Origin of the sequence: Collinsella sp. LCP19S3_D5, from assembly GCF_052121415.1 — a bacterium.
Taxonomy (GTDB): Bacteria; Actinomycetota; Coriobacteriia; order Coriobacteriales; family Coriobacteriaceae; genus Collinsella.
The window spans coordinates 1-115,343 of sequence record NZ_JBQKEH010000005.1 but is presented as its reverse complement, the minus strand read 5'-3'; the positions used below and the strand labels follow the sequence as shown (position 1 = coordinate 115,343).

Sequence of the window (115,343 nt, the reverse complement as noted above, 5' to 3'; positions counted from 1 at the left end):
GTTTGGCGTTTCCGTGTCCGAGGTAACGCCCGACCTGCGCAGTCGCGCCAAGGCCGTGAATTTTGGCATTGTGTATGGTCAGCAGGCGTACGGTCTGTCGCAGTCGCTGCACATCTCGATGGCCGAGGCGCGTGGCATGATCGATCGCTACTACGAGGCCTACCCGGGCGTGCGCACGTTCCTCGACAACGTGGTGGCGCGCGCCAAGCAGACGGGCTACGCCGAGACCATGTACGGTCGCCGGCGTCATATTCCGGAGCTCAAGGCCAAAAACCCGCAACTCCGTGGCTTTGGTGAGCGTACGGCCATGAATCACCCCATGCAGGGCACCGCCGCCGACATCATCAAGATCGCCATGGCCCGCGTAAGCCGCCGCCTGGAAGAAGAGGGCTTTGCCGCCCACATGATCTTGCAGGTGCACGACGAACTGGACTTTGAGTGCCCCGTCGACGAAGTCGAGCGCCTCACCGCCATGGTCCAAGACGTCATGGAGCACGTCGTAGACCTCCGCGTACCCCTCATCGCCGAAGCCAGCACCGGCGTAACCTGGGCCGACGCGAAATAGGAAAGCGCCCACAATTCCAAAGTAATTAAAGGCAGAAGGGGGCTCCTTGCCAACAAGGAGCCCCCTTCATTCCAAAAAATCAGCCAAGTATCTAGACACCCAAGACGCCATCTAGGCGGCAAGCAAGTCAACATAGCCATGCCCGGGGCCGGCCGTTTGATTTTTGTAGATTCCGCACGAGCCGAAGGCCACTTAATGTGGCCTTCGAGCGAGCCCAGGACCTGACCGAGCAAAAATCAAACGGCCGGCCCCGGGCATGGCGACGAGATAGATTACCGAGCCGCCAAGATGGCGTCGATGAGCGTCAGTACGCCCCCGTCGTTGTTGCTCGGAATGCGCCACTTGGCGTGCGCATTCATATGCTCTTCGGCATTGTCCACGATAAAGCTATGCCCGACGCGCTCGAGCATGGGGATATCGTTGTAGGTGTCGCCCACGGCGGCGGCATCGGCGATATCGATGCCCAAGTGCTCGCACAGGTGCGCGACGCCGGCGCCCTTGTCGACGCCCAGGTTCATAAAGTCGATCCACTCGCGGCCCGCATTGGTGACGTAGAGCTGATCCGAGAACGCGGGGTTATAGGTCTCGCGGAACGCAGGCTCAGCGTCGTAGGCGGGGAAGAAGATCGAAATCTTGTTGGACTCGAAATCAATGCCCTCAAAGCTGTCGACGTAGTTGATTGTGTTGTAGTAGACGCTGATCTCGTCGTGGTATTGATGGTCGCGGGCAAGCACGTAGAACTCGTCGAAGCAGCACAGGACGGGAACGGCGCGAGAATCCTCCGAGGCACGAGCGAGCACCTGTTGATACAGCGCCACATCGATATTGCTCTTATAGATATAGTTGCCGCGATATATCACGCACGCGCCGTTGTCGGGACAAAAGGCGAGGCGGTTCTTGATGCCCTCGAACATCTCCTCGAGCTTGGGGGCGGGACGTCCGCTGGCGGGGCAGAATACGATGCCGGCTTCGGCGAGCTTGTCCAGGCGTTCGTCAAGTCCTTGCGGCAGCACGCGCTCGTCGGTCAGCAGCGTCTTGTCCATGTCGACGGCGATGAGCTTAATGTTTCCGATATTGGCGTCCGATTCGTAAGTTTGCATAAAAGCGAGCCTTTCGTTTCGAAATTGTTTCAGACGTTATAACCATCAACTCGTAATCAGGCGTATTTTCGCAGGAACGGAGCGTATTTGCACTGCATTTCACAAACTAATGAAAAAACTTTTCAGAAATTTGAATTTGTCGCTTGTGCAGCGGGCACTTTAGCGTAATATAGCGACCATCGAAAACGGAGACGGCAAAAGAGCCGCTTACCGAGGAAAAGGTACCGTTTGCGATATTAGAATTGCGCCCGGCGATGTGTGAAAGGAGAGGCAGATGCAGTTCGTAAAGATCATCACCACTGCAGACAATGCCATCCGACGCCAGCGCGCAATTTCCCGACGACGATAACAATCGTCTCTGTCCGCATGGGGCGAATTGCCTCAACAGAGTCATTTTAAGGTCGTTGGGTTTTAGCACGACATTGCTGCATGTTTCTAGGGCATGTATGTGCTGATTTTTGCTATTTAACCTGATATTGCACGGTACGTGACCTTGAAATGACTTGCAACTGACCGATGTTCTAACTAGCTACCAAGGGCGAAAGGAAACAGCCATGAGCAAGGAAAAAGTAGTTCTCGCATATTCCGGTGGTCTTGATACATCCGTATGTGTCAAGTGGCTCCAGGACGAGAAGAATCTCGATGTCGTTTGCGTCTGCGGCAACGTGGGCCAGGAGGAGACCGGCCTGGATGCCAAGAAACAGAAAGCGCTCGACCTGGGCGTTCTTGATTGCCAGGTGCTCGACCTGCGCGATGAGTTCTCCGATGAGTTCCTGACCAAGGCCATCGCCGCAAATTCCATGTACGAGAACAAGTACCCGCTGCTTTCCGCTCTGTCTCGCCCGCTGCTCGCCAAGAAGCTTGTCGAGGTCGCCCACGAGTTTGGCGCGACCTACGTCGCCCACGGCTGCACCGGCAAGGGTAACGACCAGGTTCGTTTTGAGGCTGCCGTCAAGGCCCTCGACCCCGAGCTTAAGGTTATCGCCCCGGTTCGCGAGTGGGATCTGAAGTGCCGTCCCGACGAGGTCGCCTATGCTCACGCCCACAACGTGCCGGTTCCCGAGGGTGCCAACGACAACCCCTATTCCATCGACGACAACCTGTGGGGTCGTGCCATTGAGTGCGGCCACCTGGAGGATCCCTGGAACGAGCCGCTCGACGACGCCTGGGTTATGACCAAGAATCCCGAGGACACGCCCGACACCCCGACCTACACCGAGATTGAGTTTGAGGCCGGCAAGCCCGTCGCCGTCGACGGCAAGAAGATGAAGCTCTCCGAGATCGTCATCGCCCTCAACAAGATTTCGGGCGATAACGGCTTTGGTCGTCTCGACCTGGTCGAGGATCGTCTGGTGGGCCTCAAGAGCCGCGAGTGCTATGAGGTTCCCGGCGCCCTGACGCTTATCACCGCCCATAAGGCGCTCGAGGATATTTGTGTCGAGGGCGATCTGCTCAAGACCAAGATTAAGCTCGAGCAGGATTGGGCCACCGCCGTGTACAACGGCCAGTGGTACAGCCCGCTCAAAAACGCACTCGACGCCTTTATGGCCGATACCCAGAAGTTCGTGACCGGCACCGTTCGTCTGAAGTTCTTTAAGGGCAACTGCCATGTTGTCGGCCGCAAGAGCCCCTTCAGCCTCTATGACTACGGTCTGGCCACCTACGACCGCGACACCACGTTTGACGAGAAGGCCAGCGCCGGCTTTATCGAGATCGACACGCTGTCGCTCAAGACGTGGGCCAAGGTCCAGGGTCCCAGCTCTGCTGCCGCTCAGGCTTAAGTCTTTCTCCCTTGGTATCCGCGCGGCCCATCCGCGTGATACATAACGGGCGCATGGGGTCCCTACCTTTCGTTATGCTTGCTGACACTTCTTAACATCGGTGGCCCCTACATTCCGCCCGCATATATGATGCCGCGTCTGCGGCTGAGTCCGAGCCCCGCCGGGGTTGTCCGGCGGGGCTCCTTCTATCAATTTGGCGGCTTTGCGCCTATATATATCTGAGGAGTATCCATTATGTTCAATGCTATCGCGCATGCTTTACTTGCCCTCGCGCCCGAGTTCGATGCTGCAAAGGTCGAGGATGTCCCTATGAGCCTGAAGGCATGGATTGACGGCTCGGCGAGCAACGGCTGGCGGGAGTCGATGGGCGCCAAGTGCCTGGTGCGTCACTTCTTTGCAAATTAGCCACATGGTCTCGCGCACGGCGGGGAATGTGCAAAACTAGCGGTTGATAAATCGCTTTAGCGACATGGCGCTTTGCTTTGGGCGCTTGTTTTGGTATTTGGAGAAAGGGGACGGTTCCATGGCTCTTTGGGGCGGTCGTTTTGAGACAGGCGTGGCCGAGGTCACGCAGGAGTTTGGCGCGTCGCTGCCGGTCGACAAACATCTCTATAAGCAGGATATCGCTGGCTCTAAGGCACATGCCAAGATGCTGGCGGCCCAGGGCATTATCAGTGCAAAGGACGAGCAGGCGATTGCCGAGGGTCTGACCGCAATCGAACAGGATATCGATGCCGGCAACTTCACCTTCGATATCAACGACGAGGACATTCATATGTCCATCGAGAGCGAGCTGACCCGTCGCATCGGCGAGGCGGGCAAGCGCCTGCATACCGGGCGTTCGCGCAACGACCAGGTGGCGACCGATACGCGCCTGGGCGTCAAGGCGCTGGCCAAGGAGCTCATGGAGGCCAATCTTGAGCTGCGCCACGTGCTGGTGGATGCGGCCAAACAGTACGACAAGGTGATTCTGCCGGGTTACACGCACATGCAGCATGCTCAGCCCGTGCTGCTGTCGCATCATCTGCTGGCGTATTCTTGGATGTTCGCGCGCGACTTTACACGCCTGAAGGCCGCCTTTGATGCTGCCGACAACTGCCCGCTGGGCGCTGCCGCGCTTGCCGGTACGAGCTATCCGCTCAATCGTCAGATGACGGCCGCCGAACTTGGCTTTGCGGGCGTGATTCCCAACTCGCTCGATGCGGTTTCCGACCGTGATTTCCTCCTCGACCTGCATTACGCCGGCTCCGTCATGGCGATGCACCTGTCGCGTCTTTCCGAGGAGATCGTGCTGTGGTCGAGCTCCGAATTTGGCTTTATCACGCTTTCCGACTCGTATTCCACTGGCTCGTCCATCATGCCGCAGAAGAAGAACCCCGATTTTGCCGAGCTTATCCGCGGCAAGAGCGGCCGAGTCTATGGCAACCTGGTGCAGCTGCTCGTGACCATGAAGGGCCTGCCGCTCGCTTATAACAAGGACTTGCAGGAGGACAAGGAGGGCGCGCTCGATACCGCCCATACGCTCATGCAGTGCCTGTCCGTTATGGCCGGTATGATCTCGACCTGGACCGTCAACGAGGATGCCATGGCGCGCGAGTGCGGCGTGGGGCACCTTGCCGCTACCGATGTTGCCGATTACCTGGCCAAGCGTGGCCTGCCGTTCCGCGAGGCCCACGCCGTGGTGGGCCATTTGGTCCTGATGTGCGAGAAGCGCGGCTGCAATCTTGAGGACCTGCCGTTTGAGGTGTTCCAAGAGGCAAGCCCGCTCTTTGAGCACGACATTACCGAGGCGCTCGACATCCCGTCGATTGTCGCTGCACGCACGACCGAGGGCGGTACCGCCCCTGCCGCCGTTGCCGTGCAGCTGCAGCGTGCCCAGGCACAACTCGTTGCCGACGAAGGTATGCTTGGATCGCTGACCAAGGTCGTCGAGATGGGCCACGGAGCAAAGTAAGGGTTTAGTTGAAGCGGCTTTGGCCATTTATTGATAAATCGTTTTTGCTTTTACGGGCGTCTGCTGCAGCGGACGCCCGTATTTTGTTGCAATGGGGAAGGGGCTTGTCGAGAACTTCTGTAGGACCTTTGGGCAGGTTGTGAAGGGGCTACGTTCACGGGCGGCAACCGACCGTCCGCTCGGTTCGGTGCGGTTGATGCGCGGTCGGATGGTACTCTAATCGGGCTTCGAAACAGAAGTGACACATATGGAACGTTTTAATAAATTGTAGTGTTTCAAAAACAGCTTTTTGTTTAACTGCAGCTAAAACTCTGTTACGATGCAGTCCAGGCGGGTGCCGGAATGGGACTTGGGCACGCGCGAACCTACTTGAAAGGCTACCTTATGGCTATCGAGAAGACCTTCATCATGATTAAGCCCGACGCTGTGCGCGATCGCAAGATCGGCGAGATCGTCGCTCGCATTGAGCGTAGCGGCCTTGTCATCGAGCGCATGGAGATGACCACGCTCGAGCGTGCTACCGTCGAGGAGCACTACGCCCATCTGGCCGACAAGCCCTTCTTTGGCGATCTCTGCGACTTTATGACGAGCGGTCCGGTCGTCAAGATGGTCGTTTCCGGTCTCTCTGCTGTCTCCAAGATGCGCGCCCTTATGGGCGCTACCAACCCGCTTGACGCTGCCCCCGGCACCATTCGCGGTGACTTCGCTGTCGATGTCAACGCCAACGTGATCCACGGCTCCGACTGCGTGGAGAACGCCGAGATCGAGATCAAGCGCTTCTTTGGCTAAACCAGCTTTGACTCCTTAAAGCTGTTAGCGTGTGGCTTTGGCGCCGCGGAATTCCAGCCGCGGCGCCCTTTTTATTCCAGTAGATTTCTAGGTATATCCCAAAAATCTACTAAACAGCCCCGTCCGGATGTGTGTTCCGGACGGGGCTGTCGTTAACGTATGGTGCTGTAAGTCTTTAGGCCTCGTCGACGACCTTGAGTCCGCGGGTCTGGTCGATCTCGTTGAGGAGATTGACGCGACGCTCGTGGCGGCCGCCCTCAAACTCGGCGTCGAGCCACTCGTCGACAATCATCTTGGCGAGCTCGGAGCCCACGACGCGGGCACCAAAGGCGAGCACGTTGGTGTTGTTGTGCATGCGGGAGAGCTTGGCGCTGAAGGGCTCGGAGCACACGACGGCGCGTACGCCCTCGACCTTGTTGGCAGCCAGGCTAATCCCGACGCCGGTGCCACAGATGAGGATGCCCAGGTCGACGTCGCCGTTGGCAACGGCCTTACCCACCTTGTAGCCGGCGATGGGGTAGTCAAAGCTCTCGGAGGTGTCGGTGCCAAAGTTCACGACCTCGCAGCCGCGCTCCTTCAGGTGCTCGGAGATGATGTTCTTGAGCTCGACGGCGGCGTGGTCGTTACCGATACCGATCTTCATGGATGCTTCCTCTCTGGTCTGTGCGGCGAGATTGCTAAAGGTTTACCGCGTTCGACTGCATGATAGCGCGACTTTTGTGTAAACGCTCGGGCGTTTTTTGCTCAAACGCTTTAGCATGCAATAAGACCGGCTTCTCATGAATAATGCCGCTAATTTGTGCTCGAGCGCCGTCCGCCGGAACCATGGTTGTGCTTTTTGTTGCATTGTTATCAAATAAAATAGCGAACTATTTTGAGAGCCCAGCCCGTTATACAAGTAGGAGATACCTATGCCTGCCGATTCCCTTCGTGATACCGCGTTTTGCGATGTTTTGAACCGCGAGCTAGTCTGTGCGCTCGGCTGCACCGAGCCCATTGCCGTTGCCTATGCAGCGGCGCTGGCGAGCCAGACGCTCGGTTGCGAACCCGATCATATGGATGTTGCCTGCTCGGGCAACATCATCAAGAACGTAAAGAGCGTGACCGTGCCTAACTCGGGCGGTATGCATGGTATTGAAGCCGCGGCCGTGCTGGGTGCCGTGGGCGGCGACGCCAAGAGCGCGCTCGAGGTTCTCGAGAGTGTTGACGATAAAGACCGTGCTCGCGTGGCCGAGCTCCTCGCCGATGCCGGCTACTGCGATGTGTCGCTTGTCGAGGGCGTGCCCAACCTCTACATCAAGGTGGCTGCCACGGCCGGGGGGCATACCGCGGTCGTCGAGATTACCGACCACCACACCAATGTCACGTGCCATACGCTCGACGGTATTCCGGTATGCGGCAAGTCGGTGGGGGAGTGTGCCGCCTGCGCCGAGCGCGTGGTGGCCGAGCGCGCGGCAGATAGCGCCGACACGCCCATGTCGATTGAGACCATCATCGACTTTATTGAGGACGGCGATGTTGAGGGTGCTCGCGCTGCCGTTGAGCGTCAGATCGAGCTGAACGGCGCCATTAGCGCAGAGGGCTTGGCGCACGCTTGGGGTGCCGAGGTGGGCCGTACGCTGCTGGGCGCTCGTGCCGATGACGTCGCCTGCCGTGCCCGTGCGCGTGCGGCCGCCGGGTCTGACGCCCGTATGAACGGCTGTGCGCTGCCGGTCGCCATTGTGTGCGGCTCGGGCAACCAGGGTATTACCTGTGCGTTGCCCGTTATGGAATATGCCGACTACCTGCGCTGCGACCACGAGCGCCTGGTGCGTGCCGTGATGCTGTCTGATCTTATTGCCGTGCATATCAAGAGCTATATTGGTGCGCTCTCGGCGTTTTGCGGTGCTATTTGCGCTGCGTGCGGTGCCGGCGCGGCGATTACCTGGCTGTGCGGTGGCACGCGCGAGCAGATCGGCGCGACGGTCTCCAATACGCTCGGTAACGTGGGCGGCATCGTGTGCGATGGCGCCAAGGCAAGCTGCGCCGCCAAGATTTCCGCTGCCGTTGATGCGGCGATTCTGGGCCACGATATGGCCATGCAGGGCCGCGGCTTCCGTGCCGGAGAGGGCCTGATTCAGGATACGGTGGAAGAGACGATCGCCAGCATGGGCTATGTGGGCCGCGTTGGCATGAAGGATACCGACGTCGAGATCCTCAACATCATGATCGGCAAGACCATCGTCGACTGCTAGGGGCTCTGGGGCACTGCATCTTGTTGTTGAAACTATCGCGCTTGTGGCTGCAAAGCACCTGTCTGCATTGCGGACAGCGAGGATCTCGCGGTATGTCACCAGGTCGTTCTCGCGCTTGATGCGCTCGAGGACGGTCGCGACAACAAGCGCCGCTATCGCCGGCAGGAACGCCGCAGCCGCGGCGACGCCGGCGCCCCAGGTGCCCTCCATCCAGTTAAACGCCGGCGACAGTATCAGTGCGAACGCCACCGCCAGCAACGCGAGCATCAGCACGGCCAGCCATAGCATCCGCGTTCCCATGCGCTTGCGATCTCTTTCGACTGCCTCTTCCATAACGGTCACGTCTCCCTTCACGAGCGTGTCTATGGAGGTGTCGAATAAGATGCTCAGCATGAGCAGACTCTGGACGTCCGGATACGTCTTGTCCCGCTCCCAGTTGCTGATCGTCTGACGCGACACGTAGAGTTTCTCGGCGAGTTGTTCTTGGGAGAGCCCATCGCCTCGCGCCGCGTCTTGATCTGGTTGCTGATGTCCATCGTCACCTCCCGGTCGTGAAGGAGCGTCCCGCGAACACGCCGGGTGCGCTATCGAATCTGTTGTACATCATATGCGGCAAGGCTTGCCGGGCGCTGCAAAAACTGTTTTGCACGGGGTTTACCTGCATGATTGTTGCTGCGATGGCTTAGCGATGTTGTCGAGCAGTCATCCAAGTGTACAGGCCCATGGCGGCGTAGCCGATTGCGGTATAGGCAACCCCATGGAACGCAAGGTCCTGGCTGCCCTCGACCTTGAGGGGAAACAGGACCGCGGGTCCGATTCCGAGCGCCGCGGGTACCCAGAAGAGCGTCCTCGCGGAGTTCGCGGCGAGCAGGCCGAGGGTGATTGCAGTTGCGGGGAGCACGGGGTAGATCAGCGCCATCATGGCGATCATGCCGGCATCGGGTGGGACGACCCTCACCAGGAGGACGGGGATTGCCCAGCAGGCGCCAACGATTGCGATCAATGCGATGAGGGACGCGCGTACGGTGACGTTCATGGGGCACCTCCTAACGGGAATCGCCCCCATTCTGGCATACATCTTCAGAATGGGGGCTAAGGGGGATACCATTTCGGGGAACGGGTGCGTACCCGCGCTTTTAACTCAGCATCTTGGCGAGCATGCCGATGCCGACGCCCACCAGTCCGCCGGCGATGGCGCCGATGATGATCTGCACCGCGTTGCGCGTGCCCTTGACCCAAGGGTTCATCTCGCGCTCACGGCGCCCCTCGAGCGTGTCGCGATCGACCTGCTCGCCGCGGCTAAACGCCAACACCTCGCGGTACGTGACGAGGTCGTGCTGCTTCTTCATGCGTTCCATATACACGAACGCCACGAGCATCACGACGAGCGCCACGGCGGCAAACGCCGCGGTGGGCGCGATGTGCATGCCCCAGCCCCATTCGAACTGGAACGCCGCCCACGCGCTCAGCACCAAAAACACGACCGCACTCACGACCGTGATTGTGGATAGGGCGTTGTACTTCTTGACCGCTTCGTTCATTACCTGTGCCATGGTTTCCACATCTCCTTTGATGAGGGAGTCCACGGTCACCCCGAACACGTTGGAAAGCAGCAGCAGGCTCTGGACATCCGGATACGTACGGCCGCACTCCCAGTTGCTGATGGTCTGGCGCGACACGTAGATGCGCTCCGCCAGATCGTCTTGGGACAGTCCGAGCTCCGTGCGATGCTCCTTGATGTGCGAGCCCAGCTCCATGCGTTTGCTCCCTAGAGGGTCGGGGTGACCCCTGTCGAGAGCCACCATGTCATTGACGCGAGCATCGTACCATCAAAGGTCTTTATATTTGACCCCCACGGGGCAAAATCGAGCTGTCAAAAGGCTTTATATACGACATCTAGCTGGGAAAAGAACGGTCCCCAAAGGCGGATGCCTCCGGGGACCGGTTGGTGCGTATAGAGGGGGCGAGCTTGCTTTGGGTTGGTGTTGGCCCCGCCGCTCGGCTCGACTTTGGAGCGGCGGGGCTCAGCTCTGCCTCGGCGCTGGCGAGGCAGAGCGCGGCTTTGCCCCGACGTCGGCAGCGGCCGAGCCCTGTCTTCCCGGCTTAGCCCTCTTCGCCTTTGGGCGTGCCCTTGAACGAGGGCTCTTTCTTTGGCAGCCTTCCCGCGCGTTTGAGGGCGTCTCGCAAGATCCATTCCACCTGACCGTTGGCGCTGCGCATCTCATCGTCCGCCCAGCGTTGGACGGCCTCCCAGATAGCGGGGTCTATACGGAGTGGATACTGCTTGCGTGCCATGACGTGCCTTCTTGTCGAATGTGCAATTTTGCACCCGTCCCCAAATTACTCATTGGTGTTGGGGTTAGTACAGCGAGCCTGCGTTGAGCACCGGGTGCGCCTCGGATTCACCGCAGAGCACCACCATGAGGTTGCTGGCCATCTGCGCCTTGCGCTCGTCGTCGAGCTCGATGGTGCCGCCGGCAGCCATCTCCTTCACGGCCATGTCGACCATGGAGACCGCGCCCTCGACGATCTTCTTGCGTGCGGCGATGACGGCCTCGGCCTGCTGGCGGCGCAGCATCGCCTGGGCGATCTCGGGGGAGTAGGCGAGGTGCGTGAGACGTGCATCGTCGACCTCGACGCCGGCGGGCGCCAGGCGCATCGCGAGCTCGCGGCGCAGGGCTTCGGAGACCTCTTCCACATTGGCGCGCAGCGTGATGGCGCCGGCGGCATCGGACTCGTCCTCCAGGTGGTCGTAGGCGTACACGCTCGCCACGTGGCGCAGCGCCGTCTCGGCCTGCATGGCGACATAGCTCTGGTAGTCGTCGACGTCGAAGAGCGCCTTGGCGGTATCGGCGACGTGCCACACCACGACGGTTGCGATCTCGATGGGGTTGCCCATTTTGTCGTTGACCTTCAGGCGCTCGCCATTTAGGGTGCGCACGCGGGTGGAGATGGTGGTGGGGTTGCCCTTGGCGGCCTTCTGCGCCGCGGCCTTGGCGGCCTTGGAATCGCTCATCTCGAGCTCGATCATCTCGCCGATCCCGGCCGATCCGCCCATGCTCTTGCTAAAGAACGGGTTGGCCCAGAAGAAGCCCTCGTCGCGGACGGTGCCCACGTACTTGCCGAACAGGATGCACACGCGCGCCTGGCCGGGCTGCAGCGAGAAGAATCCGTTGAGTGGGATGAACCACAGGCAAAACGCGAGGATGCTGAGGCCGAGCCCCCATCCGTAGACTGCGGGCGCGTCGACGCCGTCGGGCGTGCTCGCGAGCCCGATGGTGCTCCAGATAAAGAGGCCGATGATGGCGATGAGCGCCACCGCCACGGCGACGAGCATGCCGTAGCCCGACTTGGCCTTGAGTTGCTTTTCCACGCTCATTGTGAGTTCCTTTCACGACTGCGCCGGCGTTTGCGTGACGTCCCCGGCGCCGCGCTCCAGATTGCGATGGGGAGGAGGCGAGTCCCCGAGCAGTCCGTGCGGCTGCTGATTGCATTGTGATATCACATTGAGACCAAGTCAAGGGGAATCGGATGCCGTCTCTCATGGCATAAGTGGTTCGGGGCGCCCGGCATCTACGCTCCGTAGAGGTCTTCCTGTTGCATCTTGGCTCGCAAGTCCCTATAATAGCCCCGCTCACGGCTGAAGGTTTACCTCGAGATTTGGAAAGGGGAGCTGCACCATGCTTGCTTCCATTTGGCTCTAGCCACGGTCGCGTGAGCGACCGGTACTTCGCTGCATACCACCGATCGCATCAAAGGATTATTCCATGACACAACCGAATCCCTGCGCTTCTTGGAAGCGCTCGCTCGCCATCGTCTGGATCGGCGAGTTCTTCTCCGTGCTCACGAGCTCCATTCTGCAGATGGGTCTCATCTGGCACGTCACCCTCACCACCGGCTCCGCGAGCGCCCTGTCGTTCGTGAGCCTGGCGGCCTTCTTGCCCATGGCGCTCCTCGGCGCCTTCGCGGGCACCATCGTGGACCGCACGTCCATCAAGCGTCTCATGATCGGCGCCGATCTCTTCATCGCGGCCGTGAGCCTCACGCTTGTCTTCGGCTCGCTTCGGGGCGACCTTTCTGTCGCCGTTGTGGCGGCGGTGCTGTTCGTCCGTGCGCTGGGCAGCACGCTCCATACGCCCGCCTTCAACGCGCTCACACCGCTCATCGCCCCGCCCGAGGTGCTCGGCAAGCTGGCGGGCATGCTGCAGTTCATGCAGTCGGGTAGCTATATCATCGGCAACGCCATCGCCGCGGCGGTCTACCCGGCGTTTGGTCTGACTTTCATGATCGCGCTCGATGTCGCCGGGGCGGTGCTCGCGAGCATCGCGGTGGCGACCTCCGGCATCAAGACGCCGGCGCCCGAGCGCCATACGCCCGAGGAGAACGCCGAGGCGTCGCACCGCGCGGTGCGGGCCTTCCTATTGGAGACGGCCAACGGGTACCGCGAGCTCAAACGCCATCACGGTCTGTTCGCCATGCTCTGGATCGGCTTCGCCTTCTCGGTCCTGTTCTCGCCCATATCCGCGCTGTTCCCGCTCATGGTGTTCGACCATTTTGGGGGCACCACTACGCAGTCGGCTATCGCGGAGATCGCGTTCTCGGTCGGCATGATCGCGGCGAGCGGCTGGATCGGGGCGACGGGTGGCCTTAAGAACCGCGCTCTTTCGTGCACGCTGGCCATCGGCCTCATCGGAGCCGCCGCGCTCGCGGGCGGCCTCGTGCCCCCTTCCGCGCTCGTTGTGTTTCTGGGGCTTACGTTCGCGATGGGGGTCTCGAGTCCGCTGTACAGCGCGCCGCAGATGGCGCTCATGCAGGAGCGCGTCGATCCCGAGTGCATGGGCCGCGTCTTCGGTCTGTACGGAGCGGTCTGCAGCTGGGCTATGCCCGTGGGGCTCGTCGCATCGACCTTGTTCGCGGACGCCATCGGCGTAAGCGCGTGCTTCGTGCTCATCGGTGCTGCAATGGTGATCCTAGCAGGCATCACCTGGGCGATCCCGAGCATCCGCAAGATTGGGTAGCGCTCTGGCGGAGTGCGTTTCGTTTCGGACGGCTCGTAGGGTCGCTGCGACGTGAAGGGTGGTCGACGGTGCGCCTGCGAGGGCGCCGTCGACCACCCTTTTGTTTAATTCGTCTGGCCCGGCGCCGATCATCATCTGTTCGCCGGGCGATTGCGATGCCGCCGCTTGCCGATACGCGGCTCCTTACGTTGTGCGCATCCCATCGTTCTGGCAGCGTTTCCTGCAGTTAATCTCCAGAGCTCGAGGCGGTGGCCCCTATGAGTAATCTGCTCGAATCCATTCTGCGCGTCGGTATGACCGTGTTCATCGTCGGCCCGCTCACTGCATGGGTCGCCCGCCGCGGCGCGAGCGAGCGCAGCAAGGCAACGGACAGCCTCGATTGCTTCACGGTGCGCATGCCCGCAGCCATCCGCACGATCATCGCCTGCTGCGCCGTCGCGTTCGAACTGCTCATGCTGGGTGTCTACGTCTGGCAGGGCGTCTCGCTGGGCGAGTGGGACCACGAACTTGTGTGGTTCGGTCATGCCATGGCGCTCGCGGGTATGGCTATCTGGGCCTTGCTGAGCATCCCGCGTATCGACGTGGACGGTGGGCGCATTCTCTCGCGTAACGCCTTCGGCATCCGCAAGGAGACGACGTTTGGCAACATCACCCGTGCAACGCTTCACGCGCAGATGATGAGGATCGACCTGTTCGAGGGCGACCGGAAGTTCTGCTCGATAAGCCTCGAGGGGGTGTGCTCGCTCAACCTCCTCGCCCGTCTGGAGGAAGAGGGCATCGAAGTCTCGGACGCCGTCGACGGTCCCATGACCAAGGCGGGCCTGTGTTGGTCTGCCATCAAGCCGTTGACGATTGTTTTCAACGGCATGGCCCTCGTCTTCTCGCTCGTCCTCGCCTTCATGGCGGTCTTCACCGACGAGGGTGCGCGCCTGCTCGTGCTCATCCCGTTCCTGTTCCTGTTCATAGGGGGGTTCCTGCCCCTGCTCATGCTCGGCATGCCGGCCCGCGGCATCCTCGAGATCGGCAGGCAGGAGCGCGCGCTCGGTTTCTCCTTCTCCGAGGAGATGGCAAGCCGAGGTGCCACGGGTACTTCGCTTGTCGATGACGATTGGTTCATCGAGATCAGCAACGCCCGCGTCGTGGCGTTTCGCCGCGATTACCTCAAGAAGATCACGGCGCACGAGAACAGCGAGAGCGGCGACCGCTGCACGGTGACCACGAGGGGTGGTTGCAAAATCAAGGTGTATGCAAGTGGGCAGCACGCTCGAGGACCTGCGCACGTGGTTCAAACAGGGTGCCAAGGTCAGAAGCACACTCGACCGCGCGGGGGACGCACTCGAGGCGACCGTTTGATTGGGTTGCCTGCCAAGGATCCAAAACGGGAAGGGGCGCTGTCGGCGCCCCTTGTCATACCAGGCCCGCTGGCCAGCGAGAGGCCTGCAGGTCGACATGTCCGTTGGCGAGGAAGGCAACGCCTTCGTCCTCGAGCAGTGTGCGCTGCGCCTCGGGCCCACCGAAGGCGAACCCCTCCGCGAGGCGTCCGTCGGCGAATACGATGCGATGACAGGGGATGGTGCCGGGTTCCGGATTGACGTGCAGGGCGTATCCCACGTATCGGGCTCGACGGGGCTCACCAACGAGCTTGGCGATCTGACCATATGTGGCAACCATGCCGCAGGGCACCTGGCGTACCATGTCGTATACGCGGTTGAAGAATCCGTCGGTGTCCCGGTCTGCCATGCCGCCCTCACTTTCAATCGATATCGCCATTGTAGTCAAGAAAGGCGCCCCACATGCGCGGGGCGCCTTTCCAAAGAGGTGTTGCGCGAGGGGAGGGAAGGCGCAACGTTCGTGTCGAAGGTCTTTAATTCGCCTGTGCCTTCATTAAGTTAACTATAGCTAATTCTCTGAGACCCAAGTCGTAGACCGACGAGCACACAGCCTCTCCATAAGTTAATCAAGGGTTACAAATAGAAAGACACAGCGACATGTGGTCGTTGGGGTTCAAGGAATCGCTCGATGAGTTCGGAGAACGCACCCTCAGTCCCAGCCGTTTCAAGGACGACATCGCAATACGGCCGCACGTCGTCGGTGACATTCGCCACGCCGACGCCCAGTCCCGCCGCCTTGATCATGGAGAGGTCGTTTGCGGAATCACCAACGGCGATGACCTCGGACATCGGAATTCCCAGCATATCGGCAAGGCGCGTGAGCCCCGTCCCTTTGTCAACGCCTGCGGGCATGAGTTCGAGGTAGCGCTTGGAGGAGAAGGTGATGTCAACGCCGAGTCGCTCGGCCATCGGCGCGAGCTTGCGGCCCAATTCCTGCAGCTCATCGAAGTCCCAGTCGACGTACAGGATCTTCACGATGCCACGGCCTTCAAGGAATGAGAGGTCGGGATGGTCAGATCCGCGAAAATGAGTGACCCCGGTGATCGATTCCAGATAGTCGCGCTCCCGTGTGGGTGCGTCATTCACGAACACGTGGCCGTCGGCGACGTTGACGTGCATGCAGAGTCCGAGTTCGAGCCCCTTTGCATAGATCGCGTTCGCGCATTCGTTGGAAAGGCCGCAGGTGGTGAGCGGGGTGGGGTCTCCCACGCGGTTGATGAAGCCGCCGTTATAGGAGAGCACATAGCCGTCTTCGATCAGCTCGCGGGCCTCCCCCGAGAAGTTGTCCATGATAGAGGAATACCATCGCCCGCTCGAAGGGACGAACAGCACACCGAGCTCCCTCATGCGTTTGAGTGCTCGGAGATTGGACGCCGGGATGGCGTGGTCGGCATCGAGAAACGTCTCATCCATATCGCTGGCAACAAGTCGGTACATGCAATCCCCCATACAACGTAAAAAACGAGGCGGGCTTATTATCGCCCACCTCGTAAGACCTTGGCTATGTCGAAGGCGTGGACACGTGAAGATGGCCCATTCGCGTGTCGCGGCGCGTTTCCGCGAGCCGGATGGCTTAGTACACCATTCCCATGGCTTCGCGTACCTCGGCGAGCGTGGCCTCGGCGACCTCGTTAGCGCGGCGGTTGCCCTCGTGCAGCACGTCCTTGACGTAGTCCATATCCTGCACGAGCTCCTCGCGGCGCGCGCGGATGGGGGCGAAGTGCTCGTTCACGCTCTCGGTGACGTACTTCTTGAGCGCGCCTGCGCCGCCCATGCCGATCTCCTCGGCGATCTCGACCTCGGAGCGGCCGGTGCAGATGGCGGCGGTGGAGAGCAGGCCGGACACACCGGGACGGGCTTCGGGGTCGAACGTGATCATGCGCTCGCCGTCGGTCTGGCTCTTCTTGATGCGCTTGGCCGTCTCCTCGGCGGTCATGGAGATGTTGATGGCGTTGCCGTAGGACTTGCTCATCTTGCGCCCGTCAAGGCCGGGCAGCAGCGGCGTGTCGGACAGCAGCGCGTCGACCTCGGAGAACACCTTGCCGTAGCGGTTGTTGAACTTGCGTGCGATGGTGCGGGTGAGCTCGATGTGCGGCAGCTGGTCGCGCCCGACCGGCACCACGTTGCCCTTGCAGAACAAGATGTCGCACGCCTGGTGCACGGGGTAGGTGAGCAAAAGGCCGGTGAGCTCATGGCCGCTGGCCTCCATCTCGGCCTTGACGATGGGGTTGCGCTGCAGCAGGGCCTCGGAGACCAGCGACAGGAACGGCAGCATGAGCTGGTTGGCGGCGGGCACGGCGGAGTGCGTGTAGATCATCGTCTTGTCGGGGTCCAGGCCGCAGGCCAGGTAGTCGATGACCATGTTGTAGACGTTGTCCTAGATGTTGTCGGTGCTGTCGCGGTCGGTGATGACCTGGTAGTCGGCGATGAGCACGTTGGTGTGGACGCCCATGTCCTGCAGCTCGACACGGCTCTTGAGCGTGCCGAAGTAGTGGCCGAGGTGCAGGCGGCCGGTGGGGCGGTCGCCGGTGAGCATGGTGTACTTCTCGGGGTGCTGCGGCAGGTCGGCGCGGATCTGGTTGCTGCGCTCGAGGCTGACCTCATAGCTGAGCTCGTTGGGCATGCTGTCTCCTTTTGGGTTGAGTGCCTGGCCGGCATTGTCGGTCTTGGTTGAAGATGAAGCTACCAGAGAAACGGCGTCTCTTGCCGGAATCAACGATGGTTTTCGCCGTGTCGTCCCGCAGGGTCGTTTCCCTTCTTGGGAAGGAGCCCCTCGATATGCTCGAGCCGCTCCTCATGGGCCGCGTGCGCCGCGCGCTCCTCGGCGGCGAAAGCGGGGTCTTCGGGCGTGACGGTCTCATCTCGCTGTCGACTCCGGTACCACCGCGACGGCGCTCCTGAGCCTGCTCGTCGACAAGCCGGTGACTATCTACACCACCAACGGCTATGCATGTCGGTTTACGGGCGAGCTTGCTGCTAAGGTGGTGGTAATTGGCGGCGACTTCAACCCCGTTACCTGCTCGCTCACCGGTCCTATGGTTGAGAGCGCGCTGCGCGAGCTGTACTTTGACCGGGCGTTTATAGGTGTCAACGCGGTGGACGAGGACCGCGGTATCATGACGCCAGGTTATCCCGAGGCTATCAAAAAACGTATCGTGATGCAGAATTCCCAGGCGAGTTACGTACTCGCCGATAGCTCCAAGTTCCACGTGTTTTCAAATGTAAAGGTGTGCGACCTGGAGGGCTTTACTGTTATTTCCGACAGGCGCGACTCCAAAATCGGCGAACGCGTCAAAATGATCACGGCCTAGGACACTGGGGCATCGCTTCTTGCCCTCAAGCCGTTGCCCACGTAACGAAGCGTGGGGCAAACGTGCGCCCCATTCCTGATTTGGGGACTAGCTTAGTTCGTCGGCTATTTGGTGCTCGTAGAAGGCTTCTACTACGGCGTTAAAGTCGCGGGCGAAGTCTTCCATGGTTCCACGCCAGGTGGCTCGGCCGGGCTTTCCTTGGCCCACATAGGCGGTTTGAATGCCGCAGGCGGGGCTGGGGAAATCGCGCTTGGGATCGTTGCCCACCATAAGGACCTCGTGCGGCTCGAGCCCCATGACCTGCAGCTGCTCTAGATAATATGTGGCATCGGGCTTGCAGCGCGTGGCGTTGCCCATGTGCGTTACGAGCTCGAAGGGCGCGTCTGTCAGCTCGCCCCAGCCCATGCGGCACTCGATGGCCCCTTGGGGAAAGCTGGGGTTGGTGAAGAGCGCGCAGCGCAGCCCCGCGTCCTGTACGGCTTGAAGCGCGGCGTGCGCACCCGGCATGGCTTTTGCGTTGATCATGTCATCGTTCTTGTACGGCAGAACTTCGTGATCGTAGTAGGTAAACGCCTCGTAGATAAGTGGGTCCGAGAGGCAAATGCCGCACCGGCGCTCGACCTCGGTCTGGTAAAACTCAAGATTGGTGCGATTGTCCGTGCTGCTGCGGCGATTGGCGTTGAGGTCGACCAGGATGGTGCCGAGGCGCGCCATCGTGCCCCCGCGGCTGCGACGTCCGATATCCGCGAGCATCGACGAGACATCCTTAAAATAGCGAAGGATGAACGCGTTGAGGTTGATGCTAAGAAGCGTCTCGTCCATATCGAAAACGACTGCTTTGAGCACGCGGGCACCTTTCTCGAAAAATCGTTCCAGAATCGTATGTCTGGGATACTTTACCCCAAAGCAGTGTGCCTAGCTGCTCATCGTCAACTTATGGAGACGGTCGTTCACAAGATTGCGAAAAAGTCTCCATACGAGTAAAAAATCGCAGTTCACGCTTGAAATCGAAGTGATTTCCACGTAACCTATACGAACGTGATTGCATAAGCGTCACATTAGTATCTGTCGGCTCCCGAGTGTTCCTAAACGTTGTGTGCTTGTCGCACCCTTCTGTAGGTCCTAGCAATCGGGGCCCCGTAGTTCGAAAGGGGTCCACCTTTGAGTGAGATTCAGAACTCGTCCATTTTCTCTCTTGACGATGTCAACGAGGAGGAGATGAACAACCTCATCGACGGTACGATTACCGACTTTGATGAGGGCGATCTCGTTAACGGTACTGTCGTTAAGATCGAGCATGACGAGGTGCTCGTTGACATCGGATTCAAGTCCGAGGGCGTTATCCCGGTCCGCGAGCTGTCCATCCGCAAGGACGCTAACCCTGCAGACATCGTTGCACTCGGTGATTCCATCGAGGCCCTGGTTCTCCAGAAGGAGGACAAGGACGGTCGTCTGGTCCTTTCCAAGAAGCGTGCCGAGTACGAGCGTGCTTGGAACCGCATCGAGGAGAAGTTCAACTCCGGCGAGAACGTCGAGGGCGAGGTTATCGAGGTTGTCAAGGGCGGCCTGATCCTCGACATCGGCCTGCGTGGCTTCCTGCCCGCTTCCCTCGTCGACCTCCGTCGCGTCAAGGACCTCACCTCCTACATGGGCACCCGCATCGAGGCCCGCGTCATCGAGATGGACCGCAACCGCAACAACGTCGTTCTCTCCCGTCGCGTCGTGCTTGAGGAGTCCCGTAAGGCCGAGCGCTCCGAGATCCTGTCCAAGCTCAAGTCTGGCATGCGTCTCCAGGGCACCGTTTCTTCCATCGTCGACTTCGGCGCCTTCGTCGACCTCGGCGGTATCGACGGCCTCATCCACATCTCCGAGCTCTCCTGGAACCACGTCAACCATCCTTCCGAGGTTGTCAAGGTCGGCCAGGAGGTCGAGGTCGAGGTTCTCGACGTCGATCTCAACCGCGAGCGCATCTCCCTGGGTCTCAAGCAGACCACCGAGGATCCGTGGCGCGCACTGGTCAAGAAGTACCCCGTCGGCGCTATCGTCGAGGGCACTGTGACCAAGCTTGTCCCGTTCGGCGCTTTCGTCGACCTGGGCGAGGGCATCGAGGGCCTGGTGCACATCTCCGAGATGGCCAACAAGCACGTCGACCAGCCTTCTCAGGTCACCCACGTGGGCGACAAGGTTCAGGTCAAGGTCATGGAGATCGACCTCGACCGTCGTCGTATCTCCCTGTCCATGAAGTCTGCTGCTGAGACTCTGGGCGTTGAGATCGAGGTCACCCCGCTGCCTTCCGAGAAGAAGGACGAGGAGACCGACGCCGAGTAAATCGGTTTGACGATCACTTGTTTTAAGGGATCCGTCCGCAATGGACGGGTCCCTTTTTGCATTTGTTGCTGAGGTGCGCGATGCCGCCCGTGTACAATGCCGCCTAGGCTGTTCACGGGCTATTGGGTTGTTGGTGCATGAAAAATGCCGACATCCCGCCTCGGGGAGGAGGCGGGAACGCACCGAGTAGACGGAGGGGTGCGGAGCGCGGTCGCGTCTCGACTGACGACGTTGCCCATCGACGACCCTATTGTACCGCATGGCATGGTTCTTGGTATATCGTGTCGAACGCTTGTGTTGTGCCTTTGCCTGCGGCAACGGTGTGTTACACTCTTGCACTGCTGAGTGGGCCAGACGGTCGCGCGATGTGCTGCTTGCGGCACGCGTGAGGAAAGTCCGGGCTCCAGAGGGCGGGATGCCGGCTAACGGCCGGGCGGAGTGATCCGACGGAAAGCGCCGCAGAAAAGAAGACTCCCACCTGCGCCGCAAGGCGTAAAGGGAAAAGCTGAAACGGTGGTGTAAGAGACCACCAGCGTCGTGGCAACACGGCGGCTTGGCAAGCCCCATCCGGAGCAAGCGCGAATAGGAACGCTATGGGCCGGCCCGGTCCGCGTTCGGGTAGCGTGCGTGGAGCTGCACGGTAACGTGCAGACAAGATAAATGACCGTTCACGACAGAACCCGGCTTATAGGCCCACTCGGCACTTTGTTGACGCTGCGAACCCGTCAGCGCGACAATCTGCCTTTCAAGCCTTCGGGCATGACCATAAGGTCAATGCCCTCGTCTTTCAAGGCACCTTGCTCGCGCTGACGGGTTCTCGCTTTCGTTGACGGAATCATCGGCGGTTCCGTTCTTGGCATCTCGCTGTTTTTGCCTGGTCATCGGCAGCCTCGTTTCTGTTGCAATCTCGTCTTTCAAGGCACCTTGCTCGCGCTGACGGGTTCTCGCTGTTGGTGACGGCCTCATTGGCGTTTCCGCTCTTGTTGGCGAGGACAACGGTGCTGTCTTTGCCGTATTATTGAGCTGTTTGTTGCCGCGCTTAGTTTTGTTGAGGGGCTTTGTTGGACAGCTATTTTACTCTGCAATCGAATATTGAGGCTTCGGGCGAGTTTGTGGACCGCAAGAGCCGGTTTATTGCCCAGCTGGTCCATATTGAGTCCGAGGATGAGGCGAATGCCTTTATCGAGATGGTTCGCAAGCGTCATTACGACGCTCGACATAATGTGCCCGCGTGGATTTTGGTCGATGGACGCGAGCGCCAGAGCGATGATGGTGAGCCGAGCCGCACGAGCGGTATGCCGACGCTCGAGGTGCTGCGCGGTGCGGGGCTCAAAAATGTTTGCTGCGTAGTGACGCGCTATTTTGGCGGCACGCTGTTGGGGCCTGGTGGCTTGGTGCGCGCCTATACCGCGGCGACGCAGGCGGCGGTGGCCTCGGCTCAGGAGTCCGGGCAGATCGTCGAGATGACGAGTGTCGTGCCGGTTGACGTGCATGTGGCCTATCCACAGTATGAGCAGGTGCTTCGCTTGGCCCAGGATTCGGGTGCCAAGGTTTCGGATACCGATTACGCGGATGCCGTGACGATTCATTTGGTGTTTAAGGCGGGGGAGCAGGAGCCGTTTTGCGCTAAGATGCGCGAGCTTATGGCAGGGCGCGAGGAGATTGAGGTCGGCGCTCCCGAGTTTGCGAAGTTCTAACGACGACGGCCGGCGTGCTTTTGGATGAATCCCAAGCGCGCCGGCCGTCGTTTTATGTTGCTGTCGTTTACTCGGCGAGCTGCTTTAGCACATCGCAGGCGATTTCGACGGCATCGTCGATGCAGCCGGGGCAGCTGCGGAGCGGACCCTTGTCCGATCCGATGCCCTTGAGCGTACCGCAGACGGTCGTCGTGTTCTTCTCGCCAAAACGCTTGGCGATTTCGCGCGACAGCTTGTAGGTCTGGCCCTTGGTCTTGGGGTTATCCATGCCGTCGCTCATTACAAAGCCCATGATGGCCACGGCGCCCGAGATAGCGCCGCAGGTCTCGGTCATGCCGCCCATGCCGGCGCCAAAGCCCTCGGTGAGGATAAAGGCGATCTGGGGGTCGAGCCCGACGGCGGGTGCGAGCGTGCAGGCGACGGCCTGTGCGCAGTTAAAGCCACGGGCGTGGTATTCGGCAGCCTGAGCCTGACAGGCGGTGATGTCGAGCTGGGCAGTATCGATTTGCTTCATCGTTGTCTCCTCGGTAACGGTGTACTCGCCTATGGTACCCTTGCCGACGCTTTTGTTCATCGAAAGCCTCATGTATGCCTCATTTTTATCTATCGAATAATTGCCAAGATCTGCGATAAATGCCCCCTGTTGATTTGTCTCATAACCTACCTTGGGGATGGGTTGAGAGGGGTGCGGGGTAGCGGTATCGTGAACCGGATAAAAATGTAACCCAGGCAAGGGAGCTAGATATGAGCGAGCAGACCATCGGTACGACATGTGTTCAGGGCGGCTATCACCCGGGAGATGCGGAGCCGCGCCAGGTGCCCATCTACCAGTCCACCACGTGGAAGTATGACACGTCCGAGCACATGGGCAAGCTGTTTGACCTGGAGGAGTCTGGCTATTTCTACAGCCGTCTGCAGAACCCTACGTGCGATCTGGTTGCCGCCAAGATCTGCGAGATGGAGGGCGGCACCGCTGCGATGCTCACGAGCTCGGGCATGGCTGCGAACTTCCTCGCGATCTTTAACGTGGCCGGCGCCGGCGATCATGTGGTCGCAAGCTCGGCCATCTACGGCGGTACCTACAACCTGCTTGCCCATACCATGGGTCGTATGGGCGTTACCTGTACGTTCGTTGCCCCCGATTGCACCGATGAGGAGCTCGAGGCAGCCTTTGAGCCCAATACCAAGCTCGTCTTTGGCGAGACGATCGCCAACCCCGCCCTTGCCGTGCTCGATATTGAGCGCTTTGCCAAGGCCGCGCATGACCACGGCGTGCCGCTGATGGTCGACAACACCTTCCCGACGCCCGTGATGTGCCGTCCCTTTGAGTGGGGCGCCGATATCGTTACGCACTCCACCACCAAGTACATGGATGGACATGGGGCCTGCCTGGGCGGCGTGATCGTCGACCACGGCCAGTTTGATTGGATGGCCCATGCGGACAAGTTCCCGGGTCTCACCACGCCCGATGAGAGCTACCACGGCGTGACCTATGCCGAGAAGTTCGGTCGCGAGGGCGCCTTCATTACCAAGGCAACCGCTCAGCTCATGCGCGACCTCGGCCCCATGCAGAACCCGCAGGCGGCGTTTTTCCTGAACAGCTCGCTCGAGAGCCTGCATGTGCGCATGCCGCGTCATTGCGAGAACGGCCTGGCTGTTGCCAAGTTCCTGCAGAGCCATCCCAAGGTGCGCTTCGTGAGCTATCCGGGTCTGGAGGGCGACAAGTACTATGACCTAGCTCAAAAGTACATGCCCAACGGCACCTGCGGCGTTGTGAGCTTTGGCTTTAACGGTGGTCGCGCGGCGGCCGAGACCTTTATGAAGAGCCTCAAGCTCGCTCAGATCGCCACGCATGTGGCCGACGCCCGCACTTGCTGCCTGCATCCCGCTAACGCCACGCACCGCCAGATGAACGATGAGGAGCTTATCGCCTGTGGCATCTCCGCCGACATGGTGCGCCTGTCGTGCGGCCTCGAGGACACGGACGATCTGATTGCCGACCTTGAGCAGGCGCTTGAGCAGTGCTAGGCTAGCGTTCGTGCAAGGCGCCGATGCCGGCAGAAAGCTTCGGCGACCTTTAGCTCCGATACCGTAGGCGGGGCCCCAATCGCGACTGTTTGCAGGCGATTGGGGCCCCGTTTTTGTGTTGCGCCACTCGAAAGGATGGATATGGAGAAAACCGCAGAGCAGCTGCGCCGCGAACACATCGCTGTTGAGGGAGACACCCATGGCAAGAACAAATGGGCGATTCTGTTTACGGTGCTCATCATGACGTTTATGGTGTGTCTGGATTCGACCGTCGTGACCGTGGCGCTGCCCGTGATGCAAAAGGGGCCGGGCGTGGGCCTCGATCGCATTCAGCTGGTAAGCTCGGTTTATCTGCTTGCGGCTTGTGCGGCGATGCGGCTTTGTGGTGCGATGCGGCTTGTGGGGCGGGCGGGGGTCGGTCCGTGGTAGACTATCGAACAACGTTTATTAATCGCGCGGTATCGTTGCCGCGAGAAGGGGTTGCGCCATGCAGGAGCTTGAGGACCGTATTCGCCATGACGGCATCGTAAAGGCCGGTAATGTCCTTAAGGTTGATGCTTTCCTCAACCACCAGTGCGACGTTGAGCTGTTTGACCACATGGGCGCCGAGTGGGCCCGTCTGTTCGAGGATGTCGAGATTAACAAGATCCTTACGATCGAGGCTTCGGGCATTGGCATGGCTTGCATTGCAGCCCAGCATTTTGGCGGCGTGCCGGTGGTCTTTGCCAAGAAGGCGCAGTCCATCAACCTCGACGGCGAGCAGTATGCCACGACCATCTATTCCTTTACCAAGCAGAAGGAGTACCCGGTCATCGTTGGCAAGCGCTTCCTGTCCGAGGGCGACAAGGTCCTGATTATCGACGACTTCCTGGCCAACGGATGCGCGCTCGAGGGTCTTATCAAGATCTGCGAGGCTGCGGGTGCCGAGGTGTCAGGCATTGGCATTGCGGTGGAGAAGGGCTTCCAGGGCGGTGGCGATAAGCTCCGCGAGCGCGGCTTCCGTGTTGAGAGCCTGGCCCGTATCGCCGATATGGACTGTGAGAACGGCGAGATCACCTTCGCCTAAGCGCGCAACACAAGCGATTGGTATGCGATGTGACAAAGGGGGTGTCCCTTTGTCACATTTTTTGTATGAGGGGAGGTGTTGATATGGATGAGAACAAGATGGGATGGCGTGAGTATGCGCGCTATGCCGAGATGTCGGTCGAGGAGCTGGCGCGCGATTGCGAGATGCAGGTGTTTCGCGCGACGGGTCCGGGTGGGCAAGGCGTGAACACGACGGACTCGGCGGTGCGCATGAAACATATCCCTACGGGGATTACCGTGACGGCGCGCGAGAGTCGCAGTCAGTTCCAAAATCGTAGCTGCTGTTTGCGTAAGCTACGCGCTGAGCTTGAGCGTCGCGGGCATCCACCGCGTCGACGCGTAAAGACCAAAGTGCCTCAGCGCTCTCGCCAGCGCAGACTTAATGATAAGCACTTCAACGCCATTAAAAAGGCCAACCGCCGCAAGCCGGGCGGGGAGGAGTGATGTTCTCGATAAGTTGCGGTGAAATAGGGGCTGTTTTGCGGCTTTACCTGCATAAACAGTCCCTATTTCACCGCAACTTAGGGGTGGTTAGCGGGTTGGACGCCAGACTTGGAGGGCGCCGGGTAGGATGTCGACTTCGATGCGCGAGGCGATAACAGGTTCGCCGTCGGCCTGGATGGGGTAGTCGGGCTCCTCAAAGGTAAGCTCGGCATGGCGGCAGCGACGCATGCAAACCGGCGGCAACTTGGTATGGTGGCCGTCCTTGGCCGAAAGGAACATGGGAAGCGCGACCGCGCGCGGAACGGGGCCGCAGGCATAGCAAACGTCGAGCATGCCGTCGCACGGGTCGGCGTCGGGACAGATGCGATAGCCCGAGCCATAGGTGGGGCCCAGCTGAATCGCCATGATGATCGCCCTCACGCGCTCGGCGGGCGCGCCGTCAAAGCTGACTGTCATGGGGTAGTTGCGATAGCGCAGGCCAAACTGTTCAAGTCCCGAGAGGGTGTAGAGCGGAGCGCCGGTGAGGCCCGTCTTTTTGCGCAGCTCGGTGGTGCCCAGGCCGATGGCGGCGTCAATACCGACGGAGAGCGTCTGGTCGTAGTACTCAACGGAAGCCTCGCCGCTACCGCTTGCAGGGTTCCATGAGCGAATGCGACCGATGTCCTGACGCTGCAGCTCGCAGGTGAGCAGCGCGCCAAAATCCTTGCCGGAGAAATCTTCTATACCGAGCGTTTGGGCAAAATCGTTGCCGGAACCCACGGGTAGGATGGCAAGAGCGGGGCGGGCGTCCTCCTTTTGTGCCATAAGCCCGTTGAGGACCTCGTGGATCACGCCGTCGCCGCCAAGGGCGATAACGGTGCGATAGCCCTGAGCCTGTGCGGCCAGCTCCTTGGCGTGCCCCATACGCTCGGTCAATACCAGGTCAAACTGGGATGCGCGTGCAGTCATGTCCAAAAAGCGTTGCAGGCGCTCGGCAACTTCGCGCGCCGCACCCGATTGGGCGGCTGGGTTGGCGATGATGAGCGTTCGACCAAATTCAGTTGCGTGCATGGGCGACTCCCGGCGTATGGCGTGACGGTGCGGTCGCGCTCGGGTCGAATTGCCCCCGATTGTGGCTGCACGGCGAATACTTACGTCTACTCTATCAGGTCGTTGTGGCGCTCGATAGCATCTGCTACCGTACCGCCCTCATCCACTATAAGCGAACGGCGTTTGGGTGAGATGATGCGCTGGGCAGGGTACACGCCGCGGTGTCCGCCGGCGAGGTAGCTGATAAAGGCCACGATGACAAAGAACCCGGCGGCCGTGCCGTGGAACAGGTCGATGGCCATCATGCAGGTGGTGATGGGCACGTTAAGGCCGGCACAGAACACGCCGAGCATGCCGAGAGCCGCCAGAAAACTGGGGTCGAGCCCGGTAAGGCAACCGATCCAGCCACCGAGTGCCGCACCGATGCCAAACAGGGGCGTGACCTCGCCGCCTTGGAAACCGGCACCCAGGGTGAGTGCCGTTACGACGAGCTTGATGGCGGCGTCGGCGAGGGTGGTGTTGCCGGCAAACCCGGCGCCCGAAAGCCACGTGGAAAGGCCGGCGTAGTCCCAGGCGTCGAGGAGAGAATAGACAGCCAAAACCACGAGTGCGCCTATAAGTGCGCGAACGAGGTAATTGGTGATAAAGCGACCGTACAGGCTCTTGACGGTTCGAACCGACCAGGCAAAGAGGCGTGCCGTCAGACCGAAGATAATGGCGCTGATAACAACGATAACGACCGTTTTGGGCGTCATGGCGGGAACGCTGGCGATGGCATTCGCTTCGTACTCGGTACCCAGGGCGAGTGATGTAAAGTAGCCGGTAAACGAGGCGACCAGGCAGTAGATCCCTGCGGTGTAGTCGATCTTGCCGATAAAGCACATCTCCATGCCAAAGAAAGCTCCGGCAAGGGGCGAACCGAATACGGCGCCAAAGGCCGACGAGATGCCGGCGAGCATGAGGTCGTGGTGGTCATGCTTTTTGAGGTGGGCGAGGCTTGAGATGTTGCTGGCGATGGTGCCGCCAATCTGCACCGCGGCTCCCTCGCGACCGGCCGATCCGCCCGTTAGGTGCGTGAGCGTGGAGCAGACGAAGGTGAGGACGGCCATGCGCTTATGGATGAGGCGTGTGCCCAGAGCGGAGTCGATGACCAGGTTGTTACCGCGTTTGGCGGCAAGACCGTGGTTTTTGTACACCCATGCGGTGGCAACGCCCACAACGGGAAGCATGGCGTAGATCCACGTATGGTGCTCGCGATAGTCGGTCGCGATATTCAACGAGGCCAAAAACGCCCAAGCGGCAACGCCCATGGCGAGCGAGACGATGACGACGAGTACGAGCAACTTAGCGCTCGCGAGTAGGTTGTGGGCATTGCGGCGCGTGTCGGCAGCCAAGAGATGCTCGGAGCGGGTGAGCTGTTGCCTGCCTGCCATGATGACGTCGTTAAGGGAGAAAAAGCCGTCGTCGTCGAGCGGCTGGGAATGATCCTGCGCCTCGTTTGCGCTTTCGGGTTTGTCGGTAAAAGCCATACGTTCCTCTTTTAGGTTGCAACACGAGCATTATAGAACGTGCCAAACGTGACAAACCGGCAGGTTGGTTTCGGTTCTGTTTCGCGGCTTGCGGCCGACAGGTGTATTCGAGAACGTGGGTCGTTTCGCCGTCGTGCGGCAGGGGATTATACTGAGACAAGCATAAAGAATTGGCGCCCCCGTTGTGCGCTGTGGCATTAAGAGGTGCATATGGCAGAGAAGCTCATTCCGCTGGAGGACGCGCAGTCGATTGTTCTGTCACACGTTGCTCCGACCGATCTCGTCGAGATTCCCGTGTGGCAGGCCGCCGGCCTTCCCTTGGCCGAGGACGCGGTGGCCGATATCGACATTTCGCCGTTTGCTAACAGCGCTATGGACGGATATGCCGTGCGCTCGGCGGACTTGGTGCAGGCATCTGGCGAGGCGCCGGTGACGCTCGACGTTATCGGGCACGAGGCAGCGGGCCATGTCTTTGAGGGTGCAATCGGCGCGGGCGACACGGTTCGTATCATGACGGGCGCGCCGGTGCCCGAAGGTGCCGATGCCGTGGTGAAGTACGAGATCGTCGATGTGCTCGACGGTGACGGCAACGAGGGTTCGCGTGTGAGATTCTCGGCGCCGGCCAAGGTGGGGGAGAACGTTCGATCGGCTGCTGAGGAAGCGCATACTGGCGACGTCGTGATGTACGCTGGAGAGGTTGTGGCTCCGGCGGGCGCCGGCTTGCTGGCGAGCGCCGGGTATGCGAGCGTGAAGGTGCATGCCGCGCCGCGCGTGGGCATTATCTCGCTGGGGACGGAACTGGTCGCACCGAGTAACGTGCCGGCGCGCGGGCAGATTCGCGACTCCAACTCGTCGGCGTTGATGGCCGAGGCGCTCGATGCAGGAGCCGAGCCCGTGTTCTACGGCATTGCGCCCGATGATGAGCAGGCGATTGCCGAGCTGGTGCATCGTGCCGCGCAGGAGTGCGATTTTGTCATTACGAGTGGTGGCGCCTCTGCGGGTGATTACGACTATGTGACGGCGCTCGTTCGGCGCGAGGGCGAGGTGCTGTTCGACCGCATCTCGATGCGTCCCGGCAAGGCCATCACGTTTGGCCTGCTGGGGGGCAAGCCATATTTGGGACTTTCGGGCAATCCCGCGGCGGCGTATGTGGGCTTTGAGATGCTCGCCCGCCCGGCGATCCGCAAGATGCGCGGCTTTGCCGAGGGCGTGCGTCCCGTGCAGCAGGCGAAGCTCACACACGGCGTGAAGAAGCGACAGCATCGCCGTTTCTTCGATCGTGCCACGGTTTTGCGCGACCCCGAGACCGGTGAGCTGTTGGTGACCGAGGCCAAGACGCAGAATTCGGCGCTGCTCGGCACGATGCAGCGGGCCAACTGCCTGCTGCGTATTGACGAAGGCTCGTGTGACCTCAAGGCGGGCGACGTCGTGGATGTCGTGCGTGTCGACTTGCCTGAGGGCACGGTGCTATAGGAGGAATGCTATGGAGTTGAAGATTTCGATTGTGACGTGCTCGGATACGCGCGATCTTGCCCAGGACGAGGCGGGTGCTGCGCTCGAGGAGCTCATCGCGGCGCAGGGCTGGACGGTCGCCTCACATGTGGTCGTGCGCGACGACGTCAGCGAGATCGGTGATGCCATTGTGGAAGCGGCCGATGAGTGCCACGCCAATGTCGTGCTCACCTGCGGCGGCACGGGCCTTTCGATGCGTGACGTGACGCCCGAGGCGACGCGTGCCGTCTGCGACCGCGATGTACCGGGTATTGCAGAGGCAATCCGTGCGTACTCCATGACCAAGACGCGCCGCGCTATGCTTTCGCGCGCCGTGTGCATGCAGCGTGGGCATACGCTTGTCATCAACTTTCCGGGATCAACGAAAGCGGCCCGCGAAAGCTGGGAGGCTGTGAGCGACCAGCTGGAGCACGCAGCTCAAATGACGGCGGGGGGCGGGCACGCCAAATAAGCGCATTACCTGCGGCGGAGTGACCTTACGGGCTGCTCCGCCTTTTTTATGCAGCGACAGTGCGGGCCGTCTCGTGGTTATCGGTAAAGGAAAATTATTAGACGAGAAATATTTATCACAAACACTATTCGTGCAAAAGTATAATCTAGTAACAGAATAAAGCTTGCGGCGGGGTGCCCGGGCGTAGCGTTCGAAAGGGTTGAACATGTTCGATACGGTTTCTCGCCGCGGGTTCGTTTCACTTTCCGCTGTCGCCGCTGCCGGCCTTGGCCTTGCCGGCTGTTCCGGCAGCAAGACGTCTGGGCCGACTGGCTCCGATGCCGGTTTTGCTAAGGCATCTTCCAAGAAGGCTGTCGAGCTGCAAGTCTTTGCTGCCAACTCGCTCGAGAAGGCCCTGTCCGAGGTTCAGAAGCTCTATACCGACCAGACCGGCACCACGTTTGCCGACACGCAGTTTAAGGCTTCTGGCGACCTTGTCGAGCAGATGCGCGCCGGTGCCGCCGTCGACGTACTCATCACGGCCTCCAAGGGCACCATGGATGACGCCGAGGCCGCCGAGCTCGTCGACGCCGACACGCGTGAGGACATGTTCGTCAACGACCTCGTGATCATTCGCGCCGAGGGCTCCGACACCAGGGTCGAGGCCATCGCCGACGTCGCGAACCTGGACGGCAAGATCGCCATCGGCGACGCCAAGACCGTTCCCGCTGGCAAGTACGCCAACCAGGCCCTGGCCTCCGTGGGCCTCTACACCGGCACCGAGGGCGACGACGGCGAGTATGCGCCCGATTTCGCCGACAAGGTGGCTCTGGCCGACAAGGTCGGCACCGCTGCGTCTTACGTCTCTACGGGCGATTGCGTGGCCGGTTTTGTCTACAGCTCCGATATCTTCCGCTACGACGGCATCGAGGAGACCTTCGTGTGCCCCGAGGACTCGCACAAGCCCATCGTGTATCCCGGCGCTGTCGCCGATAGCTCCGAGCACGCCGACGAGGCCAAGGCGTTCATCGACTTCTGCCTGACCAACAAGAAAGCCCAGAAGGTTTGGGCTAAGTACGGCTTTGAGCTTTCCGCGTAGTTCGCAACATCGCTGCATAACGATATGCTTGAGGGCGGGCGTTCTCGCGATCGCCCGCCCTTTTGATTGAACCGGCGTGTCCGCGCGCCGTTGCCCTGTGTTTGAGGAGTCGCCCGTGCCAAGGAAAACGATTCGCCTGCTCGCCGTGCTGGCTGCGGTTCTGTGCGTGCTGACCGCACCGCCCGGGGTTGCTCGGGCCGAGGCACTCTTCACCACCGCCGATGGCTGCCAGGCGACCGAAGATTCCGCGCTTATCGATGGCGTCGGGTTTGGCCTCAACGCGTTTGAGCGCAATGCCAAGGGCACAGCCCGTTCGTTTGCGGGTCAGCCCGAGGGTTACCGTTTTCCTATCTACAAGAAGACGACCCTCGTGACGGTGACGACGCCTGAGAGCATCGTGGTCTGGCTCGACGCCCATGCCGCCAAAGACGCGGGGCTCGATATCTCAAAGGCAGATGACCAAAAGGCGCTCAAGAAGATGCTCGTGGGGCTCGACAAGTCGCATTCCATGGGTGGGGCGTTGCTGGAGGACTCTAATCTCGAATGGGTCTTTACCTCGGATAACGCGCTGGTGCAGAGCGATTACCGCTATCAGTTTAAGGTGAAGGGCGGCAACGGCGATTACTACACGGTAGTGAATGCCGCCGACGCCGCGAATGCCGAGCTAGATTTGGGTGACGGCGTCCTGTGGAGTGATAACGCCGCCCTTGTGCGGTATACGGACGTGTCGACGACGGTGCCGCCGTCGCTGGCGGAGCGCGCCGCAGCCTTCTTTGGCGACATCGACTATCGCCCGTTTTGGGTGTCCATAAAAACGAGCGGCCTTGCCCTGCTGATCTCCTTTGCGCTGGGGCTGTTCGCCGCGTGGAAGACTATGGGTACCTCGAGTCGCATCAAGGGCCTGCTCGATTCGGTTTTTACGATTCCTATGGTGCTGCCGCCCACGGTCTGCGGCTTTCTGCTCCTCATGCTGTTTGGCCGCTCGACCGGGGTGGGCCAGTGGCTTATCGCGCACGGCATCTCGATCGTCTTTACGTGGCCGGCGGCGGTGATATCTGCCGTGGTGGTGTCGTTTCCCCTGGTCTACCGTACGGCACTCGGTGCCTTCGAGAGCCTCGACACGCAGATGCTCGATGCGGCGCGCACGCTGGGATGGTCCGAACGTCGCATCTTTGCCAAGCTCATGATGCCGCTCGGCTGGCCCTCCATCGCCGCCGGCACGGTGCTCGCCTTTGCCCGCGCGATGGGCGAGTTTGGCTGCACCCTGTTCTTTGCGGGCAACTACGCCGGCATTACGCAGACCATTCCCATCGCCATTTACTTTGAGTGGATGGGCGGCAACACGTCGGTGGCCCTCTTTTGGGTCGTGGTTGTAATTGCGTTCAGCTTCCTGGTCATTCTGTTCATCAATATGTACACCGCTCATTCGCAAAAGTATCGCGAACGGGGCCTTTCCCGTGCGGAGCGCAAGCAGGCCAAAGATCTCGCTGGACAGGGCGATTCGCTCGATCCGGCGGGCGGCGATGCCTTGCGTATCGATCGCGAGGCACTGGTCGAGCTCATGCGCGATGACGCCGCTTTGCAGGGAGGTCGATAGGCCATGTCGCTCGTTCTGGACATCAAAAAGCACTATCCCGGGTTTACGCTCGACATGCAGCTTGAGGCCGGCGAGGAGCGTGTGGCGCTGCTGGGCGCCTCGGGCTGCGGCAAGAGCTGCACGCTGCGCTGCATTGCCGGCGTGGAGACGCCCGACGAGGGCAAGATCGTCGTCAACGGCATGACCTTTTTTGACTCGGCGGCGGGCATCAACCTGTCGCCTCAGGAGCGAAAGTGTGCCCTGCTGTTCCAAAACTATCAGCTCTTTCCCAACATGACGGTGGCCGATAACGTATGCGCCGGCGTAAAGGATGCGGGCGACGCCGCCGCGCGCAAAAAGCTCGCCGAGCGCTATCTGGGCATTTTCGGTCTGGCAGATTTTGCCGACCGCTATCCCGCACGCCTCTCGGGCGGTCAGCAGCAACGCGTGGCGCTCGCCCGCATGGTGGCGGCGCATCCGGGCATTTTTATGTTCGACGAGCCCATGAGCGCGCTTGATTCCTATCTTAAGAGCGCCCTCGAGCAGAACATGCTCGACCTGTTCGACGTCTGTAACCGCACCGTGCTCTACGTGAGCCACGACATCGACGAAGCGTGCCGCCTCTGCCAGCGCATCTGCGTGATGCATAACGGGCGCGTCGAGGAGATCGGTTCTGTCGAGGACGTGGTCCGCCGTCCGCAGACGCTGGCGACACTGCGCCTGACGGGGTGTAAGAACACAAGCCGCGCACGAAAGATTGGCGACGAAGAAGTTGAGGCGCTCGACTGGGGCATGACCTTTAACGTGGGTCGCGAGGTTCCCGATAATGTGGTGTACCTGGGCATTCGCGCAAGTTACTTCCATGTTGACAACCGTGCCGAGCGGGGTCGCAACAGCTACGACCTGCATGTGGCCCGCGTGAGCGATTCGCGCTTTGAGCGGCTGGTGCTGTTGGATGCGCCGCGCGTCGATGCGCCCACGCGTCTGCAGTGGAAGGTCAACAAGGTGAGCGTACCTGTCGACGGGCTGCCGCAAGCGGGCGAGACGCTGCGCATGCATTTTGATGCCAGTAGGATCCATTTGGTCTGTCGATAGCGCCGGGTAATGCCGTCGGGGATATAAGCCTCGGCGGCTTTGCCTTGCCGTTCGCCGAATAAGGGATGACAAACTCTTATCAATCAAGATAATAATTTATTAAACGACGGCACACGATGCTGTCGTACGACGATGCCGCGGGGGCTGCAAGCGTGGCTCTGTGCGGTACGTCCGACGAGGTGATTCCCGAGGCCGAGAAGGTGCTGCCGTCAAACCTCTGCCCGCTCATCAAGTCGACGTACGGCTTTGCCTACTCGCAAAAGTGCCCGTTTACGTACTTTAGCGACATGATCATCGGCGAGACCACCTGCGACGGCAAGAAGAAGATGTACGAGCTGCTGGGGGAGCTTAAGCGCACGCACATTCTGCATCTTCCTCAGGGTCGCGACCGCGCCTACGAGCGTGAAGGCTGGTACGAGGAGTGCCGCCTGCTCAAGGAGGAGCTCGAGGGCTTCTACGGCGGCTAAGGCCGCTGTGGTCGATGGGGTGGATTCGGTGACGTGGACCTGCGTGCAGCCAACCGGGTTCTCCTCGGTCGATGCTTCCGAGCGGCTGCGCGAGGCACTGGCAGCGGCTGGCTATGACGTGGCTGCCGACCTGGCGCGTTCCGGCGAGCCCACCAAGATCAGCAGCATGTGCACGGTGTTTGCCGAGAGCGAGGTCATTAGCCTGATCGGCCGCGGCGAGCCGCGCGAGAACATTGCGCGTGGCGTGATCGAGAGCGTCGTGTCGCGTGTGGCGACCATGGCCTCGCAAGACGCGGGCGCCCCGTACTATCTGACCGGTGGTCTGTGCGAAAATGCCTATGTCGTCGAGCGTCTTGGCGCATTGGTGGGCTCGCCAGTCACCACCTCGCCCCAGGCCCGCTTTGCCGGTGCCATCGGTGCGGCCATTCGAGCCCAGGCGCTCGCGTAGGGGGCCGGTGCGATAAATTGCCCGCTCTCGGCGCCGCCATGCGTATACTGGGAGAAAATGATTGACCGATGAGAGGAGGTATCGATGGCTGACGATCTCATGAAGCTCACGCAGATGACTGCCGCGAGCGGTTGAGCCGCTAAGTTGGCTCCTGGAGCCCTCGCCCAGGTCCTGGGCGACTTACCCAATGTGCATAACGACAACCTGCTCGTGGGGTTCGATACCTCCGACGATGCGAGCGTCTTCTGCGTTGGCGATAACTTGGGCCTCGTGCAGTCCATCGACTTCTTCCCACCGATGGTCGACGACCCGTTCCTGTTTGGCCAGATCGCCGCGGCAAACTCGCTGTCGGACATATACGCCATGGGTGGACGGCCGAGCCATGCCATGAACCTGCTTTGCATACCCAGTTGCCTGGGCGTTGAGGTTGCCGGCCAGATTCTGGCGGGTGGCGCCGACAAGTGCGTCGAGGCCTGCTGTGCCATCGCGGGCGGCCACACCATCAACGACGACGAGCCCAAGTACGGCCTGTCCGTGAGTGGCTTTGTCGCGCTTGACCGTATGCTCGCCAACAGTGGCGCACGCGTGGGCGATGTTCTGCTGCTGACCAAGGCGATCGGCTCGGGCATCATCACTACGGCCATTAAGGGCGAGCTCATCGAACAGGACGAGGCCGCTGCCATGTTTGACTCGATGCGGACCCTCAACGAGGCTCCGATTCGTCTGGCCGAGGACCTCGAGCTTCATGGCTGCACCGACATCACGGGCTTTGGCCTGATCGGACATGCGTGCGAGATGGCCGAGGGCTCGGGCGTGCATCTTGAGCTTGTGTCGGGGGCGGTGCCGCTCTTTGACCAGGTGCTCGACATGGCACGTCTGGGCATTATCCCCGCGGGCTCCTACCGCAACCAGGACTTCTTTGGCTCGCGCGTGGCGGTCGACGAGGACCTGGAGCCGGGGATGCTCGACGCGCTGTACGATCCGCAGACCTCGGGCGGCCTGCTTATCGCGGCACCTGCTGCCGATGTGGATGAGCTTGCGCGCCGTCTGCATGCCGAAGGACGTATCGCCTCCGTCGTCGGCCGCGTGTGCGAGCCGGTGCCAGGCGGTCCTGCCGTCCACGTTGTCCGCTAGCCCGCACGTTTATGTAACTGTTTACCGTTCTCTAGAACGGTTCTTTCGAAAGGAAAAGCTATGTCTACCAAGATTGAAGTCAATGCCATGGGCGATGCCTGCCCGCTGCCCGTCGTCAAGACGCTTAAGGCGCTCAAGCAACTCGATGGCGAGGGCGTTGTCGTGACCTCGGTCGATAACGAGACCGCCGTCAAGAACATCTCCAAGATGGCGCAGGAGAAGGGCTGCACGGCCTCGGTCGAGAAGGTTTCTGACGCCGAGTGGCACGTGACCGTGGCGACCGCCGGTGCCGTTGCCGTGGCTGATCCCGAGCAGGATGGCGCTGCCTTCTGTGATGCCAGCGCCGGCAAGGGCGAGCTCGTCATTTCCGTCTACACCGACTGCATGGGCCGCGGCGACGACGAGCTGGGCCACAAGCTCATGAAGGCGTTTATCTTTGCCGTGACGCAGCAGGAGGAGCTGCCCGCGACCATGCTGTTCTACAACGGCGGCGCCAAGCTCACCGTCGAGGGCTCTCCGGTGCTCGATGACCTGAAGGGCCTGGCCGAGCAGGGCGTCGAGATTCTCACTTGCGGTACCTGCCTGGACCACTTTGGCATTAAAGACCAGCTTGCGGTGGGCGAGGTCACCAACATGTACGTGATCGTGGAGAAGATGGAGCAGGCCGTGCGCGTCGTGCGCCCGTAGCGTATTGGTTGGAGTTGCCATGAGGGAGAAGCGTCCGGCGCTTGTCATCACGTTTCCCACCACGGCGGCCGCCATGGGGTGCGAGACCCTATGCATCGAGCGCGGCCTTCTCGGGCGCACGATTCCCGTGCCCGGGGAGGTCGCTGCCGGCTGCGGCTTGGCGTGGAAGGCGTTGCCTGCCGATGAGGAGCTGCTGCGCGCCGAGCTTGCCGCAGCTGGTGTTCCCACCGAGGGCTTTACGGTGATTGACATGTGGGAGGTCGTGCGATGATCTATCTGGATAACGCGGCGACGACCATGCATAAGCCGCAGACGGTCATCGATGCCGTGACGCAGGCGATGTGCTCGCTCGGCAATGCCGGGCGCGGCGCCACGTCGGGTGCTCTCGATGCGGCTCGTACGATTCACGGTTGCCGTGCTAAGCTCGCGCGCCTTTTGGGTTGCCCGAGAGCGGACCATGTGTGCTTTACGCCCAACTCCACGGCTGCGCTCAACACCGCCATCTGTGGCGTGGTGCGCCCCGGCGACCGTGTGGTCACGACGGTGCTCGAGCACAACTCGGTGTTACGCCCGCTCAATCGCCTGGCGGCGGAACAGGGTGTGGCGGTTGAGCGTGCGGGCTGCGACGCGAACGGCGTGCTCGACTACGACGAGCTCGAGCGGTTGGTTACGCCGGACACGCGTGCTGTGGTGGTGACGCACGCCTCCAATGTGACCGGCAACGCGGTCGACATTGCGCGCGTAGCGGCCATGGCCCATGCGGCAGGTGCGCTGGTGATCGTCGATGCCTCGCAGTCTGCCGGCACGGCGAAGATCGACATGGATGCCATGGGGCTCGACGTGGTGTGCTTTACCGGCCACAAGGGGCTTATGGGACCTCAAGGCACCGGCGGCCTAGCCGTGGCGGAAGGCATTGACGTGGCACCGTGGGCCATGGGCGGCACGGGCGTGCACAGCTTCGATGCGCTGCAGCCGCTTGAGTGGCCCACGCGCCTTGAGGCGGGCACGCTCAACGGTCACGGTATCGCGGGTCTTTCTGCCGGCCTCGACTTTATCGAGGCGCAAGGCGGGGTCGAGGCGATTGCGGCGCACGAGCGCTCGCTTGCAGAGCGCTTCCTTGCCGGCGTGCGCGAGATTCCGGGGATTAAGCTCTACGGTGCCTTTGACCAGCCCGTGCGCTCGGCGATCGTCTCACTCAACGTGGGCGATATCGACTCTGCCCAGATTTCGGACGCGCTCATGCAGGGGTGGGGGATTGCGACGCGCCCCGGCGCCCATTGCGCTCCGCTCATGCACCGCGCGCTCGGGACCGAGCGCCAGGGTGTCGTTCGTTTCTCGTTTGGGTATTTCAACACGGACAGGGAAGTCGACACCGCGATTGACGCGCTCCGCGATTTAGCCTGCTAGAGCGTATATACTTGCGGGACGGGTCTTTTGCCCGTTCCGTTTTTGTTTCGACCCGAAAGGTGGTCCCATGGCCTCATCCGCCCCGCGCGGCCTGCGCTCCGACCATGTCGTTACCGTCGGCATCGCCCTGTTCTCGATGCTCTTTGGCGCCGGCAACCTCATTATTCCGCCGCTGTTGGCGCTGCAGGCAGGCTCTGCCACGCCGCTCGCCATGCTCGGCTTTCTCATCGCCGCCATCGGCCTGCCCGTCATGGGCTTTATCGCCGTGGCGCTTGCCGGAACGGCGCGCGAGCTGGCCGGGCGTGTGCATCCTAAGTTTGGCGAATTCTTCGTTGCGGCGGTGTATCTAGCCATCGGCCCGTGCCTGGCTATTCCGCGCACGAGCTCCACGGCCTTCGAGATGCTGGTGCCGCTGCTGCCGGAGGGCGTCTCGCTCGGCACGGCACGTTTGGTGTTTGCCATCGGGTTCTTTGTCGTCGCGTTTGCGCTCACGCTGCGTCCGGGCGTTATCACGCGCGTGCTCGGTCGCATTACGGGACCCGCGCTCATTGCGCTCATCGTGCTGGTCGTGGGTGCCGCCGTGGTCTCGCCGTTGGGTCCCGCTGGCGCGCCGCAGGCTCCCTACGATGCAGGCGCTGCCGTGCAGGGCTTTTTGACCGGCTATCAAACCATGGACCTGCTCGCTTCGCTCGCCTTTGGCATTATCATCGCCGAGACCATCCACGAGCTGGGCGTGACCGATGACAAGCGCGTGGCCTTCGAGATCTCGCGTTCCGGTGTGATCGCCGGCGCGCTCATGGCCATCATCTACTGCGGCCTGGCGCTTGCCGGCATGCAGCTCGGCACGGTTGTGCCCGATGCCACCAACGGCGCTGCCATCCTTGCCCGTTCTGCCTCCATGCACTTTGGCCTTGTCGGCACGGTCGTGGTCTTTGCGATCTTTTTCCTCGCCTGCATGAACGTGTGCATCGGCCTCATCAGCTGCTGCTCGCGCTACTTCTGCGAGACGTATGTGGTCGAAGGGGGAGCGGAGGCTCCCGAGGAGGCTATGCGCCGTCCCTTTGCGGTTCTCGCCTTTGTGTTCGCGGCGTTTTCGTGCGTGCTCTCCAACGTGGGCCTCGACGCGATCCTCATGTTCTCGGTGCCTATGCTCAATGCCCTGTATCCCGTTGCCATCGTGCTGGTGCTTATGGGCCTGGTGCACGGCTTTTGCGACGCGCATCCGCAGGTGTGGGTCTGGGTCGGCGGCGTTGTCGCGGTACAGAGCGTGATCACCTCGGTCCGCGACGCGTTCTTTGCGGGCGCGTGGATGCCGTTCGATGCGCTGCCGCTGGCAGATATCGGCGCTGCGTGGGCGCCGGCCGCCGTTGTGGCGTTTGTGATTGGCCTGCTCCATAGCCAGTTTGTCACACATTCGAGGAGCTAGGGTATCGTCGCTTGCACAGGAGGGAAGTCTCCCCTATAATTTCCTTCGCTTTGGGACACGCAAGGTTTAGACCTTAGCTGCTCAACACCTTCGGGACGTGGCGCAGTTTGGTAGCGCGCCTGCTTTGGGAGCAGGATGTCGCAGGTTCAAATCCTGTCGTCCCGACCATATCTTGCGGGCGTAGTTCAATGGTAGAACCCCAGCCTTCCAAGCTGATGACGCGGGTTCGATTCCCGTCGCCCGCTCCATAGGATAGTTTTAAGGGCTTTGGTTCCATTTGGTGCCAGAGCCATTTTCATATACCTGCCGTGGACCCCACATCCCCTCCTAAGTTGCGGTGAAATACGGACTGTTTTCCGGCTTTTATGGCCCATGTAGTCCGTATTTCACCGCAACTATTTGTAAGGTTGGATTATGACGCCGTTGGGAGGGTCGCAGTGGCCGTCTACCGAGAGTGGAAATATTTTCTGAAGCCCTGATCTGCGACGTCAAGCTTTTGGTCAGCTTTTGGCAAGGCCTGCGGACGGAAGCATGCGATAGCGTGATGGTATTCTCTCCACCGTGATGGTTATAGGGTTGGCCATGCTCGATAAAGGCAAACATTTTCCGCAGTCATATGCAAGGATGCTATTCTCGGTCCTTGGAATTCATCAAGATGGACAGCTGCTGTCGGGCGCGTATCTGACGGGGAGGTTGCAGTAATGGGTCGCGTTGTGGATGGACGTGTGAACGGCGCCCCGTTTGCGGGTATCGTGCTCACGGCGGGAAGCGTGCTGCGCGCCGACGATGCCGCCGGCCCCGTGCTCTCCAAAAAGATGGAGCACGCACCCATCGCCGGTTGGTACACCATCGATGGCGGTCAGACGCCCGAGGATGGCATCATCGAGGTCAAGCGCGAGCGTCCGCCGCGTTTGGTTTTGGTTGATGCCGCAGGCATGGCGCTGCCCGTCGGTTCCATCCGCCTGCTCGACAAACGCGACGTAGCCCGCAAGTCGATGTTCACCACGCATTCGCTCCCTTTGTCGATTCTGATCGAAGAAATCGAGCAATCGTGCGATGATATCTTCTTCATAGGGATTCAGCCGGGCGACACGGAGTTCTACAACCCCATGTCCCCGGAAGTCTTTGACGCCGTTGACGCCGTGTACGACGCCGTGGCCGCCAACGACTTTTCCCACTTTGTCCGCTTGGGACAGGAGCTGTAGCAGCGCTTGCCCTGGTGATTAGGAAAGAAGTGATTGACATGGCAGATTCCAAGGTGGAGTACCCTGCCCCCGATTGCCTGGCGCCCGCCGCGATCGAGGCCAAGACCGAGGCCGCCGGTGTGACCAAGGCTAACCTGCCGGTCGCTCAGGCCTTTCTGTTGGCAATGTTCGCCGGTGCGTTTATTGCCTTCGGCGGTCTGTTCTTTACGGTGTTTTTGAGCGACAGCACGCTGGGCTGGGGTGCCCAGCGCGTCGTGGGCGGCCTGTGCTTTTGCCTGGGCCTGGTGCTGGTGCTGGTGTGTGGCGCCGAGTTGTTTACCGGTAATTCGCTTATGGTCTGCGCGCTCAAGAGCAAAAAGATCACCCTGGTCCAGATGCTCAAGGCTTGGGTCGTCGTGTGGCTTGGCAACTTTGCCGGTGCCCTGTTCATCGTCTTTTTGGTGTACATGGCCGGCATTTACAAACTCAACGGCGAGGCGGTCGCCAATTCCATGGTGAGTGTCGCCGCCGGCAAGGTGACGATCGACTGGCTGACGATCTTCTTCCGCGGCATCCTGTGTAACATCTTTGTGTGCCTGGCCGTGTGGATCGGTACCGCAGGCAAGACCGTGGTCGATAAGGTCGTGGGCATTCTACTGCCCATCGCCGCCTTTGTGGCCTGCGGTTTTGAGCACTGCGTTGCCAATATGTACTTTTTGCCCATGGGTGCCGTGATGCACGCGTGCGGCTATGGTGCCGACGTCGCCGGCGCCGATGCGCTCAACGCCGCGGGCATTGCGTTTAACCTGTCCGCCGCCACGCTGGGCAACATCGTGGGCGGTGCGGTTCTGGTCGCGCTCGGCTACTGGTTTATCTACGCCAAGAAGTCTGAGGCGTAGGGTACCGTCTGTTTGACGTCGGACCTCCCGCGGGGCGTCGCCGTGCGGGAGGCTTTGTGGTCTGAGGCTCTTCGCCGGGCTTTTGGCCTGATGTGTTTGGCCGATGGAAGGGGTAATCGAGATGGCATCTGCTGTGAAGCGTGACGGTCGCGCCGTGGTGACCACATGCGGGGGATGCTATGCCGATTGCGCCTTTGCGGCACGCGTCGAGGACGGTCGCGTGGTGGCCGAGTTGCCGGTGCCGGGGCATCCGTGCGCGGCGCGTGCCCTGTGCGCCCGCGGACGGCATCGCCTGGCAATGCCGTTTGACGAGCGCGACCGAAAAGATCGCGGCGCGCGAGGATAATAGCGATTGATTGACTCAGCCGATCGAATCGGCTGATAGTTTGACGTTCGAACGATTGATTTACCTTTGGTTTTGAAAGGCCGCACATGAGCGATAGCCAGAACATATCCGATGAGGTTCGCGCCCGCCTGCGCGCCATTCCCTCCGTCAACGAGCTGCTCGCCGAGTGGCCGGTAGTGAAGGCGGCGGGGGAGACCTGCGACGCGGTGGTGCATGCCGCCGTCACGGCCGAGCTCGACGAGGAACGCGCCGCCATTCGCGCCGGTGCCGCCCCGCGCTCTAAGCGCGACCTGGCCTCGGCAATCGAGTGGCGTGCGCACCGCTCCGCGCTGCCGAGCCTGCGCCCTGCCGTCAACGCCACGGGCGTGGTCATCCATACCAACTTGGGCCGCGCCCCGCTCGCGGAGTCGGCGGCAAAGGCCGTGGCCGAGGTTGCGCGCGGGTACAGTACGCTCGAGTACAGCGTGGACACCTGCTCGCGCGGGTCGCGCAAGGAACACGCCGCGCATCTGATCCGCTCGCTCACCGGTGCCGAGGACGCGCTTGTGGTCAACAACAACGCCGCCGCGGTGCTGCTGGTGCTGGCGACCCATGCCGCAGGCAAAGAGGTCATCGTTAGCCGCGGCGAGCTTGTCGAGATCGGCGGCAGCTTTCGCATCCCCGATGTCATGGCGTCTTCGGGCGCCAAGCTCGTTGAGGTCGGCGCCACCAACCGCACGCACCTAGCAGATTATGAGCAAGCCATCACGCCCGATACGGCCATGATTCTCAAGGTCCATCCTTCCAACTATCGCATCGAGGGCTTTCACGAGGAGGTGAGCTCTCGGGAGCTTGCGGCGCTTGCTCACAAGCATGGCCTGCTGTTCTATGAGGACCAGGGTTCGGGCGCGCTTCTGCCCGATGACATCCTGGTGCGCGGTGGCGAGGAACCCACGCCGGCTTCGGTCGCGGCGGGGCTCGATATCGTGTCGTGCTCGGGCGATAAGCTGATGGGCGCGGCGCAGGCGGGTATCATTATGGGCCGTCTCGATCTGGTCCAGGCCTGCGGCGCACATCCGCTCATGCGCGCACTGCGTCCGGGCAAACTGGCTCTGTCGGCGCTCGAGGCCACGCTGCGTATCTACATGGACGGCGCCGATGCTGCCCATCGCGATATTCCGGTGCTCAGCATGCTTACGCTGCCGCAGGCCCATTTGGAGCGACGTGCCCGCAAGCTGCGCGATCGTATGGTCGCCGGGCTCGATAAGGCCGGTTGCCCGTGCGCCGTTCAGGTGGAGATCGTCGAGGAATCGTCGACCCCCGGTGGCGGCTCGCTGCCTACCATGGAGCTGCCCACGATGTGCGTTGCCGTGCGTCTTGTTGACGCGCGCCTGACGGTCGATGCGCTCAAGCGCTCGCTTGTCCAGGACTTCGACACGCCGGTCGTCACGCGAACCTCGCACGATCGCATTTTGTTTGACGTCCGTACGCTCGTGGGCGACCGCGATATCGAGACGGCGGCGTCGACGCTTGCCGCATGCGTTGAGAAGGCGATTGCTCGATGAGTGAGGTCCAGGCGCTGGTGGAGTGTCCCGTTATCGTTGGCACGGCGGGCCACGTCGACCACGGTAAGTCGGCATTGATCGAGGCGCTGACCGGCAAGAATCCCGACCGTCTGGAGATTGAGCGTCGTCGAGGTATGACCGTTGAGCTTGGCTTTGGCGAGCTGGCGCTGCCGAGTGGCAAGATTGTCGGCCTGGTCGACGTGCCTGGCCATGCCCACTACCTGCGCGCCATGGTGCAGGGCGCCACGGGTATCGACGTGGCCGTGCTGGTGGTTTCGGCCGTCGAGGGCGTGATGCCGCAGACCCGCGAGCACGTGCATGTGCTGGAGCTGCTGGGCGTTACGCATATGGTGGTCGCGCTGACGATGTGCGACCTGGCCGATGCCGAGATGACCGAGCTTGCCGAGCTCGATGTCGATGACTTTTTGTCGGGTACCGTGTTTGCGGGCGCGCCGATTGTGCCCGTGTCGTCCAAGACGGGCGAGGGGATCGACGGGCTGCTTGCGGTGGTCGACGAGCAGGTAAGTGCCTGCTGGGATGCTTGCCGCGACCGTTCCGATCGGAGCGATGCCTCGTCTCGCCTGCCGATTGACCGCTGCTTTACGATCAAGGGTGTCGGCACCGTCGTTACGGGAACGCTGCACGATGCGCCGGTTGCGGTGGGCGACGAGCTGATGGCTTTGCCGTCGCGTACGGTCTGTCGTGTGCGCGGGATTCAGGTGCATGGCGATACGCCGCGCGCGCTGCCTGGGCAACGCGTGGCGCTCAACCTGGTCGGTGACGGGGTCGCGGCGCTTGACCGTGGTGAGATGCTGGGCGTGGCGGGTCGCTTTGGTCAGACGTTGCGCTTTATGATGACGTTTACCTACCTGGGCCGCGAGGGCGCCAAGCCGCGCGTGCTCGAGTCGGGCGCGCGCGTGCACGTGATGGCCGGCACGGCCGAGGTCATCGGCCGCGTTATGCTTTTGGAGGGCGAGGCCCCCATGGCGGTGGGCGAGACCCGTACCGTGCAGGTGCGCCTGGAGGAGCCATTGCCTCTGCGCGCCGGAGACCATGCCGTGGTGCTGTCGTATTCGCCCGTTATGCTCATCGGCGGCGGGCGTGTGCTGCTTTCGCGCTGCCGTCGCTCGCGCGAGCTTTCGGCCGGCGAGTGTGCGCTGTTTGCGGCGCTTGAAGCCGGCGATGCCGTTGCTGGCGTAGACGCGTGGCTGGCGCTGCAAGCGCTGCCGGTTGCGGCGGCTGATGTTGCCGCGGCGCTCGATCTTGTTGCCGGTGAGGCCGATGCCGCACTGGGCGAGTTGGTGGCGCGAGGTGTTGTTTGCGAGCTTGCCGGCTCGGGCGGCACGTTGTATGCGAATGGCGCTGTGCTCGATGCCGCCATGGACGTGCTGGCGGCGACCCTGTCTGCCATGCACGCGGCGTCTCCCAAGGAGACGGGCTTTACGCCCGGCGCCGTTGCCCATGCTGCGTGGCCTGCCGCCGATGAAGGCGTTGCCGCGGCTCTGATTGCCGCGGGCTGCTCGCGTGGCGTGTGCGCCGCCGAGGGCGCCGAGGTATTCGACCCGCACTCTGCTGCCGCCGCGGCGCGTGTGGTGCGCGAGGCGTGTGAGCGCATTGTGGCGCTGCTCGACGGGGCCGGCCTCGATGCGCCGACGCTGCCCGAGGTGGGTGAGCGACTGCAGCTCGACCGCGATACCATGACGCGTGCCTTGCGCGAGCTTTCGCTCAACCGCTCGATCGTTAAGGTCGAGCGCGACGTTGCCCTGTCCGCCGCCGCCGAGGCCCATGCGCGAGAGCTTGTCGCCGCCGCTATTGAGGCAGCCGGCGGTGCTGCCACCACGAGTGTGCTGCGCGAGGCTCTGGGCGTGTCGCGCAAACGTGCCATCAGCATCTTGGAGCACCTGGATGCCGTGCGCTTTACGGTGCTCGACAAGGAAGCCGGCGGCCTGAGGTCCCTACGCTAGATTGGCTGCTCGGTTTGTGAGGTCCCTACGCTAGATTGGTTGCTCGGTTTGGTAAAATACCGCCGCACTTGGGAACGGATGGGCTCCGGTGGGCTCCGCGGTCCTCAAAACCGTTGCGAGGCGTGCAAAACGTCTTGGATGTGTTCGATTCACATACGTTCCCGCCACACGCCACCAGCGCTTTTGTGCTCGCGGTCTTGCTGCGTGCCGCAAAGGCGCTGTTTTGTTTTTGTGCGGGTCCGCCGTGTCGTCTGTCTTGTCGCCTGCGGTATTTGCCCCGACACCGCAGAACCCTGCACTTGCGACGGGTCCGAACCCTGTACCTGCGGTTGCGGCGGCTGTGAACATACCACGGAAGAGGAAGCGGCGGCCGCGGCGTATCGTGAAGCACACCGCGAAGGCCCGTCCGGTGATGCTCTCGACCATGAGCTCAAGATCATCGTTTCGTTTGACAGCACCTGCGATGTGATGGAATGCGAGCAGCTGTGTCTTGCCGCCGGTGTGCCTGGGCGCATCATGTGTCCCCAATGTGGTGGTTTGGAACATGTGGACGAAACAGGTTTGAAACACGGGTTTTGCATGTCAGGCACTCAAAAACGCTTCTACCTGCATCGTAATCAAAACGAAACATCTGCCCGTCTGCTTATGCGAAACTTTCCCGCAACAGTGCGATATTATCCATACTCGATAAAGTTCGCGGCGCATAGGGTGCCGCGATCAACATTTTTCGTTTCCCATCATTGGAGGAAGCATGAGCTACACGCAGAAAGTTCTCGAAGAGCTCAAGGCCCGCTATCCCGAGCAGCCTGAGTTCATCCAGGCCGCGACCGAGATCCTCGGCACCATCCAGCCGGCGCTCGACGCCCACCCCGAGTACGAGGAGGCCGCCCTGCTGGAGCGCCTCGTCGAGCCCGAGCGCATCGTCATGTTCCGTGTTCCCTGGGTCGACGATCAGGGCAAGGTTCAGGTCAACCGCGGTTACCGCGTCGAGTTCAACTCTGCCATTGGACCCTACAAGGGCGGCCTGCGCTTTAACCCGACGGTCACCCTGGGTATGCTCAAGTTCCTGGGTCTGGAGCAGATCCTCAAGAACAGCCTGACCACCCTTCCCATGGGCGGCGGCAAGGGCGGCTCCGACTTTGACCCCAAGGGCAAGTCCAACAACGAGATCATGCACTTCTGCCAGTCCTTCATGACCGAGCTCTATCGCCACATTGGCCCCAACACCGACGTTCCCGCCGGCGACCTGGGCGTTGGCGGCCGCGAGGTTGCCTACATGTTCGGTCAGTACAAGCGCTTGACCAACGAGTGGACCGGCGTCCTTACCGGCAAGGGCCTCTCCTTTGGCGGCTCGCTCGCCCGTACCGAGGCCACCGGTTACGGTCTGGTCTACTTTGTGGACGAGTACCTCAAGAGCCGCGGCGACTCCTTCGAGGGCAAGAACGTTGTCGTTCACGGCTCCGGTAACGTCGCCATCTACGCGGTCCAGAAGGTCGCCCAGCTCGGCGGCAAGGTGCTCGCCTGCTCCGATACCCACGGCTGGGTCGAGGATCCCGACGGCATCGACTACACCGTGCTCGAGCACGTCTACAACAAGAAGCGCTCCGGCCACGACAAGGGCGTCACGCTCGCCATGTATGTTGACGAGAAGCCCAACGCCGTGTGGCACGAGGGCGACGGCCGCGGCGTGTGGCAGCTGCCCTGCGACATCGCGCTGCCCTGCGCTCGCGAGAACACGCTGCTGCTCGAGGACGCCCAGGCGCTCGTCGCCAACGGCTGCAAGGTGGTCGGCGAGGGCGCGAACATGCCCACGACCATCGAGGCCACGACTTACTTCCAGGAGAACGGCGTCGCCTTTATGCCCGGTAAGGCTGCCAACGCCGGCGGCGTGCTCGTGTCCGGCCTGGAGATGAGCCAGAACGCCGAGCACCTGTCCTGGACCTTCGAGGAGGTCGACGGCAAGCTCGAGCAGCTCATGCGCGGCATGTTCCACAACGTGGACGACACCGCCAAGGAGTACGGCCAGGAGGGCAACTTTGTCATGGGCGCCAACATCGCCGGCTTCCTGAAGGTCGCCGACGCCATGCTCGCCCAGGGCGTCTGCTAAATCTTCGCTCGACATAGCATGTGATGAGGCTCCCAGCCATCCGGCTGGGAGCCTTTTTCTATGGTGGCGAGGGCTGCGCGCCCTCGTTTGGTACACTTAGAGGTACTGGACAAGTGAAGAGATGGGGGAGAACGTGCTCAAGTTCGGTACCTACGTTCGCGTTGGAAACGCGGCCGAAGCCTATGAGCTCTTACAGAAGAACCGCAACAACAAGATTGTGGGCGGCGGCATCTGGATGCGCCTGGGTTCGCGTCGCGTGGCGACGGCGATTGACCTTTCGGCCTGCGGACTCGATCAGATCGAGGAGACCGAGACCGAGTTTCGCATCGGTGCCATGTGCACCCTGCGACAGCTCGAGCGCCATGCCGAGCTCAACGCGCTTGTCAACCATGTCTTTGAGTTCGCCGTCCACGATATCGTGGGCGTGCAGCTGCGCAACACCGCCACGGTGGGCGGCAGCATCTACGGTCGCTTTGGTTTCTCGGACGTGCTCTCGGCCTTTTTGGCGCTCGATTCATACGTTGAGCTGACGGGGGCCGGTCGCGTGTCGCTCGCCGAGTTCGTGGATATGGGTTACGTGCGCGACGTGATTGAGCGCGTCGTGGTCGTTAAGCACGATTACCGTGCAAGCTACGAGGCCGTGCGCAAGGCCGCGACCGACTTCCCCTCCTTAAACGTCACCGCCGCCTGGTGGGACAACAGATGGCATGTCACCGTGGGCGCCCGCCCTCTGCGCGCGACCCTGCTGCAGGGCGAGGCATGTGGCCTGGTGAGCGAGCAGCCTTCCGAGGACGAGCTGCGCGCCCTGGCCGCGTCCGTACGCGCGCTGAGCTACGGCACCAACCTGTGGGGCTCGGCCGAGTACCGTCGTCGTATCTCGGCGCCGCTTGCCGTGCAGGCCGTGCGCCGCGCCGCCGGCATCGAGCTTTCGGCCTCGCTTGCCCGCGAGCTCGAGGGCGTGCAAGTGCCTAAGTTTGCCACGGACGAGTATTCCTGCCGCCGCGTGCCCGGCGTCGATTCTAGCGAGGTGCGCTAATGGCTGCCAAACCCATCGATCTTTCCTTTACGCTCAACGGCCGCAAGGTCAAGGTTCAGATTGCCCCCGACACCATGCTCTTTGCGCTGCTGCGCGAGCAGGGCTGCGCCTCGGTGCGCTGTGCCTGCGAAACCACCAACTGCGGCCAGTGCACGGTGTGGCTCGACGGCGACCCGGTGCTGAGCTGCTCGGTTCCCGCTGCGCGCGTCGAGGGCCGCTCCGTCACCACGCTCGAGGGCCTCAAGGCCGAGTCCGAGGCGCTCGCCCATGCAATGGCTGCCGAAGGCGCCGAGCAGTGCGGTTTTTGCGCCCCCGGCCTCATCATGAACGTGCTGGCGCTTGCCCGCGCCGCCAAGGAGGACCCGAGCCTCGTCGCCACGCGCGAGGAGCTCTCGCGCCAGCTCGCCGGCAACCTCTGCCGTTGCAGCGGCTACGAGAGCCAGCTGCGCGCCATCGTCCGCTTCCTTAACGAGTCCGGCGTGCAGGTGGGCTTTGAGATGCCCGAGCTTCCGGTCAACGACACCAGCTGCGATGGCGTCTCGTACAAGCAGATCACCCATAAGCAGCCCAAGAAGGACTCGAAGGCCCTGCTCGAGGGGCGTCCCGTCTACACAGGAGACCTGGTGCCCGCCGGCGCCCTTATCGTCAAGCTCAAGCGCAGCCCGTATGCCCGTGCCAAGATCCGCTCCATCGATACGTCGCGCGCCCTGAAGGTGCCCGGCGTCGTGGGCGTCTACACCTACGAGGACGTGCCCAAGCGCCGCTTTACCATCGCCGGCCAGAGCTATCCGCAGCCGAGCCCCTACGACCGCCTGATCCTCGAGAACCTGGTGCGCTACCAAAACGAGGAGGTGGCGATCGTCGCCGCCGAGACCGAGGAGGCCGCCGACAAGGCGCTCAAGCTCATCAAGGTCGACTACGAGGTGCTCGAGCCCCTGCTCGACTTTACCCAGGCGCTCGATAACGACATCGTGGTCCACCCCGAGGGCGACGTGACCTTTATGTTCCCGCAGGGCGGCGACGTTGCTCGCAACCTGGTGTGCAGCGGTACCAGCGATTTTGGCGACCTGGACGAGGCCTTCGCCCAGAGCGACATCGTCTTTGAGCGCACTTACACCAGCCAGGCCACGCAGACCGCGCCCATGGAGACCTTCCGTGCCTTCGCGACGACCGACGCGTTCGGCCGCATCTCGGTGACCACCTCCACGCAGGTGCCCTTTCATGTGCGCCGCATGGTCGCGCAGTCGCTCGACATTCCGCAGTCGCAGGTGCAGGTTATTAAGCCGCGCATCGGCGGCGGCTTTGGCTCCAAGCAGACGGGCTGCTGCGAGATCTTCGTGGCGTTCGTGACGCAGCAGACTGGCCGTCCGAGCTATTGCTGCTACACCCGCGAGGAGACCATCACTGCGGGCAACTCGCGTCACCAGATGCAGATGACCGTCAAGCTGGGCGCCATGAAAGACGGCACCATCACGGCCATCGACCTGCACACGTTGTCCAACGCCGGCGCGTATGGCGAGCATGCCACCACGACGATCGGCCTCTCGGGTCACAAGAGCCTGCCCATCTACAACCACGTGAAGGCGAGCCGCTTTAGGTGGGACGCCGTCTACACCAACACCAACCGCGGCGGTGCGTATCGCGGCTACGGCGCCACCCAGGGCCAGTTTGCCGTGGAGAGCGCCGTCAACGAGCTCGCCGACATGCTGCACATGGACCCCGCCGACCTGCGCCTTAAGAACATCGTGCGCGAGGGCGAGATTATGCCGCAGTACTACAACGAAAAGCTCAACGCCTGCGCGCTCGACCGCTGCCTGCTGCGTGCGATGGACATGATCGGCTGGCGCGACAAGCCGCTGGCCGTGGACCTGGGCGACCGCGTGCGCGCCCTGGGCTGCGCGCTCACCATGCAGGGCTCGGGCATTTCCAATGTGGATATCGCCGGCATCGACATGCGCCTGGAGGAGGATGGCTTCATTACCATCGGCACCGGCGCCACCGATAACGGCATGGGTGTCGACACGATCCTGGCGCAGATTGCCGCCGAGGAGCTGGGCGTGGAGAGCTCGCTTATCGTGGTGCGCGGCGTGGACACCGACGTCTCGCCGTTCGATGCCGGCTCGTACGCGAGCTCGGGCACGTACGTGACGGGCCTGGCAGCCAAGAATGCCGCGACCGAGCTGCGCGAGAAGATCTGCGCCAAGGCCGCCCAGATGTGGGACGTGGACGCCGCCGACGTGGTCTTCGACGGCCAGTACGTGCGTCTGTCTGACGAGCGCGCCGCTCGCGAGTGCGGCCGCTACCTCACGCTGCGCGACTTTGCCAACCTGTGCGTCAAGAACATCGCGGGCGGCGACGCGCTCACCTCGCATGCTTCTGCCTGCCTGCCCGTTTCGCCTCCGCCGTTTATGGCCGGCATTGCCGAGGTCGAGGTCGACAAGGCCACCGGCAAGGTGACTGTGGTGGACTATGCGGCGGCTGTGGACTGCGGCACCGTGATCAACGAGGCACTCGCGCGTGTCCAGGCCGAGGGCGGCATTGCCCAGGGCATCGGTCACGCACTCTACGAGATTGTCGAGCACGACGACCGCGGCCGCCTGCGCACCGGTAACTTTATGAGCTACAAGCTGCCCACGCGCCTGGATATCGGCAGCATTCGCGTGGCCTTTGAGCCGAGCTACGAGCCGACGGGCCCGTTTGGCGCCAAGTCGATCGGCGAGGTCGTCATCAACACACCGCTCGCCGCCGTTGCCTCGGCCGTGGCGCACGCCACCGGCCACCAGGTTCGCTCGCTGCCGATCACGCCCGAGAAGGCCCTGCTGGGGGAGTAGGCGAGGCGCGGCAGCCGCCGCTCTTTGGCAAGCCCGAGGAAACTGCAGCCCACTTTTCAACCGAATTGTGGGCTGCAGGAGATAGCCGATGGGGGTAGCTAATTTGGGACGGGGCTTTTTTAGCTACCCCCAAAAGCGGGGTAGCTAAAAAAAGCCCCGTCCCAAATTAGCTACCCTGTTCCGCTGTAACTCGTGGTGAGGTCGTGGGCCTAAAAAGGTGTGCGTGCGCTTGCCGTTCGTATCTGCTATCATTCCTAGTCTGTGCGCTCATGCGGGCGTGGCGGAATTGGTAGACGCGCCAGATTTAGGTTCTGGTGGGATTCCCGTGAAGGTTCGAGTCCTTTCGCCCGCACCAACGCACCTGCGTCGGCCTCGGCCGTCGCGACACTTTGTTGCATAAAGGTACCAGCACCTCAGATAAGCTGGGCAGTATGAGGAGGAACGTGTTGAACATCACCGCTTCTGACGTCAAGGACGCCAAGCTCACCGCTACGGTCACCATCCCGGCCGCCGACGTCGACGCCGCGATCAAGAAGGCCTACAAGGACACCGCCAAGAAGTACCGCTTCCCGGGCTTCCGTGCCGGCAAGGCTCCCCGTCCGGTCATCGACGCTGCTCTTGGCGCCGAGGCCACCCTCGCTCAGGCCACCAACGATCTGATCGCCGCCAACGAGCCCGCCGTCCTCAACGAGCTGGACATCGTCCCCACCAAGAACGGTGACTACAAGGAGCTCGACCTCGCCAAGGATCACGAGGACTACACCTACACCGTCGAGTTCTCCCTGCGTCCTGCTGCCGAGCTCTCCTCCTACGACGCCGTCGAGATCGAGATGCCTCCCGCGGAGGTCACCGAGTCCGAGATCAACAACCAGGTCGAGATGCTCCTCAACTACCGTGCCACCTTCGAGGACGTCGAGGGTCGCGCCGTCGAGGCCGAGGACTACGTTACCGTCGACCTCAAGGCCGTCGAGAACGCCGACAACTTCGCTGCCGAGGGCCGCATGCTCATCGCCGGTAGCGACAGCAACCCCAAGGAGTTCAACGAGGCTCTGATCGGTGCTAACGTCGACGACGTCAAGACCGTCACCTGGACCGACGAGGTCGAGGATGGCGAGGAGGCCGAGACCCACACCGTCGAGATCACCGTCAAGGGCATCAAGGTCCGCAACACCCCCGAGCTCACCGACGAGCTTGTCAAGTCCGACTTTGGCTTCGACAGCATCGACGCTATGCGCGACGCCATCAAGCTCGAGATCGAGCAGGACAAGGCTTCCCGCCTTCCGGCCGAGAAGGAGAACCGTTGCGTCGCCGCTCTCGCCGAGCGTCTGCAGCTCGAGGAGATGGACGCCGACTACGAGCAGTCTGTCTTTGAGGAGCTTGGCCAGAACTTCCTGTCCAACCTCGCTGCCCGCGGCATGACGCTGGACACCTGGCTGCCCGCTTCCGGCCTGACCATGGAGCAGTTCATCGGCGACCTGCACAAGCAGGCCAACGATGTTGCCCGCGAGTCCCTGGCGCTCGACGCCCTCGCGCGTGAGCTCAAGATCGAGGTCACCGAGGACGACGTCAACGCCGAGTTCGAGAAGGCCGGCGTCAAGGACGTCGAGGCTTCCAAGGCCGAGTTCATCGCCGATGGACGCATGCCTGCCGTCCGCGAGTCCATCCGTCGCTCCAAGGCCGTCGACCACCTGGTCGAGAACGCCAAGGTGACCGAGGTCGACGAGACCGCCAAGGACGCCGAGTAATTCTCGCCACCTTTCCCGCGAGCGCATGCAGGCGCCCGTGATGGGGTAAAGTTATAAACCGGTTATTCGGTTGCTTCGTACGGTGCCAGCCAATGCATAGCATGCGGGCACCGTACGTTTATCTAGAACCAATTTGGTCCGCAAGAGAGAAATGGAGATGCGTATGATCGCTAAGTTCGATTCCGCCCTCGTGCCATACGTTATCGAGCAGACGCCGCGCGGCGAGCGCAGCTACGATATCTATTCGCGCCTGCTCAACGACCGCATCATCTTCTTGGGCGAGGAGATCAACTCCGTCAGTGCCAACCTGGTCGTTGCCCAGCTGCTGCATCTTGAGAGCCAGGATGCCGAGAAGGATATCTCGCTCTACATCAATTCGCCCGGTGGCGAGGTCTACTCCGGCCTGGCGATTCTGGACACTATGAACTTTATAAAGCCGCAGGTCTCCACCATTTGCGTCGGTATGGCCGCGTCTATGGCCGCCGTGCTGCTTTCGGCCGGCGCCAAGGGCAAGCGCTTCTGCCTGCCGCACTCCAAGGTCATGATTCACCAGCCCAGTGGCGGTGCCCAGGGTCAGCAGACCGAGATCGAGATCGTGGCCGAGGAGATCAAGAAGACCCGTCGCGAGCTCAACCAGATCTTGTCCGACGCCTCGGGCCAGCCGATCGAGAAGGTCCAGGCCGATACCGAGCGCGACAACTACCTGACCGCTGCCGAGGCGCTTGACTACGGCCTGATCGACCGTATCGTTACCTCGCGCGATCTTGCCGCGAAGGACGCCTAGGATGGCCGGTAACATGCAGGACAACTTTGACGAGAACGGCAACCCCATCCGCTGCTCCTTCTGCGGAAAAGAGCAGGGTCAGGTGCGCCGCCTTGTAAAGGGCCCCACCAACATCTTTATCTGCGACGAGTGCGTTGCCGCCTGCTCCGAGATCTTGGAGGAGTCGCTGGCTTCGGACTTTATGGATGCCGCCTGCAACGGCAAGCTGCCGGGCTTCCTCAACGACCACGGTCAGGCTGCCGGGCAGCCTGCCATGGATCCCGAGGCCGAGGGCTTTGAGCTCGAGGACGACGTGCGTCAGGTCATTACGCACGTGCCGACCCCGCACGAGATCTATGACGAGCTTTCGGCCTATGTCATGGGTCAGGAAGACGCCAAGCGCGCCATGTCGGTTGCCGTGTACAACCACTACCGTCGCGTGATCGAGGGCGGCGCCGCGCTTTCGGCCTTTGACGAGGCCTCGGGTGCGGGTTCGCGGCTCGACGACGATATGGACGAGGTGGAGCTCGCCAAGTCCAACATCTTGCTGCTCGGTCCCACCGGTACCGGTAAGACCTTGCTCGCCCAGACGCTCGCGCGCATCCTCGAGGTGCCGTTTGCCATCGCCGACGCCACCGCACTCACCGAGGCCGGTTACGTGGGCGAGGACGTGGAGAACATCCTGCTCAAGCTCATCAATGCTGCCGATGGCGATATCGAGCGTGCGCAGGTCGGCATCATCTACGTGGACGAGATCGACAAGATAGCCCGCAAGGCCGAGAACCTCTCCATCACCCGCGACGTTTCGGGCGAGGGCGTTCAGCAGGCGCTGCTTAAGATCCTTGAGGGCACGGTGGCAAGCGTTCCGCCCACCGGCGGCCGCAAGCACCCCCAGCAGGAGCTGCTGCAGATCGACACGACCAATATCTTGTTTATCTGCGGCGGTGCCTTTGTGGGTCTGGACAAGATTATCGCCGATCGCGTGGGCAACAAGGGCGTGGGCTTTAACTCCGAGATCGCCGGCCCAACCTCGGTCGACGAGAACGACCTGCTGCGTCAGGTGCTCCCGCAGGACCTCAACGCCTTTGGTATGATCCCCGAGTTTGTGGGACGTACGCCCGTCGTCACCCAGACACAGGCGCTCGACGAGGACGACCTGGTGTCGATCCTGACCGAGCCAAAGAACGCCGTTGTGCGTCAGTACCGCAAGATGTTCCAGCTCGAGGACGTTGAACTTGAGTTTGAGGACGCCGCCCTGCACGAGATTGCCCGCATGGCGCTTGCCCGCAAGACCGGCGCCCGCGGCCTGCGCTCCATCTGCGAGGACGTGCTGCAGCAGACGATGTTCGACCTGCCGAGCGAGGAAGGAGTCGCCAAGGTCATCGTGACCGAAGCCTCCGTAAAGGGCACCGAACAGCCCCAGCGCATCTACGGCTAACCTGCCAAAAAGGGACAGGTTTATTTTGGCAGGTTTTATCAGGGAGAATGACGTTTGCCCATATAAAACCGACCAAAATAAACCTGTCCTTAAATGGTAGGTTTCGCAAATGTGAATTTGAATAGCCTCCGACCACCCGCGGTCGGAGGCTATTTTATATATACGCAATAACCCCAACTACCTGTGTTATTCTTTGTGTTTGTTTAAGCCTCAGCGAAGTCGTACCAGACTGAAGTAATCGATACCTAAGGGGAGGAATGCAGACCCTGGCGGGCCTACATTCCTCCCCGGTGGGACGGGAGAGATATATGGAAGAGATGCCCAAAAACTACGATCCGTCGACCAACGAGCCGGCGATCCTGCAGAAGTGGCTCGACGGCGGCTACTACAAGCGCCGTGAGGGCGTGGGCGACTGCACTGTCACCATTCCGCCTCCCAACGTGACCGGCAAGCTTCACATGGGTCACGCCACCGACGATTCCATCCAGGATGCCATCATCCGCATGGCCCGCATGCGCGGCAGGTCCACCCGCTGGGTGCTCGGTACCGACCACGCCGGTATCGCCACGCAGACCAAGGTCGACAAGAAGCTTAAAGAGGAGGGCATCAGCCGCCTGGAGATCGGCCGCGATAAGTTTGTCGACGCCTGCTGGGATTGGACCCACGAGTACGGCGGCATCATCGTCGAGCAGATCAAGCGTATGGGCTGCTCCGTCGACTTTGATAACGAGCGCTTTACCATGGACGAGGACTACGCCCAGGCCGTGCGCAAGGTGTTCTGCGACTGGTACCACGACGGCCTGATCTACCGCGGCAAGCGCATCGTCAACTGGTGCCCCAACTGCACCACCGCCATCTCGGACGACGAGGCCGAGTATAAGGACGAGAAGGGTCACCTGTGGCACCTGCGCTACCCGCTGACCGAGCCGGTCAACGGCCAGGACTACATCGTCGTCGCCACTACGCGCCCCGAGACCATGCTCGGCGACACGGGCGTGGCTGTCTCCCCGAAGGACCCCGAGAAGGCCGCCTTTGTGGGTAAGACCGTCAAGCTCCCCATCGTCGACCGTGAGATCCCCATCTTTGAGGATTGGCATGTCGACGCCAACTTTGGCTCCGGCTTTGTCAAGGTCACCCCGGCCCACGACCCCAACGATTACGCCATGGGTCAGGCCCACGACCTGCCGCAGATCAACATCTTTGACGAGCATGCGGTGGTCGTCGAGGGCTACGGCGAGTTTACCGGCATGACCCGCGAGGAGTGCCGCGAGGCCGTCATCAAGTGGTTTGAGGAGCACGACCTGCTCGATCACGTCGAGGATCACGATCACTCCGTCATGCACTGCTACCGTTGCGACTCCGCACTGGAGCCGTGGCTGTCCGAGCAGTGGTTCGTGGCCGTCGACAAGCTCAAGGGGCCGGCGCTCGACGCCGTCAACTCCGGCAAGGTGACCTTCCACCCCGCGCGTTGGACGCAGACCTATACCACCTGGATGGAGAACCTCAAGGACTGGTGCATCAGCCGCCAGCTTTGGTGGGGCCACCGTATTCCCGTGTTCTACTGCGAGGACTGCGGCTGGGAGGATGCCCTTACCGAGGACACCGACGTGTGCCCTAAGTGCGGCGGTCATCACGTGCATCAGGACGAGAACGTGCTGGACACCTGGTTCAGCTCGCAGCTGTGGACTTTCGCCACGCAGGGCTGGCCCCAAAAGCCGGAGCTGCTCGAGGGACATCACCCCACGACGGCACTCGTCACCGCGCGCGACATCATCGCGCTGTGGGTCGCCCGCATGGTCATGAGCTCGCTGTACTTCTTGGACGAGGTGCCGTTTAAGGACGTCGTCATCTACCCGACGATTCTTGCCAAGGACGGCAGCCGCATGTCCAAGTCCAAGGGCAACGGCGTTGACCCCATGGACCTCATTGGCATGTACGGCGCCGACGCCATGCGCTTCAACCTGCTGACGCTCTGCACCAACAACCAGGACGTCAAGTTTGACGCGAACATCGACAAGAAGACCAAGAAGCTTATCGACAGCCCGCGCACCGAGCAGGCTAAGTCGTTTGTGACCAAGATCTGGAACGCCAGCCGCTTCCTGCTTATGAACATGGAGGGCTACACGCCCGGCGAGCCTGTCGTAGAGACGCCGGCCGACGCCTGGATGTTCAGCCGTCTGGCCAAGGCCGTCAAGATGGTCACCGAGGGCATCGAGAACTACACCTTTGGCGACATGGCCCGCGGCGTTCAGCAGTTCTTCTGGAACGAGGTCTGCGACTGGTACGTCGAAGTCACCAAGGCGCGCCTGAAGGGCGAGGGCCGTCTGCAGGCGCAGCGAAACCTGATCTTTGTGCTCGATACCTCTATTCGCCTGATGCACCCGCTCATGCCGTTTGTCACCGAGGAGATTTGGGACAACATGCCGGCGAGCGTGCTCGACCTGGACGCCGAGGGCAACGTGGACCGCGCCGAGGCGCTCATGATTGCCAAGTGGCCCGAGCCTGCCGACTATGTCAAGTATGTCGACGAGGACGCCGAGCGCGCGTTTGAGCTGTGTCGCACTGTCGTTTCTGCCGCCCGTGCCACGCGTTCGCGTTATCGCTTGAGCCCCAAGGCCGAGCTCGACGTGGTCGTGCGTGCCGGTGTCGAGGACATCGAGAAGCTCGAGAGCCTGCGCTCGACCATCGAGCCGCTGGCCAATACCGCCTCGCTGGTCATGGGTACCGATGTTGAGAAGCCGGCTGCGAGCATCGCCGTGGTCGACAGCGGCGTCGAGGTCTTTGTGGTGCTCGAGGGTAAGGTTGACCTTTCGGCCGAGAAGGCACGTCTGGAGAAGGAGATTGCCGCGGCCCAGAAGGAGCTCGCCGGTTGCGAGAAGACGCTCGCTAACGAGGGCTTTGTGGCCAAGGCCGCGCCCGCGGTGGTCCAGAAGAAGAGGGACCGTGCAGCTGAGCTCAAGGAGATCCTGGAGGCGCTGACTGCTCAGGTTGCTGACTTCTCGTAGGCGTTACTGGGGGACGCGGTTTGGGGCATTGCTCGCTACTGCGGACAGTCCTGCTCGCACGAAGGCCACATTAAGTGGCCTTCGGCTCGTGCGGAACTTGTATCGAGCAAAGCCCCAAACCGCTCCCAGGTCGTTTACGTGGTTGTTTGCAACTGGTTAGTTAGGGCCACTTGGTTGTGGCCTTGATTCTGCTGCAAAGCGGTGTTTGGCTGATATTTTGAATGGGAAGGGCTCGTTGTTGATTCGGGCCTCTTTTTATGTTGAGGGGACTTTGGGTTATGGCTAAGCGTTCTGGGTCGTATGTCGTTCCTTTCTCGTTTGATTTGCTTTCGTTTAGTGAGGCTGTGGGGCTTGCTGCCGATACGGGGCGGATTTCTGGGGATGCTGGTCCTCTGCTCGAGACAGTTGTCGATATGCTCGATGAGCTGGGGCGGCCGGACGAGTACTTTGATTGCATTCAGGTTGCCGGTACCAATGGCAAGACTTCGACGACGCGTTTTTCGGCTGCTATCCTTCGCGGCGAGGGGCTCAAGGCTGCGCTTTATACGTCGCCGCAGCTTGTTCGCTATCCCGAGCGCATGGAGGTCGATGGGCACGTCGTGAGCGATGAGGCGTTTGCCCGTGGCGTTTCTGCTGCTGTTGAGGCGGGGCATCGAGTGAATGCGCGCCGCGTGGTGACGGGGGAGCGTGCCTATACCATCACGCCTTTTGACCTGCTGACGGCGGCCGCGCTTGTGGTGTTTGCCGAGGCTCGCGTGGATGTCGCCGTGCTCGAGGTCGGCATGGGCGGTCGCTGGGACGCCACGAGCGCGACCGATCCCGTTGCCGTTGCCATCACGGGCATCGGACTCGACCACACGCGCATTCTGGGCGATACGCTCGAGGCCATTGCGGGGGAGAAGGCCGCCGTCATTAAGCCCGGACGCCTGGTTGTGCTGGGCGAGGGCACGCATGAGCCGAGCGTTCAGCGCGTTATGGACACCCGTTGTCGCGAGTGTGGTGTGGTGCCGCTGGTGGTGAGCCACGCCACGACCAAGGTGCCGGCGCATGTGGGCGATACGGTTGAGTTTAGCTGTACCACGACGCGTGCGATTTATACGTCGAGCATGGTTAAGCCGGCGTATCAGCCGCAGAATGCCGCGTGCGCGATTATGCTCTGCGAGGGGTATCTGGGTCGCGAGCTCGACCACGAGGCGCTTGATGCTTCGCTTATGGGCTGCCCCACGCCGGGCCGTTTTGATGTGATGGGAACCGATCCGCTCAAGCTGATCGACGCCTGTCATAACCCCCAGAGCTGCGAGAACTTTGTGAGCGCCTTGGACGAGATCGATCCGTGCGTAGAGAACCGCCCCACGTTGCTGTGTGCCGCGCTGGCAGACAAGGACGTGGCGGGTATCGTCGACGTGCTGATCCCGGCCTTCCCGCGCGTGGTCGTCACACAGGCCGATTCCGATCGCGCCCTGCCGGCGGAGGAGCTTGCTGCTCTGGTGGACTCTGATAAGCTCGCAGGCGTGTACCCCAGCGTGTCCGAGGCCCTCGCAGCCTTTGAGGCTGCAGGCGAGCCCTTCGTAGCAGCAGGCACCATCACCCTGGCCGGCGAAGTTGCCGGTCTGCTCCGCTAGATCCCTTCCGCAGGGTAGCTAGTTTGCCTGCTCGCCACGAAATGGGCCTATCTACTACGTTTGACCGGCTACCCTCAACCATGCCGAGAATCGCAAAATCAAAACCGCAGGTAGAAGGCTTGCCAATTTTCAAAAAATACCCGCATGGTCGCCCCATGCGGGTTAAACGTAGTAGATAGGCCCATTTCGTGGCGGCATTCATGTGATGCGGCAAAGGGACTGTCCCTTTGCCGCATTGCCTAGTCTAGGCGGACCGGATCGTGGGGGTAGGCGTTGAGGATCTCGACGCCGCTCTCGGTGACCAGGGCAAGGTCCTCGATGCGGACGCCGGTGCGGCCGGGGAGGTAGATGCCCGGCTCGATGGAAAACGTCATGCCCGGCTCCACGACCTGCTCGTTGACGAGCGAGACGTCACCCGGCTCGTGGTCTTGCAGGCCGATCGAGTGTCCCAGACGGTGCGTAAAGTACTTGCCATAACCCGCGTCCTCAATCACGTCGCGCGCGGCACGGTCCAGGTCGCACATGCGCACGCCCGGGGCGATGAGCGCCTCGGCGGCCTCGTTGGCGCGGCGCACGATGTCGTAGATACGCGCGGTCTCCTCGTCCGGCTCGCCCCAAAAGAACGTGCGCGTCATGTCCGAGCAATAGTTGCGGCGACGTCCGCCAATGTCGAACAGCACCACGTCGCCACGTTTGAGTACCGTATCGTCTGGCTCGTGGTGCGGGTCGCCGGCGTTGGCGCCAAAGCTCACGATGGGCGGAAAGCTAAAGCCCTCGCAATCGTGCTTGCGATACAGGCCAAGCATCTGGTCGGCGATCTCGCGCTCTGTCACGCCTTCGTGGACGAGCTCGATCGCGTCGGCCATCACGGCGTCGTTAGCGGCCGAGGACACGCGCATAAGCTCCTGCTCGGCGGCGTCTTTGTAGGTTCGGGCGGCGGTCACGGCAAAATCGCCTAGGAAGAATTCGCTCGCGGCATGGCGCTCCATGAGGGGCATTAAGAAGCCGGAGCGCATGACGGTGTCGATGCCGAGCGGTTTGGTCGGATCAACCTCGCGAGCGATGGCGTCGGCCACGACGTCGGTATCGGTGTGGTACGCGACGCGGGCATTGTCATACTCGGGCAGCTGATGCAGCGCGTTGACCAAGATCACGGGCTCGCTACCGCGTGCGAGCAGTACGCCGCAAAAACGCTCGAACATATCGGCATAAAAGCCGGTCAGGTAATAAATCGACCACGGGTCGTTTACGAGCAGCTGCGCGCCGGGGTGCTGAGCCTCGAGCGCATCGAGCACGCGTGCCACGCGCTGGTCATCGACATGTGCCATACATCGTCCTTTCGTTAGGTTGCCACCATGGTATCCCCAATGCCAGGGTAGTCAATTTGGGACGGGGCTATTTTAGCTGCGTCAAACATGCGAGCTGATAGGTAAAAGTAGTCAATATGGTCCCGTCCCAAATGGGCTGGTTTCAAAACTATGGCGGATTACGGGGCTGGACCTGTATTACTTGACCATGGGAAAAATCGCGAAATTAAAACCGCAGGTAGAAGGCTTATCAAAAATCGAAAATTGCCGGTATGGGTGGGGGTTTCCGAATCAGCCCCGTAATCCGGCATAGTTTTGAAATGGCACTTAAGTAGGCACAAGCTAAATACCGATCCCAAGGCAAGTTGCGGTGGAATAGTTCCTTGATGCCGGGGTTTTGGCGGAAATCGGGAATTATTTCACCGCAATTGAGGAGGGGCGGGGTGGATGGCGGGGTAGCTAAAAGAGCACCGTCCCAAACGAGCTGCTTAGGCCGGGTCGATGTCCATGCTGGCGATGAGGTCGGTACCGGTGTCTAGGAGGTTGGGGAGGACTACATCGCCCATGCGGATGGGGGCTTTGACCGCTAGGCCGCGGATGAGGTCCATGGTCTGGGCATGGAGTTCGAGCGGGATGGCCTCGGCCGTGCGAACGGGCAGCAGCGCCTCGTCGCCGCCTGATACCGCCACGGTGGTAGTGAGGACGCGCATGGGGCAAGTGAGCTCCTGATGTGCGAACTTATCGCCGCGCGGGCAGCTGTTGCCGGTCACGGCGTGCACCGTCGCCACGCGGTCGTCGGCCCCGCGCTCCACTTCCACCGTAAGGAGGCACTCGGATGGGCAGGTGGTGCAGTTGAACTGTAGCGTCTCGATCGCATTTGTGCTCATGGCTATGCCTCCTCGACGGGCTCGACGGAAAGGATAATCTCGCTGGCACCCAGGCCGAGCGCTCGCTGTATCACCTTTGCCGTCAGCGGGAAGCTTTCCATAACGCTCGGTTTAAACGCGCGGACCTTGCCCGTAAGCAGTTCCTCGTCGCCCGCCAGAATGCGCACGCGGGCGGCATCGACCGGCCGGCGCACGCGGAAGTTGAGCCTGGTGAGTGCCACGGCCGTAATGCGTCCCGGCAGCGCGTAGCCGGCGATGCCGGCAGGGGAGACCGTGAGCTGGCAGCCAGCGCCCGTCTCGACATCCGCGCCGGTCCCCAGCGCGTACGTCGCCGCGGCTGCACCGGCACGCTCGGACTCGGCCGTCACGTTATCGGCCAGGTCGTGCACGTGCAGCACGTTGCCGCAGGCAAAGATGCCCGGCACGCCCGTCTGCAGGCTCTGGTCCACCACGGCGCCGTGCGTGCGCGGGTCAAGCTCAACACCCGCGCCTACCGAAAGCTCGTTCTCGGGAATCAAACCTACCGAAAGCAGCAGCGTGTCGCACGGAACGATGCGCTCGGTCCCCGGAATGGGCGCCAGATTTTCGTCGACCTGGCTCACCTCGACGGCCTCCATGCGGTCGCGCCCAATCACGCGCGTGACGGTGGTGGACAGGCGCAGCGGAATGCCAAAATCGTCCAGGCAGTTCTTCACATTGCGGCGCAGGCCGTTGGCGTATGGCATAAGCTCGTACACGCCCTCGACCGAAATCCCCTCGAGCGTGCAGCGACGCGCCATGATGAGCCCAATGTCGCCCGAGCCTAAAATGACGGCGCGCGAGCCGGGCTTGAGGTTGTCGATGTTGATGTATCGCTGCGCCAGGCCGGCGGTAAACACGCCGGCGGGGCGGCTGCCGGGAATCTTGATCTCGCTGCGCGTGCGCTCGCGACACCCCATGGCAAGGACGACGGCGCGCTCGGTGAGCTGCAACATGCCGGCGGGGCTCATGAGCGTGACGGTGTGTGCCGAGGCTTCGCTCGCCGCGCCACTTGCGCCCGCGCCTGCGACTTTGTCCTCGCTTGAGTCGATCCCAATCACCATACTGTCCAGGAACAGTGCGATATCGGTTTTGCGCACCTGGTCGATAAAGCGCTGTGCGTACTCGGGACCGGTCAGTTCCTGCTTAAAGTGTGAGAGGCCAAAGCCCGGGTGGATGCACTGGCGCAGGATGCCGCCCAGGTGCTGCTCGCGCTCCACGATGGCCACGCGCGCTCCGGCCTTGTGTGCAGCAAGTGAGGCCGCCATGCCGGCAGGTCCGCCGCCGATAACGACTACGTCGAACGCCTTCGTCTGCACGGCGCCGGCAGCAATTGATACCCTGTCGGCATCTGTGCAAGTGCACTCGACGCCCGATACCGCACCCATATCGATACTCGTCGCCATCCTAGCGCACCCCCTTCAACGGTCCCTCTACCAGCCAGGAGCCATCGTCTTCCAACGGTACCTCGCTGGGGTCGCAGCCCAGCTCGCGGGCCAGAATCCGCACCACGCGGCTCTGGCAAAAGCCGCTCTGGCACCGACCCATGCCGGCGCGGCAGCGGCGTTTGACGCCCTCGACCGAAACCGCACCCGGGCGGCGTCGAATCGCGGCCACGATCTCGGCCTCGGGCACCGTCTCGCAGCGGCAGACAATCTGCCCCCACGCGGGGTCGGACTCAATGAGCTCTTCCTTGCGCGCAAGCGGCGCGCGGTCGAAGTCGTCCGGCGCGCGGCGAATCGGATCCCAATCGGCCCGCTCGCGCAAAGCAACACCCGCCTCGCGCAGCACCTGCTCCATTCGCTCGGCAATGGCCGGAGCGCTCGCTACGCCCGGCGACTGAATGCCCGCCGCCTGGAACAGCCCCGGCACCACGGCGGACTGTCCAATAAAAAAGTCGTTCGTTCCCTTAATGACCGGACGCCCGCCGGCAAACGCTCGCACCACGCGGCGCGTATCCAGATCGGGTACCAGTTTGCGCGCGCCGCTCAGCAGCGCGTCGACATCGCTCGCATAGGTCTGCGTGTCGCCGGGCTCGCGCACGGCGGCGGTCGCGGTGATCACCGTGTTGCCGTGTACGGTACCCGTAACGATGACGCCCTTGGAAACCGGCGTGGGAACGGGGTAGAGCGGCATGAGTGCGCGCGGCTCCTTGTCCAGCACCACAATGTTGCCCTGGCGCCAGACCATCTGGAACTCCTCGGCGCCCGCCATATGCGAGATGTCTGCGGCGCCGTTGCCCGCCGCGTTAATCAAATAGCGGCAGCGCACATCACCGGCCGGTGTCACCAGCGTAAAACGAGCGGTCCCGTCACCGCTCCTGTCGCCAGCGCCGGGAGCTACCTCGATCGTCTCCACCGGTGCGGAGCGCACAAACGTCACGCCGTTGGCTACGGCGTTCTCCATCGCGGCGATGGCGACCTCAAAGGGATCGACATAGCCGGTCGAGGGACACCACAGCGCGCACGTGGCCTGGGCGCTGGCGCGCGGCTCCAGCTCGTGGATGCGCTCGGCCCCGATGATCGCCAACTCGGGTACGCCGTTTGCCAGCCCGTTGCTTTGCAGCTGCTCCAGCTGCGCGCGGTCTTGGTCGCTAAAGCCCAGCACCATGGACCCGGTGCGGCAAAACAAAAAGCCCAGCTCCTGGGTCCACGTGCCATATAGCTCGCAGCCGCGGGCGTTGACCTGGGCCTTAACCGTGCCCGGCGTCGGATCGTAGCCGGCGTGCACCAGGCCGCCGTTGGCCTTCGACGCGCCTAGGGCAATGTCGTTGGCCGCCTCGACCACGCAGATGGACAGGTCATAGCGTGCGAGCTGCCGCGCGATGGCGCATCCGGTGATGCCCGCGCCCACAATCGCGATATCAAACGTTTCTGTCACAGTGCCTCCAAGACGAGTTGACAGGCTGTCAATAAGGCTATCCTACGGTGTGCGCATCCCCCGCGCAGCGGCAATGCGGCGAACAGCCCCGCTGCATCCGCCAACGGCAGGCGAGGGGAGACTCAGGTCAATCGGTGACCTCGTCTGGCACCCCTGTTGTCAAAGGTTTGTCTCGTTCTGTAACGGTAAGCAGAAGAGTTGGGTTCCAGATGTTACAGATCGAGACGTTTGCCAGGCGGGCCCTCTGTTTGTCTTGATTTGTAACAGTAAGAGTAAGAGTAGAAAATCGGTCCTATGTGTTACAGATTGAGATTTAGAGTCAGGGAGAGGTCATCTGTCTCGATCTGTAACATCTCGGGACCGTTTTGGGGTCTAGATGTTACAGATTTAGATGAACCCATCAGTCGGTTTAGAATGTCTAAATCTGTAACAGTTAGACCTGTTTTTGCCGAGTTGTTGTTACAGATTGAGATATTGAGATTGGACATTTTCCTTTGTCTTGATCTGTAACAGATAGAAGGGTTTCTGGCCCCTAGCTGTTACAGATTGAGATATTTAACGGAGGGCTCACCGTTCATCTTGATCTGTAACAGTAGGGACTGATTCTGGAGCCAAGATGTTACAGATTGAGATTTAAGTCTGGGAGAGAACGGTTTGTCTAATCCTGTAACATCTGGACCCGGATTCCGCTCTCACCTGTTATAGATTGAGATGTTTCTATCCGCCCATGCCTGCGACCTGCCAAATCGTTAACCCCCGTGTTACACTAACTCGAGTTGTAACTACCCCGAAAGGTACCCGTAATGTCCAAGTACATCTCCGAGCTCATGTCGCCGCAGCTTATGGGCGTCATCTATGCCTTTGTAGGCTTTATCATCGCCCTGTACGTGCTGTCGGTCGTCTATGTGTTTATTGACGCCCGCCGCCGCGGCGCTAGCGCTTACGTGGCATGGGGCATCATTGCCCTCATCCCGTTTGTAGGCCTCATTGCCTACCTGGTCCTGCGCCCGCACTCCTATGCGGCCGACCGCGAGGAGCAGGAGCTGGACATGGCCCTGCGCGAGCGCCAGCTTGCCCAGTACGGCACCTGCCCGCAGTGCGGTGCGCCCATCGAGAAGGACTTTGTGGTCTGCCCGGTGTGCGACACCCAGGTTCGCAACGTGTGCCCCAGCTGCCATCGCCCGCTCGACGCACACTGGAAGGTCTGCCCCTACTGCCGAACTCGCATCCAGTAGCGCATCCATCGCCGGGCCGGCCGCAAGCCACGGGCCCCGCGCGCCGCGCGCAAGCCGCACGCAGCCCCGCCCCCACGCGATGAAGCATGCGTAGAAATTCGCCCGCCGTGCCATTAAGGTGCGGCGGGCGCTTGTATACCTAGGTAACCTGCCTATAATGATGCAAGTCAAAACGCATGCGCCGGCAAGCGCAATGCACACCGCACGGCGCCAAGCAGCACTTGCACAAGGCATCCGAGAGGAGAGAACATACCCATGAAGGCACTCTATAATGACGGTTCGGTGGCCGAGCTCCCGCAGGACGAGGTCACGCATGTCATCCGCCACTCCGCCGCGCATATCATGGCGCAGGCCATCAAGCGCCTGTACCCCCAGGCCGATTTTGCCTACGGTCCCGCGACCGACAACGGTTTTTACTACGACGTCGACCTGCCCGAGGGCGTCAAGATCAGCGAGGACGACTTCCCCGCGATCGAGGCCGAGATGAAGAAGATCTGCAAGGAGAACCTTAAGTTCACCGTGTACGAGAAGCCCCGTGCCGAGGCCATCGCCCTTATGGAGGAGCGCGGTGAGAAGTACAAGGTCGAGCACATCGCCGACCTGGACGACGACGCCCGCATCACCTTCTACCAGCAGGGCGACTACATCGACATGTGCGTCGGCCCCCACATCTGCTACACCAAGGCCCTCAAGGCCTTTAAGCTTACCGGCGTCTCGGGCGCCTACTGGAAGGGCGACAAGGACAACAAGATGCTCACCCGCATCAACGGCGTCGCCTTTGCCACTAAGGAAGAGCTCGACGAGCACATGCACATGCTGGAGGAGGCCAAGAAGCGCGACCACCGCAAGATCGGCCGCGAGATGGACCTCTTTATGATGCGCGACGAGGCCCCCGGCTTCCCGTTCTTCCTGCCCAACGGCATGATCCTTAAGAACACGCTGCTGGACTACTGGCGCGAGATCCACCACAAGGCCGGCTACGTGGAGATCTCCACGCCGCTCATCATGAACAAGCAGCTGTGGAAGACCTCGGGCCACTGGGACCACTACAAGGACAACATGTACTCCACCGTCATTGACGACGAAGAGTACTGCATTAAGCCCATGAACTGCCCGGGCGGCGTGCTGGTGTACGCCTCCAAGCCGCACTCCTACCGTGAGCTGCCCATTCGTGCCGGCGAGATTGGCCTGGTGCACCGACACGAGCTGCGCGGCGCCCTGCACGGCCTGTTCCGCGTGCGCTGCTTTAACCAGGACGACGCCCATCTGTTTGTGCGTCCCGACCAGCTGACCGACGAGATCGTGGGCGTGGTCAACCTTATCGACTCCGTGTACCAGAAGTTTGGCTTTAAGTATCACGTTGAGCTTTCCACCCGCCCCGAGGACTCCATGGGCTCCGACGAGGACTGGGCTCGCGCCGAAGAGGGCCTGCGCACCGCTCTGGAGCAGCTGGGCATGGACTACGAGGTCAACGAGGGCGACGGCGCCTTCTATGGCCCCAAGATCGACTTCCACTTGGAGGACTCGCTCGGCCGTACCTGGCAGTGCGGCACCGTTCAGCTCGACTTCCAGATGCCGCTCAACTTTGATCTGGAGTACGTGGACGCCGATGGCACCAAGAAGCGCCCCATCATGCTGCACCGCGTGTGCTTTGGCTCCATCGAGCGCTTTATTGGCATTCTGATCGAGCACTTTGCGGGCAAGTTTCCCACCTGGTTGGCCCCCGTGCAGGTCAAGGCACTTCCGGTCTCCGAGAAGAGCCGCGACTACGCCCACGAGGTGTGCGCCAAGCTGGAAGAGGCCGGCATTCGCGTGGTCTGCGACGATCGCGACGAGAAGATCGGCTACAAGATCCGCGAGGCCCGCAGTATCGACCGCGTGCCCTATATGCTCATCCTGGGCGAGAAGGAGGTCGAGGCCGGCAACATCTCCGTCCGCGATCGCTCCAACGAGACCGTTCAGATGAGTGTCGATGAGTTTGTTGCCAAGGTGACCGAGGAGATTAAGACTCGCGCCTAGCACAAACAACACAAGAAGCAATAAAGGCGATCGTCCTCGCGGGCGGTCGCCTTTTTTGTTGTGCAAAAAGGTACACATTGTTGGCGATGTCTCGTCGGTCGAGGTGCTTGTGAACGATGGCGCGCTCGTGTTCTCGACGCGCATCTATCCCGAGGACTATGGCGTGACCGTTGACGCTACGGGTGCGAACGTGACCTACCACGCGCCCAATATCTAGGCGACTCGTCGCATATCGGCGCTATACTTCAGCCGTTGCCCACGATGTGGGAAACATCCGCATCGTGGGCTTTTGTTTTGAGGGGACGGTGCCACGTGGACGTGCAACAGCTAGAAGAGGCTTGGGCTGCAAGGGCCAACGCACGTGAGGCGCGACTGGTTGCAGCCTCGCATGCGCCGGCAGCGCTTGCGCTGTTGGGGATTGTGCGCCCCGGTGACCGCCTGGTGGCCTTTGCGGATGACTTTGCCAAAGCTTTTGTGCGCGGCTTTGATGGCTGCGACATGGCTATGGTGGGGGAGCCGTCGGTTGCGGCGTTTGCTGCCGCGTCCGAGGGCTTTGATGCTTCGCTTGATGCCGAGGGGCCGCACCTGTGGTGGTTCGTCAACTCCATCGGCGGGCATGGCCTTCGTGTGCCCGATTTGCGCGCTCTGGGTCGGGCGGCTCGCGAGGTCCATGCGCTGCTCGTGGTGGATAACACGGTGGCGTCGGCTTTTGGCTGCGATCCGCTGCGGCTGGGTGTTGCGCTGTCGCTCGAGGCGCTCGATCGCGTGTGTGCCGGTGATGTTCCGCACAAGTTGGTTGCTGTATCGGTGGCGCGCTCGCAGCTCAAGCGCCATCGTGTGGATGCCGCGGCTGAGTGCGCGCATGCCCTGCTTGGGGGCTGTGGCTTGGCCAAGTTTGATTTGCCTGCTGACGAGGCCGATGTGCTGGAGCGTGGGCTTTCCTCGCTCGACGCTCGCATGCAGGCTCACTTCGATCGCGCCCGTGCGTTGGCCGAGTATCTGGCCGCGAACGAGATGGTGCGCAACGTGCGCTATCCCGGGCTGAGCTCGCATCCTGACCATGCGGTTGCAACGGGAATCCTCGAGCATGGCTTTGGACCGGCAGTTGAGTTTGACCTTATCGAGCGTGGCGCGGGAGAGCTGTTCGACGCTTTGCCGGGGGAGTTCCGCACATCGCCTGCCGGCGGCGCAACGACGCGTCTTTCGGCCCCACGTGGCAAGCAGGGGGGCACCATCCGCCTCTTCGCCGGCACCGACGATCCCCTGACGGTAGCCGCCGCCCTCGATAACGCCCTCCGAAAGTAGTCTTTTTGGGACGGGGCTTTTTTAGCTACCCCATCCGGAGCCGTCGAAGCCTGAGGACATATTTGACATTAGGGTAGCTAAAAAAGCCCCGTCCCAAAAAGACTACCCTGGTGTTGAGCCACGAAAACGGCCTATCTACTACTTTTAAGCCCTAGGGGTCGACCATGATCGACTTTTTTGAAAATTGGTAAGCTGTCTTCCAGCGGTTTTGTTTTCTTAATTTACGGTATGGTCGGCGGTATTCGACTAAACGTAGTAGATAGGCCCGTTTTGTGTCTCGCGTCATAATTCGTGAGGGCAGTGGACTAAAAATCAGTTCCAAAAAGTCTACTCTGTGTTGATAGTGGCGATGAGGACGTCGGCTTTTGCGGCTATGACCTGGTTTATGTCGGCCTGCAGCTCCTCGTAGGCCGCTATGGCTCGCTCGCCGGCGGGGGTGAGCGAGCTCCCGCGGGCGCCGTCGCGCTCGATGAGCTTGCACCCCAGCTGTCCCTCGGCCTCGTTCACAATGCGCCATGCCTTGGAATAGGCCATGCCCATGCTCTTGGCGGCACGGTTGATCGAGTGTTCGCGGGCGATACCCTGCAGCAGCAAGACGCAGCCGTGGCCGAACACGCCCGGCAGATCTTTGTCGCACGACTGAATGACCAGTTTTGCCGTCGTCTTGTACTCCATGCGCTCCACGTCTCTCCGCTAAAGTGTCTGCTGGGCAAACGCAAAGCCTGCGTTAAACCCTCGTGTGCTCTTCTTAAATCATGCATTGTAGCAGTCAAAGTGCGTTAAGATACTTGCCCAGTATTGGGCGCCCAAGGTTGGGCTGGGTCCTACGAGGCCTGCAGCCGACCGGTCGCATGGAAAAAGGAGAAACATGGCTACGTTCTTTCCCGGTGAGTCCCACACGTTTTCGGAGTATCTGCTGGTCCCTGGTTATTCGTCCTCGCAGTGCATCCCCAACAACGTCTCTCTAAAGACGCCGCTAACCCGCTTTAAGCGCGGCGAGAAGCCGGCAATCACCCTGAACATCCCCATGGTTTCCGCCATCATGCAGTCCGTCTCGGGCGTCGACATGGGTGTCGCGCTCGCTACCGAGGGTGGCCTGTCCTTCATTTACGGTTCCCAGACCCCCGAGTCCGAGGCCGCCATGGTCAAGGCCGTCAAGGATCACAAGGCCGGCTTTGTCCAGTCCGATTCCACGCTGACCCCCGACATGACCATGGAGCAGGTCATCGAGCTCAAGGAGAAGACCGGTCACTCCACCATGCCGGTCACCGACGACGGCACTCCCAAGGGCAAACTCCTGGGTATCGTTACCAGCCGTGACTATCGCCCCAGCCGCGATGACCACCAAAAGAAGGTCTCCGAGTTCATGACCCCGCGTGAACAGCTCATCGTGGGCGACAAGAACATCAGCCTCAAGGTTGCCAACGACGTCATCTGGGACAACAAGCTCAACGCCCTGCCCATCGTCGACGACAACGATCACCTTATGGGCATCGTCTTCCGCAAGGACTACGACAGCCACAAGACCAACCCCAACGAGCTGCTCGACGGCGATAAGCGCTACATGGTCGGCGCCGGCATCAACACCCGCGACTATGCCGAGCGCGTGCCGCTGCTCATCGAGGCCGGTGCCGATGTCCTGTGCATCGACTCTTCCGAGGGCTTCAGCGAGTGGCAGAAGCGCACCATCGAGTGGATCCGCGCCAACTACGGCGAGGATGTTAAGGTTGGTGCCGGCAACGTCGTTGACGCCGAGGGCTTCCGCTTCTTGGCCGACTGCGGTGCCGACTTTATCAAGGTGGGTATCGGCGGCGGTTCCATCTGCATTACCCGCGAGACCAAGGGTATCGGCCGTGGCCAGGCCACCGCGCTGATCGACGTCTGCCGCGCTCGCGACGAGTACTACGAGGAGACCGGCGTCTACGTGCCCGTATGCTCCGACGGCGGTATCGTCTACGACTACCACATGACGCTCGCCCTTGCCATGGGTGCCGACTTTATGATGCTGGGCCGTTACTTCGCCCGCTTTGACGAGAGCCCGACCGAGCGCGTCAACGTCAACGGTCAGTACATGAAGGAGTACTGGGGCGAGGGTTCTGCGCGCGCCCGCAACTGGCAGCGCTACGACCTGGGCGGCGCCGCAAAGCTCAGCTTTGTCGAGGGCGTCGACTCCTACGTTCCCTACGCCGGCTCCCTTAAGGACGGCGTGGGCGGCACGCTCTACAAGATCAAGTCCACGATGTGCAACTGCGGTGCCCTCTCGATCCCCGAGCTCCAGAAAAAGGCACGCCTGACCCTGGTGAGCTCGACCTCGATCGTCGAAGGCGGCGCCCACGACGTAGTCGTCAAGGATTCGCAGCAAAGCGTCAGCTACCGCTAAGCGGCTTTCCCAAGCACCGCACCTTGCCGTTCAAACCGTCGCTCGCGTACCAAAGTACGCGTCGCTCCTCTTTCACGGCAATCTGCGGCACTTGGAAAACCCGACCATGCTTGGGCAGGTAACAATTAGCGGTTGATTCACAACCACGTTATTAAGATAAAGCGAGATGCCTGCAAGTCGCAGGCATCTCGCTTGTCGTATTTGCTATCATCAGTCAAGTTAACCTTAGGGTCGGTCGGCTTGGCTTTGTTCGCTACAAGTTCCGCACGCAAAGAAGAGCACTTAATGTGCTCTTCGTCTTGCGCAGGACTGTCCGCAGTAGCGAATAAAGCCAAGCCGACCGACCCCAGCTAAGATTAAAGGAGCTGATATGTGCGATTGCACAGATCATAAGGACGAGATCCCTGCCTACGACGCGCAGGCCATTGAGTCCAAGTGGATGAAGGCCTGGGAGGACTCCAACCTCTTTGCCGTCGACACCGACGCCAGCAAGCCCAAGAAGTACGTGCTCGAGATGTTCCCGTATCCTTCGGGCGACCTGCACATGGGCCACGCGCGCAACTATACCATCGGCGATGCCATGGCCCGTCAGGCCCGTATGCGCGGCTTTGACGTGCTGCATCCCATTGGCTTTGATGCCTTTGGCCTGCCCGCCGAGAACGCCGCCATCAAGCACAACACGCAGGCTGCCGCCTGGACGTATAAGAACATGGACCAGGCGCTCGCCACGATGAAGCGCATGGGCTTCTCCTACGATCTGGATCGCATGGTCAAGACCTGCAGCCCCGACTACTACCGCTGGGGCCAGTGGATCTTTGAGAAGATGTGGGAAAAGGGCCTGGTCTACCGCAAGAAGAACCCGGTCAACTGGTGCCCCAACTGCAAGACCGTTCTGGCCAACGAGCAGGTTACCGAGGGCAAGTGCTGGCGCTGCGGCACCGAGCCCGAGAAGCGCGACCTTGAGCAGTGGTACTACAAGATTACCGAGTACTCCCAGGAGCTGCTCGACGATCTGGAGAAGCTCCCCGGCTGGCCCGAGCGCGTTAAGCAGATGCAGGCCAACTGGATCGGCCGCTCCGAGGGCGCCGAGGTCGACTTTACCCTGTGTGATGCCAACGGCGATCCCATCGAGGGCGACGAGGGCAAGATCACCGTCTTCACCACGCGTGCCGACACGCTCTTTGGCGTCTCCTTCTTTGTCCTGGCTCCCGAGTACGCTCGTCTGCACGAGCTCGTCGAGGGCACGGAGTACGAGGAGGCCGTGACCAAGATCGTCGAGGACTCCAAGCATATCTCTGCCGTCGAGCGTGCCCAGGGCACCCTCGAGAAGCACGGTGCCTTTACGGGGCGCTACGTGGTTAACCCCGTCAACGGCGAGAAGGTTCCCGTGTGGGTTGCCGACTATGTCGTTGCCGATTACGGCACCGGCGCCGTCATGGCCGTTCCCTGCGGCGACCAGCGCGACTTTGAGTTTGCCCGCAAGTACGACCTCCCGATCGTCCCGATCATCCTGGACGATGACGACCGCGCTGCCGTCGAGGCCAGTGGCGAGACCATCGATACCTTCCATGCCGAGACCGTCGACTGGGATTGCGCCCACGCTGCCGAGGGCACGCTCGTCCAGTCCGGCAAGTACACCGGCATGCGCGGCGGTAAGCACTCCGAGGGCGAGGCTGCCATCGTGGCCGACCTCGAGGCCATGGGCTGCGGTCGTCGCAAGGTCGAGTTCCGCCTGCGCGACTGGCTCATCAGCCGTCAGCGCTATTGGGGCAACCCCATCCCGGCTATCCATTGCGAGCACTGCGGCATTGTGCCCGTGCCCGAGGACCAGCTGCCGGTGACGCTGCCCGAGAACCTGGACCTGGGCGCCGGCGAGACCCTCGCCGAGTGCAAGGACTTCTACGAGACCACCTGCCCGGTCTGCGGCCGCCCGGCCAGGCGCGAGACCGATACCATGGACACCTTCACCTGCTCCAGCTGGTATTACCTGCGCTATACCGACCCGCACAACACCGAGCTGCCCTTCTCCCGCGAGGCGGCAGATCGTTGGATGCCCGTCGATAACTACATCGGCGGCATCGAGCACGCCATTTTGCACCTGCTCTACAGCCGTTTCTTTACCAAGGCGCTGCGCGACCTGGGTCTGCTCAGCGTGGACGAGCCCTTTACCAACCTGCTGTGCCAGGGCATGGTCAAGGACGAGAACGGCGACACCATGTCCAAGTCCAAGGGCAACGTCGTACCCCCGAGCTCGGTTATCGAGCCCTACGGCGCCGACACCATGCGTCTGGCGATCCTGTTTATCGCCCCGCCCGAGAAGGACTTTGACTGGGATCCCAAGGCCGTCGAGGGTGCCAACCGCTTTATCAAGCGCGCCTGGCGTATCGTGTGGCAGCTTGTCCAGTCGGGTGATGCCAACGTTGCCTTCGACAAGTCCGTGCTCGACGAGACCGCGATGAAGCTCTATCGCGAGCGTCACCGCACCATCGCCAAGTGCACCGAGGACTTCGATCGCGGCCAGTTTAACACCGCGATCTCGGCCGTCATGGAGCTCGTCAACGCAGCGAGCGCCTACCTCAACGCCACCGAGGGCGCATCGCGCGACAAAGCACTGTGCTACGGCGTGGCCAAGGACATCGTGAGCGTCCTTGCCCCCATCTGCCCGTTCTGGGCCGACGAGCTGTGGCACGAGGCACTCGGCTGCGAGGGCAACGCCTACACCGCCGCCTGGCCCGAGTTTGACCTGGCCGAGTCCATCGAGGACACGGTGCAGATCGTGGTCCAGGTGCTCGGTAAGGTCCGCGGCCGCATCGATGTGGCCCGCGATGCCTCCAACGAGGAGATGCAGGCTGCCGCCGAGGCCGCTGTTGCCAAGTGGCTCGAGGACAAGACGGTCGTCAAGGCCATCTGCGTGCCCGGCAAGCTGGTCAACCTGGTGGTTAAGTAAACCTTGCGCATATAGTTGATGCACAATAGACGAGGGGCGATCCGGCTGGGTCGTCCCTCTTTTTGGATATGGATACTTGCGACTACATCCAATTATCTATTTCTTGTGGAGAACCTGTGCTCACGCTGACCTGCGGGTTTGTGCTATGGTTGCACGTTTTCGCAGGTATTGGTATAGTTTGCTTGCAAATGAAGTTGTAATTGAAAGAAGTGGGGTTTCGGCCCCGCTTCTTTTTTGTATGGATGGAGGTGCCGCAATGGTCAAGACCAAGACCGAGCAGGCGATCATCGACGCGCTCGAGGCCGTCGCTCCCCAGCACGATGTCGATATTGTCGACGTTGAGCTCGTGGGTGCCACCAAGGCCCCCTGCGTGCGTGTGCGTATCGAGGGTGCCGAGGGTCAGAGCCTGTCGCTCAACGACGTCACGGCCAACACCAAGTGGGTCGGCGACGTGATCGAGGAGCTCGACCCCATCTCTTCGAGCTATACGCTCGAGGTGTCGAGCCCGGGTATGGCGCGCCCGCTGCGCCGTCCGCGTGACTTTGCCCGCTTTGTGGGCGAGGACTGCGAGCTTTCCTCCACCGCCACCGAGGGCCGTCGCAAGTACTCCGGCAAGATTGCCGCCGCGACCGAGACCAACGTAACCCTCGAGCTCGAGGACGGCGAGTCTGTCACCCTCGATTTTTCCGATGTTAAAAAGTGCAAGTTGAAGCCCGTCTATGACTTCAAGCCCGCGAAGGAAGGAAACTAACATGGCAGCATCCGACATGATGTCCGCCCTGATGGAGCTTTGCCAGGAGAAGCACATCGACCAGCTCTACCTGATCGACCGTCTGGAGCAGTCGCTCGCCAAGAGCTATGCCGAGATCCTGCATCTTGAGTGGGGCGCCAAGGTGACCATCGACCGCACCACCGGCAAGATCTATGTCTACCGCCTGGAGCCGATCGACGATTCCATGGACGAGGAGGGCAACTTCACCGAGTTCGAGGAGATCGACGTCACCCCCAAGAACACCAGCCGCATCGCCGCCCAGCACGCCAAGGCCGAGATCAACGCCATCGTGCGCAACTCCGCCCGCGAGCAGATCTACGAGGAGTTCTCCGGTCGTATCGGCGACCTCATCAGCGGTACCGTACTGCAGTCCACACCCGACTTTACGATCGTCAAGATCCGCGAAGGCGTCGAGGCCGAGCTTCCGCACTTTGATCAGCGCCGCTACGAGAACGAGCGCAACGAGCGCCCCATGGGCGAGCGCTATCTGCACAACCAGCACATCAAGGCCGTGATCATTGACGTTCGCGACCCCAACTCCACGCTTCCGCCGGTTCGCGGCGAGCACAGCCGTCCGCCGATCGTTATCTCGCGTACCCACCCCGAGCTCATGCGTCGTCTGTTTGAGCAGGAGGTGCCCGAGATCTATGAGGGCACCGTCCAGATCAAGTCGATCGCCCGCGAGCCCGGCCAGCGCTCCAAGGTCGCCGTCCACTCGCTCGACGACCGCCTGGATCCCGTGGGCGCCTGCGTCGGCCCCAAGGGCAGCCGTGTGCGCGCCGTCGTGGGTGAGCTGCGCGGTGAGCGCGTCGACGTCATCCTGTGGGATGCCGATCCGGCCGTCTACGTCGCCAACGCCCTGTCGCCCGCCAAGGTCACTCGCGTCCTTATCGACGAGGAGAAGGCCTATGCCGGCGTCATCGTGCCCGACGACCAGCTTTCGCTCGCCATTGGCAAGGAGGGCCAGAACGCCCGCCTGGCCGCACGCCTGACCGGCTGGCACATCGACATTAAGTCCGAGACCCTTGCCGCCGACATCCTCAAGAACGTTCCCGTTCACGAGGAGCCTGCCGCCGACCTGATCGGTGACGAGGAGGATGACGACGCCCGTCGTTGCGAGTACGTGTCCGAGGATGGCATCCAGTGCCGCAACCAGGCCCGTCCCGGTTCCCGTTTCTGCGGTGTCCACGACACCGACGCCTTCGATGATGCGGAGGACCTGATCTAGCGCGCGGTTGCGCTGGACAGGTTCCGGCGCACATCCCACGCTCGTTCAGTCTCTAGGCACCCAAGGTGCCAGAAAGGGTAGGTGAAGTCATATGGCAAAAGTCCGTGTGTCCACCCTGGCCAAAGAGTTCGGCATGACCTCCAAGGAACTGATGGGTCACCTCGCCGAAATGAAGATTCCCGCTAAGTCTGCTTCCTCCGCCCTGGAGGACGCTTATGTTGCCATGGTCCGCAAGCAGCTTGCCTCGGTGATCGAGGCCCGCGCCCAGGAAGTCGAGGCCGCCAAGCAGGCCGAGGAGGAGGCTGCCGCCGCCGAGGAGGCGGCGCGTGCCGCCGAGGCCGAGCGCGAGCGCATCGCCGCCGAGAAGGCACGCGAGGAGGAGCGCCGCCAGTTTGCCGCCGCCCAGGCCGCCGAGGAGGCAGCCCGTGCCGAGGCTGAGGCCAAGAAGAAGGCCGAGCAGGAGCGCCTTGCCCGCGAAAAGGAGGAGGCTGCTCGCGAGGCCCAGCGCCGCGCCGTTCCCGCTTCCGACTCCGGTTCGCGCTTCCGTTCGCTGCTCGATCAGATCGCCGCACAGGAGACCGTGCTCAAGGAGAAGAAGGACGCCGAGGACAAGGCCAAGGCCGAGCGCGGCAACCGTCGCGGCGGCAACAGCGATCGTCGTGGCGGCCGTCGCAACGACCGCAACGCCTCCGAAAACCGCCCGCACAGCCATCGCACCAACGCCAGCAACAATGTCGCTGCCGGCATGGATTTCCCCAACCCCGATAAGCAGGGCAAGGGCAAGAAGCGCAAGGGTGGTCACAACAGCGAAGAGGACCACTACAGCCGCATGGCGCGCGAGGCCGAGGAGTACAGCCGCGAGAAGGTCCTCGAGGAGGCCCGTGCCGCCGTCGAGGAGGCCTCTCGCGAGTCCACCGGTCGCCGCAAGAAGCGCAAGGAGAAGCGCGAGCGCGAGGCCGCTAGGGCTCAGGAGGAGCGCAAGATTGAGGAGGCGCTGGCCCAGGGCGTGAACCCCGAGGAGCTCGACGCCATCAAGGTTTCCCAGGGCGTTACCGTCCAGGAGCTTGCCGAGGCGCTCGACGTTCCGGCCAACGACATCATCAAGCGCCTGTTCCTGCTGGGCACGCCACTCACCATGACGCAGTCCATGTCCGACGACCTTGTCGAGCTCGTTGCCGACGACTTGGGCCGTCAGATCAGGATCATCACCCCCGAGGAGGAGAACACCTTCTCGTTCTACGACGATCCCGCCGACCTTAAGCCCCGCGCCCCGGTCGTCACCGTCATGGGTCACGTCGACCACGGCAAGACGAGCTTGCTCGACGCCATCCGCCACACCGGCGTTGCTGCCGGCGAGGCTGGCGGCATTACCCAGGCCATCGGCGCATCGCAGGTCATGATCAACGACCGCAAGATCACCTTCATCGATACCCCGGGCCACGCTACCTTTACGGCCATGCGTGCCCGTGGCGCCAAGGTGACCGACATCGTCATCCTGATCGTCGCCGCCGACGACGGCGTCATGCCCCAGACGGTCGAGTCGATCAACCACGCCAAGGCCGCCGGCGTTCCCATCGTCGTCGCCGTCAACAAGATCGATAAGCCCGGCGCCAACCCCGATCGCGTGCGCCAGGAACTCACCGAGTACGGCGTAATCCCCGAGGAGTGGGGCGGACAGAATATGTTCGTCAACATCTCGGCCAAGCAGAAGATCGGTATCGACGACCTTCTGGAGACCGTGCTGCTCCAGGCCGACGTGCTCGAGCTCAAGGCCAACCCCGATACCTTCGCCTCGGGCAACGTCCTCGAGGCCAAGCTCGACAAGGGTCGCGGCTCGGTCGCTACCGTGCTCGTGACCCGCGGTACCCTGCACGTGGGCGATACGCTGGTCGCCGGCCTTACCTATGGCCGCGTTCGCGCCATGCTCGACCCCAAGGGCCGCGCCGTCACCGAGGCCGGTCCCTCCGACGCCGTCGAGATCCTGGGCCTGCAGTCCGTGCCCAACGCCGGTGACGAGTTCCGCGTATTCGAGGACGAGCGCGAGGCGCGCGCCCTGGCCGATGAGCGCTCGCTCAAGGCCCGCATCGAGGAGCAGAGCCGCGTGAAGCACGTCACGCTCGAGAACCTCTTCGAGACCATCGCCGACGCCGAGGTCAAGGAGCTCAACCTGATCATCAAGGCCGACGTCCAGGGCTCCATCGAGGCCCTTCAGGACTCGCTCGACAAGATGGATCAGTCCGAGGTCCGCATCAACACGATCCACTCCGCGGTCGGTGCCATCAACGAGACCGACGTCGTCCTGGCTGACGCCTCCAACGCCATCATCATTGGCTTTGGCGTGCGTCCCGACGGTAAGGCCCGCTCCGCTGCCGAGCGCGAGGGCGTCGAGATTCGTTGCTACGACGTTATCTACAAGTGCCTCGAGGAGCTCGACGCTGCCCGTATCGGCATGCTCAAGCCCACCGAGGTCGAGGTCTCCACGGGTACCGCGACCGTCCTGGACACCTTTAAGGTGCCCAAAGTCGGTATCGCCGCCGGTGTCCGCGTCGAGGAGGGCGAGATCGCCGCGACCGATTCCGTGCGCCTGGTGCGCGACGGCATCGTTGTCTTTAACGGTAAGATCGCCTCGATGCGCCACTACAAGGACGAGGCCAAGAGCCTCAAGAGCGGTTCCGAGGGCGGCATTGGCCTGGAGAACTTCCAGGACATCAAGCCCGGCGACCAGATCGAGGGTTACCGTATCGACCAGGTTGCCCGTACCGAGTAGGGGGTAGCGCTATGAAGCAAACGCAGGCAACCCGCCGTCTGGGCGAGCAGCTTCGCGAGAAGCTCGGTTATATCCTTCTCTTTGAGGTTTCCGATCCGCGTCTCGACCTGGTCACCCTGACCGCGGTCGAGGTCGCGGTGGACCGTTCGTTCGCGCGCGTGTACGTGTCGTGCGATGCGAGCCGCTACGATGAGGTCATGGAGGCGCTCGCCAGCGCCAAGGGCCGCATTCGCAGCCTGTTGGCTCGTTCACTCGACTGGCGCGTCACGCCCGAGCTCGATTTTCGCATCGATCGCTCGACCGATGAGGCCGAGCGCATTACGCGTGCGCTGGAGAATGTCCCGGCCACGCTGGCGATCGAAAAGGACGAGGACGGCTATCCCATAGCGGATGCCGCCCAGGAGGCAGCTTTAGATGACTAATTCCGCCGACCTCGTCTCGTGCGAGTCTGCAGATATTAAACGACGCATCCTCGAGCTTATCGAGGGTGCGTCCTCCATTGCGATCTCGGGTCATACCTCTCCCGACGGCGATGCCCTGGGCTCCGTGTTGGGCTTGGGTCTCTCGCTCATGAAGGCGTTCCCCGACAAGGACATCGCGCTGCTGCTCGCAGACGACGATCCCGTTCCGCGTATTTACCGCTTTATGGAAGGCGCCGATCGTCTGGTGCCGGCTTCGAGCTTTACGGGCGATCCCGACCTGTTTATCTCGGTGGATGTGCCGGTTGTCGAGCGTCTGAACAACTCGGCCGACGTGCTCCGCCGCTCCAAACATGTGGTGTGCTTTGACCACCATCCGGCGCGCGAGGAGTTTGCCGAGGTAAGCCTGAGGCGTGTCGATGCTGCGGCGTGCGCCATGATCATCGACCGCTTTTTGGATGATTGCGGCGTTGTCGTTCGCGATCGCATCGCCACCTGCCTGCTCTGTGGCCTGGTTACCGATACCGGTCGTTTTCAGTATCAGAATGCCGATGCCGCCGCGTTCCATGCGGCTTCGCGCCTGGTGGCGCACGGTGCCGACCCGGCGCGTGTCGCGCTCGAGGTCTATCAGAGCATGCGCGTCGAGTTCTTGCACCTCAAGTCCATCGTCATGGGCCGCATCAAGACGGTCGCGCACGGGCGCGTGGCGTATAGCTACGCGTACGAAAGCGACCTTAAGGAATGTGGCGTCACCTCGGATGAGTGCGACGGCTTGGTCGATGTGGTGCGCTCGGTGATGGGTGTCGAGGTCTGCCTGTTCCTTAAGGGCATCGAGGGCGATACCAAGGTGCGCGGAAACCTGCGCTCCAAGGGCGACATGGATGTCTCCGAGATTGCGGCCAACTTTGGCGGAGGCGGACATCACGCTGCCGCCGGCTTTACCAATAACGGAACGATTTTCGAGACGCTCACCGCGGCACTTCCCATGCTGGCCGAGCTGGTGGGGGAGGATCCCGCTTCGGTGACCGTCGAGCTTTAACTTTTTGGATGGTACATGGCTCGTCGTACGCCTTCTCAATTGAATATGCTGCTCGCCGTCGATAAACCGGTGGGCTGCACGTCCCACGACGTGGTGTCGCGGTGCCGGCGCGCCCTCCATGAGCGGCGCGTCGGTCATGCCGGCACGCTCGACCCCATGGCGTCGGGTGTCATGGTGGTGGGCGTGGGCCAGGCTACGCGTCTGCTGGGCATGCTTACCCTCGATACCAAAAGTTACGTCGCCGATATCTCGTTTGGCGCCGAGACCAATACCGACGATGCGGAAGGCGAGGCCATCCGTACGGTTGCCATTGCACCCGAGCTGCGCGATCCGGCCTATGCCCGTGAGCGCTTGAGCGCCATGCTGGGCCCTCAGATGCAGGTCCCGCCGGCGTTTTCGGCTATTTCGGTCAACGGCGTGCGCGCCTATAAGTCTGCACGTGAGGGCAATGCCGTTGAGTTGCCTGCGCGCCCGGTCGAGGTATATTCTGCCGACCTGATCGCCGTGAGTGGCGAGGGCGATTCCTGCATTTGGACCGTTGCCTTCTCGGTGAGCAAGGGCACCTATATCCGTGCGCTCGCTCGCGACCTGGGTCGCGCCTGCGATAGTGCCGCGCATATTTCCGCGCTGCGCCGTACCGCTTCTGGCATTGTCTCCATCGGTGCCTGCCATGCGGTCGAGGAGCTTTCTGCCGAGTCCGCTGCCGGCTTTGCCTTGGACCCCATTGCGGCCCTCGGTGCCACGCGCGTCGACTTGCCGGGCAATCTTGCGGAAGATCTGCTGTGCGGTCGTCGTATTCCTATTGATCGCGCGCTCGCCGGCTTCGACGCGTCGAAGGCACCGTTTGCGCTGGTGCTTGATGGCGGGCTCAAGGCTTTGGCTCGTATCGAGGATGGTCGCTTTGTGATGGAGCACGTCTTTCCGCAGGCGATTGGCGGTGTTCGATGATGCTGGACCCTCACGAGCTCGCGCGCACATTTTTTGTGAGCGCGGCGGCGGAGGCCCGCATCGTTTTGGCTGATGCTTTTGGTGACTGCGAGTCTATGGGTACCGCCTCGATTGCCATCGGCGTGTTCGATGGCGTGCATAGGGGACATCGTGAGCTGATCGACGCGGTCATTCGCGATGCGCGCGTCCGCGGCTGCAAAGCGGTTGTCGTAACGTTTGACCCTGATCCAGATGTTGTGGTGAGCCCTGCGCCCGCTCAAAAATTGATGACGACGGCCGACCGCCTGCATGCCCTGGCTCAGACTGGGGTCGATGCCGTGGTGGCTGTTCCCTTTACGCCTGCGGTAGCGTCGCTCGACCACGTGGGCTTTCTTGAGCTGTTGGCGCATGTTGTCGACATTCGCTCCATTCGCGTTGGCAACGATTTTAGGCTGGGCCGCGGCGGTGCCTCGGGCGTTGCCGAGATGCAGGCATGGGGCGCTGAGCGCGGTGTCGACGTGTGTGGGCACAATTTGCTGTGCGAGGCCGGCGAGGCTATCTGCGCCACCCGCATTCGACGTGAGCTGAGCTTGGGCCACGTTGAGCTGGCAGCCGATCTACTTGGCCGTTCCTATATGGTGCGCGGCGGCGTGATTCGCGGTCGCCACGAGGGCTCCGATATGGGATTTCCGACGGCAAACCTGTTGGTGCCAAACGGAATTCAGCTGCCTGCCGATGGCGTCTACGAGGGCCTTGTGCTGGTCGACGATACCGTGTGGCCCGCTGCCGTCAACGTGGGCCTGCCGCCGACGTATGCCGACGATGCCGCCTCGGCGCATCTCGAGGCCAACTTGATCGGGTATGCGGGCGACCTGTATGGACGTTCGGTTTCGTTGGCGTTTACGCGTTGGCTGCGTCCTTCGCGCGTGTTCGATTCGCTGGACGAGCTTATCGCGACCGTCGAGGGTAATATTGACGATATCCGTCATAACTTGGGTGAGCAGGGGGTGGGCATCCGTGATTAGCGATGAGGAGAAAGACCAGGTGCGCGCTGCGTCCGACCTGGTTGCCATCGTGCAGGAAACGGTTGAGCTCAAGCCCCGCGGCCATGAGTTTTGGGGTTGCTGCCCCTTCCATGGCGAAAAGACCCCATCGTTTCACATTATCCCCGCTACGCAGGTGTGGCACTGCTTTGGCTGCGGCGAGGGCGGCGACGTCTTCACCTACATCATGAAGCGCGAGAACCTGAGCTTTCCCGAGTCGATTCGCTACCTGGCCGATCGTGCCGGCATTGAGCTGCACGATACCGGCGCGCAGCGCGATCGCGGCACCAAGCGCGCCCGCATCTATGACCTGTGCGCCGAGACGGCCCAGTTCTATCACACCATGCTCATGCGCGGTAAGGACAGCCGTCCGCGCGAGTACTTTGCCAGCCGCGGTATGGGTGGCGACGTCTGCCGTCGCTACTGCCTGGGCTTTGCGCCGGGTCGCAATATGTTGGTGGCCCATCTGTCGCAGAAGGGCTTTACCCCGCAGGAGATGATCGACGCCAACGTGGCCGTGAGCCGCGGGCGCGGACAGCTCGCCGATCGTTTTTACGACCGCGTGATGTTTCCCATCTTTGACGAACAGGGTCATAACATCGCCTTTGGCGGTCGTATTATGGGCGACGGCCAACCCAAGTACCTCAACACCGCCGAGACGAGCGTGTTTCATAAAAAGAGAAACCTCTACGGCTTTAACTGGGCCAAGGAGTTTATCGTCGCGCAGGATACCGCCATCGTGGTGGAGGGATATACCGACTGCATCGCCTGCTGGGAGTCGGGGATCAAAAACGTCGTCGCCACGCTGGGCACGGCGCTGACGGAACATCACGTAAAGACGCTCACCCGTTTTGCCAAGCGCATTGTGTATATGTTCGATGGTGACGCCGCCGGTCAAAAGGCCGCGCGCCGCGCGATTCAGTTTATCGAGCAGGACTCGATGGACCTGCGCTGCGTGGTGCTTCCCGACGGCAACGACCCTATGGAGTTCATCTCCGCGCATGGTGGCGAGGCACTGCAGGCGCGTATCGACGCCGCCGAGCCCCTCATGGACTTTGTGTACCGCTCACTGCAGGAGTCGAGCGACATTACCACGCCGGGCGGTCGCGCCAAGGCGCTCGAGGATGCGCTGACGCTCATCTATCCGCTGCGCGATAGCTACATGATCGATACGTACTTTATCCAGATCGCCGACCTTCTGGGCCTGGATTTGGAGACGGTACGCTCGAGCTCGGGCCGTGTGTTTCGCGATGTCGCCAAACGCGAGGACGCCGAGCGTCGTCGCGAGCAGAACTACGAGCGCCAGCGGGCACAGGCCGAGCGCGCCGGCAGCGCGGGCGGTCGGGCGTCCGGTCCGCAGGGGGCATCTCGCGGCGCCTGGGCGTCGGGGACGACGCCGCCGGTATCCACACCGGTCGAGGAGGAACCGTACGACTATGTGCCGCTCGAGGCCTACGGGGCCGCGCCGGTCGAGGTCGTCGACGATATGCCGCCGATCGATGTGCCTGCTGGCATGGACACGGCGCCCGCGGGGTCTGCTTCGACCGCTTCCGTTCCGGCGACGCCGATTGTGCTGACCGATCTGGAGCGGAAGTCTCTGGCGGGGGAGCGCGAGCTGTTGACGATGCTCACCAGCCACCCCGACCTATTCCGCACGTACGCCGATCGCATCTGCTCGATCGAGTGGGTGGACCCCCGTCACGAGTCCATCGCGTGGGCCGTGCTCGCGACGCCGCCGGGCACCGATCCCGCGGCGTGCATGGACGCCGCGCGCGCGGTGTGTCCCGAGGCGGCTTCGCTTGTCAGCGCCGGGCGCATCTCGGCGACGAGCAAACACCCCACCGAGACGAACATCGTCTTTATGCTCGATACGCTTGAGCTTTACACCATCAAGCGCCGTATGCGGGCTGCCCAGGCCAAGCTGCGCCAGGACCGGTCGCTCGACGATGACGCGCGCCGTGCATTGACCATGCAGGCCGCGCAGGATTCTTTGCGCCAGCGCGAGCTCCAGAAGTCGATTGGCGGCGTGGCCGATCCGTTCCGGTTGATTGGTTTGGAGGCCGCGGGTCCCGATCAGGCCTAGATGTTGTGGTCAATCGGCATGTTATCTGCTATATCCAGTCTGAATTTTGGGTATAGACGTGTAAGTGTGTGCTAAAGTAATGTGTCCTGTGGACTATGAAGGGAGAATCTGTGCCAAATAAGACTGAGAGCACGGGTACTGGGCTGGAATCCTACGTTGCTAAGCTCATGGGCAACGGCTCAAACAGGACTTCGGTAACCGAGGACGAGATCCAGGTCGTCCTGAAGGACATCGATGTTTCTGACGAGCAGCTCAACGCGGTCTATTCCGCGCTGCGCAACAGCGGCATCCAGATTATCTCCGCGAGCGGAAACGACGACGCCCCCATGGACGTCGACGATGACGATAACGATACCGACGATTTCGATGACGACGAGGAGCATGATTCCGGCTCGCTCGACGATCATGAGCTTAAGATGGCCCGTCAGGCCGATGCCGAGATGGGTTCTTGCAAGAGCAAAAAGAAGCGCACCGTCCGCACGTCCCGTTCGCGTTCTCGCGTGCGTGGCATCGATGCCTCCACGGTGATGCTGACCGGTGACCCGGTTCGTATGTACCTTAAGGAGATCGGCAAGGTCGACCTGCTGACCGCCTCCGAAGAGGTCGATCTGGCCATGAAGATCGAGGCCGGTCTCGAAGCCACCGAGAAGCTCGAGGCCGCCGATGCGGGCGAGATCGAGCTCACTCGCGCCGAGATGCGTCGTCTGACTCGTATCGAGAACGTGGGCCTCGAGGCCAAGCAGGCGCTCATCAGCGCCAACCTCCGTCTGGTCGTCTCCATCGCCAAGCGCTACGTCGGTCGCGGCATGCTGTTCCTGGATCTGATCCAGGAGGGCAACCTCGGTCTGATCCGCGCCGTCGAGAAGTTCGACTACCAGAAGGGCTTCAAGTTCTCCACGTACGCCACGTGGTGGATCCGTCAGGCCATCACGCGCGCTATCGCCGACCAGGCCCGTACCATCCGTATTCCCGTGCACATGGTCGAGACCATCAACAAGCTTGTCCGCGTGCAGCGCCAGCTCCTCCAGGATTTGGGTCGCGACCCGACCCCCGAGGAGATCGGTGCCGAGATGGACATGAGTGCCGACCGCGTCCGCGAGATTCAGAAGATCTCGCAGGAGCCAGTGTCGCTCGAGACTCCTATCGGCGAGGAAGAGGATTCCCAGCTGGGCGACTTTATCGAGGACTCCCAGGCCATCGTTCCGCCCGATGCCGCCAGCTTCTCCATGCTGCAGGAGCAGCTCACCCAGGTGCTCGACTCGCTTGCCGATCGTGAGCGCAAGGTTATTGAGCTGCGCTTTGGACTTGTCGACGGACATCCCCGCACGCTCGAGGAAGTCGGCCGCGAGTTTGGTGTCACGCGCGAGCGCATCCGCCAGATCGAGTCCAAGACCCTGGCCAAGCTCCGCCACCCCAGCCGCTCCAGCAAGCTCAAAGACTACATTGAGTCTTAACCTCGCAAGCAAGAGGCGCCCTCAAGCACATCCGCTTGAGGGCGCTTTCATGTAACAAGGGCCGGCAGTTGGGGCACGGGTAGTCTTTTTGGGACGGGGCTTTTTTAGTCTTTTTGGGACGGGGCTTTTTTAGCTGCCCTATCTCAATGCGTGGCTCAAGCTTTAAAGGCCCCAGATTGGGTAGCTAAAAAAGCCCCGTCCCAAAATGACTAAAAAAGCCCCAGATTGGGTAGCTAAAAAAGCCCCGTCCCAAAAAGACTACCCTGGGCGTCAGGTTGATTAGTCGTTGGGGACGTTCTTGAATGACTAGTCGTTTAAGAATGTCCCCAATGACTGGGTCGGAAAATTTCTTAAAAAAGTTCTTGCCCTGAGCTGATTCGTCCGTATAATAAACTTCGTTGCTTGAGAGCATGCGCCTATTCCTCGGTAGCTCAATGGTAGAGCACGCGGCTGTTAACCGCGCTGTTGTAGGTTCGAGTCCTACCCGGGGAGCCAGAATTTCTCAGCCCAATCTGCTGGGCTTTAAATTCCTCGGTAGCTCAATGGTAGAGCACGCGGCTGTTAACCGCGCTGTTGTAGGTTCGAGTCCTACCCGGGGAGCCAGATTGTAAAACCCGTCGCTTTTGCGGCGGGTTTTTTCATACCGCGATTGATTAACGCAAACGTTGCCATATCAACATTTCGTGTCGAGGATGTAATCCCGCGACCCACCACCTCAACATGGCGCGGTCGTTGTAGAATATTGCAATGATTGCTCCCACGACATGGTGCCGCGAGCACCAGATAAGGAGATTCTTGTGTCTGAGACCATTAACGGCAGCCTGAGCGTCTCGAACGACGTTATTGCCGATATTGCCGGTTATGCCGCGATGACGTGCTATGGCGTCGTCGGTATGGCCGAGCAGCTCCAGGGCGCCGAGAGCGTGCGCCTGCTTGCCGGTCAGCGCCTCCGCAAGGGCGTGCTTGTCTCCGCCGACGAGAACGGCCTTACGGTCGACCTTCACGTCGTGCTCGAGAACGGCGTCAACATGAAGTCCGTCTGCCACAATCTTTCGAGCTCCGTTGCTTTCACCCTGCAGGAGATCGCCCAGATCGATCCCGCCAGCCTTAAGATCGGCATTCACATCGACGCGCTCAAGAGCCGTCTGAACTAGCATCCGAAAACGGAGATTCAAATACTCATGATTGTAAAGACCATTCGCACCTGTTTTCCGATCGCTGCGGCTGCCGTTTCCGACAAGGCCGAGGAGATCAATAAACTCAACGTCTTTCCCGTGCCCGACGGCGACACCGGCACCAACATGTCGCTCACGCTCGCCTCGGTGACCAAGGAGCTTTCCGCCCTTCCCGCCGATGCCGATATGGAGGCCATCGCCGGCGCCATCACCCACGGCTCCCTCATGGGCGCCCGCGGCAACTCCGGCGTTATCACCTCGCAGATCCTGCGCGGCGTGGCCGAGGGTCTCGTCTCTGCCGATGAGCCCATCACGTCTGCCGACATCGCGCATGCTTTCCGTCGCGCCGTCAAGGTCGCCTTCCAGGCCGTCCGCAAGCCCATCGAGGGCACGATTCTTACGGTCCTGCGCGACGTCTCGACCAAGGCCGACGAGTGCGAGAAGAAGAAGTTCTCGGCCGAGGACGCGCTCGACGCCATCGTCGTCGAGGCCTACCAGTCTGTGGCTCGCACGCCCGACCTGCTGCCCGTTCTGAAGGAGAACGGCGTGGTCGACTCCGGCGCCTTTGGCTTTGCCATCTTCCTGGAAAACTTCGTTGCCGCTGCTTTGGGCCGCAGCACCGTTGTCGAGGATTTCTCCACCACGTTTGATTCCGCTGGCTCTGCCCGCGATGCGGCCCTCGGTCGCGTCGAGATCGAGGCCAACGACGACTGGGAGGGCTCGGAGTTCCGCTACTGCAACGAGTTCCTCTTTAAGGCCGACGCCCCGTTTGACGAGGACGAGTGCCTCAAGTTCCTGGGTTCCATGGGCGACTGCGAGCTGCTCGTGGGCGCCTACCCCGACTACAAGATTCACGTGCACTCCAACACCCCCAACCTGGTGCTCGAGCACATGCTGCAGCTTGGCCAGATCTACGAGGTCTTTATCCACAACATGGAGATGGAGGCCCACGACCGTACCGCTAAGATCCACGAGGACCAGCAAAAGGCCGCCGAGCCCGCCAAGGCCCTGGGTTTTGTCGCCGTTGCCGCCGGTTCCGGTGAGGCCGACATCCTCAAGTCCCTCGGCGTCGACGTGATCGTTTCGGGTGGCCAGACCATGAACCCCTCGACCGCCGACCTGCTGGGCGCGGTGGACCAGGTCAACGCGACTTCGGTCATCATCCTGCCCAATAACGGCAATATCCGTATGGCTGCCGAGGCTGCCGCTTCTGCCTGCACCGACAAAAAGGTCGCCGTGGTTCCCACCAAGACCGTTCCGCAGGCGTTCTCCGCTCTGTTCGCGGTGCTGCCTGATTCCGAGCTCGAGGACGCCGTCGCCGCCATGGTCGATGCCATCAGCGAGGTTCGCGATGGCGAGGTCACCCGTGCCGTGCGCGATTCCAGCGCCTCTGACGGCTCGCCGATTCACTCCGGTGACGTCATGGGTATCATTGCCGGCTCCATCGACGTGGTCGGCTCCGATGTGAAGCGGGTCACGCTCGACTGCATCAACCGCATGCAGGAGGAAGAGGAGGGCGACGCGCTGACGATTCTGGCCGGCGAGGAGCTGTCCGATGAGGCCTTCCAGGAGATCGTCGACGCCATCGAGGAGGCTCAGCCCGATCTGGAGATTGACGCCCATCGTGGCGAGCAGCCGCTCTATCCCGTGATCTTTTCGATCGAGTAGGCATCTGCCCATGTCCGAGCTGTGCTCCGTGCCGCGCGTCTCGGAGCGCTTTGCCCAGAGCAATGCGCTCGACGAGGATATCGCGCGACTCAAATATGTTTCGGGTAAACGTGAGGAGGCCCTTCGCCGTCTGGGAATTAGGACGGTGGGGGACCTCCTTCTCCATATCCCTCATCGATATCTGGACTTTACACGCTCCTGGTCCATCGAGATGGCGCCTATCGGTACGGTGTGCACGATCGTCGCCACGGTCGATCGTATCGTTCAAAAGCAGCCCCGTCCGCGTATGCAGGTTACCGAGGTCTCGCTTGTGGACGAGACGGGCGTGCTGCAAGTCGCTTTTTTCCGCCAGCCCTGGATTGCCCAGCAGCTCAAGCAGGGCGACCGCCTGGCCGTGATGGGTAAGGTCGAATTTGCCTACGGCTTTAAGCAGATGGCCTCGCCGCATTTCGAAAAGCTCGAGGACGGGCGTGCCGCGGGCACCATCCTGCCGGTTCACTATGTGAGCGACGGTGTGAGCCAGGCTTGGATGCGCCGTATCGTGAGCGGCGCGCTCGAGATTGTCGGTAATCCCTTCGACCCGATTCCCGCGCCCCTGCGCGCCAAGCGACGCCTTATGAGCAGCGCCCGTGCGCTGCGTTCGATTCACTTTCCCTCGAGTATGGCCGAGCGCGATATCGCGCGCGCACGGCTTGCCTATGAGGAATGCCTCTATCTTCAGCTGGCGCTTCGTCTGCGCAACGACGGCGGTATGGTCGAGGTGGTTCCCTACACCCATACCGCGGGTGATCATTTGACGGCGCTTAGGCGGGCCCTGCCGTTTTCGCTGAGCGACGAGCAGGAGGCCGCGTTCCAAGACATCCTGCATGACATGTGCGATGGCGACCACGTGATGAACCGCTTGCTGCTGGGCGATGTCGGTACCGGCAAGACCGCCGTCGCCGCCTGCGCGCTGGCAGTCGCGGCCGATTCGGGTACCCAGTCCTGCGTCATGGCACCCACGGGCGTGCTGGCGCGTCAATATGCCGATAAGACCGGCCCTTTGCTCTCGCAGGCCGGTATGTCCTGGGCGCTCCTGACGGGTGCTACCCCGGCCGCCGAGCGCGAGCGCATCCATGCACAGCTGCAGTCTGGTGAGCTCGATGTGCTCTTTGGTACCCATGCGGTCCTTTCGGATAACGTAACGTTTAAACATCTTTCACTCGTCGTTATCGACGAGCAGCATCGGTTTGGCGTGGGGCAGCGCAATGCCCTGCGTGCCAAAGGCCCAGGTGCGGACTTGCTCGTTATGACGGCCACGCCTATTCCGCGCACACTGGCGCTTTCGGTCTATGGCGACCTGGACACGTCCATCATTCGTCATCGCCCCGTTCCCGGGGCCGGCGTCTCGACGCGCGTGCTCACCGAGTCGAGCCGCGACCTGGCCTACGGTGCCATTCGCGAGGCGCATGCCCAAGGACAGCAGGCTTACGTTATCTGCCCGCTTGTGGAGCCAAGTGACTCCGCGGACGATTTGGAAGACGTTCCCGGCATTGCTCGCGACGATGAAGGTCGCGTGACGGTGCCCGTGCCGTTGCACGACACCGCGACCGAGCTCGACCGCCTGCGTCTGGCATTGCCGGGGCTTTCCGTCGAGCGTCTTCACGGCCGCATGCCGGCGGGGGAGAAGGACCGCGTGATCGACGCCTTTAAGCGCGGCGAGATCGACGTGCTCGTCTCGACTACGGTGGTCGAGGTGGGCGTCGACGTGCCCAACGCCACCGTCATGGTTATCGAGAACGGCGAGCGCTTTGGCTTGGCGGCCCTGCATCAGCTTAGAGGCCGCGTGGGCCGCGGCAGCGTGTCGGGCACGTGCCTGGTCATGACGCATTCCAAGGGCAATGGCGGTGTGTCTGCTGCGCAAGACCGCCTGCGGGCGCTCGAAAAGACCTCTGACGGTTTTGCACTTGCGCAGATGGACCTGCGTTTGCGCCACGAGGGCGAAATCTTGGGTTATCGCCAACATGGCGGTGTGACCCTGCGTTTTGTGGACCTGGACGCCGACGAGGATCTTATCGAATGGGCCCATTTGGACGCGGTCGAGCTCTTGCGGTATGCTTGCAACCTTGACTCCGTGGCGACGCGTCCCTTGCGCGATGCGGTCGCCACGCGTTATCGACATATCTTCAAGGAGGTCAGCGGAGGATGAGAATCATCGGCGGTGAATGGCGCGGCCGCAAGATCGAAGAGCCGCGTGGGCGCGATGTCACCCGTCCCACGACCGACCGCGTGCGCGAGGCATGTGCGTCCATGGTCATGTCGGCATTCGATTTCGATCTGGACGAGGTCCGCGTGCTGGATGCCTTTGGCGGCTCCGGTGCCCTGGGAATCGAGATGCTCTCGCGCGGCGCTCGCTCGCTCATCACGTTCGAGATCGATCGCAATGCCGCCCGACTGATCACTAAGAATATCGAGTCGCTGTGTCGCGACCGCTCGCGTTGGCGCGTCGTTACCGGCGATGTGTTGGCGAGCGCCTCGCGCGGCCGTGTTCCGGGCGGCCCCTTTGATCTGGTCCTGCTCGATCCACCCTATGCCTTTGGTGCCGAGCCGGTCGAGGAGCTGCTGCGCAATCTTGCCCAGCAGGGCTTGCTGGCACCAGGGGCCTTTGCCCTGTTTGAGCATGCCGCAAGCGATGCGGGCGCTCATCCGGCTGGTTTTGAGACCGTGCGAGAGAAACGCTACGGCATTACCTCGGTTGACTTGCTGCGCTGGGTGGCCGCGGACGAGTGCGACCATGCTAATGACAGCGATATTGACGAGGACGTGCCTTTGGAGGATACCCATGAATGACACTATCAACCGCGTGATCGTTCCGGGTACGTTTGACCCCATCACGTTTGGTCACATCGATGTAATCCGCCGCGCCCGCCGCATTTTTCCCAGCGTGATTGTCGCCGTGGCGGAGTCGCAGGGCAAAAACGGCGTGGGCACCACCTTTATGCTCGATGAGCGCGTGGCGTTGGCCCGCGAGGCCCTGGGCGATATTGACGGTGTCGAGGTACTGCCCTTTACCGGCCTGTTGGTCGATTTTGCCCGTGAGCAGGGTGCGGGTGCTGTGGTCAAGGGCCTGCGCGCCATGACCGACTTTGAGTACGAGCTGCAGCAGGCGGACCTCAACTATCGCCTGGACAACGAGCTTGAGTCCATTTTTGTCATGAGTGCGCCGCAGTACGGCTATATCTCGAGCTCGGTGGTTCGTCAGATCGCATCGCTCGGAAGCGATGTGTCGACGTTTGTGCCGCCCAATGTGGTCGAAGCGCTTAAACATCGCTTTTCGTGACGTTTCATATTGCCTGATGGCATGTGGTAAACTAACACGATGACATGTTACCTATGAAAGGAGACCGGATGCCGGGCGAGAATTTTCCTGGCGACAGGATCGTGAGCCTTGTCGAGGAGCTCGAGGGGCTCATCGAAGAGGCTAAGACGCCGTTCGGCAAGAATGCCCAGATGAAGGTTATCGATGCCGACGTCTTCTTTAACATCCTTGACGAGATCCGTATGAGCTATCCCGAGGAGTGGCAGAAGTCCCGTCGCATCCTCAAGGAGCGCGACGAGCTTATGGCCTCCGCCGCTGCTCAGGCCGATTCCATCATTGCCGATGCTCAGCAGCAGGCACTCACCATTGCCGGTGAGCAGGAGATCGTCCGCTTGGCGCAGCAGCAGGCCGACGATATCCGTGATCGTGCCCAGCAGTACGAGCGCGAGACGCGCTATGCGGCCGAGGATTATGCCGAGCAGGTCTTTACGCACCTCGAGGAGAACCTCAAGAGCCTGACCGGCACCGTTACCCGTTGCCGTCAGCAGCTCAACGAGGGTGCCGCCCAGCAGAACGGTCAGTGGTAATGGCTGAGTTCCCGAGCGTTACCGTCGATCTTTCCGAGCAGCTCGAGTTTCCCGGAGACTCGTATCCGCTGACCGGCAAGGTCGATGTCGCCACCTACACGGTGGGCGAGAAGGAGTACCAGCTGCAGGACGGCATTACTTACGACGTGGTTTTTACCAATGCGGGCACCGGTGTTCTGCTCTCCGGCATGGTTCGAGCGCACGCCACCGGCGAATGCGACCGCTGCCTTGAGCTCGCCTCGTTTGATATCGCCGGCGAGATCGAGGAGTTCTACCTCTTTGAGGAGCCCGAGGATCCCGAGGCCTACGAGGACGGTTACGAGCTTTTGGGCGAGGACCGCATTGTCGATCTGGGGGAGCCCATTAACGACGCCGTTGTCATGGACACGCCGTTTGTGGTGCTCTGCAAGCCCGATTGCCGCGGCCTGTGCCCCACCTGCGGGATCAATCTCAACGTCGAGCAATGCGATTGCGCCGCCCAGGCCGAGGCCGAATGGGCCGCTGCCACGGAAAATCCATTTGCAGCATTGAAGAATCTCAATCTTGATGAGTAAAAATGTGGTAGTATCGCTACTTGCGCGTAATCGCCACACTGGATAGTTCATAAGGAAGGTCACTATGCCCGTACCTAAACAAAAGCAGGGTCGTATCCGTACCCATACCCGTCGTTCCGCCAACATGAAGATCTCGGCTGCGGCTCAGTCCACGTGCCCCCGTTGCGGCGCTGTCAAGCTCCCGCACCACGTGTGCCCCAGCTGCGGTTTCTACAAGGACCGCGAGGTTATCGTTACCGAGTAACTGTATACTCTGGATACGATGCCGTTCCAACTGGAACCACAATGGCCGGCTCAATGAGTCGGCCATTTTTGTATAAGGAGCACTTGAAATGAGTAACGTTCGCGTTTGTGTAGACGTTGTGGGCGGAGACGAGAAGCCCCAAGTTGTCCTCGACGGTATTGAGGCCGCACTTGCCGCCGATCCCGATATCGAGGTCATCGCTGTTGGCCCCGCCGATATCGTCAACCCCTTTGCCGCGGCGCACGCGCGCGTGGAGGCTCTGGAGGCCCCCGATGTCATCGCCATGGACGACGATCCCATCCGCGCCGTGATGACCAAGCGTAAGTCTTCGATTGTGCTTGCCTGCCGTGCTATTAAGAAGGGCAACGCGGACGCGTTTTTCTCCGCGGGGTCGACCGGCGCCATGACGGCTGCCGCCACCGCCTACGTGACGCCGTTTAGATATTTGGTAGAGGGTAAGAAGCAGCCGGTGCGCCCATGCCTCACCAATGCGCTGCCCAACCGTGCCGGTGGCCTTACGGTACTGTGTGACATGGGGGCCAACCCCGATGTCGAGGTCGACGACATGGTCCGCTTTGCCCAGATGGGTGCAGCCTATGCCCGCGTGGTCCTGGGCATCGAACATCCGCGTGTGGGCCTGCTTGGCAACGGCACCGAGGACGAGAAGGGTTCTAACTTTACCAAGGCGTGCTTCCCGGCTATGAAAGCCGCGGTCCCCGGTTTTGTGGGCAACTGCGAGGGCACCGATCTTACGTCGGGCAATTTTGACGTTGTGGTCGCCGACGGCATGTCGGGCAATATTGCGCTCAAGGCAACCGAGGGCGCTGCCAAGTTTTTGCTGCAAGAGCTCAAGGGCGCCTTTATGTCTTCGCTCGGTACCAAGATCGCCGCGCTGCTCATCAAAAAGCAGATGCGCCAGATGAAAGCCAAGCTCTCGGGCGATGCCAAGGGCGGCGCGATCCTGCTGGGCCTTCGCGGCGTCGTTTTGATTGGCCATGGCGCCACGTCGGCCGAAGCCGTTAAAAACGGTACGCTCGCCGCGGCTCAGGCCGTTCGAGCCGGGCTTATCGAAAGCATTGCCAATTCCATGGAAGGTATCGTTTAGCAAGAGCTCCGTTACGTGGCTCAAGCTATGCATCGTGGGGTAGAATCGGAGCCGTGCTGCAATGCGGCTTCCGCCCGCGCGACACATTGTATTCCACGACTTATGAGAGGATGCGCTATGGATCGCTCCGAAATCTTTGACAAGATCGCCGAGGTCGCTGCCGACGTGCTGGGCGTTGACGTTGCCGAGATCAGTGATGAGACGACTTTTGACGACCTCGATGCCAATTCGCTCGAGCGCCTGCAGCTGGTGACGGCCATCGAGGACGAGTTTGACCTCGAGATCGATGACGAGACCCTGTTGTCGCTCACCTCCGTTGCCGACGCCGTCGACGCTATCGAAAACGCCAGGGAGGCCTAGGTCTTGGCTTTATCTCAACGACTCACGCGCGCTCAGGAAATCCTGGGCCATGAGTTTAATAACAAGGTGCTGCTACGCGCGGCGCTCACCCACCCCTCGGCAGTAGAGGGGCAGCCGGTCTCTGCCAGCTATGAGCGGCTTGAGTTTTTGGGTGACTCCATTCTGGGCGCCGTGGTTGCCCGTTCGCTCTTTGAGTCTTATCCCGAGTTCGATGAAGGCAAGCTCACGCGTCTGAAGGTATCGCTTGTTTCGGGTGCCACGCTGTCCGAGGTGTCGCACGAGCTGGGCATCGACGACATCATCATCTTTGGCGCCTCCGAGACCGGTACCGGCGCGCGCGGCCTTAACTCGGCGCTCGAGAACGTCTATGAGTCGCTCGTGGGTGCGTTGTACCTCGATGCCGGCTGGGATGCGGCGGCGGAGTTCATCCACCGCACGCTTAAGCCCCATTTGGCCTCCGAGCGTGCCGAGCACCCCGCGAACCCCAAGTCGTTCTTGCAGGAGTGCGTGCAGGCAGACGGTCACGAGCCCCCGGCATACAAGCTGGTAGGCTCCGAGGGCCCGGCACATGCGCCCACCTTTACCGCCGTGGTGCTTGTCGACGGTATCCGTCAGGGCCGCGGCACCGGCGCCTCTAAGAAAGAGGCCGAGGGAGCCGCTGCACTCGAGGCGCTCGACCGCATGGGTTACACCACCAACGGTGTGATTCTCAACAAGAAGCCCGTTTAAGCGAGGAACCGTGTATCTCAAGTCCCTTACGCTCAAAGGGTTCAAGTCGTTTGCCGACCGCGCTCATATGACGTTTGAGCCGGGCCTGACCGTCATCGTCGGTCCTAACGGCTCGGGAAAATCGAATATCTCCGATTCGATTCTGTGGGTACTGGGTGAGCAGAGCGCCAAGCAGCTGCGCGGCCAGGCCATGGAGGACGTCATCTTCTCGGGCTCGTCGGCGCGCAAGCCGGTGGGCGTCGCCGAGGTCACGCTGGTGCTCGATAACTCGGACCATGTGCTGCCTGTCGACTTTGATGAGGTTGCCATCACCCGCCGCATGTATCGTTCGGGCGAGAGCGAATACCTCATCAACTCGAGTCCGTGCCGCCTGATGGATATCCAGGATATTTTGCACGATTCGGGCTTGGGTAAGGATACGCATTCCATTATCAGCCAGGGCAAGCTCGATGCCATTTTGCAGAGCCGTCCCGAAGAGCGCCGCGTCCTTATCGAGGAGGCTGCCGGCATTTCCAAGCACAAGCGCCGCAAGGAGCGTGCGCTCAAAAAGATTAAGTCGATGGACGAGCACCTTACTCGTGCCCGCGACATCAATAAGGAGATTGCCCGTCAGCTGCGACCGTTGGAGCGTCAGGTCGATCGCGCGCGCAAGTACAAAGAGCTGTCCTCGCGCGCGAACGAGCTTACGCAGATGCTGGCCGTTGACGAGCTTCGTTCGCTGCAGTCGCAGTGGAACGATCTGGAGAGCCGTTCCAAAGAGGGTGCCGCCGAGCTGGAGCTTGCGCAGTACCGCTTGGGCGAAAAGGAGCGCGAGCTCGAGAAGCTCCAGGTGATGCTCGAGGAAAAGGGCCTGTTTGTGGGTGACTTGGGCGAGCAGCGCCGTCATATGCAAGATGTGGTCGGCCGTATTAACTCCGATATGCGCCTGCTCGAGGAAAAGGGCCACAATATGGTGTCGCGCCTGTCCGATATGCGCGGCCAGATTTCGAGCTCCGAGCATCAGCGTCGTCGCGTGGTCGAGGAGCTCGAGGATGCACGTGCCCAGCTAGAGGAAGTGACCGGTGCGCACATGCAGGCCCAGGACGACGTTGACGCCGCCGGCCCTGCCGCTGCCGAGCTCCACGAGCGCCGTGTTGCGCTCGACCATCAGATTTCGCAGCTTACGCGCGAGCAACGCGATGTGCAGCGCGTGGCCGACAAGGCTGCGCTCGAGCTTGCCAAGGTGAAAGACTCGCTGAGCAATGCCGAGGTCGAGGACAACATGTACGCCTCGCGCCTGGAGCAGATTGACGAGCAGCTCGAGGAGGTCACGGCCTCGCTCGAGAGTCGTCGCGACCGCGCCGAGGAGCTCGACGGCGCGCTCGATCAGGCTCGCCAAGCCCAGGCCGATGCGCGCCAGGCCACCGAGGTCGCCCGTGCGGCGTTGAAGGACTTGCGCGCCCGTGAGAGCGAGTCGCGCAACAAGCTGTCCGAGGTGCGCTCTGAGCTTGCGAGCCAAAAGAAGCTCGATGCCCGTATGGCCGATAGCTCGCCGTTGGTGAGCCGTCTGGTAGGGGCATTGGGCGATGACGTAACGGGCCGTCTGGGCGACGTGCTCGAGGCGCCGCGTGAGCTTGAGGGCCTGGTCGAGCAGCTGCTTGCCGGCGATATCGATGCCCTGTTGTTTGATGACGCCGCCACGCTTGAGCGTGCCGGTCGTGCGGCTTTGGACCAAAAGAAGGCCTCGGGCGAGGCACTGCTGGTGGCGCGTGGTGTGAGCGGCTCTGCTGCTGCCGAGGGCGCTGCCGGTTCGCGTCTGGTTGATCGCCTGTCCGTGCGTGCCGGTTATGGCCCGATTGTCGAGGCGCTGCTCGGCGGCTATTACGTGGTCGATGACTTAGCTGCCGCGCTGGCGGCGCCAGTCGTTGACGGTGTGACTTATGTGACGCCCGATGGCGCTCGCGTGAGCTTTGGTGGCCTGGTGCGCGTGGGGCTCGATGCCGGCGAGGCCTCGGGTGCCCTGGAGCGGAAGCGCCGCATTCGCGAGCTCGAAGGCCTGGAGCCCGATTTGGCTGCCGTTTTTGAGCATGTGTCGAACCAGGTTATCGAGGCCAATGCGGCCGTCGAGGAGGCGCGTGCCGCCGAGGGTGATGCCGCCGGCGAGATCGCCCGTCTTGAGGGCGAGCGCCGCTCGCTGCTCTCCGAGATTGGCCGCCTGGAGCAAAGCGCCAACAACGCCGAGGTCGAGCGTGCGCGCATCTCCAGGCGCCGCGAGCAGGCGGCCGAGGCCGTTCGCGCCGCGCGCCCGCGCGTTGACGAGCTCACCCGTTCGCGCGACGAGGCCCGTGCGCAGGCAAGCGACCTGGGTCTCCAGATTGCCGAAGCCAACGACGAGCTCGATCGCGTGCGCCGTGACGATTCCGAGGCAGCCGGTAAGCTCGCCGATGCCAAGGTGCGCCTGGCCCAGACGAGCGAGCGCCTGCGTTCGCTGAAGGGCCGCGTGCCCGATCTGGAGCATCGCCTGGAGGGCATTGACCGCCGTATCCGCGGAACACGTCAGGCTTCGCGCTCGCTCGAGCTGCTGCGCCTGCGTGTCGATCCCATGCACGAGCGCTATTCGGCCCTGCTGGAGCGTGCATCTGATTGGGCCGCGCGCCTGCGTGACCAGGCCTCACTCGAGGAGGCAGACTCGGCTTCGCTCAAGAAAACCATCGAGGATGCCAAGGCCGAGGTCTCCCGCGCCAAGGAGCGGGTCGATGCCGCCACGGCGACACAAAACGAGTTCAAGGTCGCGCGCGGCAAGCTCGAGGTGCAGGTAGAGGCGGCCATCAAGGCCATTACCGCCGATGGCACCACGGTGCTTGAGGAAGCGCTCATGCTTCCTGCTCCCACCGACCGCGACGCCGCCGAGCGCGAGCTCAACCAGCTCGTGCGCCAGATCAACAACCTGGGCCCTGTGAACCAGGTTGCCATGGAGGAGTACGAGCAGCTCAAGCGCCGCGCCGATTACATCGAGGAGCAGCTGGCCGATCTGGAGAGCGCGCGCAAGGCGCTCACCAAGATTACCGTGGCCATCGACCGTAAGATGCGTAAAGCCTTCCTGGTGACCTTCGAGAAGGTCGATGCGAACTTCCGCGAGATCTTCGCCATGCTGTTCCCGGGTGGCCAGGCACATCTGGAGATGACCGACCCCGAGCACCCGGCCGAGACGGGCATCGAGGTCGTGGCGCAGCCGCGCGGCAAGCGCATCACCAAGATGATGCTCATGTCGGGCGGCGAGAAGAGCCTGACGGCGCTTGCCTTGCTCTTTGCCGTGTATCGCACGCGTACGGTGCCATTCTATGTGCTGGACGAGGTCGAGGCGGCGCTCGATGACGCCAACCTGTCCAAGCTCATCGGCGCGCTCGACGTGCTGCGTTCCGATACGCAGCTCTTGGTTATCTCGCATCAGCGCCGTACTATGGAGGACGCTGACGTCCTCTACGGCGTCTCGATGCAAGCTGACGGCGTCAGTCGCGTCGTCTCGCAAAAACTCGATCGCGAAACCGGAAAGGTCGTGAATGCATAATGGGATTCTTCGATGCTCTCTCGCGCGGACTTGAGCGCAGCCGCGAGGCCCTCAACGAGGTCTTTTACTTTGGCGGCGAGGTCGACGAGGATTTTTGGGAGGACCTAGAGGACACCCTCGTCATGGGTGACATGGGTGCCGAGGTCGCCATCCAGGTCTCCGACGACCTGCGCGATGCCGCGGCCAAGAAGAACCTCAAGACCGCCCCGCAACTCCGTCGGGCCCTGGCCGAGCAGCTCGAGCAGCATTTTGTACCCGTCGAGCGCGATCCGTTCGCCGACACGCCGAGCTGCGTGCTGTTTGTGGGCATCAACGGTGCCGGCAAGACCACTACGGTCGGCAAGATCGCGAGCGCCATGGCCGCCCGCGGCAAGAACGTCGTGATCGGCTCGGCCGATACCTTCCGCGCTGCCGCCATCGAACAGCTCGATGTGTGGGGCCAGCGCGCCGGCGTCCCCGTCATAAAGCGCGACCGCGGCTCAGACCCGGCAAGCGTTTGCTACGACGTGCTCGACGAGGCCGATAAGCGCGGCAGCGACCTGGTGCTCATCGACACCGCCGGTCGTCTGCACACGAGCCCCGAGCTCATGCGCGAGCTTGCCAAGGTGGTCAACGTGACGCGTAAGCGCGCCGCCAATATGGCCGCCGGCCCCATGCCCGTCTCGGTCGTCCTCGTGATCGATGCCGCGACGGGCCAAAACGGCCTGAACCAGGCACTCGAGTTTAATGAGGCGCTGGGTCTGGACGGTATTATCATGACTAAGCTCGACGGCACGGCAAAGGGCGGTATCGCCATGGCCGTGGCCGAGAAGCTCAAGCTCCCGATCCTGCGCGTGGGCGTGGGCGAGCAGGTCGATGACCTGCAGGAGTTTAATGCCAAAGATTTCTGCCGCGCCCTGGTGGGCGAGTCCAACTAAGGAGTGACCAGTGTTTGATTCTCTGAGCGATCGCCTCAACGACACATTTGACCGCCTGCGCGGCAAGGGCAAGCTGACCGAGGCCGATATCACCTCGGCCATGCGCGACATTCGCATGGCGCTGCTCGAGGCCGACGTCAACTTTAAGGTCGTCAAGGAGTTTGTCGCCAAGACCAAGGAGCGCTGCATGACCGCCGAGGTCATGGAATCGCTGACGCCGGCGCAAAACGTCGTCAAGATCGTGCTCGACGAGCTCACCGAGATGCTCGGCTCCACCGAGAGCAAGCTCGTCTTTAGCAACCGCATTCCCAACGTCATTATGCTCGTGGGCCTGCAGGGCTCCGGTAAGACCACGGCGGCTGTAAAGCTGGCATACCTGCTCAAGAAGCAGGGCCGCTCGCCGCTGCTCGCCGCGTGCGACGTCTACCGTCCCGCCGCTGCCGACCAGCTGGCCACGCTTGGTGGAGAGATCGGCGTGCCGGTCTTCCGCGGTGACGGCGAGCACCCGGTCGATATTGCCAAGGGCGCCATCCAGGAGGCCGTCGACCACCTGCGCGATGTGGTCATCGTCGATACCGCCGGTCGTCTGCAGATCGACGAGCAGATGATGCAGGAGGCCGTGGACATCAAGAAGGCCGTCAAGCCCGATCAGGTGCTGATGGTCGTCGATGCCATGACCGGCCAGGATATCGTCAACGTTGTCTCGACCTTCGCCGAGCGCACCGACTTTGACGGCGTGATCATCTCCAAGCTCGACGGCGATGCCCGTGGCGGCGGCGCGCTTTCGGTGCGCCAGGTGACCGGCAAGCCCATCAAGTTCGTGAGCATGGGCGAGAAGCCCGATTCGCTGGAGCCGTTCTATCCCGACCGCATGGCCAAGCGCATCTTGGGCATGGGCGATGTCGTCGGCATTATCGAGAAGGCCCAGGAGGCAGCCGATGCCGAGCAGCTCGAGGCTGCCGAGCGCATGCTGCGAGAGGGCTTTACCATGAACGACATGCTCGACCAGATGAAGGCCGTCAAGAAGATGGGCGGTATGAAGGGCATTCTGGGCATGCTTCCCGGCGGCCAGCGCGCGCTCAACCAGATGGGCGGCAACCTGGATGAGGGCATCTTCGACAAGAACGAGGCCATCATCATGTCGATGACCAAGGAGGAGCGCCTGCGTCCTTCCATCATCAACGGCCAGCGTCGCGCCCGCATCGCCAAGGGTGCCGGCGTGACCCCCACCGAGGTCAATAGCCTTATGAAGCAGTGGGGCGAGATGAACAAGATGATGGGTCGCATGCGCTCGATGGCCAACCAGGCGCAAGCCGGCGGCAAGAAGGGCAAGAAGGGCAAGAAGGGTAAAAAGATGCGCATGCCCAATATTCCCGGTCTGGATGCCATGGGCCTGGGCAGCATGGGCGGCCTGGGTGGCCTGGGTGGCATGGGAACAGGTGGTCCCAAGTCCGATATGGACCTGCTGCGCCAGATGGAAGCGCAGATGCGTAATAAAAAGTAACGACTGGTTGAGTCGAGTATGGCGAAGGCCGCCTGGATGGTACTCCAGGCGGCCTTCGCCGTTCGTTCGCAGGTTTTCTCACGCGCGGAAGCGTGTTGGCGTTGAGGTGCTTGCCACTAGTGGCAGCCACAGCCCTCGTGCCCATCATGGTCGTGGTGGCCGTGGCAGCCGCAGGACTCGCCATGCTCGTGGGCGTGCTCGTGCTCGTGCCCATGGCAGTCGCAGGTGGCCTCGCCGGTCTGCGCGAGCGTGCCGGCAATGAGGGCCTCGACGCAGGCGTCGCAGCTGCCCTGGGCGCCCGCATAGACCGTGATGCCTGCCTGGGTGAGCGCGTTGATGGCGCCGCCGCCGATACCGCCGCAGATGAGCGTATCGACGCCACCGTTGGCGAGCAGACCCGCTAGGGCGCCGTGACCAGTGCCGCCGGTGCCTACGACCTGCTCGTTGAGCACCTTGCCATCCTGGATGTCATAGATTTTGAACTGCTCGCTGCGGCCAAAGTGCATAAAGATGTTGCCGTTGTCGTACGTCGTTGCCACCCTCATGGTGCCGACCTCCTTTGCTGGCCATATGGCCGTCGTCGTAGGTGTAGGGGAGTATGCGATATTGCCGCCCTCGATACTAAGTGCTCGCCCGTTGACCAGCGCGTTTGCCACCTTGCGATGCGCGCGGCTGCAGATGGCCGCCACGGTGGCACGGGCGATGCCCATTTGCTGGGCGACGGCCTCCTGATTGAGGCCTTCTAGGTCGCAAAGCCGTAGGACTTCGAGCTCATCGACCGTCATGTCGATGGCGTCTCCGCTGGCAAGGCCGTCAGGGGTAAAGCCGCGATATTCGGGAATGATCCCAACACGGCGCAATTTTTCGCGTCTTCCTGCCATACACTCTCCAAATCTGACATATGTCAACAATAGGATAGCGCGTATACGAAACGCTTCAAGCTATTTTTGGCATATGTCAAAAAAGCTAAAGGTGCACCATTTACGAATGCGGTGCCGTACTGCCGTGCATTGCGTGTGCCGCCCCAAGTGTGCAATTCGATGCTGCGCGCCTGGGCTACAATAAAAATCGCTTATAGGCGACTGACAGGAGGGTCAATGAGCAAAGCTGATCAACAGTTTGTAGCCATGTGCCGCGATATTCTGGACCATGGCACCACTACCGAGGGCCAAAAGGTTCGTCCGGTGTGGGAGGACGGCACCCCTGCCTATACCATTAAAAACTTTGGCGTTACGGCACGCTACGACCTGCGTGAGGAGTTTCCGGCGCTTACCCTGCGTCGTACGGCCCTCAAATCTGCCATGGACGAGATCTTGTGGATCTATCAAAAGAAGTCCAATAACGTGCATGACCTCAACAGCCATATTTGGGATGAGTGGGCCGACGAGACCGGCTCCATCGGCAAGGCCTACGGGTATCAGATTGGGCAGAAGAGCCATTATGCCGAGGGTGACTTTGACCAGATGGACCGCGTGCTGTACGACCTTAAGCACACGCCGTACAGCCGCCGCATCATGACCAATACGTACGTGTTTAGCGACCTGTCCGAGATGCACCTGTATCCGTGCGCCTACAGCGTGACCTATAACGTCACGCAGCGCCCGCAGGACGATAAGCCAACACTCAACATGATTCTTAACCAGCGCAGCCAGGACATTTTGGCCGCGAACAACTGGAATGTGTGCCAGTACGCCATTTTGCTGATGATGGTCGCGCAGTCGGTCGATATGATCGCTGGCGAGTTGCTGCATGTGATCGCCGATGCCCATATTTACGACCGTCATGTCGATATCGTCCGCGAGCTTATCGAGCGTCCGCAGTTTGCGGCTCCTAAGGTAACGCTCAACCCCGATGTGCATGATTTCTACGCGTTTACGACCGACGACTTGATCGTTGAGGGCTATGAGCACGGCCCGCAGGTCAAGAACATCCCCATTGCGGTGTAGGTGACGCGCATGACGTGTAAGCTTTCTGCCATTGTCGCCGTGTGCGATGACTGGGGCATTGGGTGCGAGGGTGACATGGTCGTGTCCAACCGTGCCGACATGCGCCATTTTGTGGCGTGCACCAAGGGTTGTCCGGTTATTATGGGACGCAAGACCCTGCTGAGTTTTCCCGGCGGGCGTCCGCTCAAGAACCGCCGCAACATTGTGCTCACGCGCGACGAGGGCTTTGCCCCCGAGGGTGTCGACGTAGTGCATAGCGTTGACGAGGCCTTGGCCGCGGTTGCCGATGAGCCCGTTGCCTGGGTGATCGGTGGCGGCGATGTCTATCGGCAGTTTTTGCCGTACTGCGTGGAGGCCGAGGTCACGCACAACCATTGCACCCATGCCGTGGACACGTACTTTCCCAATTTGGATGTCGATCCTGCGTGGGAAGTTGTGCGGCGCGACGGGGTTGCCACGATTGCCGCGGGCGAGGGCGACGAAGGCCTCGATTATGAGTTTGTGATATATCGTCGTGTTGATGCTTAAATCGTCTGGCGTGAACGGTATCACCGGGTTGATTGAATGCATGGGGCGGCGCTTAGCGTCGCCTCGTTTGGTATAGATGTGCTGTAAAGAAGGGTACGGGCTGGCTGCTATGACTGATGCCGTTGAGGTGCTGCGAATCGATTCCCTTAATGATGAGCGGCTCGACGCCTACGTGCGACTGACGGAGCGCGAGCTGCGCTGCGTACTGGAGCCGCAAAAGGGCATCTTTATCGCCGAGAGCGCCAAGGTCATCGAGCGCGCGGTACGTGCCGGATACGAGCCGGTGAGCTTTCTTTTGGGTGAGCGCTGGCTCGATCAGATGATGCCGCTGTTCGAGCGTCTGGTTGTACGCGAGGGCGCAGGTCCGGTTCCTGTGTTCGTGGCCTCCATGGAGCTCATGGAGCAGTTGACGGGCTTTAACGTGACGCGCGGTGCGCTCGCGGCGTTCCGTCGCCCGCGTCAGATTCCGGTTGATGAGTTCTTGGGCGGCGTCGTCGAGGTGGCGGGTGAGCGCCCGGTCCGCGTGTGCGTGCTCGAGGGTATTGTCGACCATACTAATGTGGGTGCGATTTTCCGCTCGGCGGCAGCGTTGAATGTCGATGGCATTTTGGTAAGCCCCACTTGCTGTGACCCGCTGTATCGCCGCTCAGCCCGCGTGAGCATGGGCACGGTGTTCCAGGTGCCCTGGACGCGCATTGGCAGCGAGGCGCGCGTATGGCCGCATGATGGGCTGGCGGCGCTGCACGATGCCGGCTTTTCGTGTGCCGCCATGGCATTGACGGATGATTCGGTGTCGTTGGACGATCCCGCGTTGCGGGAGATTGACCGGTTGGCGATCTTTATGGGCACCGAGGGCGCCGGCCTGGGCGCCAAGACCATCGCGGGCTGTGACCGGGCTGTGCGTATTCCGATGGCGCACGGGGTCGATTCGCTCAACGTGGCCGCGGCGAGTGCTGTCGCTTTTTGGCAGTTGTGTCCGCACGTGAGCAACGAGTATCACTACCAGCCGGGACTGTATCACTAGGCAGATATTTTGCACCGGGCTCTGATTCCGTGTGTTTCGGTTGACGCCGGTCGGTGCTAAGCTGGTGTCGGCTTTGGTCATAAAATTGACGTTTTGTTGTTTGACGTGCGCTGGTGGGGAGGGCGTGTGGCTAAGAAATCTACGGCTATCGATGTAACACAGGGTGTTATTTGGCAGCAGTTGCTTTCGCTGTGCGTTCCCATCTTTTTTAGTTCGTTCTTTCAGCAGGCCTACACGCTTATCGGTACCTATATCGTCGGTCAGTTTGGCGGCAAGCTCGCGCTGGGTGGCATCCAGGCCACGATGGTGCTCACGGAGCTCTGCATCGGTTTTTGCGTCGGTGTTGGCGCCGGCTGTGCTGTTATTACGGGTCAGTATTTTGGCCAGCACGATGATGAGCGACTGAGTCGTTCGGTCCATACGGCCATGACGCTCGCTCTGGTGGGCGGTATCGTCGTCTCGATTCTGGGCATAGTGTTCGTTGAGCCCATGCTGGTGCTTATGAATACGCCGCATGAACTATTGGCCGAGGGTGCGGCCTATGCTCGTTGCTATTTTGCCGCCATGGTTGCGGCGCTGCTGCTCAATATGGGAACGGCACTGCTGCGTGCCGTGGGCGACACGCGTGGACCTGCCGTGATCATCGCTTCCGGCTGCCTCGTTAATGTGGTGCTGGATATCATATTTGTTGCCGTGCTGCATATGGAGGCTCTGGGCTGCGGCATCGCGGTGGCGCTGACCATTTGCTCCAACGCCACGATGATCGTGATTCGCATGATGCACGCACCGGGTGCGTGGCGGCTTTCACTCTCCAAACTCGGCATTGATCCTGGTATTTGCAAGAGCATGATCTCGTGTGGTCTGCCGCTTGGCTTTCAGTCTGCTGCGTATTCGATTTCCAACGTTTTGATTCAGGTGTCGGTCAACTCGTTTGGTGCCGATGTCACCACGGCTTGGGGTCTTTCGGGCCGCTTAGATGGCATTGTCTGGATGGTTACCGAGGCGCTTGGCGTGTCGATCACCACGTTCTCGGCACAGAACTTTGGCGCGCGCAACTACGAGCGCATGCGCAAGGGCTACCATACGTCGCTCGTGCTGTCGTTTATGCTCATTGGTGGCCTGTCTGCCGTGCTGCTGGTGTTCTCGGGTCCTCTGTCGCGTCTGTTTGTCGACGATGCTTCGATTTCGGCCTACACCACGACCATCATCCATTTTATTGCGCCGTTCTATGCGATTTTCTCGATTATCGAAAACGCGTCGGGCTCCATTCGCGGTGCCGGCGTGAGCTTGCAGCCCATGATTCTCACGATTTTCGGCACCGTCGTGCTCAGGGTGATCTGGGTGTTTGCGATCATGCCTTTCGATCCGTCGCTTGAGCTCCTGCTGCTGGTTTACCCCGTAACCTGGCTCATCACGGCCGCGATGTTCACCATCTACCACCACAGCGGCAACTGGCTAGGCCGCGCTACTGCCTAATGATCCGTATGAGACAGAGAAAACGGATCATTGCTCTCCGTGGTGATGTCGATGATTCGTTTTCCTCCGTCCCCTTTGGATCAATTAGTATTCGATGCCTTGACGGGCTAGGAGGCCTTCGTCGAAGTAGTGTTTGACGGGGCGCATTTCGGTTACGAGGTCGGCAAGGTCGGCGAGGGGCAGCAAGCCGCGGCCAGTGAGCACGAGCTCCGTGGTGGTTGGTTTCATCGCGATCAACGCTTCGACATCTTCACGCGTCACAAAGCCCCGTCGCATGGCTTCTCCCAGCTCATCCAAGATCAGCACGTCGACTTGGCCAATCTGCTCGCGCGCCAGCTCCATGATCTGTGCGGCACAGGCTTCGGGCGTGTCGCGGTCGGCTTGTACGATGCAAAGCCCCAATCGAGGAGCTGCGTCATGTTCGGCGCAGTGAAGCTTCTTGGCAAACTGAAGCATGAGCACGTTAAGTCCATAGCCCGTGGCGCGCAGCGCGAGCCCCAGCGCAGCCGTCGTCTTGCCCTTGCCGTCGCCCGTATAGATTTGAACCTTGCCGACTTCCAGTGATGCCATCTCTGTCCTTTCGTGCCCGGTGTCGGTTTATCGCCGGCCGGGTTGGGTATTCTAGTTAGCATTATCAACCCCAGTAGATGGAGTTCAAGCAGATGGAGATGGATGACAACAAACGTAGACGGAATATGATCCTCTACGTGCTCATCGCCTTCGTCGTCTACCTCGTGCTCTCGACCGTTCTGTTCCCCAACATCGGTCACACGCAGCAGATTACGAAGACCGATTACTCGACGTTTGTCAAAGCGCTCGACAAGAAGAGCGTCGATAAGGTCGAGTACAACACGGACGATTACTCGATTTATTACACCAAGAAGGGCGAGGACGAGAACATCGCCTACAAGACGACCGGTGTGCCGAATGATGCGGGCTTTACCGATCGCGTGCTTGAATCTGGCGCCTCGCTTGAGTCGGTCGTTCCCGATAAGAACTCGGGTCTGATGACTTACTACCTGCTCACCCTCATTCTTCCCATGGCGATTTTCTTCCTGATCGGCTGGTGGCTCAACCGCCGCATGAAGAAGGCCATGGGTGATGACGGTCCGTCGATGAACTTTGGCGGCGGCGGTTTTGGCGGCGGTGGACTGGGCAAGTCCGGCGCGCGTGTGATTGCCTCCAAGGACGTGGGTGTGACCTTTAAGGATGTTGCTGGCCAGGAAGAGGCCAAGGAGTCCCTCAAGGAGGTCGTCGATTTTCTGGAGAAGCCGCAGCGCTACGAGGAGATTGGCGCCAAGCTGCCGCGCGGTGCCCTCCTTGTCGGCCCTCCGGGTACCGGTAAAACCCTGCTTGCCAAGGCTGTGGCCGGCGAGGCAGGTGTGCCGTTCTTTAGTATTTCGGGCTCTGAGTTTGTTGAGATGTTCGTCGGCCGCGGCGCCGCCAAGGTTCGCGATCTGTTTAAGCAGGCCAAGGAAAAGGCCCCGTGCATCGTCTTTATCGATGAGATCGATACTATTGGCAAGAAGCGCGACGGCGGCGGCTTTAGTGGTAACGACGAGCGCGAGCAGACGCTCAACCAGCTGCTGACCGAGATGGACGGCTTCGATAACCACAAGGGTATCGTCGTCCTCGCTGCCACCAACCGTCCCGACAGCCTTGACCCGGCCCTGTTGCGCCCCGGTCGTTTTGACCGCCGCATCCCCGTTGAGCTGCCCGACCTGACCGGCCGTAAGAACATTCTTGAGCTGCACGCCAAGAGCGTGAAGACGCAGCCGCCGATCGATCTGACCGCGATTGCCCGCGCCACGCCCGGTGCCTCGGGCGCCGACCTGGCCAACATTATCAACGAGGGCGCCCTGCGTGCCGTCCGCGAGGGTCGCAAACGCGCCACGCAGGACGATTTTGAGGAGTCGGTGGAGGTCGTCATCGCCGGTCAGCAGCGCAAGTCCACGGTGCTGTCCGACCACGAGAAGCAGGTCGTTTCTTACCACGAGATCGGTCATGCCATCGTTGCCGCTCGCCAGAAGGGCTCTGCGCCGGTCACGAAGATCACCATCGTGCCGCGCACGAGCGGTGCTCTGGGCTACACCATGCAGGTCGAGGAGGATGAGCGCTTCCTGACCACGCGTCAGGAGATCCTGGACAAGCTCGCCGTCTATTGCGGTGGCCGTGCAGCCGAGGAGCTCATCTTTGGCGAGATGACGACCGGCGCCGCCAACGATATCGAGCAGGCCACCAAGCTCGCCCGTAACATGGTGACGCGCTTTGGTATGTCCGATGAGTTTGGCATGATGGCGCTCGGTACCGTGCAGAACGCGTACCTTAACCAGGATACGTCGCTCACCTGCGCCCCCGGTACGGCCGAGCGCGTGGACGCGATTGTCGCCAAGCTGATCGAGGATGCGCACGACCGCGCCCTGCAGATCCTGAAGGAGAACAAGTTTAAGCTCCACGAGCTGGCTCGTTATCTGTACAAGAAGGAGACGATCACGGGCGAGGAGTTTATGAATCTCCTCACGCGTGAGAATCCGCTGATGCCAAAGCAGCAGTAATACTAGTTGTGCAGTGCTTTCGCCCCATTTGAGTGTCCACCTCAAATGGGGCGTTTTGCTTGGGAAGGGTTGTATATGAAGATCGTGGTAAGTGCCTGCTTGATGGGCGAGAGCTGCAAGTATAACGGGCTCGATAATTACCATCGCGAGCTGGTCGAGGCCTGCGAGCGCACGGGAACCGAGGTGCTCCTCGTGTGCCCTGAGGTTTTTGGTGGTCTGCCCACACCGCGCAAGCCGTCCGAAATTGTGAACGGCGAAGTCCGTACCTGCGAGGGCGTGTCCGTTGACAGGGAATTTCGCTTGGGTGCCCAACGAGCACTCGATATGTGCGAGCAGGCGGGCGGGCCATCCGAGATCGCCGCGTGCATCTTACAGGACCGTAGTCCCTCGTGCGGTGCAGGTCGCGTCTACGATGGCACCTTTAGCGGCACGCTCACCGCGGGCAACGGTGTCTTCGTCGACCTGCTCCTGCGCCACGGGTACCGTGTGATTCCCGCAAGTGAATTTGACCCGAGCATGTTGGAATAGCAAATGAAAGGGGGCGGCCATCGAGTAGATGGTCGCCCCCTTTACTGGCAAGCTAAACAATTTCAACAGATATTCAATGGCGTTTTCCCAGATAAAACCTGCCAAAATAAACCTGTCCCTTTTTGGTAGGTTAGGCGAGGAGGGTGTGGCCGTAGGTGTTGGCTGCCTTGATGGCGGCGGCGAACTTCTCGTCGGTGAAGGGCTTGGGGTTACCCTGCTTCCACTCGTTGGTGGCGTGCGCGTACTCGCACAGGGCAGGGATATCGGCCTCGGAAAGCCCGACCTGCTCAAGCGTCACGGGCAGGCCCATCTGCTTGTTAAAGGCGGCATAGCGCTCAAGGTTTTCGGTGTCGCCCGTGTAGGCGAACAGCACGAGCACGCCCAGGCTTACGACCTCGCCGTGCAGGTAGGTGCCCTCACGCGGAATGCTGCAAGTGGCGTTGTAGAACGCGTGTGCGACGCTCGAGTTGTAGTAGTAATCGTTCTGGTTGGTCAGGTTCGAGACATATCCCGTGTTGACCACGATGTCGAGCGCGATCTGCTTGACGGCCTCGCTCGACAGGTCCTGGCGCACGTCCTCAAGACCCTGGACGCCATAGGTAAACAGCGGCTCGGAGCAGGTGTGGGCGAGTGCCAGGCCAAGACCGGCGGTGTGCTCCAAATTTCCGGCGCTCGTGGCGTACTCGACCTCGGGCTGCTTGGACAGGGCATCGCCCACGCCGGCCCAGAAGTACTCTGCCGGAGCCTCGGCGATGATCTTGGGGTTGATGAAAATGTGCGCCGGTCGGTTGGGGTACGAATAGCCCTCGAGCGAGCCGTCGTCGTTGTAGACAACGGCAATGGCGGTCGCGGCGGAGCAGTTGGAGCAGATCGTCGGCACCGTAAAGACGATCTTCTTGAGCTCGATAGCTGCGGTCTTCACGGTGTCGAGTGCCTTGCCGCCGCCGCAGGCGATAAGCACGTCGGCTTCCTGGCAGGCGGGGGAGTTTACGACCTTGGCGATATTGGCGCGTGTGCTGTTGGTGCCGTAGACGCGCGTCTCCAGAACCTCGACGCCGGTGCCTGCCAGCGCGGCTTCGATACCGGGAAGTGCTGCAGCCAGTGCTCGCTTGCCACCGATGATTGCGACCTTGGTCGCTCCGTATTCGGCCAGCGCGCCGGGCAGCTCGTCGAAGCAGTCCTCGCCGACGGTATAGTCGCTCATTCCGATCGTGCGCATAGCAACCTTCTTTCGTTCGATAAAGTGCTTTCAGGTATTTTGCTCCTAGAGAAGGTCCACAGCCGCGAGAAATTTCGAACGTATAAAACCAGTGTTGAGGGTTTTTCGCCGGCGCGGAACGTGCTAGCATACTCCGCATAAGCGTTGATGGGGACGAGTAGTCGGCCGTCCGCATGCTACAGAGAGCGGGGAGCGCTGAGAACCCGTGCATGCGACCGATGAAAATCACCCCGGAGCTGCGGTCCCAACGGACGTGCCGCGCAGGCACGTCTTAGTAGATATCGCCGAGATGGTCGTCGATACAGGCCAGCCGAGTAACGGATGCGAGCGCGCGGCGACGCGGGCGAGGGCATCTAAGCTGGGTGGTTAAGCGAAGAGCTTTTACGGGCAGACTGCCTGTCTTGTGGCGCTTCGTCCCAGCTTGTAGGGACGGGCGCTTTTTTGGTGCCCAGAGGGCGTGCGCGCCCATGACAAGAAAGGGGTACCGTGGCAAACGAGTACAAGCAGACGATGAATCTGCCCAAGACCGGTTTTCCCATGCGTGCCGGTCTTTCCAAGTCCGAGCCCAAGCGACTCAAGGACTGGCAGGACAACAAGGTCTACGAGCAAGTTCTAAAGAAGAACAAGGGTCACAAGCAGTTCGTGCTGCACGACGGCCCTCCGTATGCCAACGGCCCGATCCACATCGGCCACGCCATGAACAAGATCTCTAAGGACATGATCAACCGTTACTGGATGATGCAGGGCTATGAGGTTCCCTATGTCCCCGGTTGGGACTGCCACGGTCAGCCGATTGAGCACAAGGTCGAGGAGAAGCTCGGCACCGAGAAGTTCAACCAGACCTCCACGGCTAAGATCCGCGAGCTTTGCAATAAGTTCGCTGTCGAGAACATCGAGCTGCAGAAGGCCGGCTTCCGTCGCCTGGGCGTGCTTGGCGACTGGGACAACCCGTATCTGACGCTCTATCACCAGCATGACGCCGCCGACATCGAGGTCTTCAAGGCCATGTTCGACAAGGGCATGATCTATCGCGGTCATAAGCCCGTCCACTGGTGCAAGCACTGCCACACCGCGCTGGCCGAGGCCGAGATCGAGTACTCCGACGAGACGAGCCCGTCCATCTTCGTGCGCTTTGAGATGACCACTAAGCCTGCCGGTCTCGAGAACTTCGACGGCCCGGTTGACTTCATCATCTGGACGACCACGCCGTGGACCATCCCCTCCGACCAGGCCGTTTCCCTTAAGCCCGGCGCCGCCTATGTTGCCGTTGAGCACGATGGCCGTGCCGAGGTCATGCTCGAGGACCTGGCTCCCAAGTGCTGTGAGGAGTTTGGCTGGGAGTACACCCCGGTCATGGTCGACGGTAAGCCCTATGTGGTTCCCGCTGAGACCTTCCACCACATCCACTACAAGCAGCCGATCTTTGACGGTGTCGAGGGCGTGGCACTGCTGGCCGATTACGTCGGTGTCGATGACGGTACCGGTATCGTCCACAACTCGCCCGGCCACGGCGTCGACGACTGCTTCGCCTGCCTCAAGGAGGGCATCACCGATATCTGCATGCCGGTCGATGACGACGGTAAGTTCTACACCGGCGAGGAGTTTGGTACCGGTGGCCCCTTCAGCGGTATGGATACCGACGAGGCCAATCCGCACATCATCGAGTTCCTGCGCGAGCGCGGCACCCTGGTCCTCGAGAAGAAGATCACGCACAGCTATCCGCACTGCTGGCGCTGCAAGCACCCGGTGCTCTTCCGTGCTACCGACCAGTGGTTTGTCTCGATGGACAAGACCGGTTTGCGCGAGCAGGCTGGCAAAGAGATCCGCGAGAACGTCAAGTGGTATCCGGCCCACGCGGCCAACCGCATCGGTGCCATGGTCGAGCAGCGTCCCGACTGGTGCATCAGCCGTCAGCGCAACTGGGGCGTGCCTATCCCCAGCTACACCTGCGCCGACTGCGGCGAGAAGGTCATGAACGACGCCACGCTCGACGCCGTCATCAAGCTCTTCCACGAGAAGGGCTCCGACGCCTGGTTCACTGACGCTCCCGAGAGCTACCTGGGCGAGGCTTGCGTCTGCCCCAAGTGCGGCGGCCATCACCTCAAGGCCGATAAGGACATCCTCGACGTGTGGTGGGACTCCGGCGTGTCCTGGAAGGCCGTCTGCGAGTATCGCCCCGAGCTTGAGTACCCGGCGGATGTGTATCTCGAGGGCTCCGACCAGCACCGCGGTTGGTTCCAGAGCTCGTTGCTCACCTCGGTGGGTGCCAACGGCCACGCTCCGTACAAGGCAGTCGTCTCGCAGGGTTTCACGCTCGATGGCCAGGGCCGTAAGATGTCCAAGTCGCTCGGCAACGTCATCGACCCCAACAAGGTCTGCGACGAGATGGGCGCCGATATCATCCGCCTGTGGGTCGCCTCGGTCGATACCAGCTCCGACGTCTCCATCGACCACGAGATCCTTGCTCGTACGTCCGATGCCTACCGTCGTTTCCGCAACACGCTGCGCTTCCTGCTCTCCGAGCTCGAGGGTCAGTTTGAGCCCGAGACCGACGGCGTCGCCTTTGCCGACCTGCTGCCGCTCGACAAGCTCATGGTTGCCCGTCTGACCCAGGTCCAGGCCGAGGTCGACGACGCCTACGCCAGCTACGAGTTCCCGCGCGCCTACCGTGCGCTCTACGACTTTGTGGTTACCGAGCTTTCCAACGTGTACCTCGACGCCCTGAAGGACCGTCTGTACTGCGACAAGCCCGGCTCGCTCGAGCGCCGCAGCGCCCAGACCGTGCTGGCTGAGCTCTTCTCGATGCTCATGCGCGACCTGCAGCCGATCCTGTCCTACACGGTCGACGAGGCCATGGCCTATGCGCCCGCCGGCTGCGTCGATCACCAGAAGTACGCCGCGCTGCTCGATTGGTACAAGTCGCCCATCACGGTCGACGAGGCCAATGAGTTCGAGGGCGTGCTCGAGGCCTCGCTCGAGCTCCGTAGCGCTGTGACCAAGGCCCTTGAGGATGCCCGCTCCGCCGGCACCTTCACCAAGAGCCAGCAGGTCCGCGTCAAGGCGGTCGTTCCCGCCGAGATGTATGCGCTGCTGACCGGCGACAAGGCCGTCGATCTGGCCGAGTTCTACATCGTCTCCGATGTTGAGCTAACCCAGGGCGAGGAGCTTTCCGTTGCTATTGAGGCCGCCGAGGGCGAGTGCTGCGACCGTTGCTGGAACTATCGCACCACCGTCGGCGAGTACAACGGTCACGCGCATATCTGCGAGCGCTGCGCGAATGCCTTGTAGTTATGCTGTTTTACCAAACCGCGTAACAGGTTGACGCTGCAAACCCGCCAGAGCGGCAATCTGCCTTTCAGCTTCGGCGGCATGACCAGAAGGTCTATGCCGCCTTGCTTCAAGGCACCTTGTTCGCCCTGGACGTCGCTCGCTCATATGACCCAATCCGCTGTCAAGAGCCACAATGGCCCCGCCGACCGCTTGCAATCGGTCGGCGGGGCCTGCCGTTGAACCCGTCCCGGTCCGCCCCCGGCATGTCATCGACGCCTTCGGCTCAGTCTCATATCCGCGGATACCGTTCTGTCGGCCCGCACTCCATTCCTTCGGCGGGGTTCCCCAAG

General features: G+C 61.5%; 95 protein-coding genes, 6 tRNA genes, 1 other RNA gene and 2 pseudogenes (1 of these 104 running past the window's edge). 82 read left to right on the top strand and 22 right to left on the bottom strand.

From position 1 onward, the window contains the following. Positions 1-565, top strand: the end of a protein-coding gene (gene polA, locus ACTQXO_RS03650; protein ID WP_441031860.1) for a DNA polymerase I. Its footprint begins 2,186 nt before the window's first position; the window shows 565 of its 2,751 coding nt (coding positions 2,187-2,751); its start codon lies beyond the left edge, outside the window; it ends in the stop codon at positions 563-565. 272 nt (positions 566-837) lie between these two features. On the opposite strand, the gene ACTQXO_RS03645 is transcribed toward polA, so the two are convergent. Further along, positions 838-1,665 carry a Cof-type HAD-IIB family hydrolase gene (locus ACTQXO_RS03645; RefSeq protein ID WP_427795799.1) on the bottom strand — a complete coding sequence of 276 codons (828 nt, stop codon included), beginning with the start codon at positions 1,663-1,665 and terminating at the stop codon, positions 838-840. Between the two features lie 554 nt (positions 1,666-2,219). Here ACTQXO_RS03645 and ACTQXO_RS03640 point away from each other — a divergent pair. The 4 genes from ACTQXO_RS03640 to ndk all read left to right on the top strand — a co-directional run bounded on the left by ACTQXO_RS03640 (position 2,220) and on the right by ndk (position 6,189). Beyond that, complete coding sequence (locus tag ACTQXO_RS03640; RefSeq protein WP_035138001.1) at positions 2,220-3,446, top strand: argininosuccinate synthase; 1,227 nt, start codon at positions 2,220-2,222, stop codon at positions 3,444-3,446. 234 nt (positions 3,447-3,680) lie between these two features. Beyond that, positions 3,681-3,851 carry a hypothetical protein gene (locus ACTQXO_RS03635; RefSeq protein WP_154515301.1) on the top strand — a complete coding sequence of 57 codons (171 nt, stop codon included), beginning with the start codon at positions 3,681-3,683 and terminating at the stop codon, positions 3,849-3,851. A 118-nt stretch (positions 3,852-3,969) separates the two neighbouring features. After that, entirely contained in the window at positions 3,970-5,400 is a 1,431-nt protein-coding gene (argH, locus tag ACTQXO_RS03630; RefSeq protein WP_441031859.1) for an argininosuccinate lyase, read from the top strand. A 384-nt stretch (positions 5,401-5,784) separates the two neighbouring features. Beyond that, a complete protein-coding gene (gene ndk, locus ACTQXO_RS03625) occupies positions 5,785-6,189 on the top strand; it encodes a nucleoside-diphosphate kinase (protein ID WP_441031857.1) in 405 nt (134 codons plus the stop codon). A 175-nt stretch (positions 6,190-6,364) separates the two neighbouring features. Here ndk and rpiB read toward each other — a convergent pair whose 3' ends face one another. After that, positions 6,365-6,832: a ribose 5-phosphate isomerase B gene (gene rpiB / locus ACTQXO_RS03620; RefSeq protein ID WP_055251633.1), complete on the bottom strand. Its 468-nt coding sequence runs from the start codon at positions 6,830-6,832 to the stop codon at positions 6,365-6,367. Positions 6,833-7,100: 268 nt separating this feature from the next. Between rpiB and ACTQXO_RS03615 the strand changes: the two genes are divergently transcribed. Further along, positions 7,101-8,423 carry an L-cysteine desulfidase family protein gene (locus tag ACTQXO_RS03615; protein ID WP_441031856.1) on the top strand — a complete coding sequence of 441 codons (1,323 nt, stop codon included), beginning with the start codon at positions 7,101-7,103 and terminating at the stop codon, positions 8,421-8,423. 414 nt (positions 8,424-8,837) lie between these two features. Here ACTQXO_RS03615 and ACTQXO_RS03610 read toward each other — a convergent pair. The 5 genes and pseudogenes from ACTQXO_RS03610 to ACTQXO_RS03590 all read right to left on the bottom strand — a co-directional run. Continuing rightward, a pseudogene (locus ACTQXO_RS03610) lies at positions 8,838-8,882 on the bottom strand (hypothetical protein); the annotation flags it as partial. Positions 8,883-9,105: 223 nt separating this feature from the next. Beyond that, positions 9,106-9,459, bottom strand: coding sequence for a hypothetical protein (locus tag ACTQXO_RS03605; protein ID WP_441031854.1), 354 nt, complete (start codon positions 9,457-9,459; stop codon positions 9,106-9,108). Between the two features lie 100 nt (positions 9,460-9,559). Further along, positions 9,560-10,180, bottom strand: coding sequence for a helix-turn-helix domain-containing protein (locus ACTQXO_RS03600; RefSeq protein ID WP_117762863.1), 621 nt, complete (start codon positions 10,178-10,180; stop codon positions 9,560-9,562). A gap of 346 nt (positions 10,181-10,526) precedes the next feature. After that, positions 10,527-10,718 carry an Arc family DNA binding domain-containing protein gene (locus tag ACTQXO_RS03595; protein WP_117734980.1) on the bottom strand — a complete coding sequence of 64 codons (192 nt, stop codon included), beginning with the start codon at positions 10,716-10,718 and terminating at the stop codon, positions 10,527-10,529. Between the two features lie 64 nt (positions 10,719-10,782). Beyond that, complete coding sequence (locus ACTQXO_RS03590) at positions 10,783-11,802, bottom strand: SPFH domain-containing protein (RefSeq protein ID WP_117734981.1); 1,020 nt, start codon at positions 11,800-11,802, stop codon at positions 10,783-10,785. Between the two features lie 388 nt (positions 11,803-12,190). On the opposite strand from ACTQXO_RS03590, the gene ACTQXO_RS03585 reads away from it, so the two are divergent. Continuing rightward, the gene (locus ACTQXO_RS03585; RefSeq protein WP_427719692.1) at positions 12,191-13,441 is read left to right on the top strand and encodes an MFS transporter; all 1,251 of its coding nucleotides are present in this window, start codon (positions 12,191-12,193) and stop codon (positions 13,439-13,441) included. A gap of 1,407 nt (positions 13,442-14,848) precedes the next feature. On the opposite strand, the gene ACTQXO_RS03580 is transcribed toward ACTQXO_RS03585, so the two are convergent. The 3 genes and pseudogenes from ACTQXO_RS03580 to trpS all read right to left on the bottom strand — a co-directional run bounded on the left by ACTQXO_RS03580 (position 14,849) and on the right by trpS (position 17,455). Beyond that, entirely contained in the window at positions 14,849-15,211 is a 363-nt protein-coding gene (locus ACTQXO_RS03580) for an MGMT family protein (RefSeq protein WP_199407147.1), read from the bottom strand. 194 nt (positions 15,212-15,405) lie between these two features. Further along, positions 15,406-16,269: an HAD-IIB family hydrolase gene (locus ACTQXO_RS03575; RefSeq protein ID WP_441536917.1), complete on the bottom strand. Its 864-nt coding sequence runs from the start codon at positions 16,267-16,269 to the stop codon at positions 15,406-15,408. A gap of 136 nt (positions 16,270-16,405) precedes the next feature. After that, a pseudogene (gene trpS / locus ACTQXO_RS03570) lies at positions 16,406-17,455 on the bottom strand (tryptophan--tRNA ligase). 298 nt (positions 17,456-17,753) lie between these two features. On the opposite strand from trpS, the gene ACTQXO_RS03565 reads away from it, so the two are divergent. After that, a complete protein-coding gene (locus ACTQXO_RS03565; protein WP_233543837.1) occupies positions 17,754-18,143 on the top strand; it encodes a hypothetical protein in 390 nt (129 codons plus the stop codon). Positions 18,144-18,230: 87 nt separating this feature from the next. Here the strand turns inward: ACTQXO_RS03565 and ACTQXO_RS03560 are convergent, their stop codons facing one another. Beyond that, positions 18,231-18,989, bottom strand: a complete 759-nt coding sequence (locus ACTQXO_RS03560; protein WP_117762867.1) for an HAD family hydrolase — start codon at positions 18,987-18,989, stop codon at positions 18,231-18,233. A gap of 315 nt (positions 18,990-19,304) precedes the next feature. Between ACTQXO_RS03560 and rpsA the strand changes: the two genes are divergently transcribed. The 3 genes from rpsA to ACTQXO_RS03545 all read left to right on the top strand — a co-directional run bounded on the left by rpsA (position 19,305) and on the right by ACTQXO_RS03545 (position 22,168). Next, complete coding sequence (gene rpsA / locus ACTQXO_RS03555; RefSeq protein WP_154515317.1) at positions 19,305-20,471, top strand: 30S ribosomal protein S1; 1,167 nt, start codon at positions 19,305-19,307, stop codon at positions 20,469-20,471. 342 nt (positions 20,472-20,813) lie between these two features. Further along, positions 20,814-21,175, top strand: an RNA gene (gene rnpB, locus ACTQXO_RS03550) — RNase P RNA component class A. 354 nt (positions 21,176-21,529) lie between these two features. Beyond that, positions 21,530-22,168, top strand: coding sequence for a YigZ family protein (locus ACTQXO_RS03545; protein WP_434292358.1), 639 nt, complete (start codon positions 21,530-21,532; stop codon positions 22,166-22,168). A 67-nt stretch (positions 22,169-22,235) separates the two neighbouring features. Here ACTQXO_RS03545 and ACTQXO_RS03540 read toward each other — a convergent pair whose 3' ends face one another. Then, positions 22,236-22,682, bottom strand: coding sequence for a C-GCAxxG-C-C family protein (locus ACTQXO_RS03540; RefSeq protein WP_441545438.1), 447 nt, complete (start codon positions 22,680-22,682; stop codon positions 22,236-22,238). A gap of 230 nt (positions 22,683-22,912) precedes the next feature. Between ACTQXO_RS03540 and ACTQXO_RS03535 the strand changes: the two genes are divergently transcribed. The 4 genes from ACTQXO_RS03535 (at position 22,913) to ACTQXO_RS03520 (ending at position 25,726) form a co-directional block, all read left to right on the top strand. After that, the gene (locus ACTQXO_RS03535) at positions 22,913-24,196 is read left to right on the top strand and encodes an O-acetylhomoserine aminocarboxypropyltransferase/cysteine synthase family protein (RefSeq protein ID WP_154515323.1); all 1,284 of its coding nucleotides are present in this window, start codon (positions 22,913-22,915) and stop codon (positions 24,194-24,196) included. A 141-nt stretch (positions 24,197-24,337) separates the two neighbouring features. Further along, a complete protein-coding gene (locus ACTQXO_RS03530) occupies positions 24,338-24,625 on the top strand; it encodes a hypothetical protein (RefSeq protein ID WP_441545437.1) in 288 nt (95 codons plus the stop codon). A gap of 58 nt (positions 24,626-24,683) precedes the next feature. Beyond that, positions 24,684-25,262: a xanthine phosphoribosyltransferase gene (locus ACTQXO_RS03525; protein ID WP_427727567.1), complete on the top strand. Its 579-nt coding sequence runs from the start codon at positions 24,684-24,686 to the stop codon at positions 25,260-25,262. 83 nt (positions 25,263-25,345) lie between these two features. Then, on the top strand, positions 25,346-25,726 hold the full coding sequence (locus ACTQXO_RS03520; protein WP_441545436.1) for a peptide chain release factor-like protein: 381 nt from the start codon (positions 25,346-25,348) through the stop codon (positions 25,724-25,726). An 87-nt stretch (positions 25,727-25,813) separates the two neighbouring features. On the opposite strand, the gene ACTQXO_RS03515 is transcribed toward ACTQXO_RS03520, so the two are convergent. Continuing rightward, a complete protein-coding gene (locus ACTQXO_RS03515; RefSeq protein ID WP_441545435.1) occupies positions 25,814-26,776 on the bottom strand; it encodes a diacylglycerol/lipid kinase family protein in 963 nt (320 codons plus the stop codon). An 86-nt stretch (positions 26,777-26,862) separates the two neighbouring features. Then, complete coding sequence (locus ACTQXO_RS03510) at positions 26,863-28,284, bottom strand: chloride channel protein (RefSeq protein WP_441031841.1); 1,422 nt, start codon at positions 28,282-28,284, stop codon at positions 26,863-26,865. Between the two features lie 210 nt (positions 28,285-28,494). On the opposite strand from ACTQXO_RS03510, the gene ACTQXO_RS03505 reads away from it, so the two are divergent. The 29 genes from ACTQXO_RS03505 (at position 28,495) to ACTQXO_RS03365 (ending at position 60,049) form a co-directional block, all read left to right on the top strand. Continuing rightward, positions 28,495-29,757: a molybdopterin molybdotransferase MoeA gene (locus ACTQXO_RS03505; protein ID WP_441031839.1), complete on the top strand. Its 1,263-nt coding sequence runs from the start codon at positions 28,495-28,497 to the stop codon at positions 29,755-29,757. A gap of 10 nt (positions 29,758-29,767) precedes the next feature. After that, on the top strand, positions 29,768-30,247 hold the full coding sequence (locus ACTQXO_RS03500) for a MogA/MoaB family molybdenum cofactor biosynthesis protein (protein WP_427794485.1): 480 nt from the start codon (positions 29,768-29,770) through the stop codon (positions 30,245-30,247). Between the two features lie 205 nt (positions 30,248-30,452). Further along, positions 30,453-31,325 carry a molybdate ABC transporter substrate-binding protein gene (modA, locus tag ACTQXO_RS03495; protein ID WP_441031836.1) on the top strand — a complete coding sequence of 291 codons (873 nt, stop codon included), beginning with the start codon at positions 30,453-30,455 and terminating at the stop codon, positions 31,323-31,325. A gap of 115 nt (positions 31,326-31,440) precedes the next feature. Beyond that, positions 31,441-32,922 carry a molybdate ABC transporter permease subunit gene (gene modB, locus ACTQXO_RS03490; RefSeq protein ID WP_441031834.1) on the top strand — a complete coding sequence of 494 codons (1,482 nt, stop codon included), beginning with the start codon at positions 31,441-31,443 and terminating at the stop codon, positions 32,920-32,922. A gap of 3 nt (positions 32,923-32,925) precedes the next feature. Continuing rightward, positions 32,926-33,996, top strand: coding sequence for a sulfate/molybdate ABC transporter ATP-binding protein (locus ACTQXO_RS03485; RefSeq protein ID WP_441031832.1), 1,071 nt, complete (start codon positions 32,926-32,928; stop codon positions 33,994-33,996). A 116-nt stretch (positions 33,997-34,112) separates the two neighbouring features. After that, positions 34,113-34,463, top strand: a complete 351-nt coding sequence (locus ACTQXO_RS03480; RefSeq protein WP_441031830.1) for a 2-hydroxyacyl-CoA dehydratase — start codon at positions 34,113-34,115, stop codon at positions 34,461-34,463. Between the two features lie 7 nt (positions 34,464-34,470). Continuing rightward, positions 34,471-34,911 (top strand): BadF/BadG/BcrA/BcrD ATPase family protein, encoded by a 441-nt coding sequence (locus ACTQXO_RS03475; RefSeq protein WP_441545434.1) that lies wholly within the window; start codon positions 34,471-34,473, stop codon positions 34,909-34,911. An 84-nt stretch (positions 34,912-34,995) separates the two neighbouring features. Further along, on the top strand, positions 34,996-36,045 hold the full coding sequence (gene selD, locus ACTQXO_RS03470; RefSeq protein WP_441031827.1) for a selenide, water dikinase SelD: 1,050 nt from the start codon (positions 34,996-34,998) through the stop codon (positions 36,043-36,045). 60 nt (positions 36,046-36,105) lie between these two features. Beyond that, positions 36,106-36,732: a sulfurtransferase-like selenium metabolism protein YedF gene (gene yedF / locus ACTQXO_RS03465; RefSeq protein WP_441031825.1), complete on the top strand. Its 627-nt coding sequence runs from the start codon at positions 36,106-36,108 to the stop codon at positions 36,730-36,732. 19 nt (positions 36,733-36,751) lie between these two features. Continuing rightward, positions 36,752-37,003, top strand: coding sequence for a DUF3343 domain-containing protein (locus tag ACTQXO_RS03460; RefSeq protein ID WP_441031823.1), 252 nt, complete (start codon positions 36,752-36,754; stop codon positions 37,001-37,003). Then, the gene (locus tag ACTQXO_RS03455; RefSeq protein WP_441031821.1) at positions 37,000-38,139 is read left to right on the top strand and encodes an aminotransferase class V-fold PLP-dependent enzyme; all 1,140 of its coding nucleotides are present in this window, start codon (positions 37,000-37,002) and stop codon (positions 38,137-38,139) included. The genes ACTQXO_RS03460 and ACTQXO_RS03455 overlap by 4 nt, the downstream gene beginning before the upstream one ends. Positions 38,140-38,206: 67 nt before the next feature. Then, positions 38,207-39,565, top strand: a complete 1,359-nt coding sequence (gene brnQ / locus ACTQXO_RS03450; RefSeq protein WP_441031819.1) for a branched-chain amino acid transport system II carrier protein — start codon at positions 38,207-38,209, stop codon at positions 39,563-39,565. A gap of 91 nt (positions 39,566-39,656) precedes the next feature. Then, a tRNA-Pro gene (locus ACTQXO_RS03445) sits at positions 39,657-39,733 on the top strand. 6 nt (positions 39,734-39,739) lie between these two features. Further along, a tRNA-Gly gene (locus tag ACTQXO_RS03440) sits at positions 39,740-39,813 on the top strand. A gap of 453 nt (positions 39,814-40,266) precedes the next feature. Then, positions 40,267-40,770 (top strand): hydrogenase maturation peptidase HycI, encoded by a 504-nt coding sequence (gene hycI / locus ACTQXO_RS03435; RefSeq protein WP_441031817.1) that lies wholly within the window; start codon positions 40,267-40,269, stop codon positions 40,768-40,770. Positions 40,771-40,808: 38 nt separating this feature from the next. After that, a complete protein-coding gene (locus ACTQXO_RS03430; RefSeq protein ID WP_441031815.1) occupies positions 40,809-41,648 on the top strand; it encodes a formate/nitrite transporter family protein in 840 nt (279 codons plus the stop codon). Positions 41,649-41,769: 121 nt separating this feature from the next. After that, positions 41,770-41,994 (top strand): hypothetical protein, encoded by a 225-nt coding sequence (locus ACTQXO_RS03425; protein WP_441031813.1) that lies wholly within the window; start codon positions 41,770-41,772, stop codon positions 41,992-41,994. 86 nt (positions 41,995-42,080) lie between these two features. Further along, a complete protein-coding gene (gene selA / locus ACTQXO_RS03420; protein WP_441031811.1) occupies positions 42,081-43,538 on the top strand; it encodes an L-seryl-tRNA(Sec) selenium transferase in 1,458 nt (485 codons plus the stop codon). Beyond that, on the top strand, positions 43,535-45,502 hold the full coding sequence (gene selB / locus ACTQXO_RS03415; RefSeq protein ID WP_441031809.1) for a selenocysteine-specific translation elongation factor: 1,968 nt from the start codon (positions 43,535-43,537) through the stop codon (positions 45,500-45,502). Before selA ends, selB begins: the two co-directional genes overlap by 4 nt. Before the next feature lie 70 nt (positions 45,503-45,572). Then, positions 45,573-45,669: transfer RNA gene (locus ACTQXO_RS03410), tRNA-Sec, on the top strand. Positions 45,670-46,253: 584 nt separating this feature from the next. After that, positions 46,254-47,609, top strand: coding sequence for an NADP-specific glutamate dehydrogenase (gdhA, locus tag ACTQXO_RS03405; RefSeq protein ID WP_154515369.1), 1,356 nt, complete (start codon positions 46,254-46,256; stop codon positions 47,607-47,609). A 133-nt stretch (positions 47,610-47,742) separates the two neighbouring features. Next, on the top strand, positions 47,743-48,645 hold the full coding sequence (locus tag ACTQXO_RS03400; RefSeq protein ID WP_441031807.1) for an FAD binding domain-containing protein: 903 nt from the start codon (positions 47,743-47,745) through the stop codon (positions 48,643-48,645). Then, a complete protein-coding gene (locus ACTQXO_RS03395) occupies positions 48,645-51,476 on the top strand; it encodes a molybdopterin-dependent oxidoreductase (RefSeq protein ID WP_441031805.1) in 2,832 nt (943 codons plus the stop codon). The genes ACTQXO_RS03400 and ACTQXO_RS03395 overlap by 1 nt, the downstream gene beginning before the upstream one ends. 271 nt (positions 51,477-51,747) lie before the next feature. Further along, positions 51,748-51,831 (top strand) — tRNA-Leu (locus ACTQXO_RS03390). A gap of 88 nt (positions 51,832-51,919) precedes the next feature. Further along, entirely contained in the window at positions 51,920-53,221 is a 1,302-nt protein-coding gene (gene tig, locus ACTQXO_RS03385) for a trigger factor (RefSeq protein WP_441031803.1), read from the top strand. 163 nt (positions 53,222-53,384) lie between these two features. After that, positions 53,385-54,005, top strand: coding sequence for an ATP-dependent Clp protease proteolytic subunit (locus ACTQXO_RS03380; protein ID WP_022095182.1), 621 nt, complete (start codon positions 53,385-53,387; stop codon positions 54,003-54,005). 1 nt (position 54,006) lies between these two features. Then, positions 54,007-55,422: an ATP-dependent Clp protease ATP-binding subunit ClpX gene (gene clpX, locus ACTQXO_RS03375; RefSeq protein ID WP_154515377.1), complete on the top strand. Its 1,416-nt coding sequence runs from the start codon at positions 54,007-54,009 to the stop codon at positions 55,420-55,422. A 308-nt stretch (positions 55,423-55,730) separates the two neighbouring features. Then, a complete protein-coding gene (locus tag ACTQXO_RS03370) occupies positions 55,731-58,427 on the top strand; it encodes a valine--tRNA ligase (protein WP_441031799.1) in 2,697 nt (898 codons plus the stop codon). Positions 58,428-58,705: 278 nt separating this feature from the next. Next, a complete protein-coding gene (locus ACTQXO_RS03365) occupies positions 58,706-60,049 on the top strand; it encodes a bifunctional folylpolyglutamate synthase/dihydrofolate synthase (RefSeq protein ID WP_441031797.1) in 1,344 nt (447 codons plus the stop codon). Between the two features lie 239 nt (positions 60,050-60,288). Here ACTQXO_RS03365 and ACTQXO_RS03360 read toward each other — a convergent pair whose 3' ends face one another. The 4 genes from ACTQXO_RS03360 to ACTQXO_RS03345 all read right to left on the bottom strand — a co-directional run bounded on the left by ACTQXO_RS03360 (position 60,289) and on the right by ACTQXO_RS03345 (position 65,141). Beyond that, the gene (locus ACTQXO_RS03360; protein ID WP_441031795.1) at positions 60,289-61,377 is read right to left on the bottom strand and encodes a M24 family metallopeptidase; all 1,089 of its coding nucleotides are present in this window, start codon (positions 61,375-61,377) and stop codon (positions 60,289-60,291) included. A gap of 467 nt (positions 61,378-61,844) precedes the next feature. Beyond that, positions 61,845-62,243 (bottom strand): DUF1667 domain-containing protein, encoded by a 399-nt coding sequence (locus ACTQXO_RS03355; RefSeq protein ID WP_441031793.1) that lies wholly within the window; start codon positions 62,241-62,243, stop codon positions 61,845-61,847. Positions 62,244-62,245: 2 nt separating this feature from the next. Continuing rightward, on the bottom strand, positions 62,246-63,667 hold the full coding sequence (locus tag ACTQXO_RS03350) for an NAD(P)/FAD-dependent oxidoreductase (protein WP_441031791.1): 1,422 nt from the start codon (positions 63,665-63,667) through the stop codon (positions 62,246-62,248). Between the two features lies 1 nt (position 63,668). Next, on the bottom strand, positions 63,669-65,141 hold the full coding sequence (locus tag ACTQXO_RS03345) for an NAD(P)/FAD-dependent oxidoreductase (protein ID WP_441031789.1): 1,473 nt from the start codon (positions 65,139-65,141) through the stop codon (positions 63,669-63,671). A gap of 803 nt (positions 65,142-65,944) precedes the next feature. On the opposite strand from ACTQXO_RS03345, the gene ACTQXO_RS03340 reads away from it, so the two are divergent. The 4 genes from ACTQXO_RS03340 to ACTQXO_RS03325 all read left to right on the top strand — a co-directional run bounded on the left by ACTQXO_RS03340 (position 65,945) and on the right by ACTQXO_RS03325 (position 69,700). Then, positions 65,945-66,376 (top strand): double zinc ribbon domain-containing protein, encoded by a 432-nt coding sequence (locus ACTQXO_RS03340; protein WP_006234085.1) that lies wholly within the window; start codon positions 65,945-65,947, stop codon positions 66,374-66,376. Between the two features lie 255 nt (positions 66,377-66,631). After that, entirely contained in the window at positions 66,632-68,395 is a 1,764-nt protein-coding gene (thrS, locus tag ACTQXO_RS03335; RefSeq protein ID WP_441031787.1) for a threonine--tRNA ligase, read from the top strand. A gap of 55 nt (positions 68,396-68,450) precedes the next feature. Beyond that, positions 68,451-68,612 (top strand): GH32 C-terminal domain-containing protein, encoded by a 162-nt coding sequence (locus ACTQXO_RS03330; RefSeq protein ID WP_441038870.1) that lies wholly within the window; start codon positions 68,451-68,453, stop codon positions 68,610-68,612. A 95-nt stretch (positions 68,613-68,707) separates the two neighbouring features. Further along, a complete protein-coding gene (locus ACTQXO_RS03325; protein ID WP_441031783.1) occupies positions 68,708-69,700 on the top strand; it encodes a PLP-dependent transferase in 993 nt (330 codons plus the stop codon). Positions 69,701-70,027: 327 nt separating this feature from the next. Here the strand turns inward: ACTQXO_RS03325 and ACTQXO_RS03320 are convergent, their stop codons facing one another. Continuing rightward, positions 70,028-70,375: a winged helix-turn-helix domain-containing protein gene (locus tag ACTQXO_RS03320; RefSeq protein WP_441033506.1), complete on the bottom strand. Its 348-nt coding sequence runs from the start codon at positions 70,373-70,375 to the stop codon at positions 70,028-70,030. A 193-nt stretch (positions 70,376-70,568) separates the two neighbouring features. Here ACTQXO_RS03320 and ACTQXO_RS03315 point away from each other — a divergent pair, with 193 nt between their 5' ends. The 27 genes from ACTQXO_RS03315 to ffh all read left to right on the top strand — a co-directional run bounded on the left by ACTQXO_RS03315 (position 70,569) and on the right by ffh (position 102,447). Next, positions 70,569-72,080, top strand: coding sequence for an IMP dehydrogenase (locus tag ACTQXO_RS03315; protein ID WP_154515410.1), 1,512 nt, complete (start codon positions 70,569-70,571; stop codon positions 72,078-72,080). Between the two features lie 370 nt (positions 72,081-72,450). Beyond that, the gene (gene leuS / locus ACTQXO_RS03310) at positions 72,451-75,027 is read left to right on the top strand and encodes a leucine--tRNA ligase (RefSeq protein WP_441033503.1); all 2,577 of its coding nucleotides are present in this window, start codon (positions 72,451-72,453) and stop codon (positions 75,025-75,027) included. A gap of 256 nt (positions 75,028-75,283) precedes the next feature. Next, complete coding sequence (gene rimP, locus ACTQXO_RS03305) at positions 75,284-75,778, top strand: ribosome maturation factor RimP (protein WP_441033500.1); 495 nt, start codon at positions 75,284-75,286, stop codon at positions 75,776-75,778. A 1-nt stretch (position 75,779) separates the two neighbouring features. Then, entirely contained in the window at positions 75,780-77,027 is a 1,248-nt protein-coding gene (gene nusA / locus ACTQXO_RS03300; RefSeq protein WP_154515419.1) for a transcription termination factor NusA, read from the top strand. Positions 77,028-77,118: 91 nt separating this feature from the next. Next, positions 77,119-79,794 carry a translation initiation factor IF-2 gene (gene infB / locus ACTQXO_RS03295; RefSeq protein WP_427747321.1) on the top strand — a complete coding sequence of 892 codons (2,676 nt, stop codon included), beginning with the start codon at positions 77,119-77,121 and terminating at the stop codon, positions 79,792-79,794. Between the two features lie 11 nt (positions 79,795-79,805). Then, positions 79,806-80,216: a 30S ribosome-binding factor RbfA gene (gene rbfA / locus ACTQXO_RS03290; protein WP_006234038.1), complete on the top strand. Its 411-nt coding sequence runs from the start codon at positions 79,806-79,808 to the stop codon at positions 80,214-80,216. Beyond that, positions 80,209-81,252 (top strand): DHH family phosphoesterase, encoded by a 1,044-nt coding sequence (locus tag ACTQXO_RS03285; protein ID WP_427747324.1) that lies wholly within the window; start codon positions 80,209-80,211, stop codon positions 81,250-81,252. Before rbfA ends, ACTQXO_RS03285 begins: the two co-directional genes overlap by 8 nt. A gap of 15 nt (positions 81,253-81,267) precedes the next feature. Next, positions 81,268-82,200, top strand: a complete 933-nt coding sequence (gene truB / locus ACTQXO_RS03280; protein WP_441545433.1) for a tRNA pseudouridine(55) synthase TruB — start codon at positions 81,268-81,270, stop codon at positions 82,198-82,200. Beyond that, complete coding sequence (gene ribF / locus ACTQXO_RS03275) at positions 82,197-83,204, top strand: riboflavin biosynthesis protein RibF (RefSeq protein WP_441545432.1); 1,008 nt, start codon at positions 82,197-82,199, stop codon at positions 83,202-83,204. The genes truB and ribF overlap by 4 nt, the downstream gene beginning before the upstream one ends. Further along, on the top strand, positions 83,197-85,305 hold the full coding sequence (gene dnaG, locus ACTQXO_RS03270) for a DNA primase (RefSeq protein WP_441545431.1): 2,109 nt from the start codon (positions 83,197-83,199) through the stop codon (positions 85,303-85,305). The genes ribF and dnaG overlap by 8 nt, the downstream gene beginning before the upstream one ends. A gap of 110 nt (positions 85,306-85,415) precedes the next feature. After that, complete coding sequence (gene rpoD / locus ACTQXO_RS03265; protein ID WP_441545430.1) at positions 85,416-86,759, top strand: RNA polymerase sigma factor RpoD; 1,344 nt, start codon at positions 85,416-85,418, stop codon at positions 86,757-86,759. Positions 86,760-87,179: 420 nt separating this feature from the next. Further along, positions 87,180-87,254 (top strand) — tRNA-Asn (locus tag ACTQXO_RS03260). A gap of 33 nt (positions 87,255-87,287) precedes the next feature. Further along, positions 87,288-87,362 (top strand) — tRNA-Asn (locus ACTQXO_RS03255). A gap of 161 nt (positions 87,363-87,523) precedes the next feature. Then, positions 87,524-87,913 (top strand): Asp23/Gls24 family envelope stress response protein, encoded by a 390-nt coding sequence (locus tag ACTQXO_RS03250; protein ID WP_187361832.1) that lies wholly within the window; start codon positions 87,524-87,526, stop codon positions 87,911-87,913. 27 nt (positions 87,914-87,940) lie between these two features. Next, positions 87,941-89,602 (top strand): DAK2 domain-containing protein, encoded by a 1,662-nt coding sequence (locus ACTQXO_RS03245; RefSeq protein WP_441545429.1) that lies wholly within the window; start codon positions 87,941-87,943, stop codon positions 89,600-89,602. 10 nt (positions 89,603-89,612) lie between these two features. Next, positions 89,613-91,790, top strand: a complete 2,178-nt coding sequence (gene recG, locus ACTQXO_RS03240) for an ATP-dependent DNA helicase RecG (RefSeq protein WP_441033363.1) — start codon at positions 89,613-89,615, stop codon at positions 91,788-91,790. Next, positions 91,787-92,431 carry a 16S rRNA (guanine(966)-N(2))-methyltransferase RsmD gene (gene rsmD, locus ACTQXO_RS03235; RefSeq protein ID WP_154515437.1) on the top strand — a complete coding sequence of 215 codons (645 nt, stop codon included), beginning with the start codon at positions 91,787-91,789 and terminating at the stop codon, positions 92,429-92,431. Before recG ends, rsmD begins: the two co-directional genes overlap by 4 nt. Next, positions 92,424-92,921 (top strand): pantetheine-phosphate adenylyltransferase, encoded by a 498-nt coding sequence (coaD, locus tag ACTQXO_RS03230; RefSeq protein WP_154515440.1) that lies wholly within the window; start codon positions 92,424-92,426, stop codon positions 92,919-92,921. The genes rsmD and coaD overlap by 8 nt, the downstream gene beginning before the upstream one ends. Before the next feature lie 68 nt (positions 92,922-92,989). Beyond that, entirely contained in the window at positions 92,990-93,487 is a 498-nt protein-coding gene (locus tag ACTQXO_RS03225; RefSeq protein WP_154515443.1) for an ATPase, read from the top strand. Then, entirely contained in the window at positions 93,487-94,041 is a 555-nt protein-coding gene (locus ACTQXO_RS03220; RefSeq protein ID WP_441033356.1) for a YceD family protein, read from the top strand. The genes ACTQXO_RS03225 and ACTQXO_RS03220 overlap by 1 nt, the downstream gene beginning before the upstream one ends. 64 nt (positions 94,042-94,105) lie before the next feature. Continuing rightward, the gene (gene rpmF, locus ACTQXO_RS03215) at positions 94,106-94,285 is read left to right on the top strand and encodes a 50S ribosomal protein L32 (RefSeq protein WP_022094017.1); all 180 of its coding nucleotides are present in this window, start codon (positions 94,106-94,108) and stop codon (positions 94,283-94,285) included. Positions 94,286-94,373: 88 nt separating this feature from the next. Next, the gene (gene plsX, locus ACTQXO_RS03210) at positions 94,374-95,390 is read left to right on the top strand and encodes a phosphate acyltransferase PlsX (RefSeq protein ID WP_154515449.1); all 1,017 of its coding nucleotides are present in this window, start codon (positions 94,374-94,376) and stop codon (positions 95,388-95,390) included. Between the two features lie 117 nt (positions 95,391-95,507). Continuing rightward, a complete protein-coding gene (locus ACTQXO_RS03205) occupies positions 95,508-95,750 on the top strand; it encodes an acyl carrier protein (protein WP_154515452.1) in 243 nt (80 codons plus the stop codon). 3 nt (positions 95,751-95,753) lie between these two features. Then, complete coding sequence (gene rnc / locus ACTQXO_RS03200) at positions 95,754-96,479, top strand: ribonuclease III (protein WP_154515455.1); 726 nt, start codon at positions 95,754-95,756, stop codon at positions 96,477-96,479. A 10-nt stretch (positions 96,480-96,489) separates the two neighbouring features. Further along, positions 96,490-100,026, top strand: coding sequence for a chromosome segregation protein SMC (gene smc / locus ACTQXO_RS03195; RefSeq protein ID WP_441033351.1), 3,537 nt, complete (start codon positions 96,490-96,492; stop codon positions 100,024-100,026). Next, a complete protein-coding gene (ftsY, locus tag ACTQXO_RS03190; protein WP_271807278.1) occupies positions 100,026-100,943 on the top strand; it encodes a signal recognition particle-docking protein FtsY in 918 nt (305 codons plus the stop codon). The genes smc and ftsY overlap by 1 nt, the downstream gene beginning before the upstream one ends. Before the next feature lie 10 nt (positions 100,944-100,953). Then, a complete protein-coding gene (ffh, locus tag ACTQXO_RS03185) occupies positions 100,954-102,447 on the top strand; it encodes a signal recognition particle protein (protein ID WP_441041149.1) in 1,494 nt (497 codons plus the stop codon). A 116-nt stretch (positions 102,448-102,563) separates the two neighbouring features. Here ffh and ACTQXO_RS03180 read toward each other — a convergent pair whose 3' ends face one another. Further along, entirely contained in the window at positions 102,564-103,328 is a 765-nt protein-coding gene (locus tag ACTQXO_RS03180; RefSeq protein WP_154515461.1) for a NifB/NifX family molybdenum-iron cluster-binding protein, read from the bottom strand. Between the two features lie 216 nt (positions 103,329-103,544). Here ACTQXO_RS03180 and thyA point away from each other — a divergent pair, with 216 nt between their 5' ends. The 4 genes from thyA to ACTQXO_RS03160 all read left to right on the top strand — a co-directional run bounded on the left by thyA (position 103,545) and on the right by ACTQXO_RS03160 (position 107,421). After that, entirely contained in the window at positions 103,545-104,393 is an 849-nt protein-coding gene (gene thyA / locus ACTQXO_RS03175; RefSeq protein WP_154515464.1) for a thymidylate synthase, read from the top strand. 9 nt (positions 104,394-104,402) lie between these two features. Beyond that, positions 104,403-104,921 (top strand): dihydrofolate reductase, encoded by a 519-nt coding sequence (locus tag ACTQXO_RS03170; RefSeq protein ID WP_441545428.1) that lies wholly within the window; start codon positions 104,403-104,405, stop codon positions 104,919-104,921. Positions 104,922-105,030: 109 nt separating this feature from the next. After that, positions 105,031-105,945, top strand: a complete 915-nt coding sequence (locus tag ACTQXO_RS03165) for a TrmH family RNA methyltransferase (protein ID WP_427719619.1) — start codon at positions 105,031-105,033, stop codon at positions 105,943-105,945. A gap of 126 nt (positions 105,946-106,071) precedes the next feature. Further along, positions 106,072-107,421, top strand: a complete 1,350-nt coding sequence (locus tag ACTQXO_RS03160) for an MATE family efflux transporter (RefSeq protein WP_441545427.1) — start codon at positions 106,072-106,074, stop codon at positions 107,419-107,421. Between the two features lie 84 nt (positions 107,422-107,505). Here the strand turns inward: ACTQXO_RS03160 and ACTQXO_RS03155 are convergent, their stop codons facing one another. Then, positions 107,506-107,991 (bottom strand): cob(I)yrinic acid a,c-diamide adenosyltransferase, encoded by a 486-nt coding sequence (locus tag ACTQXO_RS03155; protein WP_441545426.1) that lies wholly within the window; start codon positions 107,989-107,991, stop codon positions 107,506-107,508. A 92-nt stretch (positions 107,992-108,083) separates the two neighbouring features. Between ACTQXO_RS03155 and ftsH the strand changes: the two genes are divergently transcribed. After that, a complete protein-coding gene (ftsH, locus tag ACTQXO_RS03150; protein ID WP_195838531.1) occupies positions 108,084-109,976 on the top strand; it encodes an ATP-dependent zinc metalloprotease FtsH in 1,893 nt (630 codons plus the stop codon). 75 nt (positions 109,977-110,051) lie between these two features. Further along, positions 110,052-110,504 carry a DUF523 domain-containing protein gene (locus tag ACTQXO_RS03145; protein WP_441545425.1) on the top strand — a complete coding sequence of 151 codons (453 nt, stop codon included), beginning with the start codon at positions 110,052-110,054 and terminating at the stop codon, positions 110,502-110,504. A 130-nt stretch (positions 110,505-110,634) separates the two neighbouring features. Here the strand turns inward: ACTQXO_RS03145 and ACTQXO_RS03140 are convergent, their stop codons facing one another. Further along, positions 110,635-111,723: an iron-containing alcohol dehydrogenase family protein gene (locus tag ACTQXO_RS03140; RefSeq protein ID WP_441545424.1), complete on the bottom strand. Its 1,089-nt coding sequence runs from the start codon at positions 111,721-111,723 to the stop codon at positions 110,635-110,637. Between the two features lie 510 nt (positions 111,724-112,233). Here ACTQXO_RS03140 and ileS point away from each other — a divergent pair. Beyond that, positions 112,234-115,011, top strand: coding sequence for an isoleucine--tRNA ligase (gene ileS / locus ACTQXO_RS03135; RefSeq protein WP_441545439.1), 2,778 nt, complete (start codon positions 112,234-112,236; stop codon positions 115,009-115,011). Positions 115,012-115,343 lie beyond the last annotated feature (332 nt).

What these genes read in the sequence shown, in the direction of transcription:
- ACTQXO_RS03165 (WP_427719619.1), top strand. Translation starts at nt 105,031, where the DNA reads ATGACTGATGCCGTTGAGGTGCTGCGAATCGATTCCCTTAATGATGAG.
- rpiB (WP_055251633.1), bottom strand. Translation starts at nt 6,832, where the DNA reads ATGAAGATCGGTATCGGTAACGACCACGCCGCCGTCGAGCTCAAGAAC.
- truB (WP_441545433.1), top strand. Translation starts at nt 81,268, where the DNA reads ATGGCTCGTCGTACGCCTTCTCAATTGAATATGCTGCTCGCCGTCGAT.
- ACTQXO_RS03480 (WP_441031830.1), top strand. Translation starts at nt 34,113, where the DNA reads ATGCTGTCGTACGACGATGCCGCGGGGGCTGCAAGCGTGGCTCTGTGC.
- rsmD (WP_154515437.1), top strand. Translation starts at nt 91,787, where the DNA reads ATGAGAATCATCGGCGGTGAATGGCGCGGCCGCAAGATCGAAGAGCCG.
- ACTQXO_RS03370 (WP_441031799.1), top strand. Translation starts at nt 55,731, where the DNA reads ATGGAAGAGATGCCCAAAAACTACGATCCGTCGACCAACGAGCCGGCG.
- ACTQXO_RS03365 (WP_441031797.1), top strand. Translation starts at nt 58,706, where the DNA reads ATGGCTAAGCGTTCTGGGTCGTATGTCGTTCCTTTCTCGTTTGATTTG.
- ACTQXO_RS03340 (WP_006234085.1), top strand. Translation starts at nt 65,945, where the DNA reads ATGTCCAAGTACATCTCCGAGCTCATGTCGCCGCAGCTTATGGGCGTC.
- clpX (WP_154515377.1), top strand. Translation starts at nt 54,007, where the DNA reads ATGGCCGGTAACATGCAGGACAACTTTGACGAGAACGGCAACCCCATC.
- ACTQXO_RS03355 (WP_441031793.1), bottom strand. Translation starts at nt 62,243, where the DNA reads ATGAGCACAAATGCGATCGAGACGCTACAGTTCAACTGCACCACCTGC.
- ACTQXO_RS03600 (WP_117762863.1), bottom strand. Translation starts at nt 10,180, where the DNA reads ATGGAGCTGGGCTCGCACATCAAGGAGCATCGCACGGAGCTCGGACTG.
- ACTQXO_RS03395 (WP_441031805.1), top strand. Translation starts at nt 48,645, where the DNA reads ATGGCTGCCAAACCCATCGATCTTTCCTTTACGCTCAACGGCCGCAAG.
- rbfA (WP_006234038.1), top strand. Translation starts at nt 79,806, where the DNA reads ATGAAGCAAACGCAGGCAACCCGCCGTCTGGGCGAGCAGCTTCGCGAG.
- ACTQXO_RS03220 (WP_441033356.1), top strand. Translation starts at nt 93,487, where the DNA reads ATGGCTGAGTTCCCGAGCGTTACCGTCGATCTTTCCGAGCAGCTCGAG.
- ACTQXO_RS03585 (WP_427719692.1), top strand. Translation starts at nt 12,191, where the DNA reads ATGACACAACCGAATCCCTGCGCTTCTTGGAAGCGCTCGCTCGCCATC.
- thrS (WP_441031787.1), top strand. Translation starts at nt 66,632, where the DNA reads ATGAAGGCACTCTATAATGACGGTTCGGTGGCCGAGCTCCCGCAGGAC.
- ftsH (WP_195838531.1), top strand. Translation starts at nt 108,084, where the DNA reads ATGGAGATGGATGACAACAAACGTAGACGGAATATGATCCTCTACGTG.
- ACTQXO_RS03635 (WP_154515301.1), top strand. Translation starts at nt 3,681, where the DNA reads ATGTTCAATGCTATCGCGCATGCTTTACTTGCCCTCGCGCCCGAGTTC.
- ACTQXO_RS03575 (WP_441536917.1), bottom strand. Translation starts at nt 16,269, where the DNA reads ATGTACCGACTTGTTGCCAGCGATATGGATGAGACGTTTCTCGATGCC.
- hycI (WP_441031817.1), top strand. Translation starts at nt 40,267, where the DNA reads ATGGGTCGCGTTGTGGATGGACGTGTGAACGGCGCCCCGTTTGCGGGT.
- ACTQXO_RS03315 (WP_154515410.1), top strand. Translation starts at nt 70,569, where the DNA reads ATGGCTACGTTCTTTCCCGGTGAGTCCCACACGTTTTCGGAGTATCTG.
- thyA (WP_154515464.1), top strand. Translation starts at nt 103,545, where the DNA reads ATGAGCAAAGCTGATCAACAGTTTGTAGCCATGTGCCGCGATATTCTG.
- ACTQXO_RS03430 (WP_441031815.1), top strand. Translation starts at nt 40,809, where the DNA reads ATGGCAGATTCCAAGGTGGAGTACCCTGCCCCCGATTGCCTGGCGCCC.
- ACTQXO_RS03360 (WP_441031795.1), bottom strand. Translation starts at nt 61,377, where the DNA reads ATGGCACATGTCGATGACCAGCGCGTGGCACGCGTGCTCGATGCGCTC.
- ACTQXO_RS03155 (WP_441545426.1), bottom strand. Translation starts at nt 107,991, where the DNA reads ATGGCATCACTGGAAGTCGGCAAGGTTCAAATCTATACGGGCGACGGC.
- nusA (WP_154515419.1), top strand. Translation starts at nt 75,780, where the DNA reads ATGGCAGCATCCGACATGATGTCCGCCCTGATGGAGCTTTGCCAGGAG.
- recG (WP_441033363.1), top strand. Translation starts at nt 89,613, where the DNA reads ATGTCCGAGCTGTGCTCCGTGCCGCGCGTCTCGGAGCGCTTTGCCCAG.
- ftsY (WP_271807278.1), top strand. Translation starts at nt 100,026, where the DNA reads ATGGGATTCTTCGATGCTCTCTCGCGCGGACTTGAGCGCAGCCGCGAG.
- brnQ (WP_441031819.1), top strand. Translation starts at nt 38,207, where the DNA reads ATGGCCTCATCCGCCCCGCGCGGCCTGCGCTCCGACCATGTCGTTACC.
- ACTQXO_RS03180 (WP_154515461.1), bottom strand. Translation starts at nt 103,328, where the DNA reads ATGGCAGGAAGACGCGAAAAATTGCGCCGTGTTGGGATCATTCCCGAA.
- ACTQXO_RS03645 (WP_427795799.1), bottom strand. Translation starts at nt 1,665, where the DNA reads ATGCAAACTTACGAATCGGACGCCAATATCGGAAACATTAAGCTCATC.
- ACTQXO_RS03615 (WP_441031856.1), top strand. Translation starts at nt 7,101, where the DNA reads ATGCCTGCCGATTCCCTTCGTGATACCGCGTTTTGCGATGTTTTGAAC.
- argH (WP_441031859.1), top strand. Translation starts at nt 3,970, where the DNA reads ATGGCTCTTTGGGGCGGTCGTTTTGAGACAGGCGTGGCCGAGGTCACG.
- ACTQXO_RS03590 (WP_117734981.1), bottom strand. Translation starts at nt 11,802, where the DNA reads ATGAGCGTGGAAAAGCAACTCAAGGCCAAGTCGGGCTACGGCATGCTC.
- ACTQXO_RS03170 (WP_441545428.1), top strand. Translation starts at nt 104,403, where the DNA reads ATGACGTGTAAGCTTTCTGCCATTGTCGCCGTGTGCGATGACTGGGGC.
- ACTQXO_RS03245 (WP_441545429.1), top strand. Translation starts at nt 87,941, where the DNA reads ATGATTGTAAAGACCATTCGCACCTGTTTTCCGATCGCTGCGGCTGCC.
- ACTQXO_RS03250 (WP_187361832.1), top strand. Translation starts at nt 87,524, where the DNA reads ATGGTGCCGCGAGCACCAGATAAGGAGATTCTTGTGTCTGAGACCATT.
- modA (WP_441031836.1), top strand. Translation starts at nt 30,453, where the DNA reads ATGTTCGATACGGTTTCTCGCCGCGGGTTCGTTTCACTTTCCGCTGTC.
- ACTQXO_RS03225 (WP_154515443.1), top strand. Translation starts at nt 92,990, where the DNA reads ATGCCGGGCGAGAATTTTCCTGGCGACAGGATCGTGAGCCTTGTCGAG.
- ACTQXO_RS03205 (WP_154515452.1), top strand. Translation starts at nt 95,508, where the DNA reads ATGGATCGCTCCGAAATCTTTGACAAGATCGCCGAGGTCGCTGCCGAC.
- selA (WP_441031811.1), top strand. Translation starts at nt 42,081, where the DNA reads ATGAGCGATAGCCAGAACATATCCGATGAGGTTCGCGCCCGCCTGCGC.
- ACTQXO_RS03595 (WP_117734980.1), bottom strand. Translation starts at nt 10,718, where the DNA reads ATGGCACGCAAGCAGTATCCACTCCGTATAGACCCCGCTATCTGGGAG.
- ACTQXO_RS03520 (WP_441545436.1), top strand. Translation starts at nt 25,346, where the DNA reads ATGGATGAGAACAAGATGGGATGGCGTGAGTATGCGCGCTATGCCGAG.
- ACTQXO_RS03320 (WP_441033506.1), bottom strand. Translation starts at nt 70,375, where the DNA reads ATGGAGTACAAGACGACGGCAAAACTGGTCATTCAGTCGTGCGACAAA.
- ACTQXO_RS03285 (WP_427747324.1), top strand. Translation starts at nt 80,209, where the DNA reads ATGACTAATTCCGCCGACCTCGTCTCGTGCGAGTCTGCAGATATTAAA.
- ndk (WP_441031857.1), top strand. Translation starts at nt 5,785, where the DNA reads ATGGCTATCGAGAAGACCTTCATCATGATTAAGCCCGACGCTGTGCGC.
- ACTQXO_RS03530 (WP_441545437.1), top strand. Translation starts at nt 24,338, where the DNA reads ATGGAGAAAACCGCAGAGCAGCTGCGCCGCGAACACATCGCTGTTGAG.
- ACTQXO_RS03515 (WP_441545435.1), bottom strand. Translation starts at nt 26,776, where the DNA reads ATGCACGCAACTGAATTTGGTCGAACGCTCATCATCGCCAACCCAGCC.
- ACTQXO_RS03525 (WP_427727567.1), top strand. Translation starts at nt 24,684, where the DNA reads ATGCAGGAGCTTGAGGACCGTATTCGCCATGACGGCATCGTAAAGGCC.
- infB (WP_427747321.1), top strand. Translation starts at nt 77,119, where the DNA reads ATGGCAAAAGTCCGTGTGTCCACCCTGGCCAAAGAGTTCGGCATGACC.
- leuS (WP_441033503.1), top strand. Translation starts at nt 72,451, where the DNA reads ATGTGCGATTGCACAGATCATAAGGACGAGATCCCTGCCTACGACGCG.
- rimP (WP_441033500.1), top strand. Translation starts at nt 75,284, where the DNA reads ATGGTCAAGACCAAGACCGAGCAGGCGATCATCGACGCGCTCGAGGCC.
- ACTQXO_RS03455 (WP_441031821.1), top strand. Translation starts at nt 37,000, where the DNA reads ATGATCTATCTGGATAACGCGGCGACGACCATGCATAAGCCGCAGACG.
- ACTQXO_RS03485 (WP_441031832.1), top strand. Translation starts at nt 32,926, where the DNA reads ATGTCGCTCGTTCTGGACATCAAAAAGCACTATCCCGGGTTTACGCTC.
- selB (WP_441031809.1), top strand. Translation starts at nt 43,535, where the DNA reads ATGAGTGAGGTCCAGGCGCTGGTGGAGTGTCCCGTTATCGTTGGCACG.
- coaD (WP_154515440.1), top strand. Translation starts at nt 92,424, where the DNA reads ATGAATGACACTATCAACCGCGTGATCGTTCCGGGTACGTTTGACCCC.
- ileS (WP_441545439.1), top strand. Translation starts at nt 112,234, where the DNA reads ATGAATCTGCCCAAGACCGGTTTTCCCATGCGTGCCGGTCTTTCCAAG.
- yedF (WP_441031825.1), top strand. Translation starts at nt 36,106, where the DNA reads ATGTCTACCAAGATTGAAGTCAATGCCATGGGCGATGCCTGCCCGCTG.
- ACTQXO_RS03460 (WP_441031823.1), top strand. Translation starts at nt 36,752, where the DNA reads ATGAGGGAGAAGCGTCCGGCGCTTGTCATCACGTTTCCCACCACGGCG.
- ACTQXO_RS03580 (WP_199407147.1), bottom strand. Translation starts at nt 15,211, where the DNA reads ATGGCGATATCGATTGAAAGTGAGGGCGGCATGGCAGACCGGGACACC.
- ACTQXO_RS03605 (WP_441031854.1), bottom strand. Translation starts at nt 9,459, where the DNA reads ATGAACGTCACCGTACGCGCGTCCCTCATCGCATTGATCGCAATCGTT.
- rpmF (WP_022094017.1), top strand. Translation starts at nt 94,106, where the DNA reads ATGCCCGTACCTAAACAAAAGCAGGGTCGTATCCGTACCCATACCCGT.
- ACTQXO_RS03505 (WP_441031839.1), top strand. Translation starts at nt 28,495, where the DNA reads ATGGCAGAGAAGCTCATTCCGCTGGAGGACGCGCAGTCGATTGTTCTG.
- ACTQXO_RS03425 (WP_441031813.1), top strand. Translation starts at nt 41,770, where the DNA reads ATGGCATCTGCTGTGAAGCGTGACGGTCGCGCCGTGGTGACCACATGC.
- ACTQXO_RS03350 (WP_441031791.1), bottom strand. Translation starts at nt 63,667, where the DNA reads ATGGCGACGAGTATCGATATGGGTGCGGTATCGGGCGTCGAGTGCACT.
- ribF (WP_441545432.1), top strand. Translation starts at nt 82,197, where the DNA reads ATGATGCTGGACCCTCACGAGCTCGCGCGCACATTTTTTGTGAGCGCG.
- ACTQXO_RS03535 (WP_154515323.1), top strand. Translation starts at nt 22,913, where the DNA reads ATGAGCGAGCAGACCATCGGTACGACATGTGTTCAGGGCGGCTATCAC.
- ACTQXO_RS03510 (WP_441031841.1), bottom strand. Translation starts at nt 28,284, where the DNA reads ATGGCTTTTACCGACAAACCCGAAAGCGCAAACGAGGCGCAGGATCAT.
- ACTQXO_RS03140 (WP_441545424.1), bottom strand. Translation starts at nt 111,723, where the DNA reads ATGCGCACGATCGGAATGAGCGACTATACCGTCGGCGAGGACTGCTTC.
- ACTQXO_RS03380 (WP_022095182.1), top strand. Translation starts at nt 53,385, where the DNA reads ATGATCGCTAAGTTCGATTCCGCCCTCGTGCCATACGTTATCGAGCAG.
- ACTQXO_RS03145 (WP_441545425.1), top strand. Translation starts at nt 110,052, where the DNA reads ATGAAGATCGTGGTAAGTGCCTGCTTGATGGGCGAGAGCTGCAAGTAT.
- ACTQXO_RS03500 (WP_427794485.1), top strand. Translation starts at nt 29,768, where the DNA reads ATGGAGTTGAAGATTTCGATTGTGACGTGCTCGGATACGCGCGATCTT.
- plsX (WP_154515449.1), top strand. Translation starts at nt 94,374, where the DNA reads ATGAGTAACGTTCGCGTTTGTGTAGACGTTGTGGGCGGAGACGAGAAG.
- gdhA (WP_154515369.1), top strand. Translation starts at nt 46,254, where the DNA reads ATGAGCTACACGCAGAAAGTTCTCGAAGAGCTCAAGGCCCGCTATCCC.
- ACTQXO_RS03640 (WP_035138001.1), top strand. Translation starts at nt 2,220, where the DNA reads ATGAGCAAGGAAAAAGTAGTTCTCGCATATTCCGGTGGTCTTGATACA.
- ACTQXO_RS03540 (WP_441545438.1), bottom strand. Translation starts at nt 22,682, where the DNA reads ATGAAGCAAATCGATACTGCCCAGCTCGACATCACCGCCTGTCAGGCT.